Here is a 115,343-nt window from a genome sequence, read left to right as displayed (position 1 = left end):
TCGATAACAAATTTTTTGGGCGTTTTCTGATAAAGCGCGTACGCCTGTTCGATGGTCAGCCAGTTGATTTTGCCCCCTTTGGGCGGCTTTTCGGTCTGGGCCGGGGTGCTGGCCGTGGTCAGGGCGGTCAGGAATAGGGCCAGAAGGAGCGTCAGCGGTTTCTGCATGTCGTTACAAAGAGTCTTAAGCAAGGAGTCAACTAAGCAGGGAACATTCCCTTTTTCGGAAAAATAAGCAAAATAGCTCAGTGGTAAAACGTCCGGCCGACGGGTCTGGTATGGGCTTTTGGGGCGGCCACCGGGCAAAATGACGAACGGTTATCGTTCCTCCGCTTTTTTCGACAGCTTTGCATACTGCAAGTTTCCTATTTCATGAAAACACTTCGTAAGCACGTAACCTTTGCCGCTCTGCTGCTGGCGGTATTTCCGGCTTTTTCGCAGCAAAAAAAGGCCCAGCCGGCCAAAACAGCGGCACTGCCCGAACAATCCATCAGCGTGGGCGAGGTCGAGACACACCTCCGCTTTCTGGCCGCCGATGAGTTGCAGGGCCGCCGCACGGGCGAGCCGGGCAACATGGTCGCCGCCCGCTACATTGCCGAGCAATACCGCACGCTGGGCCTGAAACCCGCGGCCGGACAAACCGATTTTTACCAGAAAATACCGTTCCTGCTGACCAAATCCGTCGCGTCGGGGATGCTCCTTGCCGGAAAAGACACCCTGCGGCAGGGCAACCAGATGATGGTCATGGCGGGTCCGGCCACGAACCTGACCGCCGAAACGGTCTACGTCGGCTACGGCCTCACCGAAGGAGCCGACGGCTACAACGGTCGCGATGTCCGGGGCAAACTGGTGGTTGCGCAGGTGGGAGGCCCGGATGTGAAGGGGAACAGCGGATTGCTGGCCGCTTCGACCCAGAAACGGAAACTGGCCGCCGAAAAAGGCGCCGCCGGGCTGCTGGAACTGTACGTGGGTGGTACTTACCCGTGGAACCTGGTGACCCGCTTTCTGGCCGGAGAACAACTGTCCGTCATGAACAGCCCGGAAATGCCGGTTGCCCTGCCGCATCTGTGGGCGGATAACGGCAAAAATCAACTGGCCGCGTTCAAGGACGGCAGCCAACGGGTGACGTTCCAGACCTCCGGCCGGGCGCAGCAGGTCATTTATTCGGTCAACGTGGGCGGTGTCGTTGAAGGAACGGACCCGGCTTTGAAGAACGAATACGTCGTGCTGTCGGCACACTTCGACCATGTCGGCATGGGGAAAAAAGGCGGACAGCCGTATACCGAGGCCGACAGCATTTTCAACGGAGCCCGCGACAACGCGATGGGCGTAGCCGCCCTGCTTTCCGCCGCCCGGACCCTGAAGGCGAATCCGCCCAAACGGTCGGTTCTGGTGCTGGCCCTGAACGGCGAGGAACTGGGCATGCTGGGCAGTAAGTATTACGCCGAACATCCGCTCATTCCGCTGAACCAGACGGTTTTCAACCTGAACATCGACGGGGCGGGTTACAACGACACCTCCCTGATTTCGGTGGTCGGACTCGACCGGACGGGCGCGAAGACGGAGATCGAAACGGCCGCCAAAGCTTTCGGCCTGAAAGTGTTCGGCGATCCCGCCCCGGAGCAGAACCTGTTCGACCGCTCCGACAACGTCAGCTTCGCCGCCAAAGGTGTTCCGGCCCCGACCTTCTCACCGGGATTCACCAAATTCGACGAGGCGCTGGGCAAGTATTATCACCAGGCCGCCGACAACCCGGAAACGATTGATTTCAACTACCTCCAGAAATTCAGCCAGGCCTACGCCTACACCGCCCGCCTGATTGCCAACCGCCCGACCCGCCCGCAATGGGTCGCCGGCGACAAATACGAAGCCGCCGCAAAAGCCCTTTATTCAGTTAAGAATTAAGAGTTAAGAGTTAAAAGAGGTCCGCCGCCGCGGTAAGGCTCCGCTTAGTCACGTTATGACCGGGCGGAGCCTTACCGCGGCGGCGGACCGCTTTTAACTCTTAACTCTTAATTCTTAATTCCTTTAATAGTTTCGGCCGATGCCGATGCCGTAGCCCAGCGTGAGATTGATGGTGGAGTTGCGGACTACGCCGTCGGGGCGGTTGTCCGGAATCAGGGGCACGTTCTGGGTCATGTCAGAGAGGCCGAAGGTGTAGCGGGCGTCTAGGTGCAGGCGCTGGGCCTGGCCGACCCGGAAGTTGAGGCCAAGGCCGGCCGTGGCTCCGAAATCCGCTTTGCGGAAAAGCTCCCGGTTTTTGGCTTCGGGGTTGGTCCGGTTAGCCCCCAGCAGAAAACCGACGTTGGGGCCGATGAAAATGTTGGGACGCACATCGCCGCTCCGGTTCAGGAAGTAACGGAACAGCAACGGCAGTTCGAGGTAGTTGACCCGCTGGCGGTAGTCGATGCCGCCTTGGGCGTCCGTTTGCTTATAACGGAAACCGCGCTGCGAATAAAGCGCGTCGAGCGAAACGGCGAAGTGATTTACGCTGCTATACATCACAAATCCGCCTGCCACCAGACCCGGCTTCAGCTTGGTGTTATCAATATCGCCAACGGCCGTAGAGAGATTCAGACCCAAACGCGGACCGGCGCTCCACCGCTGTTGCGCTACCACCGACGAAACCGTCAGCGCCAGTAAACAAAATGTAGTTATCAATCCTTTCTTCATGGTGCTTGATAGGTATAATTAATTGGTAATTTGTAAACACATGATAAAACGCGGGTCTTCTGCAAATGTTTTTACAAACGAGCGTACCGCCGCGGTGTCCCCGCCTGTCTATACGTTTTTGGCTTCTTCGCCGCACTGGCTTCGGCCTTCGGTTGTTGGTTTCATCACCGGTTTATGGTATTTTGCCAAGGGTATCTTGACTAAAACCACACATGAAACGGCCTTCCCTGTACTTTTCCGACGAACATGAGCTTTTCCGTCAAACGGCGCGGCAATTTATAGAAACCGAAGTAATCCCCAACACCGAACAATGGGAAAGTGAGCGGCGGATTCCGGCCAGCGTTTTTCGGCGCATGGGCGAACTGGGCTATCTGGGCCTGCCTTTCCCCGAAACATACGGTGGGGCCGAGGCGGATTTCTGGTATTCGGTCGTATTCCTGGAAGAACTGGCCCGCTCGGGCATGGGCGGCTTTACGACCGCCGTCAGCGTGCACGAATACATGGCTATCAACCACATTTCCAAGGCCGGAAGCGAATTTTTAAAGGAGAAGTACTTAGTGCCGGCCATTCGCGGCGAGAAGGTCGCCGCCCTCGGCATCACCGAACCCGATGCCGGCTCGGACGTGTCGGCCATCCGGACAACGGCCCGGCGGCAGCCGTCCGGTGCCGAAGAAGACTACCTCATCAACGGTTCGAAAACCTTCATCAGCAACGGCACCTACGGCGACTTCATCACGCTGGCCGTCAAAACCGCCCCCGAACTGGGCACCGCTGGGGTTAGTCTGCTCGTGGTTGACCTCGACAGTCCGGGCGTCACCCGCACGAAGCTCAACAAAATGGGTTGGCACAGCTCAGATACCGCCGAAATCCGGTTCGACGAGGTGCGCGTTCCGGCCCAAAACCTGATCGGGGTGGAGAACAGAGGCTTTTATTACCTGATGGAAAGCCTGCAACTCGAACGGCTCGTGGCCGCCGTCCTGGCCGTTTCCGGTTCGCAGCTCGCCCTCGACTGGACGTTGCAGTACCTGCACGAGCGGCAGGCGTTCGGTAAAAAAATCGGCCAGTTTCAGGCGGTCCGGCACACTATCGCCGACGTGGCTACCGAGATTGAGGTCGCCCGGCAGTTTGTCTACCACACCTGCTGGCTCTTTACGCAGGGGGCGCCCGTGGTCAAGGAATGCTCGATGGCCAAGCTACACGCCTCCGAGCTGCAAAAGCGGACCATCGACAAGTGTTTGCAATATTTCGGCGGCTACGGCTACATCGAAGATTACCCGATCTGCCGCGCCTACCGCGACGCCCGGGTGGGCACCATTGCCGGCGGAGCGTCGGAAATTATGCGGGAAATTATTTCCAGAATGGTCATCGATGCGGTGGAATACCGACCGGCCTATTCCTGAAAATTACCTTATGGAAACGGAATCGTGACTTCGGCCCAGCCCGCCACCGGCCTGCTTTTCCGGCTGGCAGGCTGCCAGCGAGGTCCCTCGCGGAGCAGGCGAACGGCTTCCTCGTCGCAGCCGTAGCCCAGCCCACTGATTACCCGGATGCGCCCGATACGCCCGTCTTTCCGCACCCGAAAGCGCAGCCGGACGGTTCCCGAAATGCCCGCTTCCGTCGCAGAAGCGGGCATTTTTTTATGTTGCCGCACAAACTGGCGAAACTCCTCAGGCTGGCTGGCTGGCGACGTTGTACGAGTTACAGCCCCCGTAATGGCTTTTCGGGCCTGAGTGCCGTAGCCGGTAACCACCACTTCGTTGAGCGACTGAACCGACGGCTGCAACGCTACATCGCCCGCCCGCAAGTCGGCCGGGGTAAACGATTTTGTCTCGAACCCGAGGATGCCCGCCGTCAGTTGCGTCCCGGCGGTGAGACTGTCAGGAAGCTGAAAACGGCCGTCTGCATCCGTGACGGTTCCCCGTCGTTTATCGGGCAGCGTCACGACAACCCCCGCCAGCGGCTGACCCGTCTGACCGTCCACGATCCGGCCCTGAAGCGCCCGCCCGGCAGCTGGAGGGGCGAGCTTGCGGGCGGCAAGCGGCGCTTTTTGCGGCATCAGCGCATTGGGAGCCGCCGACCGGGCCTCTTTTTGGGGCGAATCAGCTATCACTACCGCATCCCGCATCCCGCTATCGGGCCGGGTCGGAGCGGCCGAAGGAGTCGCGGCATCGGCCCGCGGATACCCGGCGGGCGGCGCTTCGTTTCGGGCAATGCGTTCGGCCGAGAAACGGGCCGGACGCTGTCGGCTCCGTTTGGCGCGCGGCTGGTCCGGGTCGGCCTGTCGGGCTATTTCGGGCGGTGGACCGGCGGACGGAGCCGGAGAAACTGGTGCCCGCTCGGGCCGCGGCTCGTGCTGGCGGGCTTGGTTCTGCGAAGCATCCGGTTTCTGATAAAGGAAAAAGTAAACCCCGATCAGCAGACAGACGGAGGCCGCCATAGCCCACCAGACAGGCAGCAGCCGACGTTCCTTCGTCGGTTGGGCCACTCGCCGGTGAAGACGCTGGCGCAGGTCCGCCAAGGCCGGATTTACCGGACGGCCCGCTTGGGCCAGCGCCTCAAAACCATCCAGCGCTTCGTCGTAAAGCGGTTCGCGGAGCAGCAGCCGTTCCACCCGGTGCCGTTCCGCCGCGTCGAGCAGTCCGGCGCGGTAACGGCGCAGGTCGTCGGGCGTCAGTTCGGGTTCGTTATGGGGATCTTGCTTACTCATTCCGCTTTTCAATACAGATTTTAAGGTTTCTCCGGCCGTTTTGCAGGTAACTTTTCACCTGCTTCAGATCGTAGCCCGTCTGGGCCGCAATGTCGGCGTAACTTTTCTGGTCGAGGTAGAACAGAGACACGCTGGCCCGCTGCTCGGGCGGCAGCGTTTTCAGACATTCATCCATGTGCGAAAGCTGCTGTTCCAGGTCGGCGGCGCTGTCGTCGGAGGTGTGGCTGACCGGCAGATCGTCCAGTTCGTCGTCGGCAACAGCGTGGCCGTTTACCGTCACGGGGCGCTGGCGCAGTTGCATCAGGCAGTAGTTGCGGGCGGTGGTATGCAGCCAGCTTTTGAAGTTCCGGATTTCGTAACGGCCAACATCGGTAATCAGCTGCTCGAACAGGGCCATGACCGCGTCCTTGCTTTCGTCTTCGTCGCGCAGATACCGGAAACACAGGGCGTACACCATTTCCATGTACCGCTCATAAAGCTCACCCAGCCATTCCAGATTGCCCGTAGCCTGATAAGCCGACACGTAATCCGCGTCGGTAGTCGGGGTAGGTTTTCGAAATCGCTTTAGAAACATCAATGCTCGTTTTCCGGAAAAATCGTACAGCCCTTGTGTGGAATCCGCGTCCGGTCTGCATCTCTAAGAGAAACAAAACCCTTCAATTCCATACGACCATGCGGCAATTTTTTTCGATGCTCTGCCTGATTGCGGTCTTTCTGCTTCCGGGTCAGAACGTAAACGCACAACCAAAGGCCCGGCGAACCATCATGGGCACTGTGACCGACCACTTTTCCGGTCAGCCGATTGCCGGGGTAACCGTTGCGCTGAAGAACACCAACCGGGGCGTCGCCACCGACGAAAAAGGCGGGTTTGTTCTCCAGAATGTGCCCGATTCGGCGTTGACACTGGTTTTTTCGTTCCTCGGATACAAAACGGAAGAGGTGCCGGTCGGCCGCAACCAGTCGGTCCTGAAGGTGCAGCTCCAGCCCGAGGTGCACAACCTGCAGGAAGTGATTGTGACCGGCTACAACTCGGTTCAGAAACGGCAGATGACCGCCTCGGTCACTGTGTTGGCGCCCAGCCCAAACACGGAAGATTACTCGGCCATCAACGAAAATACCTTCCACGACGCCCGGCAGCAGCCCGTCACCACCTTCTCCGCCGACGTGGACCGGGCCTCCTACGCCAACGTCCGGCGTTTCCTGAACAGCGGCCACTTTCCGCCGAAAGACGCCGTGCGGATCGAAGAACTGATCAATTATTTTGCCTATTCCTATCCGCAACCGTCGGGCGACGACCCCGTTGCCATCCATACCGAACTGGCTGAATCGCCCTGGAATCCGGGTTTGCAGTTGCTCCGGATCGGTTTGCAGGCCCGGAGTATTCCGGCCGATAAGCTGCCGCCCGCCAACCTGGTGTTTCTGGTGGATGTGTCCGGGTCCATGAACCAGGAGAACAAACTGCCGCTGGTGAAGGCCGCCCTGAAACTGCTGGTCGGCCAGCTCCGACCCGAGGACCGCGTGGCGCTGGTGGCCTATGCCGGAGCCGCCGGACTGGTGTTGCCCCCAACCCCCGGCTCGGAGCGGACGCGAATCGTTCAGGCCATCGACGCCCTCGAAGCAGGCGGCTCGACGGCGGGCGGCGCGGGCCTGCGGCTGGCGTACAAAATCGCGGCGGAGCATTTCCGGACGGACGGCAACAACCGCGTTATTCTGGCTACGGACGGCGATTTCAACGTGGGCGAGTCGAGCGACGCGGCCTTGCAGCGACTGGTGGAGGAGCAGCGCGAAACGGGCGTGTTTCTGAGCGTACTCGGCTTCGGCATGGGCAATTACAAGGACAACAAACTCGAAACGCTGGCCGACAAGGGGAACGGAAACTACGCCTACATCGACACCTGGCAGGAGGCCCGCAAAGTCTTCGTGCAGGAGTTCGGCGGGACGCTGTTCGCCGTGGCGAAGGACGTAAAGCTGCAACTGGAGTTCAACCCGGCGCAGGTCCGGGCGTACCGCCTGATCGGCTACGAAAACCGGATGCTGCGGAATGAGGATTTCAGGGACGACCGGAAAGACGCGGGCGAAATGGGCGCGGGCCACTCGGTCACGGCCCTGTACGAACTCATTCCGGCGGGCACCGAAAGCGCGTACCTGCCTGTCACGGACTCGCTGAAGTACCTCAGAACGGACCTGTCGGGGCGGGGCAGCAGCGAGCAGGCGACGCTGAAGATCCGGTACAAGCGCCCGGACGAGCGCCGGAGCCGACAACTGGAAAAAGTCATCCGGCACCGGCCCGGACAGCTGTCCCAGGCTTCCGCCGACTTCCGGTTTGCGGCCGCCGTGGCCGGTTTTGGACTGCTGCTTCGGAATTCAGAATTTAAGGGAAAAGCGGACTATGAACAGCTGGCCGAACTGGCCCGAAAAAGCCTCGACGGCCGGACGGAAGGCGACCGGTGGGAATTCCTGCAATTGGTGGAAGGAGCTAAGGCGCTGACCCCTAGTGAAATGGTAAAAAAATAAATATATTTCAGGGCCGGTTACAACCCTGCCGACGGGAGCGGGGTCATCGAACCGGTAGCTACCACACCGTTATTAATTTTTTACCAAACAATTCCACAGGGTATGAAACAAATGAAGTGGCTGGTCGCGGCACTGCTGTGCGCAGGACTGAACACCGCCTGTCAGTCTGATTCGGATTCAGTCAATCCGGATCAGAACGGGTTGAATCCGGTAGACAGCAAAACGCTGGTAAACTCTGAATTCCGCAACAGCGCCGAAAGCTGGAGCGGTGATTTTGCGGACTACGACGAGCAGCAGAAAGATATCATGGAGTTCAGCTTCAAGCACGATTTTCTGCCCGCTCCGCTCGACCGCAGCAAAAAAGCGCTGATGATTACGGGCCACAACCGCAGCGACGACATGTTTATGTTCGTCAAACGCAAAGTGACCGGCCTGCAGCCGAACACCACCTACCGGCTGATTTTTGAGGTGGAACTTGCCTCCCAGTATCCGGAAGACGGCATCGGCATCGGGGGCTCTCCGGGCGGCAGCGTGTACCTGAAAGCGGGAGCCTCGGCGACCGAACCGGCGAAGGTGAAAAAAGGGACTTTCTTCGATTTCAACCTGGACAAAGGAAACCAGGCCGTCGGCGGGCGTGATGCCGTGCTGCTCGGAAACGTAGGCATTCCGGGTAGCGATTACTCGTACAAGCTCATTCAGCGGAAAAACTCCGAGCAGGGTTTTGCCGTGACCACCAACGCCCAGGGCGAACTCTGGCTGTTTGTCGGCACGGATTCCGGCTTTGAAGGCCAGACGACGCTCTATTACAACCGCATCAAGGTGACGGTCCTCTAAGTCCGGGGCGGTAAACAACAACGGGCCGCTTGGCAATCTGCCGGGCGGCTTTTATTTTGGGGAAAAACACCCCCTCATGAACGACCGTAAACCGGAAACCGGCCCGCTTGTCGGCCTGCGCATTCTGGACCTGACCCGCCTGCTGCCCGGCCCGCTCGGAACCATGCTCATGGCCGATCTGGGTGCCGAAGTCCTCAAAATCGAATCGCCCGAAGTCCCGGACTATGTGCGGGCGTTCCCGCCCCATCTTCACGGTGAATCGGTCCATTACCTGAGCTACAACCGGTCCAAGCGGAGTGTGCTGCTGGATTACACGCACGAAGAAGGGCGCAAAACATTTCTCCGGCTGGTGGCGACGGCGGACGTGGTAGTCGAACAGTTTCGGTCCGGCTACCTCGACGGCCTGGGCATCGGCTACGAAGCGGCCCGGCAGGTCAATCCCCGAATCATCTACGTTTCCGTAACCGGCTACGGCCAGACCGGCCCCTACGCCCACCGCGCGGGCCACGACCTCAACTATGCCGGACTGGCCGGGGTGCTGGGCCTGACGGGCGAAGCGGATGGCCCGCCGGTGGTTCCCGGTGTGCAGCTGGCCGACATTGCCGGAGGGTCGTACATGGCCGTGATCGCTACGCTGGCCGCCCTGCAGGCCCGCCACCGCACGGGCGAAGGGCAGCACGTGGATGTGTCCATGACCGACGCCGTGATGCCGCTTTTGTCGGTCAGCTACGCCCTGTACGCCGGGACTGGAACCGCCGCCCCGCGCGGAACCCTGCCGTTGTCGGGCGGGCAGGTCAACTACGGCGTGTATGCCTGTGCCGATGGAAAATACGTCGCGCTCGGCACGCTGGAGCCGAAATTCTGGCAGCGATTCTGCGCGGCCGTCGGTCGCCCGAACTGGGTGCCTTTTTCGGCTTTGACCGACCGGGAGCAGGTGGAGCAGGCCCAGAAAGAGGTCGCTGATGAGATCCGTACAAAACCACTCGATTACTGGACGGCACTGGGCGCGGAGCAGGACATTCCGATGACGGCCGTTTATGACCTTCCGGACCTGGAAAAAGACCCCCATCTGCGTAGCCGCGGGATGATTATCGAGCAGGAACACCCCATAGCGGGACGGCTCAGGCAGATCGGCATTCCGCTGAAATTCTCCCGGACGCCCGTTCGCCCCGCCTGGGCGGCCCCGGTCTGGGGGCAGGATACCGCCGCCGTTCTGCAGGAATTAAAAGACCGGGAGCAGCGAACCGCTTCCTCGGGAAGCTGATTAATTTCTGGAGCGAACCTCAGGTTGGCACAATTTATGTGAAAGAACCTTCATGTGTCTGGCCTTTTCGAATGGACGAAAAGGCCATTATTCAGCACGACGGCAGCAGATTTTGTCCGGAGATAACGTTAACGGAAAGAAAAGACTCTTGGCATGAATTGTGATGCGTGAAACCGTAACGGCTTGTAACAAACCGGGGTGCATCTGGCCAATTGCAGTCACTGCTGTCAGTCAATTATACAGATAAATGCAAGTCGACCCGGGTGCTGCCTCCCTTACCCGATGAATTAACAGGAGTGTTTGCAGGTAATTACAGATTCACCCCGCAGCAGGCCAACGCCTGTCTGGTAGCGTGGTGTTTTGTGCGGGATTAATTGCTTAACTGACCTTATTTTGTACGATTTTTGGCTTTTCAACCGGTACCGAAATCATAAACAGCGACCAGGCTCCGTTTTTTCCTGGCAGAAGCGCGTGGATGGTGGCAGACTGGTCTGGTTGGTATCGGCCCCAATAATAAATATGCTTAACTGGAAGAAACGGTGGTTACTGGCTTGCTGGATGGTGCTGCTGACGCTGGTCAGCCAGGCACAGCCCCAGGCGTTGCTGCAGGAGGCCGACCGGCAACTGACGCTGCATGCCTACGGCCGTTCCATCGAACTGTATACCCAGCTGCTTTCGGATTTCAATACCGTCCTGAAGCCCGAACAGCGGATTGCCGCCCAGGCTAGTCTGGCTTTTGCCTACAAAGCGGCCGGCGACCTGCAAAAGGCCGAAAATACGTACCGCGACCTGATCGGCAGCGGACCGCTCCCCGCTGATCTGAGCATCAATTACCTGCATTTTGCCCAGGTGCTCGCCAGCAACGGCAAGTACCGCGAATCGCAGGCGATGTTTGAAAAATACAACACGCTGAAGGGCCAGCAGACAGCCCGCAAGTCCGCCGCGATGGCCCCGGCCAGCGTGGGCCAGGGTGCGCCGGGCACCAAGAAAATACCGACCAAATACCGGCTCGAAATCCTCGAACTGAACACCAAAAACGCGGAATTCAGCCCGATGTACTTCCGGGAGGGACTGCTGTTTGTTTCCGGAAAAAAAGGCGGCTCGGCCATCGAAACGTCGGGCAGCGGCGGGGGCGGCGGCTACCTCGACCTGTTTTACATGCCCAACCGCCAGGACCTGCGGATCGACAAAATCGTGAAGGCCGACGGCACCGTGACCAAAGCGCCCGCACAGCCGGCTCCCAAAAAGGAAAAATCCCTTCTGGGCGGCGACTATTACACCCGCGCCACGGCCAACGACTCCCGAACGCTGAATTATGCGGGCAGTTATAACGTGACCGGCGGACTGGGGTACCAGAAACCCGGGACGGTTCAGCGCTTCGACAAAGAGATCAATACGCGCTACCACGAAGGTCCGGCGACGTTCTTCAGCGACGGCAGCCGCATCATCTTCACCCGGAATAACTACAACGGTGGCCGCGTCCGGCAGAGTGCCGAGGGCGTCACCAACCTCAAGCTCTATACGGCCGAACAGCAGAACGGCACCTGGGTAAACGTGCAGGAATTGCCCATCAACAGCAACGAATACTCGGTGGGCCACCCGGCGCTCAGCAAAGACGACCAGCTGCTGTTCTTTGCCTCGGACATGCCCGGCGGCTTCGGCGGCACCGACCTGTACGTTTCCCGGTATACGAACGGACAATGGTCGAAACCGGTCAACCTGGGCCGACAGGTCAATACCAAAGGCAACGAGCTTTTTCCCTTTGTCGATGAGGTGGGGAATCTGTACTTCTCCTCGGACGGCCAGAAAGGCGGGCTCGGCGGGCTGGATGTGTACTGCGCCTACATGACCAATGGCACGCAGGCCACTCAGATCGAACACCTCGAAGCGCCCGTCAACTCCGACAAAGACGATTTTGGCCTGATTACGGACGAATTTCGCCGGACGGGTTTTCTGAGCACCAACCGCTTCAACGACAGCGACGATATTGTCCGGTTTGTGCGGGAAAGCTCGCTCTACGGCTGCCGGAACCTGACCCTGAGGCTGTATGACGAAGAAAGCAACATGCCGCTCGACAGCGTCGTGGTGGAGGTGCAGTCGCGGACCGACGGGCAGCCCACCCGGACGCTGGTGACCAAAACCAACGGCCTGGCCCAGCTCTGTCTGGAAGGTAATTCGGATTTCATTCTGCGTTCGTCCAAAGACGGCTTCATGACCAGCACCGTCGGATTCTCGACCCAGGGCATGACCGACGATTCGCCTTCCCGGCTCGAAATTGCGCTGTTCCGGCCGAAAGAACTGGCCGATACCGTCCAGCTCAGCGCCTCGGCTCCTTCCGGCAACGACGGCTGGGGCGTGGTGGACCCGAAAAAATCCCGGATTCGCGGGGTGGTGATGAGCGAGCGGGACCGCAAGCCCATCGAAGGCGTGGTGGTCCGGCTGAAGAACGAATGCGACGGCATGGTGCAGCAGGTAGTGACCAGCGCGGATGGCCGCTACGAATTTGAACTGACCGAAAACTGCGAGTTTACGCTCATTGCGGCCAAGGAACGGTACGGCACCAATACCAACCGCATCCGGAAACTGCCGAGACGGACGCCGCCCAAAGTGCTTTCGGCCGATCTGAAAATGCTGCGCGTCGGTGATATCGTCGAACTCGACAACATTTACTACGACCTCGACCAGTGGACGATCCGCCCGGATGCCGCCCGCGAACTGGACAAGCTCGTGGCGACAATGCGGAAATACCCGACCCTGAGCGTCGAAATCCGGTCGCATACCGACAGCCGGGGCGAAAATACCTACAATCGCTACCTCTCGGCCCAGCGGGCCAGCTCGGTCGTTAATTACCTGGCGTCCAAAGGCATCAGCCGGAAACGGCTCGTGGCGGCGGGGTACGGCGAAACTATGCCCGTGAATAATTGCGTCGATGGCGTCATCTGCACCGAAGCCGAATACCAGCGCAACCGCCGCACCGAATTTAAGGTGCTGGCTATCAAGTAATTTTCTTCTTTTTGACACCCCCGCATAACCTATCCTTCGTCTTGCTGGTTAACCACCTGAGTGGGTAGTTCTCAACGTTAACCGAAAGACAAGTGAAAAAGCGTTTGGAAGGAAAGGTCGCCATTGTGACCGGCGGAGGCACCGGCATCGGGGAAGCCATCTGCAAAAAATTCGCCCAGGAAGGGGCCAAAGTCATCGTGGCCGGCATGGCCGACGACCCGGTGGATGCCGTCGTCAACGAAATTCACCAGCATGGCGGCAGTGCGACGGCGTTCAAGGGTGACCTGTCGCGGGAGGTGGTAGCGCGCTCCTGCGTCGATCTCGCAGTGAGCACGTACGGTAAACTGGACGTGCTGATCAACAACGCCGGGGTCTTCCCGGAAACCAACGCGCTGACGGACTTCACCGAAGAATCCTTTGACTTTCTGCTCCGGAATAACTGCAAAACGACCTACATGATGTCGAAAGCGGCCCTGCCGGAGTTGCAGAAAACGAAAGGCAATATCGTGACCGCCGGCTCGGAAGCGGGCCTGCTGGGCATTCCCAAAAATGCGCCCTACGGCGGCACCAAGGCGTTCAACCACGCGTTCACGAAGGGCCTCGCGGCCGAGCAGGCGCAGTTCGGCGTGCGGTGTAACATCGTCGCGCCCGGCCCCATCGACACCGCCTGGACGCATGCCGAAACCGGCCCCATGGACAAGGAGATGGAAAAAACGAACACCCAGGCCACGCCGCTGGGCCGTCTGGGAACACCCGAAGAAGTGGCGAACGTGTACCTGTTTCTGGCCTCCGACGAAGCCTCTTACGTGACCGGGGCCATCTACGAGGTGGACGGTGGCATCACCATTGGCAAAGGCCCGATCGGTGACAAGGCAGATTCGCGGCTGAAAGAGCAGCCCGCCGATACGCTCTTGCTCCATCACTCGATGGAAGGCCGGGTTTCGGTCACTAAATAATATTTAACACAAGCATATTCCCATCGCTGTCGGTCAGACCGGCAAATGGCTTTAATTCGCTTTGCTGAATGAACCTGTTCGGCAAAGCGAATTTTTTTGTCCTGATCACACCGCATGAAGGTAACTTTTACGGGAAATGCGTTCCGGCTCCTCCTGCCCGCTCTGTTCTCCCTGCTTGGCTGCGGCCCCGGATTGGCCCAGTCGGGATTTCCGGGCCGTTCGGTTCAAGGCGAAGTAGAGGCCGGGGGCCTCGTTTCGACGGACCGGGCGACGCCTTTCTGGCTACGAACGAATCTGTACGGCATTGTTCCTCTCGAATCGCCCATCGTCACGCTGCGGGCCAGCCTCCGGCGGGAATACGGCCGTCTGGACACGACCCGCGCCGCCCGGCGCTTCGACTGGGGATTTGTGGTCAACCCGGTCGTCAATGCCGGACGCGAAAATGGGCTTCTGCTGCCCGAGGCGTTTGTAAAAGTCAAATACGGGATGATCGAGCTGTTCGGCGGTCGGCGGCGGGAAGTCATCGGGCTGGGCGATACGACCCTGACCTCCGGGTTTCTGATTGGTTCCGGAAATGCACTGCCGATTCCCAAAATTCAGATTGGTACCCGGGGCTATGCGTCCCTGCCGTTTCTGGGCCGGTTTGTGGCCGTCAGTGCCTCCTTCGGCCACGCCTGGTTCAACGTGCCGTATATCCGGGGGGCTTATCTGCACCAGAAACACCTGTACCTGCGATTCGGCAAGCCCCGGTCGCGGCTGAAAGTGCACGCGGGCATCAACCACCAGGTACAGTGGGGCGGCGAAGCCGAATACCTGAAAGGACCGGCCGGGCTTTCGGCTAACGGCAAACTGCCCTCTTCCCTGAAAGACTACGGCTTTATCATCTCGGCCATTGTGCCCGGCAACTGGGCCGAACGTGGTTATATCAGCTTTGACAGCTATAAAATCGGCAATCACCTCGGCAGCTACGACTTTGGACTGGAGTTCAACACCCGGCAGGGCAACCTCATGCTCTACCACCAGCATCCGTACGAAGACGTGTCGAGCCTGCTGTTCATGAACTTCCCGGACGGACTCTGGGGCTTTAGCTGGGCCAATGTGCCGCCCCTGACCCGCTCGCCCGCCTTTCGGCTGGAGCGCCTGACCCTCGAATACCTGATGACCGTCGACCAGACGGCTTCCACGTTCTACGTTCCGGGCTCCAGCTATCAGGGAGCGGACAATTATTTCAACCACGGGCAGTACAAGGAAGGGTGGTCGTACCGGAACCGCAGCATCGGCACGCCGTTTCTGGCGCCTATCACCAATTACCGGCCCGAAGTGCAGGCCCAAAGCGGCGGCTTCTTCCCGAACAACCGCGTCCGGATGTGGTACGCCGGGGCCCGGGGCCTGGTGAAGAACCGCGTCGGCCTTACCCTGCGGGCTTCCTACAGCCAGAATTTCGGGACAATTCCGGTGCCGTACGCCGCGGCCATCGGTCAGTTTTCGGCGCTGGCGGGGGCCGAAATTCCGCTTTCCCGCTGGCCCAATACCGTGCTGACCACGTCGCTGGCCGTTGATGGCAAAGGCATGTTCCCAGCGGCAGCGGGTGGTTTTTTCAGCGTTCGGAAACGGTGGTAAAAAAGTCCCCGGTAAAAAAAGCCCACGGTTGAAACCGTGGGCTTTTTTTACCGGGGACTCCCGATTTAACGGAAGGCTTCCTTCAGGCGGCTGGCGGCGAAATCCTGCGCCCGGGCGGCATCCGGCACGATGGCGTAGGTGCCGAAAAACTCGTGCGTGACGCCCTCGTAGTACTGATAGGCCACCGGCACACCCTGCGACTGCATTTTGTCGGCCAGTTGCTTGCCTTCGCTCAGCAGCGGGTCAATCTCGGCGGCGATGATCGTCGTCGGGGGCAGACCACTCAGGTCGGCCACATCGACCAGCGAAATCAGCTTCGTATCCCCATCAGCCGGACTGTTGAAATATTTATCGACAAACCATTCGACCAGCGGCTTGTCCAGCGGTTTGGCATTGGCGAAACGCTGGTACGAAGGTGTGTTAAGGTCGTTGTTGGCCACCGGATAAACCGACAGAATGTGCACCGGCAGCGGCGTACCGCGCTCTTTCGACAGCAGACTGGTCGTGACGGCCATGTTGCCGCCCGCGCTTTCGCCCGCCACCGCAATTTTGGCCGGGTTGCCGTTGAGCGAGGCGGCGTTGTTACGGACCCATACATACGAAGCGTAGGTATCCTCGTGCGCCGTCGGGAATTTGAACTCGGGTGCTTTCCGGTATTCGACCGAAACAACCACCGCCCCCGTGTTTTGCGAAAGTGCAATGGTCGAGGCCTCGTACACGTCCGGATTGGCAATTACCCAGCCGCCGCCGTGGAAATAGACGATGACGGGGAACGGTCCGCTGCCGGTTTTCGGCGTGTAGATTTTGGCCCGCAGCGGAGCGCCGTTCCAACCGGGAATGGTGCGCTCGGTAATCGTCACGTTGACGGGCGGCGGGGCAATGTTGTTCTGGCTCAGCAGGTTGTTGACGGCGTCTTTGACCGTTGGCCGCTGGCGGGCTTCCTGGGGCGTCAGTTGCCAGAGCGGAGTCGGGTTGAGCCGAAGGAGTTCTTCAATAACAGCCCACATGGGCGGGTCGATGTTGGGAGCCCAGTCGGGATTCGGACTTTTCGGGCGGATATTCTGGCCGGGTGAAGGCGTTTGGGGGTTGAGTGCCGGGTGATCCTGACAGCCGATCAGCACCAGCAGAAATAAGGTCAGGCCAAATCCGGAAAATTTCTTAACCGATAGAGTAAGGGTTACAAAAGAACAAAAAGGAGACGTCATCCGTCTTGTCGTGCGGATAAGCTGTTTCATAACAGATTGAGTTGTGTGAAAGAAAGTGAGTTGTATCTCCCCTTTGGAACCGGGCGGTTACTTTTTGGTTTTAAAAAGTGAAAATTATTCTGCTTTTCCTTATCCAGCGCACCTTCTGCCGACGCCGGTTCGGTCCGATGGCGCTGGTTCATCCGGAAATATCCTTTTAGTAAAATGAGGACTTTTACTAATTATTCCTGAACAACTGACCGGCGCGGCGGTTCTGCCAGATACTCAGCTTCCTGAAAAACTATGCAGACTACGCTAATCCTGCCGGCGGTTGACAAGGCCCCGGAGGCCCTTCCCTCTCCCCAGCCGGTAACGCTCCGGATCAACCGGCAGGAGTACCGCCTCGAACTGGCTCCCTGGACGACGCTGCTGGACGCGCTCCGCGAATACTCCAGCCTGACGGGCACCAAAAAAGGCTGCGACCACGGCCAGTGCGGAGCCTGTACCGTACTCGTCGATGGCAAACGCATCAACGCCTGCCTGACCCTCGCCATCATGCACGAGGACCACGAAATCACGACCATCGAAGGACTGGCCGACACCCAGAAGGGCGAGGACCTGCATCCGCTCCAGCAATCCTTTATCGACCACGACGCCTTTCAGTGCGGCTACTGCACACCCGGCCAGCTCTGCTCGGCCGTCGGGCTGCTGTCCGAAGGGCACGCCCATACCAAAGAAGAGGTGCGCGAACTGATGAGCGGCAACCTCTGCCGCTGCGGCGCTTATCCGAATATCGTCGAGGCCATCATGGCTGTCATGCCAACCGAACCCAACCACTAAACTCATGCGCCCTTTCTCCTACGCCCGGCCCTCCGATACCGAAGAGGCCGTACTGGAACTCGCCCGGCCGGACTCCCGCTTCATTGCCGGAGGCACCAACCTCATCGACCTGATGAAGGAGGATGTCGAACGGCCTTCCCGTCTGGTGGACATCAACCGCCTGCCGCTGAACACGATTGAAGAACTGCCGGAGGGCGGGCTGCGGCTCGGGGCTCTGGCGACCAATGCCGACACGGCGTATCACCCGCTGGTGACGGAACGCTATCCGCTGCTTTCAAAAACGATTCTGGCCGGCGCTTCGGCGCAGCTGCGCAACATGGCGACCAACGGCGGCAACCTGTTTCAGCGCACTCGCTGCTATTATTTCTACGACGCGGCAACGCCCTGCAACAAACGTCAGTGTACGGCCAACGGCGCGGCGGGCTGCGGAGCCATCGGCGGCTACAACCGGATTCACGCCATTCTGGGCGAAAGCCAGCACTGCATTGCCACTCATCCGTCCGATATGTGCGTGGCGCTGGCGGCCCTGGAAGCGGTCATTCAGATCAGCGGCCCATCCGGCGACCGATCCATTCCGATTGCCGACCTCCACCGGCTGCCCGGCGACGAACCCTGGCGCGACCACACGCTGGAGCGCGGCGAGCTGGTGACGGCCATCGACCTGCCGCCGAACGGCTTTGCCGGTCATCACAAATACCTGAAAGTCCGCGACCGGGCCTCCTATGCCTTCGCCCTCGTGTCGGTAGCGGTCGGGTTGGAACTGGACGGCGACATCGTTCGCCATGCCCGGCTGGCGATGGGCGGCGTGGCGCATAAACCCTGGCGAAAAACCGAAGCGGAAGACCTGCTGATCGGCAAATCCGCCGTTCGCGAAAACTTCGTACCCGTGGCCGATGCGCTGCTGGAAGGAGCCGTGGGCCACGGTTCCAATACCTTCAAAATCGAACTGGCGCACCGGGCGATTGTGCGGGCGCTGGAAGACGCGGTTTTAATGAATGACTAATGAATGAGGAATGATGAACTGCGGTGGACCGCAATGAAGGCGCTGCCTGACTCCAACAAGGTTAGAAAAGCGGAGCATTCATTGCGGTCCGCCGCGGTTCATTCGTCATTAACAAGCTCCTTATGAACTCAATCGGAAAACCCATAAACCGTGTCGACGGGCGGGAAAAAGTAACGGGCAAGGCGAAATATGCCGCCGAATTCAACCTTCCGGGCCTGACCTACGGCGTGGTGGTTTCGGGCGGAATCACGAAAGGACGCATCACGGGCATTGATACGAGCGCCGCCATGCTGCCCGGCGTCATTAAAATATTTACCCACGAGAACCGGCCCCGGACGGCCCGGCTCGACCTCAGTTACAAAGACCAGGACGCCCCGCCCGGCTCGCCTTTCCGGCCACTGCACGGCGACCGAATCCTTTACAACGGCCAGCCGGTGGCGCTGGTAGTGGCCGAAACGTTCGAAATTGCCCGGTACGCGGCTTCCCTCGTGAAAGTGTCTTATGAAGAGGAACCCCACGAAACGGATCTGCTCTCGAACCTACCGGCCGCCCGCAAACCCGAATCGGGTCTGATGAACGTCTTCAAACCGATGCCGCCCAAACCCTGGGGCAATTCGAAAGAAGCGTATCTGAATGCTCCGGTTAAAATGGAGGCGGAATACGTCCACGGCCCGCAGCACCACAATCCGATGGAAATGTTTTCGTCGACGGTAGACTACCACCGCAACGGCAAACTGACCATTTACGACAAAACCCAGGGTGCCACCAACAGCCACCTCTACGTGACCCAGGCATTCAACCTGCCGATGAAGAAGGTCCGCGTGGTGTCGCCGTACGTGGGCGGGGCGTTCGGTTCGGGTCTGCGGCCGCAATACCAGCTGTTTATGGCCGTGATGGCCGCCCTGGACCTGAAACGCCCGGTGCGGGTGTCGCTCACGCGGCAGCAGATGTGGAGCTTCGGCCACCGCCCCCAAACGGTGCAGACCGTCCGGCTCGGGGCCAGTCCCGACGGCACGCTGACCGCCATCGAGCACGAAGCCATCGCCGAAACGTCGCAGTTTGAGGATTATACCGAAACGGTCGTCAACTGGACCGGCAAGCTCTACGCCTCCGACAACGTCACGCTCTCGTACAAACTCAAGTCCCTCGACCTGTTTACCCCGCTCGACATGCGGGCCCCGGGCGGCGTGACGGGCATGCACGCCATCGAAAGCGCCATCGACGAGCTTTCGTACAAACTCGGCATGGACCCGGTCGAGCTGCGGTTGAAAAATTACACCGAAACGGACCCGACCGAGAAAAAGCCGTTTTCGAGTAAAGAACTGCGCGAATGTTTCCGGCAGGGTGCCGAACGGTTTGGCTGGGCCGACCGCCCGCTGCAGCCCCGCTCGATGCAGCGCGGCCGTGAATGGGTCGGCTGGGGCATGGCAACCGGAATCTGGGACGCCGCCCAGGTGCCCGCCCGTGCGGAGGCCGTGCTGACCGTCAACGGAAAACTGCGCGTCAGCAGCGCCACCGCCGACATCGGGACGGGTACGTACACCATCATGACCCAGATCGCGGCCGACACGCTCGGCATGCCGGTGGAAGACGTCATTTTCCGGCTCGGCGACACCGAAATGCCGCTGGCACCCATTCAGGGTGGTTCCTGGACGGCATCGACCGTCGGCTCGGCGGTGAAAAAAGTCTGCGAAGAACTGGGCAAAACGCTGTTCGGCATGGCCCGGAAGATGCCGGAGTCGCCGTTCGCCCGGGCCCGTTTTGAGGAGGTCCGGTTTGTGGACGGGCAGATGCAGCTGACCAGCGACCCGTCGGTGGCTGTCGCCCTGCGCGAGATTGTGGCCCGGAACGGCGGGCGGGCGGTGCGGGAAACGGCCACTTCCCTGCCCAACGTGCTCGAACATTACAAATACGCCCGCAACGTGCACGCGGCGGCATTCGTCGAAGTGACCGTGGACGAAGAACTCGGGGTGGTCAAGGTCACGCGGGCGGTGAGTGCGGTGGCCGCCGGCAAGATTCTGAACCCCAAAACGGCCCGCAGCCAGATTATTGGCGCGATGGTCTGGGGCATCAGTTCGGCGCTGCAGGAAGACAGCAAGATGGACCACCGGTTCGGGCGGTTCATGAACCACAATCTGGCCGAATACCACATCCCGGTCTGCGCCGACGTGCCGGACATGGACGTGATTTTTGTCGAGGAGACGGACACGGTGGTCAACCCGCTGGGCGCGAAAGGCGTGGGCGAAGTGGGGCTGGTGGCTATGCCTGCGGCTATCGCCAACGCCATCTACCACGCCATCGGCAAACGGATTCACGACCTGCCTATTCACCTGGATAAGGTGTTGCTGGCTTCGCTGGAGACGGTTTAAGGGGTGAGTTTCTCGCAGATTCACGCAGATTGTTAACGCAGATTTTCGCTGAAAAATCTGAGTAAATCTGCGTTAACAATCTGAGTAAATCTGCGAGAAAAAAACAGTTTGAGAAATTAACCATCTAAATATCAACACCATGAACGAAACAGGAAAAACCGCGCTGGTAACCGGCGCATCGAGCGGTATCGGCCGGGAACTGGCGAATCTTTTTGCTAAAGACGGCTACAATCTGGTCCTGGTGGCCCGCAGCGGCGACACGCTCCAGCAGGTCGCGGAGGAGTTTGAGCGCCAGTATGGCATCGAAACCACCGTCATCAGCAAGGACCTGACGCAGCCCAACGCCGCCGATGAAATTTACGAGCAAACCTCCGCGCAGGGGTTGCAGGTCGATGTGCTGGTCAACAATGCGGGCGTAGGCGAGTACGGCATGTTTGCCAACGAGTCTGATCTGCAGAAAGAACTGGCGATCATCCAGTTGAATGTCAAGTCGCTGGTGCACCTGACGAAGCTGTACCTGCGGGACATGATGCCGCGCAACGAAGGAAAGATCCTGATGCTCGGCTCGATTGCGTCCGTGATGCCCAACCCGATGATGGCCGTTTACGCCGCGACGAAAGCATTCGTGTACTCGTTTTCGGAAGCCCTGCATAACGAACTGAAAGACACGGACATCACCGTGACGGTGCTGATGCCGCCCGCCACGGATACCGACTTTTTCAACAAAGCGGGCGCGACGCATACGGTGGCGCAGGAACAGGCCCGGTCGATGAATCCGGCGGACGTGGCCCAGGCGGGTTACGACGCCCTGATGAGCGGCAAGGACAAGGTTGCCGCCGGGCTGAAGACGAAAGTGATGGCCGCCGCCTCCCACTTCATGCCCGACCAGATGGTGACCCAGAACGCCCGCAACCTGATGAAGAGTCAGGAAGAAGCGAACGAGGAGAACAAGACCTCGACCCTCGTGCTGGCGCTGGGCGTAACGGCCCTGGTGATCGGCGGCATCCTGCTGGCCTCTTCGGGACGGCGTAACGGCCGTTTCCGGAACATCAACCTCAACGGAAACGGCTGGAACGCCGGACGCTTTAACCGGAAAACCCGGTCGGTGACCGACTCGGTGGAAAACGCCGTGGACTCGGTGGTCGATTCGCTGAAAGGTTCGTATTACAACGCCAAGGCGGCCGTCGAGGACGCGCTGGCGTAAGGCAGAAAAGGGCCAATGTTTCAGATTCCGGCGTTCGATTTTGCGGGAGCCCCGTGGCTGGTGCTGGTGTTCGGCGTGTTGCTCTGGATTCAGGCCCGCCGACCTTTGCGCCGCCAGCAGCTCCGTACGATGGGCCGCCTGATGCGAAACATTGGCCTTTCCATGCCCGCCCTGCTGACCCTTCGGCTTTTGCTGCTGCCCATCCCGCTGCTGGTGGCCAGTTGGGCGGACCGTCACGGGGTGGGTCTGCTCAACTGGCTGATTCCCCAAACGGGCTACTGGCCCTGGATGGGCGGCCTGCTTGGGGTTGCCGCCTTCGATTACGCGTACTACTGGTGGCATTATGCCACGCACAAAGTGCCGCTGCTCTGGCGGTTTCACAACGTCCACCACACCGACCTGGACATGGATGTCTCAACGGCCATCCGGTTTCATTTTGGCGAACTACTCCTGAGTGTGCCCTTTCGGGCGGCGGTCGTGCTGCTTTTCGGAGTCAGTTTCTGGGCGGCGCTGGCGTACGAAGTCGTTTTCGAAACGGCCGGGCAGTTTCATCATTCCAACTGGCGGCTGCCCGCCCGGCTCGAACGCTGGCTCAACGCGGTCGTTGTCACGCCCCGGATGCACGGCATTCATCATTCCATCGTGCGGGACGAGTTCGATTCCAACTGGGGAACGCTATTTTCGTGGTGGGACCGCCTGCACGGCACGCACCGCCTGGACATTCCCCAGCACGAACTGACCCTCGGCGTTCCCGCTTACCGGGACGAGCGCGAACTGACGGTCGGGGCACTTCTAAAAATGCCCTTCGGCCCGCAGCGGGAATGGCGACTGCCCAGCGGAGAACGCCCCGAAACGCGCCGGAAAAGTCCGGAGAGATGATTCAGGCTTCCGGAATCCACTCGGCCTTGTACCCCGCTTTGGCGACGGCCTCAACGACCTGGTCGGCAATCCGGTTGTCGATGGTCTGGATGGTCAGCAGTCCGTCCGGGCGCTCCGTTTCCAGACGCCAGCCGTCGATGGGTTCAATGGCGTTCAGCGACTGCGTGATGGCTTCGACCGCCGCCGGTTCATGGATGTTTGTTTTGAAAGTCAGCGTTTTCATGGCAGAATAGCGTTAATGTCAGGGCTGGACCTGTATCCAGCGGTATCCGTAAGCGGGCATTTCGAGGCCGGATAAATCGGCGCTGCCCTTCTGTCGGGCGGAACCTTCGGCGAAGACCGTCCGGATTGTTTTGCCGGCCAGCTTAAACCGGGCGGTTTGCGGTTTGTCGCTGAAATTCAACAAGGTGACCAGTGTGCGCCCGGTTCCTTCGTAGGCTAGCGCCAGCACGTGCGGCGAATCGCTTTCCAGCAGCCGCCACTCGCCCCGGCTGATTTCAGGATACTGTCCGCGCAGCCGGATGAGGTGCCGGATGTGGTTGAGCAGCGAGGCCGAATCTTTCCGCTGGGCCGCAACGTTGACCCGCTGGTACCCGTATTCGTTTCCGCTGATGGCGGGGCGCAGCGTCTTTGCGGCCGTCGAGAAGCCGCCGTTACGGGCGCTGCTCCACTGCATGGGCGTCCGGATCGAAAACCGTTCTTTCAGCCGCAGGTCGTCGCCCATGCCGATTTCTTCTCCATACCGCAGCACGGGCGTTCCGGGCAGCGAAAAAAGCAGGCTGTAGACCATCCGGAGCTGTTGCGGGTTGCTGAGCATCGGAGCGAGGCGGCGGCGGATGCCCCGGTCATAGAGCTGCATGTTTTTGTCCGGTCCCATGCGGGCAAAGACCGCTTCGCGCTGCCGGTTGCTAAGGCGGGCGAGGTCAATCTCGTCGTGATTGCGCAGAAAATGGGCCCACTGGGCCGTCGCTGGCAGTTCTTTGGTTTTTTCGAGGGCTTCCAGCAGCGTTTTGACCTCTCCCGAAGCCAGCGAGTAAAACAGAAACTGGTTGACGTAAAAGTTGAACAGCATGTGCAGTCCCTGCCCATTTTCGCCGAAATACTGCTTGTTTTCGCCCGGTTCGACGTTGATTTCCCCCAGCAGCCCCACATCGCCTTTTCGCCACTGCGCGTACTGCCGCAGCCAGTACATGAGGTCGAACTGGTGCTCGGGCTTCTCGATGTTGGTGCCGGGAACTTCGATGAAAAAAGGCACGGCATCGAGCCGGAACCCGTCCAGACCCAGCGCCAGCCAGTGCCGGATGGCTTTCCGGACTTCCGCCTGCACGGCCGCATTCTGGGCGTTGAGGTCGGGCTGAAAGCGGTAAAAACGGTGGAAAAAGTATTCGCCGGCCAGAGAATCGTAGCTCCAGGTCTCCTTCTGAACGCCGGGAAAGACCATGCCCTTGTCGGCATCGCGCGGCCGTTTTTCGGACCAGACGTACCACGAACGGAAAGGCGACGACTTGCTTTTCCGGGCCTGCTGAAACCACGGGTGCTGATTGGAGGTGTGGTTGACGACCAGGTCCATCATCACCCGAAAACCCCGCCGTTTGGCCTGCTGCATGAAGTTCTGAAAATCGCGCGTTGTGCCCAGCCGTTTGTCGATGCCGAGAAAGTCGCTGACATCGTAGCCGTCGTCTTCGCCGGGGCTGGGCTGAAACGGCGCCAGCCAGATGACCGTAACGCCTAAATCCTTCAGGTAATCCAGCTTCGCCGTCAGGCCGTTGAAGTCGCCGATGCCGTCGCCGTTGGAGTCGTTGAAGACCTTGACGTCCAGATTATAGATGACGCCATTCTTGTACCATAATTCGCGAATGAAGTCCGTGGGGCGGGGTTGACTCAAGGCCGGATGCAACCAGAAAAGAGCACCTACCCAGGTCAGAAGCAGCCAGTAACGCATAGGGGTTTCATAACGTGTTGTCATCATGAAACCCCTGAAGGATAGAATGGTTACAAAAAAATACAATTGCGGATGGCCGTCCGGTCAAACCTCGCTCAGTTGCTTTTTGAGCACGTCGATGCCGCGTTTTACCTCTTCGTCAAAATTGGTCCAGTTGCATTCCAGCGACAGACCGCCTTTGTAATTGATTTTTTTCAAAGCCCGGAAATACGGCCGGAAGTCGTCGCCCGCGATGCCGGGGGCCGTCCGTTTGGCTTTCTCGGCGATGTGGCAGTGAACGATAAACTCTTTGAACCGCACGATTTCCTCCGGCTTTTCGTCCTCTTTCAGCATGTGGTAAATGTCGCATTGCAGCTTAAACCACGGATTCTGCACGGCCTGGATGATTTCGACGCCATCGGCGAGGCTGTTGATAAAGTTGGTTTCGCCCCGGTTCAGCGGTTCGACGGCCAGCGTAACGCCGTGTTTTTCGGCCAGCGGAGCCATTTTCCGGCAAAGTTCGATGTGCTGCTTCTTGGCCGTCTCGCGGTCGAAGCCGTCCGGAATGGCCCGGGAGCCGCCGCTGCCGAAGACAATGTTTTTCGAGCCGCACTCCTTCGCCCGCTGCAGCGCTTTGTCGGCCCGTTGCAGAATGGCTTCGTGGTGCGTGGTCGGCCCGACGGATTTCAGACTTCCCGGAAAAAACGAAATGTAGGAGCGCACCGGAAGGCCCGCTGCCAGCTTTTGCCGGTTCTGGCTGTAGGCTTCGTCGGCTTCGGGCAGCAGAAAACGGCCGACATTTTCTTCGACAAAATCATAGCCGAGGTCTTTGAGCAGGGCGGCTTTTTCGTACGGGGCACAAACGCCAAGCGGCAGCGACAGCCGGGCGCTGCTGTAGGCAGGCAAAGCCAGTGTACCGGCCGCGACCGCAAGGGAGGCTTGCAGAAAATCCCGTCTGGATAAATCTTTTTTGGGGTGTGACATGGAGAAGGGTGAGGGTTTTTGACAAGAAAGGACAAAAAAGCGGCCTTCTCATCCTGTGCCCTCCTGTGGATAAGTGTCCCTGCGACCCGGGCCGGGGCCGTTACCGCTTTTCACCGGCTCCGTTGCGCTCTGTCGGGCGTCGGGGCGGACTCGGTCGAACATTCTTCGAATCAGCCGGTTAACCAGAGAATTAATCGGTCCGGCCTCGGTCGGCCAGTCCATCAGCGTTATGAATACAACCCCGATTTACGTTCCTGACCGGCGCCTTGTCCGCCGCGACTTCATCCGGTATGCCAGCGCGTCGGCGCTGGTGCTGCCCGCCATGTCTCTGCTCACGTCCTGCGGTGGCGGCGAGAGCCAGTCGTCCGAAAAAAAGGAAGCCGCGGATGCTTCGGGCGGGCGGACGCTCGGCATTGCCCTCGTCGGGCTGGGCAAGTACAGCGAAGGCGAGCTGGCCCCGGCCCTCAAAGAAACCAAGCTGTGCCGACTGGCGGGTATCGTAACGGGCACGCCGGAGAAGGCCGAGAAGTGGAAAAAAGAGTATAACATTCCGGACAAGAATATCTACAACTACCAGACCTTCGACCGGATTGCCGATAATCCGGACATCGACATTGTCTACGTGGTGCTTCCCAACGCGCTGCATGCCGAATACGTCATCCGGGCGGCGCAGGCCGGAAAGCACGTCATCTGCGAAAAACCGATGGCCACCAATGCCGCTGACTGCCAGAAAATGATCGATGCCTGCCGGAAAGCGGGCAAAAAGCTGTCGATCGGCTACCGGCTGCACTTTGAACCGTTCAACCGGGAGATGATGCGGCTCGGGCAAACGCAGGAATTCGGTAAGGTAAACCGGATCATCGCCCAGAACGGCCAGAAACAGGGCATGGACACCCCCTGGCGGCTGGGCAAGGGACTTAGCGGCGGCGGTCCGCTGCCCGACGTGGGCGTGTACTGCATTCAGGGGGCCATTTACACGAAAGGGCAGGTGCCGGTTTCGGTAACGGCCAAATTTCATCCTATTACGGACAAGGAAAAATTCAGCGAGGTGGAAGAGGGCGTCGATTTTCAGATGGAATTCCCGGACGGCACGGTGGCGGCCTGCAAGACCAGTTACAACGACAAGTACAACATCCTCCGGGCCGAAGCCGCCAGCGGCTGGTTTGCCCTGGAGCCCGCTTACCAGTACGATGGCCTGAAAGGCACGACCAGCAAAGGGGAGATGAAACTGGAAAACCTGAACCAGCAGGCCCGCCAGATGGACGCCTTTGCCGACTGCATCCTGAACAATCAGGAAACGACCGTACCCGGCGAGATGGGCATGCGCGACGTGCAGCTGATCGAAGCCATCTACCGGGCCGCGCAGACGGGCAACCGGGTGTCGACCAAAGACATCATTCAGGTTCTGGATAAAACCGCCGCGGAGCAGGCGTAAATCCGAATTGCGTGCCTGATTCTGGCCGGTGCGGACACCGGCCAGAATCAATTTTCATAATGCATTCTGAAACCCGATCGTGAAGGGACAGCTGTAATCTTTCGATAAAAAAGCAGTGTCTGACGGTCCTCCTCCCCCGGTGTAATGACAAAAAACAGCGTGTAGTTTTTTACATCTTTTTTATGACAAAGGCCCGTCGTTAAGGAACGCATAGGCTTGAGGTCGGCCACGGTTAGTTGCCGAAGTGGGGAGCCGGTAGCGCTGTCGAAAACGCTGACTACCGTTTTCTTTAAGGTAGAAAAATCAAATTTGTTGGTAATGTTAACATAAACCGAATCACCCCGGGATGTGGTGTCTATTTGCAGAGGGAACAGCCTGCCAGCCGCTACATCAAGCCGTTTTAGATCCGCGATGCCCAAAATGGTACCGTATGGATTAATTGAATATGAGCCCGTTTTTAATTCCTCTAATTTGTAGTAGGTTACCTCATTTGGTTTACGGTTGGTTTTCACGAAACCCAACAAACACGGATTGATGGATGATTGCAGCGCTTCTACGTCCGTTATATTGTCAAACTGACAAAATAAATAAAAGCCTAATCGGCTGCATTGTTCATAAAAGATATCCGGCTGGCGTTTTGAAATCAAGATTGTATTGATAAAATGCCTCTTGAGTAAGCCTAACGCCCTTTCTGAGGCTGATGAATCCAGAACGTTTGGCCATTCAACGGCCTTTATTGTCAACGCTCTCCCGTTTAAATAAGGACGGTTCTTCTTCACCGAAAAGGCTCGGAAGCCAATTGATTTATGAACGTAATCTTCTGCCGATGAACGATCGTACGTAAAATGAATATGGTAAGAATAGGTTTTTGGTGTCTCTGCGTTCCACAAAGAAGGGGACTTCTTCCAGGCGGGAATTCCAGGGTTTGAATAAAGGAAACCGTTACAAATTTCTTTATGATGATGACTCTCTACGCCAATCAGATGTTTGTGAACCTGTGTTATAATCGGTTGTCCCTGGTCGTTTATCTCGAATGCAATTTTGACGGAATCAGATTTAACCTGTGCCTGTAATGAGTTAACCTTGAAACAAAAAAACATTTGGAGGCTAAAGCCGTTATCGAGGCTTGTATGAAGCAGGTTTAAATTGTTTTTAACGGAAGTTGTATCGTAAAAAGGGCCAGCCCCGAGCCTGTTCAAACGATTGCTTTGACCTTCTTTCGGAAAATGATCGAAATGTACAGCCCGAATCTGCGCCAGTAAAAAAACCGATAGAATCAGTTGCGCTAATGGCCTGTACATAACGAAGAACGGAAACGATTATAAGCTAAAGTGACTCCACCTTGTCGTTACTATACGAAAGCGGTTGCTGAATTATTCCTAATGTAAAAGCGGTCCGGCTTTGCACCTCCGGTGTGGACACCGGCCAGCAGCAGGCATATTTTGGGCCAGCCGGAGATGGGTCGTTTCCCATCGCGTAGCGATCAAAAGTTTGTAGCAGGTAGCAGGCCCGGCATTCTTCCCTTGTTCCATCGCGTAGCGATCCAACTGAATTGACAAAGGCAAACCGCTATGCATCGGGAAGCAGAAGGCGGGTCTGGCTGTTCACAGCTTTCCGGAAATCTTAACTGTCGTTACTCCGCCCGCCGCGCCGCCTCGTGGCTCGACACCCAGTCGAGCGAGGAAATGGCGGCGGCCAGCGATAATTCCCCGGCGGCCACCACGCCCGCCATGATCTCGGCCAGTTTGCTGACCTTCCCGGAGCCGTAACAGTCCATCATTTCAAGACATTCGCGCTGGGTCGGCAGGCCCGTGCCGCCGCCGTGCGTGGCAATGACCAGCGAAGGCAGCGTGATGGATCCGTACAGGTCGCCGTTCGGCCGGACTTCGGAGAAGGCAATCGCCGCCGAGGACTCGGCCAGACAGGCCACATCCTGTCCCGTGGCGATGAAGAGCGCCGCCAGCCCGTTGACCGAATGCAGCCCGTTGTTGTTGGCCCCCGCCAGCCACGAGCCGATGTTTCCAAAGCGGGCGTGCCGGTCCAGCGTCGCCGGTTCGACCTGCAATTCCCGGATCAGCAGGTCGCGGGGAATGAGGATTTCGGCTGTGACGCGTCGCCCCCGGGTTTTCAGCACGTTGATCTGCGAAGGCTTTTTGTCGGTCGCCAGATTGGATTCCAGAAAAAACTCCTCAATACCGTCGTAATGCTGCATAATCCAGTTGCAGGCCGCCAGCGTGGCCTTGCTGACCATGTTCTGCCCCGCCGCGTCGCCCGTCGAGAAGCCGAACCGCAGGAACGCCAGCCGACCGGTCAGGTAGCTGTCCACGTAGCGGAGCCGGGCGTAGCGGGAGGTGCTTTCGGCCTCGGTCGCTAGGTCGGCGCGGTGCCCGTCGATCCACTGCACAAAATCCCGGGCGGCGCGGGCATCGGCAAACCCGAAAACCGGGGCGCGCTGCATGCCTTCGTCCTGAACGGTACAGCGGACGCCGCCGCTGAGGTTGATGAGCTTCATGCCCCGGTTGTAGGAGGCCACGAGCGTTCCCTCGGTGGTCGCCAGCGGAATCAGGAAGTCGCCCTGCGCGTGTTCGCCGTTGATGCGGAGCGGCCCGGCGAGTCCAACCGGCACCTGCGCCACCCCGACGAAGTTTTCGCAGTTGCCTCGCATCACCTCCGGCTCGAACGAATAGCCCGTCAGGTGCGTGGGGTTCAGGCCGGTCGTGGTGCGCAGGTAGTCCTGCCGGTTCCCGACCGCTTCCGCCGTATAATCATCGACCGGATTCCGGGGAATGCCGGGTCGTTCTGCGGGCGGCGGGGCGGTCTGGAGCTCGTCCTCCACTTTCAGCGTGATCGTCCCGAAGGGCTGCGTATGCAGCGTAATCTCCAACTGATGCCGCCCTTCCGGCAATGAATCGCCTTTGGCCCGGACACTCACCGAGCGGCGCAGGGGAAAGCTCAGCGGCTGGCTGGCCGAAATGGCGGTCAGGGCAACGGCCTCGCCTCCGTCGGGTTCCAGCGTGAAGGCCGCTGCCGGGTACTCGCGTCCGTCGATGAGGGCTTTTTGCAGACCGGTAAAACGGGCGTCGGCCAGCCGGTTTTTCAGCGAAAAAGCAAAACCGTCGGACGTGTTGCGGAGACTGTTGCGGGTATAAAGCTGTTTGAGCAGGGCGTTCGGTAAGAATTTGAACATAAAAAGCAGGTTTTCGGGATAGGGGAGCTGTTAACAAGTTCAAACCTATACCTTCACAACTTGTTGCAAGATTACTACTAACCGCGAGGAAGTCCAGTGGCTACGGTTTCTGTCATCATTCCAACCCTCAACGAAGAAAAGGCGCTGCCCCGTACCCTGCGGCAGATCCGGCAACTGTGCCCGGAACCGGTGGAGGTGATTGTCGTGGACGGCGGCAGCACCGACGGGACCCTCCGGCTGCTGCAAACCTACCGGGCCGAACTGCCTTTTTTGCGGGTGCTGAAAAGCCCGGTGGCCTGCCGCTCGGTGCAGATGAACCACGGGTCCCGCGCCGCTACCGGTGACGTTCTGTGTTTTCTCCACGCCGACACCACCCTGCCCGACGATGCCCTGAACGTTATGCTCGAAACCCTGGCGGATACCCGGACGGCGGCGGGCGGCTTTATTTCGCTCATGCGCGGGCCGCTACAGACGCGCTGGATCACGTCGTTTCACAACTATATCAAAAGTTATTACGCCCCGCTGCTGTTCCGGCCGCATCTGTTTTTCTTCAAAGGGGCGCGGCTGCTGTTCGGCGATCAGGTCATTTTCTGCCGCCGGGAACAGTTTCTGGCCTGCGGCGGCTACACGGACGAACTGCCGATCATGGAAGAGGCCGACCTGCTGCTGAAACTGGTCCGCTTCGGGCGCATCCGGCAGGTCAATCGGGTGGTGGAATCGTCGGACCGGCGGGTGGAAAAATGGGGTTTCTGGCGGGCGAATGCGCTTTTTCTGTACATCGGCTTTCTCTGGGGTGTGGGCTATTCGCCCGAAAAACTGAAACGGCTCTACGCCGACATCCGGTAACACAAAACCCCGAACGCAAGGCGCGTCCGGGGTTTCTGAGAAAAGAGATGAGAGAAAAGACTAGCCTAGATTAAAATAGATGAGTCGTTTTTCTATACTCTTTTTTCTAAAAAATCAGTGCTTAATAAACTTCAGCGTCTTCAGCGGATAGCGGCCCTGGGTTACCTGCAGGAAGTACAAGCCTTTCGGCAGTTGCAAGGCCTGCGTGCTGACCCGCAACTGGTTGCCGCTGATCTGCACCATGCTAGCCGGAATGGCCACTTTACCCCCCGATTGCGTGACGATGAACAACTGAACGTCGCTGGCGCTGAAAACCGCCGGAAGCTCCACAGTCACTTCGTCCGTCGTCGGGTTCGGGAACAGCCGCCACTGGCCTTCGGCAACCTGCTGCGGCGTGGGTTCCTTGGCAACCGCAGCCGTACGGGCTACACTGTTGCAGGAGTACTGCCGCGGAGAATCCAGCAGTGCCTGGTTTGACGTGGCATACTTCACTTCGATGCGGTGCGTGCCCGGTGTCCGGTAAGTGGCCGGGATGGCGTACTGGAACCCGTGCAGGCCATTGTCGCCAAGATACGTGCCCACGTCCGGCCGCGACTGATCCGCTTTCACCGTTGCAATCAGCGTTCCGTCCAGGTAGATATCGACGCTGATCGACTGGTTCAGCGCCCGGCGGTCGACCGCCCAGCCTTTCACCAGATCACACTGCGCAACATCGAGGTGGCCTTCCGGTGAGCCGTAAGTTACAGCCGTGGGTGGGGTCGGGGCGGGCGCTGCCTGAGGAGCCGGCGTGGTACAGGTGTACTGCTTCGGCGACCCGGTCAGGACGATGGTACTTCCCGCAAAACGGGCTTCGATGCGGTGCGTGCCGGGAGTCTGATAGTTCGTCGGAATGGGGAATCGGAACCCGTGCAGACCATTATCCCCCAGATACGTTCCCACGTCCGGCCGCGACAGGTCCGCTTTGATCGTCCCAATCAAGGTCCCATCCATGAAGATGTCTACGTTCACGGACTGATTCAGAGCGCGGCGGTCAACCGCCCAGCCTTTGACAAAATCGCACTGCGCCTCGTCGAGGTGACCTTCCGGCGCACCGTAACTCACGGTCGGGGCCGGAGCGGGTGCTGGCGTCGGAGCAGGGGTCGGGGCTGGAGCCGGTGCTGGAGCGGGCGTCGGTGCCGGAGCGGTACAGGTGTATTGCCGCATCGGCGTGTTCAGCGCGAGGGTGGTGCCCCCGAATTTGGCTTCAACCCGGTGCGTGCCGCCCGTCCGACGACCCGCCGGCAGGGTATACAGAAAGCCGTGATAGCCGTTATCGCCGAGATACTGCGCCAAATCCTGCCGGTACAGATCGGCGCGAAGCGTAGCTTCAAACTGCCCGTCGATATACAGGTCCACCGTAATCGGCACGTTCGGCTGGTTGCGGTCGACGACCCAGCCTTTGACGAAGCTGCAATCGGCTTCGTCGAGGTGGCCTTCCGGACGGGTGTACGCTGGGTTGAACGCCTGTACGCCCGTTACGTTGAATGACCGTTCGACGGCCGTTGCCGGAGAGAACGTGCTGTTGCCGTGCTGCGTGGCCCGGATGGTCACCCGGCCCTGTCCGCCGTTCAGTTCCACGCGGCCGTTGTTGATAAAGGCCGGACCTTCCACCACGAAATACTCAACCGGCAGTCCGGACGAAGCCGTGGCCTGCGGAATGAACGAAGGGGAAGCCGTAGTCCGGTCGGCCAGCGTCGGGAAAGTGATGGTCTGCTGCTGACCGGCGCAGGCCGGGTACAGATCTTTGTAATATTCCGTCGAAAGCCCGCCCGGGTCCGTGACGGTCAGGTAAATGCGGTACCAGTACGTGGCTGAGCCGTCGCACGAAAGCGGGCTGATGCTCAGTGTGCCGGTCGGTGCGTTAATATCGAGGTCGTGGTGCCGGTGGTCGTTGTGATACAGGAACGCCGACCATTTGTACGTCAGCTGGGCATTCGGCGTCTGCGCATCGGATACCGTGGCCGAGAGGTTGACGGTCTGCGCCTGCGTGTTGTCGAAACGGACAATGGCGTCGAGGCTGGTGCCCGAAATGACCGGCGGCGTATTGCGCATCGAAATCACCTGCTGGGCCTGAGCAGACCCACCGGCATTGTCGGCAACGGTCAGCGTCACCGTGTACGAATTGGGGCCGGTGGCCGTGGTCGTAAACGTGTGCGTGGGGGCCAGGCCCGTGCCGGTGGTGCCGTCTCCAAAATTCCAGGTGTAGGTCAGCGGCTGGCCGTCGGGGTCGGTGGACTGACTGCCCGAGAAGGCTACCGTGAGCGGGCTGTTGCCGGACGTCCGGTCGGCCGTGATGCGGGCCACGGGCGGCTGGTTGACTGCCCCGGCATAAACGACCCGGCGGATGCTGGCTCCCTGCCCGAAACGCATGTAATACAGATTTTTGTCAACGGGGTTGAACGCCATACAGGCCACGCCGGGAATAAAGCCGCCGCGGGCCATCGAGATCATTCCGTTTTCTTCCGGTTCATTGCCCGCGTCGAAGCGGGAGCCAATGATCCAGCCCGAGCCGTAATCGGTGAAGAAATACCGGTTCTGGTAAGCCGCCGGGTAGTTGCCGCCGCCGGGATGGAATTCGCCGCCGATGACGCAGTTGCCCGAAATGCCCTGAATGGCGAACGGAGCCTGCCCGAGCGGGTACTGCGTCGCTCCGCGACGAACCAGACCCGTTCCGCGCCAGGCTACCACCGCACCGATGGGCGTTGCCGGACGGTACGGAATCCCGGCATTGTTCCACCAGAACTCGTCGGAACCGCGGTCCATACCTTCGTAAAACGGCCAGCCGAAGTTCTGTCCTTTGCCCGTCACGACGTCGATTTCCTCGAATCGGGAGTAGCCCACGTCACCGATGTAGAGCGCGCCGGGGTTGCCCGCGGCCGGATCGGTCACACCCGTGCCGGGGCGCAGCGACATCCGGAACGGATTGCGGAGACCCGCCGCCCAGATTCGCGATTTGGGCGAACGCGGGTTGGCGGCATCGTAGTACGGGTTCGACGAAACGCCGTTGCCCGTGCCCGGATTGATCCGCAGCACTTTTCCGCAAAGCGAGTTCAGGCTCTGGGCCCGGAAGCAGCCGATGTTTTCGGAAGCGGGAATGATCCCGTCGTCCAGTCCGGCCTGAAAGAACGTTTCCGGATGCGAACCCATGTCCGGTGAGCCGAAGCCCGCTCCGTCGCCGGTCGAGATCAGCAGCGTGCCGTCGGTCCCGAAGACCATCGCCCCGCCGGCATGCGACAGGTGCAGCACCGGAATGCCGGTCGATTTGGTTTCGCCCAGCAGCAGGAGGCGGCTGGCGGGATCAATCGTCCGCATGCCGTCCGAGGCGCGGGCCGTGTACCGGGCCACGCGGACGATGGTCGAGCGATCGCTGATGGTTTTCGTGGGGTCGTACTGCGGGGTTCCGTAGTACAGCAGGTGGTGCAGGTCGGCTACGTAATAGAGGTACACGTACCCGTTGGTCGCAAAGTTGGGGTCGGTGACTACGCTGAGCAGACCGTGGTCGCCGTAGTCGCCGACTTCTTCGCTGATGTCGAGCATGGGGGCCGCGGGTTTAACGCCGTTTTCGACGCGCCAGAGCTTTCCGCCTTTTTCCCACACATACAAAATACCGTTCCTGTCGAACGTCATGCCGGTACCGTTGGGGAACGATCCGACAAAGGGCTGGTCCTGAAAACCAGCCTCAAGCTGCGCAAAACCTCGCGTGGATATTCCCAGGCAGCAAAGCACAAGGAGCATCCATACGGATACCTTAAAGTTACGGCTCATAAAAGTTACGGTGAGTAAATCGATACGAAAGTAAGACGTTGTTTTTCTAATAACAATACATAACCAATTGATATGATAGATATTAAGAAAGATTTAATGTCTGATAAATGCTCCCTTAGCAGAATAACGCCGCCCGAAAATGACGAATGTCATCTGCGCGGATTTTTGTAATCTTGCTCCGCAATTTGCCTTCCCGGTGGCCGGGGAGCAGTTCTTACGTCAGCATGGTGCAGTTTCCCAACGTGAAGATTAATATCGGTCTGAACATCGTCGAAAAACGCCCGGACGGGTTCCACAACCTCGAATCCTGCTTCTATCCGGTCGGGTGGACGGATGTGCTGGAGGTGGTCCCGGCCGAAACGTTTTCCTTCACCACCGGCGGACTGGCCATCCCCGGCGACCCGGCCCGCAACCTCTGCGTGCGGGCTTACGAGTCCCTGAAGCAGGACTTCGATCTGCCGCCGGTGAAGATGCACCTGCACAAAATCGTGCCCATCGGGGCCGGGCTGGGCGGCGGTTCGGCTGATGCGGCGTTTGCCCTGAAGCTGCTCAATGAAAAATTTGCGCTCGGTCTTTCGCCGGACCAGATGGAGGGTTACGCCCGGCCGCTGGGCAGCGATTGCGCGTTTTTTGTCCGCAACGAGCCCGTTTACTGCGTGGAAAAGGGGGATGTTTTTGAAGAAATCAGCCTTTCGTTGAAAGGCTATGCGGCTGTACTGGTGTACCCGAATCTGGCGATTTCGACGGCGGAAGCGTACGCCGGGATCCGCCCGCGCCGCCCGGAGGTGCCGCTGCGGGCCTTACTGGAGACGCCGGTCGCGGAATGGCGCCGGGCCGTCCGGAATGATTTTGAGGAAAGCCTGTTTCCGAAGTATCCCGTTCTGGAGAAGCTGAAAGCGGAACTGTACGAACAGGGGGCCGTCTACGCCAGCATGAGCGGCTCCGGGTCGACGATTTACGGGATTTTTGAGCAAGCGCCCGTTCTGCCAAACCATTTTGCGGCCTATCGCGTTTGGCAGGGAGACCTTTGAGTGAGATTCTGCCCCCGCTGACCTGTTCATGAGTAACTTTCTCACCCGACGCCGGGAACCCAAACGATTCATGTTGTGGCTGCTCATTGCCGGCAGCGTGTTTATTTTCACCATTCTTCTGGCTGCTTATATCGTGCGCCGGACCAGCGCCGACTGGAAGGACATTGCGATGCCCAGGGTGTTTCTGGCCAGCACGGCCGTCATTCTGGCCAGCAGCCTGACGCTGCACATCGCCAACGGCGCTTTTCGGCAGGAGCGGTTCCGGCAATACCGGAGTTACATGGGCACGACCCTGTTTCTGGGCATTCTGTTCGTCCTGCTGCAGATTCTGGGCTGGCGCGAGTGGGTGATGGACGGGGTTTATCTGCAAACCAACCCGTCGAGCAGCTTTCTGTATCTTCTCTCCGGGCTGCACCTGCTGCACATTCTGATCGGCTTAATCTTCCTCGGAATTGCCTACGCTGAAGCCATCCGTCGCAAGCCTTATATCGAAATTTTCGTCTACAGCGTCAATCCCCCCAATCAGCTCCGCCTCCGCCTCGTCACGCTCTACTGGCACTTTGTAGACGTGCTCTGGATGTACGTGTTTCTGTTTTTGCTGTTTCACCACGGGGTGTAGGAAATTTTGAATGTTGAATGTTGAATGTTGAAATAACTCCGCTTTGCTTGAATGTTCGAAGCTATCCAACATTCAACATTCAACATTCAGTCATTCTTTAAACACAAACGTAAACTTCATCTTCACCTCATCCTCCGTCGGGACCATCATCAGGGTGGGGCGTTCGATTTTGTAGTCGGATAATTTGAGGTCGAACTGGCCTTCGATGGTGAAGCGGCCGTTGCCGTCCTTGCGGACTGCCTGGAGCGTGACGGGGCGGGTGACGTTGTGGAAGGTCAGGTTACCCCGGATGGCGAGCGTATTGTTGGCGCCGGGTTTGATGTCCTGACTGCTGAACGTCACATTCGGGTATTTCAGCGCATCGAGCACTTCCAGCGCGTGCGAGTCGCGGTTGGTATTCTGGCTGTCGAAGGTCGAAACCTTGACGACGGCCGCCACGTTTTCGATTTTTTTCGCTTCGTCGTCGTACACAATGGCGCAGACCACGTCGCGGCTGATGCCTTCCCATTCGTGCATGGGGTGGCGCATGGCGTAGGAAATGGTCGAAGCGCTTTTGTCGGCCATCAGTTTACGGCGGGCCGCCGGTTCGGTAAAGGACGTAAGCAACCCGGCGACCAGACACAGGGCCGCAAAAAGGAAAGTTTTCATAAGCTGTCAGAACTTAATGGCGACAATGGCCGCCCCGAACGCCGCGAACGTAGTGAACGCGGCGGCCCGGTGCGCCATCTTGATGGTTTCTCTGCCGTCGAGTTGTCGGGCCAGTACATTGGTGGCAATCATACCCGCCAAATGCACGTAGGCCAGCGTTTTATGCAGTTTAATGGAACTGAACCCGCGCCGGTGGCTACTCGTCGGGAGCCGCGGCGGCGACGTAAACGCCAGCAAAGCCGTGGTGCCGTACGAAATGTTGATAAATGTAGCCACGCCGCGGTGCGTATCCTTTAGACGAGTGTACCGGTCGCCCTGCGCCTTGTACAACTGCGAACCCAGGATGCCCTGCGCAATCATCCCGGCCAGGGTGGCGAACCCGACGACCTGGTGGGTGACCAGCATCGTCCGGCGGAGCTTCAGCTCTTTTTCGCGGCCTTCCGGTGTCAGCGGGGCGAGGCCGGTCGTGCGGATGAGGCCCTTCCGGCTCCACAGAATCCGCTGGCCGAGCGTCATCTTTTTCGGAATCATATCGGCGGTCGTGGGGGCCGATTCCTGGGTCAGACTGGCGAGCAGACTGTCGGCCGCCGAATCCACGGTGGCCGAATCGCTGGCGGCGGGCGCAGCTACCTGGGTGGTATCCTGCGCCCGCACGGCCAGCGTAGCAAGCATCAAAAAGACAATGGCGAACAGGTATTTCATGGGGTAAAGGGTTAATCCGGTCAGGCGGTTACGCGCAGGGTATTGCCGCTGTTGGTCAGGCTCGTTTTGTACGAAGGCACGGGCGTAGTCGGCGGCGAAGCCTTCACCGAGCCGTTGGTGTTGAAAAGTCCGCCATGATTGTCGCAGATAAAGTCGTTGGTGGTTGAACGGTACGTCAGACGGCCCGCCTGGTGGGTGCACACCCGGCCCACGGCGACCATGTTGCCTCCGGCATTGGCCACCACCACGCTGTCGACGGCCACAAATTCCCCCACAGTTTTGAGCTTGCTGTAGGCCGCCGCCGTCAGGTCGAGCGTAAAATCAATGGCTCCTTTGCTGGTGTCGGCATTGCCCGTAAAGCCCGCGGCGGGAGGGGTCGGTGCCGGATCGTCGCTGTCACTGGAGCAGGACGTCAGCGTACCGAGGCAGTAAACGGACATCAGGGCGGCGCTGCTCAGGCCGAGGCTACGCAGGAACTCGCCGCGTTTCATCTGGTCAGGTTGGGTGTTGGTCATGGTTTCTGGAAATTAATACGAATCAGAAATGAATTAATGTTGCTACAGCGAAAGGCGCGGGGCTTTCCGGATTAGTCCGCAAGCGGTTTATATACGAATTACCGGAACATAAACGATTTTCTTCCCCTGCTTATTTAGTGAAAATTACTTATAAGTTATAGCGCAGCGAGAAAAGAACGCCCGTGGTCAGCAGCCGGACTTTCCCCCAGCCAACGCCTTTGAGCGGCGCTTTCAGGAACGGTTCTGCCTGCCACGAGAGGCGGCGCGAGAAGCTGCGTTCGTACCCGACCGAAAAATTCAGGTGGCTCGCGTTGAAGCGGCCCGTAGCCGGGGTCACCTGCAGGTTCCAGTACCGAATCTGGGTTCCCGGCGGAATCTGGTCGTAATAATACTCGTACTTCTCTTTGCGCATGATGTAGGTGGAAATGCCGCCGCTGATAAACCAGCGGCGGCGTTCGTTGATCAGGGCATTGAACCGAAGGTTGATCGGAATGTCCAGAAGGGTACAGTGCGCTTCAATGCGGTCGGGTTTCAGTTGCTGGTACCAGTGCTGAAACGTGTAATCCTGCCGTCCGGCGTAATACTGCTTTACTGAGCGCAGCACGCCGCCCTGCAGGACGAACCGCCGCGTAAACTGGTATTCAAGCAGGCCGCCGTAGGTCAGCGCCAGTGCCGGACCCTTCCCGCCCAGAAAGCTCATGTCCGGTGTCGCCGCCACCCGGATGCTCAGCGGCGACCAGCGCGGCGGAGGCGTAACGCGAGGCTCCGTCGCCCCCGAGGCTTCAAAGTACGGTGTTTCCTGCCGAAGCAGGCTGTCGGGACGCCAAAGTGGCCGGGTCGCCAGCAGGGGCAGTTCCCCAAGCGCCAGCCGACTGTCGGGAAAGCCAGCCGCCGGATCGCCAGCCGCCAGATCGCCGGATCGCCGGTCGCCGGCCGCTTGTGAACTGGTTACCGGATCGCTGGCTGTCGATGCCCCCGTCTTCCGGGAACCGTCCGACCGTCCAGCGACCGGCGAACCGGCGTCCGGCGATCCGGCGACCGATGAACTTGCGATTGGCCGGTGTTCCGGGTTAAAAATGTCGTTGGCCTCCGGCTGTTTTGCCCCGGCTATCGGTCTCCGGCGACGGGTTTGGGCGGCGACCGGTGTGGATAACTCAATGGAGCCTGTTTTGCGTTGTTCTGACCTGTAAAGCGACTTTTTACGGGTGTTCGTCCGGACTGATCCCCTGCCATTTATGGACTTATCCACATACTTATCCACATTCTTTGAGGTAGGTAAAGACCCGCCCGCCGAAGGGCCGGAAAGCGGCGCATCCGGATTGGCCCGGCCAGCAAAAGCCTCGGGGCGGGAAGCTCCCGGACGGACCCCGATCTTTTCCGGGGTAACAGCCTCCGCTCCGCCCGTTGCGGCCGGATCTTCCGACGACTGCACCCGGGTCAGAGCGGTGCCATCCGGAGAACTGGCGGACTTAGTTTTCTCTTTTTCTATTGTTGCTGCCGGGTTTGGGGCTTCTCCGCTGGCTTCCCGCTGAGCCAGTCCGGTACCGTCTGTTTGGGGCGAAGTAACGGCAGGGTTCTTTGCCCCGCCGGATGCCGCTTTTCCGGAAGGTTCATTTTGCCGCCAGAACCACAAACCGGCGCCGGTGAGCAGCAACAGCAGCAGCGCATACAGGCCCCGCCGGAGCCACTGGGCCCAGAACGTAGTCCGGTCGTGCTGGTCCAGACGCTGGTTCAGGTCGGCCCAGTCGGCGGGATTGAACGTCGGTTGGTGCCCATCCGCAGCCTCCCGGAAGAGGCCGTCGAGGCGTTCGTCGCCTCTGGGCTCGTCTTCAGGAAGTTCGTCCATAAGTGGCATGGTCTCTGCGGGTTAGCATACTTTTCAACTGTTCGCGGGCGCGCGACAGGTTTGATTTCGACGTTCCGATCGAAATCTGAAGCTGTGCCGCGATCTCCTCGTGCGAAAATCCGTCGATGACGTACAGGTTGAACACAAGGCGGTAGGCCGGCGACAACTGCCGGATCATGTCCAGCAATTCGCTGTGCGTGATCTGTTCCAGTGCGTTCGCCTCCACTGTAGGCAGTTGGTCGGCCCGGCCAATATCTTCGTGAAATCGGTGTTTCTGCTGCTGGCGGTGGTAATCCACTGCCGAATTGATCAGAATCCGGCGCAGCCAGAGTTTAAACGGTACTTCCGGCCGGTACTGGTGTGCGCGCGTGAACACCTTCAGAAAGCTGTCGTTAAGAATCTCGACGGCATCTTCCCGGCTGTACGAATAGCGCAGACAGATTCCCATGGCGTAGCCGTAGAACTCCCGGTACAGGCGTTCCTGGCTTTTGCGGTTTCCGCTCTGGCACTCCGTCAGAAGCGCGGGGATGTCGGCGGTTAGGGTCATAGGGAAGGACCGGGTTCTTTGACGGTACGGGAAAAACGGCGCCGGGGTTGCGTGGCCGTCGCTAATTACCGAAAAAAAGTTGCTATTCCGGCGCTACCGGCGTGTCCTTCTGGATGATCGGCCAGATGCCCGGCGACGGGAAACTGACGCCTTTGGTGTCGCCGCGTTTGGTGTCTTGCCCGAAATAATACAACGGCCAGCCTTTGTAAGTGAGCTGCGTCCGGTTCCCCACCGGAATCGTACCGAATTGCGTCCGGTCGAGGGTCGAGGGAATGTCCTTCAGCGTGACTTCGTAGATCGGCCAGATGGCGTTGTTGCTGAAATCGGCCCGGGTGTAGTTGTTTTTGTTGCGTTTGTCGCGCGCGAAGCCGTAAAGCGTGTTGCCGCGGCCATCGGTCAGGAAGACGGTGCTGCCGGTGCCTTCCTTGTAATCGCTCGTGTAATTCTTGCCGTCGTGACCGACCAGCTGCCGGTTGGCAAACATGATGCTGTAGTCGGGTTTGGCCACGAACCAGATGTTGCCGACGTTTTCGCCCGTGAGGTCGCCCGCCTTGCTGTCTTTGGCGTAATAGTACAGCGGCCAGCCCCGGAAGGCCGTTTGTTTGGTGCCGTCGGCGCGGGTAATGGTGCTGAAATCCGCAGCGTTGAGGCTGGTGGCCAGGTTGGGCATAGTTTCCCGGTAAAAAACGGGCCAGTTGGTCAGGCAGTTGCCGGTGCAGGCCGAATTGCCGTCGGTGTCGTTGGCAAAGAAATAGAGCGTCCGTCCGCTTTCGTCGGTCAAAACGTTGCCGAGGGTCGTCTGGCTGACCAGAACGCCCGGGTCCGGAGCGGTTTCTTTGTCTTCGCAGGAAAGCAGTCCCGCCAGCAGCAGGGCGGCAGTAAAGGTGTAAACGAGGCGTTTCATCGGAATTCAGGAAAAATGGTGCGTAGTCGGAAAGGTTTCGGAGCCAGTACGGAGCCGGGCCGCGGAGGGTTGCGTGGGCGACGTATTATTTTTGAAAGAACAGAAATCGGCCCCGGTATAAATCTTTCCGGTTCCGCTTTTGATCCCGATTGCTTACGTACATTTACCCAGCCGGATCAGGCAGGCAGCGCATGAATTCATGAACGTCAACTCTACCGCCTCTTCGTCGGGGACACCCGAAGCCCGGCTGGCCCAGTTCATGCAGCAGCATTATAACCTGCTCTACGACTACGGTCTCAAACTCACCCGCGGCGACGAGGAAACGACCAAGGACTGCATTCAGGAAACGTTTCTGGCCTTCTGGAACCGTCGCCACGAGTGGAGTACCATCGAATCCATCCGGGCGTACCTGCTGGTGTCGCTCCGCCACCGGCTCATCGATTACCAGCGGCGCAACAAACGCTTCGTGCCGACCATCTTCTGGTCCGATTCGGAGGAATCCGCCCTGCAGCCTGACTTTGTCTTTTCGCCCGAAGACTTTCTGATCGAAGAAACCACCCGGCTCCACCGCTCGCAGCAACTGGCCGATGCCCTCAACCGACTGCCCCGGCGGCAGCGGGAAGCCGTCTTTCTGCGGTATTTTCAGGAACTGGACTATGCCGACATTGCCCGCATCATGGACATCCGCGAACGCACCGTCTACAACCTCGTTCACGAAGGGCTCAACACGCTCCGCCAGCAACTCCCGCCCGAATGGCTGAACCGCCTGGCGACTTTGTACCTGGGTTCGGTATTTTTCGGATAATTTTTTTCAGAAAACCGGTAAAAGGGCCGCCGTCGTCCGTCCTGTAAAAAAAAGCAGGACATGAACTCCGATTCCCTCAACCCGTTTAGCCTCGCCGACGACCCTTCGTTCCGGGCCTTCGTTCACGGCAGCGACCCGGAAGCGGTGCGGTACTGGAACGAATGGCAGGCCCGTCATCCCGACCGGCGGACGGATGTGGAGGCCGCCGCCCGGCTCGTCGAGGCCCTGGCGGCGTACCGCCCCCGCCAGTTGCCCCCCGACCAGCTCGAAGACGAAATCCGGAAAGTGCAGCAGTTGGTAGACCTGCGCAGGCCCCGCTGGCAGCGCTGGGTTTCTGGTCCGGTTGGACGGGCCGCCGCCGCCGTGCTGCTGCTGGTCGGCTTCGTGGGAATCTGGCGGTACAGCCAGCAGGCGGGACAGCCCGCCGAAACGCCCGTGGCGACCCAAGCTCCCCGATCCGCACCGGCTTCGGAAGCGCCCGGGGCGGCGGATGCCGTGGTGTACCGCACCGGCTTCGGCGAACGCCGCGAACTGACCCTGCCCGACGGGTCGGTCGTGACCCTCAACGCCAATTCTGAACTGGCCCTGACGCCCGGCTGGGCGGACGGAAAGCGCGAGGTGAGGCTGAACGGGGAGGCGTTTTTCCGCGTCCGGAAGCAACAGCGCGACGGACAGCGCGTGAAATTTGCCGTGCGGGCCGCGGGGGTCCGGGTGGAGGTGCTTGGGACGCAGTTCGACGTATCGACCCGCCACCGCCGCGTGAAGGTCGTGCTCAACGAAGGCAAAATCCGGCTGAACGTGGCGAAACGGACGCTGGACATGCTGCCGGGCGACCTGGTCGAAGTGAGCGAACAGCAGGCCATTTCGCTGCACAGCCGCATCGAAGCCGACAAGCACTCGTCATGGACGGAAGACGAACTCGTTTTCGAAGAAACGCCGCTGTCTGACATTGCGACGCTGATCGAAGAAAATTACGGCTACCGGGTTGCCCTCGAAGACCCCGCGCTGGCCTCCCGCCGCCTGACGGCAACCCTGCCCGATTCCAATCTGGATGTTCTTCTGACCGCGCTCGAACGAGCGTTTTCGCTGCACATTATCCGACAAGACAAAACCCTGTTGATCCGGGCGGCCCGTCCGGTGAATCCTTAATTCCGTATGCACATGAACTTCTATGTATGGCTTAAAAAAATCGGTCGGACTGTACTCTGTGCCCTGCTTGTGGTGAGTACGCTGCCCGTTTCGGCCCAGGGCCTGCTGGCCAAAAACGGCCCGACTCTGTTTCGCATCGATTCTACCCCGCGGCAGACCGTCACGCTCCGGCAGGCGCTCCGGGACCTGGAAGGCCGGTTTAAGGTCCGGTTTGGGTACGAAAGCCGCCTCCTCGACGGAAAACCGTTGCTAAACCCGGTCCAGGCCGATAACCTGCCCGCTGCACTGGAGGCGCTGCTTTCGCCGGTGGGACTTACCTACGAAGCGGTCAGCAGCCGGCTGTACATTCTCCGCGAAAAACCGGCTCCGGTCGCCCCGGCTGAAGTCCGGCAGGAACGCCGGGTTACCGGACAGGTGACCGGGTCGGACAACAGCCAGCCCATGCCGGGGGTCAGCGTCGCCATCAAAGGCACTACGCGCGGCACGAGCACGGATGCCGACGGTCGCTACGCCCTGTCGGTGCCCGACGGAGCCGTGACGCTGGTCTTCTCCTTTGTCGGGTATCTGCCCCAGGAGGTACCGGTTGGCAACCACAGCACCCTCAATCTGAGTCTGACCCCCGATACCCGGGCGCTCAACGAAGTGATCGTGGTGGGCTACGGCACGGCCCAGCAGCGCGACCTGACCAGTTCCATCACGTCCCTGAAAAGCCGGGATTTGCAGAACCAGCCCGTCACGAGCCCGGACGCCCTGTTGCAGGGGAAAGCCGCCGGGGTTCAGGTGGTGCAGAACTCCGGGTCGCCCGCCGGGGAAATTTTCATCCGCATCCGCGGCACCGCCTCGCTGCTGGGCGAAACGCGGCCCCTGTTTGTGGTCGACGGCGTTCCCCTGAACAATTTCGGCGGAACGGTGCTCGACGCCGGTGGACAGCGCACCTCGGCCCTCGCCGACCTGAACCCAAACGACATTGAAAGCATTGATATCCTGAAAGATGCCGCCGCTGCCGCCATCTACGGGGCGCGGGGTTCCAACGGCGTGGTGCTCATCACGACCAAGCGCGGCAAGTCGGGCAAGGCCCGGTTCAGCTTCGATGCCTACACGGGAGTCCAGAACGTAACCAAACGGCTCGACCTGCTCAACGGCGATCAGTTTGTGGAAATCCTGCGCGAATCGCTGGTGAACCGGGGCCGCAACCCGCTGACGGAGTTTCCGTTCAGCGACGTGAAGCCGACCGGCCTCAACACCGACTGGCAGGACCAGATTTTCCGTACCGCGCCCATCAGCAATTACAACTTCTCGGTGGCGGGGGGCAACGAGCGCACGAGCAGCTTTGTGTCGCTGGGTTATTTCCGGCAGCAGGGAACCATCATCGGGCAGGATTACAACCGCTTCAACCTGCGCATTAACCTCGATTACCAGGCCACAGACCGGCTAAAATTCGGGACGAGCACGCTGCTGAGCATTGCCCGGACCAACCGCGTAGCCAACGATTATAGCGGTTTTTCGATTCTGGCCAACGCCCTGACACGCAACCCCAACCTGCCCGTCCGGAACGCCGACGGAACGTATCCGACCGACCCGCTGCTGAACGAAAACCCGGTGATGCTGGCCAGCGACGTCCTGTTTCAGAGCACCCAGAAACGGGTCATTTCGAATCTGTACGCCGAATACCAGATTCTGAAAAACCTGACCTTCCGCTCGACCTTCGGCATCGACAACCTCGACGACCGGCAGGAGCGGTTTGTGCCGAGTTATGTGCTCTCGCGCAACGGCCGGGCCGAGGCGCTGGCCGTCGACAGCGATCAGTTTACCTGGCTGAGTGACAACACGCTCACGTACCGGCAGCAGTTCGGTGCGCACACGGTTACGGTGCTGGGCGGGGTAGGGCTCCAGAAATCCCAGAACAACTTCCTGCAGGCGGGCGGGCAGACGGCCGGGTCGAACATCATCAAGACAATCGCCATTGCCGACCCCTACACGCCAATTCACAGCCTGTCCGAATGGGCGCTGCTGTCCTATTTTGGCCGGGCCAGTTATAATTACAAGGACAAATACCTGGCCGACGCCAGCTTCCGCGTCGATGGGTCGAGCCGCTTCGGGGCCAACAAACGTTACGGCGCGTTTCCGGCGCTGTCGGTTGGCTGGCGCATTTCGGAGGAACCTTTCCTGCAAAACAATCCGCTCATCAACGACCTGAAACTGCGGGTGGGCTACGGCGTCACGGGCAACCAGGAAGGGCTGGGCGGCGATTATCCGGCGCTGGCCCTGTACGGCACCGGGCGAAACTACGACGGCAATCCCGGCATCGGTCAATCCAACATTCCGAATCCCGAACTGGGCTGGGAATCGACGGCGGCGGCCAACGCCGGACTCGATATTTCGCTCCTCAACAGCCGCGTCAGCCTGACGGCCGAAGCGTACCTGAAACGAACCAAAGACCTGATTTTCCAGCGTCAGCTGCCGTGGACCTCGGGCTTTGAATCCATCGGCAACGCCAATATCGGCACGATGGAAAACCGCGGGCTGGAGTTTACGCTCAACACCCGCAACCTGACCGGCGCCCTGAAGTGGACGACCAATTTTAACATTTCCTTCAACCGCAACCGCATCACCTACCTGCCCGACAACGGGGCGCTCGGGTCCGATTTTATTTTCAAACTGCCGGATGCCTACGGGGTCGAAGGGCCGTACACCGTCTACCGCGTGGGGCAGTCGGTCGGTAATTTCTACGGCTACCGCTACCTCGGCGTCTATTCGACCAACGAGGATATTCCGCGCATTCAGGACCCGACCAACGCCGTCACGGACCTGTACGAACGGGGCGTCCGGGCGGGCGAAGCGGCCTTTCTGGACGTGAACAACGACGGGTTCTTCTCCCGCCAGTTCGACCGCGTCATCATCGGCAACGCCCTGCCGCGCCACATTGGCGGGCTGACCAATACCTTCAGTTACAAAGGGCTGGAACTGAGCGTGGTGATGAACTGGTCGTACGGCAACCAGATCTACAACATGACGCGAGCCGTACTGACGGGCATGATCGAAGACCTGAACCAGAGCACCGACGTGCTGCGGCGCTGGCAGAAACCCGGCGATGTGACGGACGTTCCCAAACCGCTCTACGGCTCGTCGGCCATCAGCGGCGCGGCCCCGACCGACGTCTCGGACCGCTACCTCGAAGACGGCTCGTTTCTGCGTTTCCGCAACATCACCCTGGGCTACACCTTCCCGACGGCGCTGCTCCAGCGCATCCGGCTCAGCAACGCCCGGCTGTACGTCAGCGGCCAGAACCTGATTACGCTGACCAATTACTCCGGTTTCGATCCCGAGAGCCAGAACACGGGCGGCGGGCGCATTCCGTCGCTGGGTGTCGATTACCTGACGCAGCCCCAGGCGCGCGTCGTCACGGTGGGACTGAACCTAGGCTTTTAACCCGAACGAATCATGAAAACGATAAAAAGACTTACCCTGGCGGCGGCGTTCCTGAGCCTGACGGCCTGCGATTCGATGCTGGAGATGTCGCCCATCAGCCAGATTGTGGCCCAGAATTTCTGGCAGACGGCCGGTGATGCCGAGGCGGGCCTGATGAACATGTACAACTTCCTGCAGGCACCGGTCACGCAGAACGTCATCATCGTGCCGAGCGTGATGGGCGACGACGGCCGGGCCGTTTCGGGCGGGAACTTCACGCGCCATGAAGCCTTCACGGTGCAGCCGGGGCAGGGCAACGTGAGCGATTTCTGGCGGGATTATTACTTCGCCGTTCACGCCGCCAACGACGTGCTGGCGAACGTCCCGGCCATCAACGACCCGGCGCTGGCCAAAGACCGCGTGCTGGGTGAGGCGTACTTCGGCCGGGCGCTGGCCTTCTTCCACCTTACCCGGCTCTACGGCAAAATTCCGCTGCCGCTGCAGCCCTCCAAATCGTCGGCCCAGGATTTTCAGCTGAAGCGCAGTGAAGTGGCCGACGTTTACCGGCAGATCATCGCCGACCTGCTGGAAGCCGAAAAACTTCTGCCCGTCCAGCATACCAACCGGGCCCGCGCCGCCAAAGGAGCCGCCCGCGGCTGGCTGGCGAAGGTCTACCTCCAGCGGGGCGCGCAGGGCGATTTCGATCTGGCCCTGAAAGAATGCGAGGAAGTGATGGCGGATTCGCAGTACCGGCTGGTGGCAGGCGCCAGTTATGCCGATCTGTTTGCGGCCGGCCGACAGAATACGCCCGAAACCCTGTTTGAAATTTCGTACCGGCCCAGCACGGCCGTCGAAGGGCACGGGCTGGACCGCGAGACGGTGCCGTTTTCGGGATCGGCCTACCGGCTGGCTCCGGAAAATAAACTGATGCAGGCGTTTGCGGCCAGTACCGGCGATGGGCGGGCGGCCATCAGCGTGGCGACGTTCAACAACCGGAACTACACCCGCAAGTACGAACAGGGCCCTCCGACCACCACCAACCGGGGCACGCAGACCAGTAATGTGGTCCTGCTCCGGCTGGCCGATATTGTGCTGCTGCGGGCCGAATGCCTCAACGAATTGGGCCGCACCGCCGAGGCCATCCCGTTCCTGAACCAGATCCGGACGCGGGCAGGACTGGCTCCCACCACGGCGACGACACAGGCCGCCCTGCGGCTGGCGATCGAAAACGAGCGCTATCTGGAGCTTTGCCTGGAAGGCCACCGCTGGTACGACCTCGTCCGCTGGAACAAGGCCGTCGGAACCATTCCCGGCCTGACCAACCCGGATTTCATCCTCTGGCCGGTGCCCACCCGGGAGATTGACCTGAACCCGAATCTGGATCAGAATAAAGGCTACTAACTTTCACTAGCGGCGGGAAGGCGTTTCGGCCGACAAAACGCCTTCCCGCCGCAGGCTGACCATGAATACACGACGACAATTCCTCCGCCAAACCGCCCTGCTGGGCCTGGGAACCCTCGCCCTGCCGGCTCTCGCGCAACAGCCCGACTTGCCGGACGACATCCGGGTGAAAGATGTCAAAGGACTCGTTTTTCAGGATGGCTACGACCGGGGCGTGTACGTCCGCATCGAGGCCACGGACGGGACGGTGGGCTGGGGCGAAAGCAGCGCCAACGGCATCCGGGCCATCCAGGCCATTATCAACGACCTGCTGAAACGGGAGGTGGTCGGCCAGAGTCCGTTCGATACCGAGCGGCTCTGGGAGGCCATGTTCTGGAAAAACCACGACCTCGGCGGGGGCGGTGCGCTGACCTACGCCATCGCGGGCGTCGACTGTGCGCTCTGGGACCTGAAAGCCAAACTGCTGAAAGTGCCGGTCTATAAACTCATCGGCGGAAAATTCCGCGACCGCGTTCCGGCTTATGCGGGCTTCGGCATCAAGGCCGGGACCATTCCGGTGGACGAGGCGGTGAAACAGGCCGTTAAGCTGGCCGAAAAAGGCTTTAAAACCGTCAAAATCCGCGCGCAGATCCGGGAGTACAACATCAACCCGAAAGACGATCCCAGCCTGAAATATTACACGGCCATCCGGAAAGCCCTGCCCGATTCGGTGGATCTTTTTCTGGACCCCAACGAAGGTTATACCGGCTACCGGGCCATCGAGATCGGCAAGGCGCTGGAAGGTCTGGGCATGAAATTTTACGAAAGCCCGTGCCCCAACGAAAACCTGCGCGACCTGGCTACGGTGGTCGATGCGATGACCATCCCCGTCATGGCCGGGGAGAAATGCTACAACCGCTGGATGTTCGACGAGCTGATGAAAACCGGGCGGCCGGACCTGATCAATCCGGATTTTATCAAATCGGGCGGCATCACCGAAGGACTGAAAATCTGCCATCTGGCGCAGGTTTACCACAAAGGCATTGTGCCGCACAACACCAAACCGATGCTCGGCAGCGCCGCCACCATCCAGATTCTGTCGGCCATTCCGAACTGCGGGCCGATGGTGGAATACATCGAAGCCGACCGCTACGCCACCATCTGCTCGATCTTCGACCAGGGTCTTGAATTCAAAAATGGCGAGATGCTGCTACCGAAAGAGAACGGTCTGGGGCTGGTCGTTAATGAGAAGAGGGCCAAAGCGCTCTTTAAGTACTAATCGAACCGTCCTGTTTTCCCAAGCGCCCGATCGACGATGAACCGAACCCATTTTCTGAAACAGCTGACCGCCCTGAGTGCCCTGAGCCTGATGGGTATATCGGTGGCCGGTGTCTCCGCCGCCCCGCTCCCCGTCTGGCCGTTGCCCGATCTAAAAAAAGCGCTGCCCGACCCGGTGCCGATCCGTTCGGTGGAACTGCTCAAAACGCAGGGGCGGCTCCTGCTGGTGGTGACGGCGCAGGACGGCAGCCGGGGCGTGACCCAGTGCAACGACCGGATGCCGAATCTCACCTCGCTGCTGAAAGGGCTGGTGCTGCCGCATTTTGTCGGGAAAGACGCCCGCGACCTGCCGCAACTGGTCGATAACGCCTACCGCCTCAACAGCAACTACAAGTACGCTGGAATGCCGCTCTGGAACTGCATCGGCTCGGTCGAAATCGCCGTCTGGGACCTGCTGGGCCGTTTGACGCGCAAGCCGGTCTACGCCCTGCTCGGGAAACCCGTCCGGAACGACTACGAAGTCTACATCTCCGATTTCTGGCGGGGTGGCGACCCGGCCGAAGCCGTGGTGGACCGGCTGGCCGAAAAACTGGCCGTTACCGGCGCGCGGGGCGTGAAGATCAAAGTCGGCGGACGGATGCAGAACACCGACGAGGACGACCGCCGCACCCGGCAGTTTGTGCCGCTGGTCCGGAAGAAGCTCGGCGACCGCGTCACGATTTACGCCGACGGCAACGGCTCCTTCACGCCCGAACAGGGCATCCGGACGGGCAGGTTTCTGGAGGAGTACGGCGTGGCGATTTTTGAAGAGCCCTGCCCGTTTGAGGACGAGGAAGGCATGCGGCAGGTGAACCAAGCGCTGACCAAAATCGTGCTGGCGGGCGGCGAGCAGGATTCGAGCCTGTACCGGTTTCAGCGGCTGGCCCAAACGGGCGTGTACGACCTGCTGCAACCCGATCTGTACTACAACGGCGGGATTCTGCGGACCTTGCAGGTATCGGCCATCGTTGGCCAGCTCGGGAAAACCATCGCGCCGCATACGCCCAAAGCCGATCCGCTTATCGGTCCGTTCTGGCAGGTGGCCGCGCTGGTGCCCAATCTCTACGGCCTGCAGGAATTTGTTTATAATCCGGGTGAAAAGCCCGCTTCGTGGTACACGCCCGCCCTGCGGGTGCAGCAGGGGAGGATGGCCATTCCCGAGACGCCGGGGCTCGGAATCCAGTACGACGAAGGCATCTGGAAAGGGGCCGAACGGGTCGTTTAAATCAGGAAAATCGTTTATGAATCGACGTGAATTTTTAGTGAATACAGCCCTGGCAGCGGCGGCCCTGCCCACAGTCCCGGCTTTTTCGGCCGTTGCGGGTTCGCCCGGGCGGGACAAACTCATCGGCATCCAGATTCCGGCCGTGTCGTTTGTGGACGAAGGTGTGGAAGCGGTGCTCGACAACGTGCAGCGGCTCGCGGCGGTGAACACGATTTTCATCACCGTGCTGGCCTTCAACGACGGGCTGGCCGGGCGGCAGCTCAAGGGCTTTCCCTTTCCCGACCACGGCAAAAAAATCTACCTCGGCGACGACGGTTTCAAAGGCGGCTACTACGCCACGCTGCACCCGAAATTTCACAAAAGTCCGCTGTACGAAGCCTTCCGCTCGCCCGACCTGCCCGGTTTCGACGTGCTGAAAGAAGTCATTCCTGCCGCCCGAAAACGCGGTTTGAAAACGTACGTGTTCTTTGCCGACAACATCCGGCACGGCGTAAAAGCCTTCGAAAATCTGGTCGAGCGCAGCCGCACGGGCCAGCCGCGGGGCGAGGTCTGCATGAACAACGAGTCGTACCGGGAAGTCCTGTTTGGCCTGCTTGCCGACTGCCTGACGAGTTACGACGTGGACGGGCTGCTCTACCGCAGCGAACGGATCGGGCCGCTGAGCAAAACGATGGGCCTGACGCACCTCGGCTTCTCGGAACCGACCTGTTTCTGCGAACACTGCCAGCGGCTTGGCCGGGCGCAGGGCATCAACCTCGCGCGGGTGCAGGAAGGCTACGAAAAGCTGGAAGGATTTGTGGCCCAGAGCCGTGCCGGGAAACGCCCCAACGACGGCTTCCACGTGACGTTTCTGCGCCTGCTGCTGCGTTATCCGGAAATCCTGCAGTGGCAGACCTTTCAGACCGATAGTTTGCAGCGGATGTACCGCGATGTGTACGCTTTTGTGAAGAAAGACCGACCCCGGACGCAGGTCGGGTGGGCGATTGCGGTCAACAACGGCCTGAACCCGTTCTACCGCGCCGAACAGGACTGGCCCGCCATGGCCCCGTACAGCGATTTCCTGAAAGTGACCATGTACGAATCCGTGATCGGCAACCGCATGGCGAAGTACATCGAAAACGCCACAATGGCCTGGTACGGCGACCTGACACCCGAGCAGATGCTGGAACTGGAATACGCCATCATGGGCTACAACCAGCCGGGGTTCAGCGAACTGACGACCAAGGGCTTCAGCAGCGAATACATCACCAACGAAACGCGCCGCATCCGGACCGGACTCGGCGACGCCCCGACGCAGGTGCTGGCCGGTATCGACGTAGACCTGCCCTCGGCCGGAAATGAGCGCAATCTGGGCGCGGCGGGGCTGAAAACATCCGTCGAAGCGGCCCTGCGGGGCGGCTCCGACGGGATTATTCTGTCGCGGAAATATTCCGAAATGAACCTGAAAACCCTGTCCGGTGCCGGGGAGGCCGTGCGGACGTGGCGCGGGTAGCGGGCCGGTTTACAGATGCTTGTCGGTCAGGTGGGTCAGCATGTGGCCCATCTTGTCGCGCTTGGTTTGCAGGTAACGCTCGTTATGCGGGTTGGACGGAATCTGAAGCGGCACCGTGTCCACAATTTCCAGCCCGTAGCCCATCAGGCCGGCGCGTTTTTTGGGGTTATTCGAAATGAGCTTGATTTTGTGAATGCCCAGGTCGCGGAGAATCTGCGCACCGACGCCATAATCTCGTTCGTCCATCTTGAAGCCCAGTTCCAGATTGGCCTCGACGGTATCCATGCCGGACTCCTGCAGCTTGTAGGCTTTCAGTTTGTTGAGCAGCCCGATGCCGCGGCCTTCCTGGTTCATGTACAGCACCACGCCCTTGCCTTCCTTTTCGACGAGTTCCATCGCTCCGTGGAGCTGTCCGCCGCAGTCGCAGCGGCAGGAACCAAAAATATCGCCCGTGATGCAGGACGAGTGGACGCGCACCATGACGGGCTCGTTCTTCTCCCAGCTTCCTTTGATGAGCGCGAGGTGGGTATCGCCGGTGGCCAGCGATTTGTAGGCGATGAGTTCAAAATGTCCCCATTCGGTCGGCATGTCCACGCCGATTTCCCGTTTGATGAGGGATTCCTTTTTCAGGCGGTATTCGATCAGGTCCTGAATGCTCACGAGTTTCATTCCAAATTTATCGGCAATTTCCCGAAGCTGCGGCAGGCGGGCCATCGTGCCGTCTTCGTTCAGTATTTCAATCAGTACGCCCACGGGAGCCAGTCCGGCGAGGCGGGCGAAATCCACGGCGGCTTCGGTATGGCCGGTCCGGCGCAGCACACCGCCGTGCACGGCCCGGAGCGGGAAGATATGTCCCGGACGGCCGAGGTCTTCCGGTTTGGTTTCCAGATCGACCAGGGCCCGGATGGTTTTGGCGCGGTCGGAGGCGGAGATGCCCGTCGTGCAGCCGTTGCCCAGCAGGTCGACCGAAACCGTAAACGGCGTGGTATGAACGGACGTATTGCTGGTGACCATCATTTCGAGGCCCAGTTCTTCGCAGCGTTCTTCGGTCAGCGGGGCGCACATCAGGCCGCGGCCTTCCTTCACCATGAAGTTGACCATTTCCGGGGTGATTTTTTCGGCGGCGCAGATCAGGTCGCCTTCATTTTCCCGGTCCTCGTCGTCCACCACGATGATAATTTTCCCGTCGCGAATATCCTGAATGGCTTCTTCGATCGAATCGAGCCGGACGGGCGGGGGAGTGACGTTACTATTTTCCCCGTTTAGCATCTTTATATCGGAATGCGTGTTGTTCATGAAGGTAAATGGCAGGCGCTTGGTACGTCTGTTGCTTGCTGCCTTGGAAACATCATTGCGCAAAGATACGTTTCGTGGGATGCTAAAAGACAGAGTTTTCCGTTTTTTACGTAAGCCTCCCACACGCAAGTCAGTTTAGAAACTTCAATTGGAATCCCCGTGATGTTAACGTGGAATGATAAGCCCGGCTCTGCCAGCCGCTGGCTACGGCTTTTTTTGATGGGAATGCTGGTGCTGCTGGGTCGGTCTGCTTTCGCTCAGGTTGATTGGTGTGCTGTTCCACCGGCAGGAGCACCAAAAGGTGGCTTTACCGTTTCCTCCACGCGTGTCTGCGGGGTTCCGGCTACCATCACCGTAACCAATACGACCGCCAGTCCAGATAATATTTTCCTCTATGTATATGATTACAAAGGAGGAAACCCGATAGACGGTGGCCAGGGCATCTCTGTTATGAAGTTCACCTATAACAAGCCGGGGAAATACAAAATTCTACAATTGGGTAGCGTAGGAACCGGTTCTGTGGCCTGTCAGGAAGTCGAAGTACTTGATAATAGCCCTGTAAAATATGATATTAAAACTTGCTCCGGGCGGCAAGTCAACGTTACAATTACAGACGACGCAGTTAGCCGAATGTATGATGGCTATCGCATTACCTGGGGAGACGGTAGCTCCGAGGAGCTTCCCAAAACCACGCTGACCGCTACTAAAAGCTATCCTACATCGGCGACTCGCACGATTACGGTTGCAGGAATCTACAAGAACGCTTCGGGTAGTATTTTTTGCCAGAGTTCCGTCGTGCCTCAGACAGTAACCCCGTTTACTACCCTTCCCAAACCCACTATTTCTAGCCTCGTCACCAGCGCCAACGGCGGCGTCACGCTTAGCGTGAGCGGAATTCCGAATACGCAGACCTTCACGCTGGAAGCGAGTGTCGGCGGCGGCGGGTATACGGTGGTGCAGTCCTTTACCGGAACCGGCTCCTTTACGCTTTCCAGCCCCGTGGCGGCTCCGGCCTGCTTCCGAGCGGTGGTGAAGGACGCCTGCAACAACCAGCAGCCTTCGGACGAAGTGTGCAGCATCGGCCTCGACGTGACGGCCGGGAATCTGGTCAATACCGTCAGATGGACCTCCGAGGGCAAAGGCGTGCCACGGTATACGGTGCTGCGGGACAACACCCCGGTAACGACCGTCAATGCCGGACAGCCCATGACCTATACCGATAATCAGAACCTGGCCTGCGGGACGGCGTACGCGTACCAGTTACGGGCGCTGGCCAACAACGGGGTGACCACCATTGAGTCCGAAATTAAAAAGGTGACGGCCAATTCGACGGAGGTGCCGCCGCCCTACCGGAAAGTGATCGTGTCCGTGAATGCCGATGGGCGCGTCGATCTGCAGGGGCTGCTGGACGCCTCGGTGAACAATAAACCGAATTACAAAATGCTGGTCTACCGGCAGGATTCGCCCGGCGGCCCGTTCCGGCAGGTAGCCGAGGAGGTTTCCCGGAGTTCGCATCAGGTGATGGGCCTGAACGTCAACAGCCAGTCGTACTGTTTTCAGGTGGCGTATCAGAACAGCTGCGGCATCACGTCCACGCTCTCGGCTCCGGCCTGTACCATCTGGCTGAAGTCCGATTCGCCCAATTCGGTAGACTGGACGCCGGAATCGCCGTTCGTTGGGGAGACCGTCGCCCGTTACAGACTGGAAAAACTGGACGAGAGCGGGGCCGTGGTCGAGGAAAAGGATTTGCAGGCCAACACCAGCTTCCGCCCGAACCTGACCGACCCCGACATTCAGCGGTTCCGGTTCCGCGTGGTGGCCTATTCCAGCGATAACTCCATCAGTTACTCCAATTACCGCACTTTCACGGCCCAGCCGCTGCTGTTTGTGCCGGACGCATTTACGCCCAACGGCGACCAGATCAACGATGCTTTTGTCGTCAAGGGAAGCTCGTTCTTCCGGACGGTGACGCTCACGGTCTTCAGCCGCTGGGGCGAGGCGCTGTTTTCCAGCGACAAAGCCGAAGGCTGGGACGGGTCGCTAAACGGACAGCCGGCGCCCCCGGGCACGTACATTTACCGCGTCGAAGCCGTTGACCAGCTTGGCCAGACGACCGTTCGGCGCGGGACGGTCGTTCTGATTCGATAAACTATTGGCCTCGCCTTACTTTTGACGTAGTTTTGTGTTTACATCTGTACCCACGGCTTCAGCCCGTGTGAGGCCTGAGCCCGACTGAATGGACACAGGCCGAAGCGGTAACTTTTTACCAAAAGAAGTCATCGCTCGCGTATAGTTCCAAACAACCAATCGCGGGCTAAAGCCCGCCAACACACAACAGCTATGTTCAATATGATGGATATGTTCGGCAAGGTCAAGGAATTCCAGAGCCGGATGAAGGAAGCCCAGCAGTCACTGGGAGGCATCACCGCCACGGGCGATTCCGGCGCGGGCATGGTGCGCGTGACGGTAAACGGCCAGAAGCACGTGCTGAAAATCGAAATCGACCAGGAACTCGTCCGCCCCGACGACCGGGAAATGCTCCAGGACCTGATCGTGGCGGCCACCAACAAAGCCCTCGAAAACGTCGAAGGACCCATCAAGGAACACCTGCGGAAAGCCACCGAAGGCCTGCTGCCAAACATTCCGGGCTTCGACCTGGGCAGCATGATGTCGTAACGGATGGAGGAACTTGCCGTAGTTATTCTGAATTACAACGGCCGGGCGTTTCTGGAGCAGTTTCTACCTTCCGTCCTGGCGCATTCGTCGGGCCATGCCGTTTATGTCGCGGACAATGCCTCCACCGACGATTCGGTTGCCCTGCTGGAAAAGCGCTTTCCGGAGGTCCGGCTCATCCGATTGGCGCAGAACGAAGGCTATGCCGGCGGCTACAACCGGGCGCTGGCCGGGGTGGAAGCCCGGTATTTTCTCCTGCTCAATTCGGACGTCGAAGTAACGGCCAACTGGCTCGCGCCGCTGCTCGACCTGATGCGGCGGCATCCCGGCGCGGCCGCCTGCCAGCCCAAAATCCGGTCGTTTCATCAGAAAGAACAGTTTGAATACGCCGGGGCGGCGGGCGGCTACATCGACCCGCTGGGCTATCCGTTCTGCCGCGGCCGGATTTTCGACACCGTGGAGCCCGACCGGGGCCAGTACGACGACGAACGCCGCATTTTCTGGGCGACCGGAGCCTGTATGCTCGTCCGGGCGGACGTGTTCCGGCAACTGGGCGGCTTCGAGGCGGCTTTTTTCGCCCATATGGAGGAGATTGACCTGTGCTGGCGGTTGCAGAACGCGGGCCACGAAATCTGGTATTGCCCCCGGGCCACGGTCTATCATGTCGGAGGAGGGACGCTCCCGAAATCCAATCCCCGCAAGACCTTTCTGAATTTTCGCAACAGCCTGGCGATGCTCTACCGGAACCTGCCCGCGGGTCGGGTCTTCCCAACGATCTTCGGCCGGCTGGTGCTGGATGGCATCTCGGGCGTGCAGTTTCTGGTGCAGGGGCGCTGGCGGGAGACCCTCGCCATCCTTCAGGCCCATTTCGCCTTTTACGGCTGGATAATTAACAAAACGATAACCCGCCCGGACCCCAAACCCGCCCCGCTGCCCGAACAGGTCTACCCCCAAAGCATCGTCTGGTCCTATTTCGTCCAGGCAAAAAAGACGTTCGACCAACTAAAAAGGAGTTAAAAATTAAGAGTTAAGAGTTAAGAGTAGCTTCGCAGCGGGACAACTCCTCGCCCGGCAGCGCTACTTTTAACTCTTAACTCTTAACTCTTAATTTTTAACTCCCCTTTATAGCTCCCAAACCGTCGGGTGGTTATGCCGCCGGAGGTGTTTGTTCATTTCCATCCAGAAAGCCATGATCAGGTAGATGATGACCGGCGAACCCAGCGTGAGGAAGGAGGTATAAATGAAGTACAGCCGGATGCTACTGGCAGAGATGTTCATTTTCTCTCCCAGCCGGGTACAGACGCCAAAGGCCTGGCTCTCCACGAAGTACCTGACTTTATTCATACTACCAATGAGTTTATGGTCAAAAATACGCTTTCATTTCTGATGGAACAACCCCTTTTAGGGAATGTTACTACCATTTAGTATATGGGCCAAATGGGTGAAATACCGTTTCCTAAATAGGATAATGCGAACAAAGTAAAAAACTTTTGACAGTAAACTATTTTCATTACCTTGTGTTTACTAATGCGTTGGTTTTATTTATTTTAGAGCCAACGAAGTTGCACAAAGTCAGTACAGATACGGCCAGTTCGACCCCGTAGACCCTTAATCGTGTGCGATTGGTACCTGTTTAGTGACTTTTGTTCCTAAGTTCAACCCATGTAATCCTTAATTCTTAATTATTCAGTTTTATGCAAACAGGTACAGTCAAGTTCTTTAACGAGAGCAAAGGCTATGGGTTCATCGTCGAGGACGCATCGAACCGCGACATCTTCGTCCACATCACCGGATTGAATGGAACGACAATCCGGGAAAAAGACCGCGTCACGTTTGAAGTGATCGAAGGTAAAAAGGGGCTGAATGCCGTGAAGGTGAAGAAAATGGAAGGAGTGATGTAAGGCATTGTCCTTCATGAAGATAAAACCCCGGCGTCGGCGACCGGGGTTTTTTGTTTTTATTCCTCTTCGCCTTTGGTCAGTTCGCCCGCCAGCCCGTAGGCTCCTTTCAGCACGACTCGGGTCAAACGGGTGTCCTGAAGCGGTTGGATCTCCAGCTGGCCGTTCTGCCCGGCTCCAATCCGGACGGGTACGCGGCGGTACTGATTTCGGGCCGTTTCGACAAACAGAAACCCGGTTTCCCCCCGCCTGACCACCGCATCTTCCGGGACGGTCATCGCCCGCCTTGAACCGGTCAGAATACTGGCCGTCAGGTAGAGCCCTGGCAGCAGCCGCGCTTCCTGCTGTCGATTGGTGATGTGTCCGTGAATGTTGATGGTCCGGTCTTCTCCCTGCAAATCCTGCCCAACCAGAAAAACGGTTCCCCGCACTGGCTGGTTGTCGATGCGTTTGTCCGTAATCAGAATGGGCTGACCTTTCCGGATTTTCAGGGCGTCTTTCTCGTAAACCTTGAGCTCCAGATGCATGTGTTCCCGGTTAATCAGGTCGATAAGTGCTGTGGCAGGGCTTACATCCTGACCGAGGTTGACGGCCGTACTGGAAACATGACCCGAGATGGGCGCGCGCACGGTCAGAGCCGGCTGGATTCGGCCCGCCCGGAGAGTCGCCAGCGGTGTCCCGAGCAGCGTCAATTTCGTTCCCAGCCCGTTCAGGACAGCCTGATTGGCGCGGTAGTCGGCCTCTGCCTGCTGGAGTCGTTTACGGGCCCCGACCTCTTCACTGGTCAGGGTTCGCTGGCGCTCAAGCTCTTTTGCCAGTAATTCTGTCTGACTGGCGGCCTGCAGGTAGTCCTGCTGCATTTGTACATATTCCAGGCTTTGGAGAGTGAGCAACGACTGCCCCTTCCGAACGGCCTGTCCAGGCAACACAGAGATGCTTTTGACAATGCCGGCAATCGGGGCGCTGACCGAAGCGCGGTATTGTGGCGGTACATCGACTATGCCGGTGGCGCGCACTTCGTCGCTGACGGTTATCTGCTGTACGGCGCCGACCTGAAGACCAAGAGAGGAGGCCTGTTCGGTAGTGATTGAAATAACATCCGAATTGGCCGAAGGCGCGTTTTCGGCGTCGGACTCGTCCTCCGAAGGCTGAGTCGACTGGCAGGCAGACAGTGCCAGTAAGGAAGCTATGAGAAGTGGGTAAATGCTCATGAAATGGTTCGTTTTCGCCCCGTGGTTTACAAAACCCTGACAGGAAGGGTAATTATTGCTGAATACCAATTAACTCTTCTACGCGAATCGTCAATAGAGAATACGACAGCAGGGCCGTCAGGTATTGCTCCCGAATCTGATAAGCCTGCTGGGTGTTCTGAAACAGTTCGACATAGTCAATCTCGCCGTTCTGGTAGCTGCGCAGAGCCGTCGTCAGAATCAACTGAGCCTGCGGCAGGGCAGACTGTTCGAAGAATTGCAGGGAAGTCTGCGCCGCCTGCGAAGCCCGCAATAACTGTTCGATCTGCCCCCGCAACTGGGTACGGGTATAATCAAGCTGAGTTTCGCTAATCTGTTCGCTAATGCGGGAGGCCGTAATCCGGGCTTTCTGCGCTTTGGCAAAAAGCGGAATCGCCATACCGACCAGAAACGCCTGATAACCCGCCGTCCGCAGAATCGACTGATTGAGGTACCCAACCTGAAAATCCGGGCGCAGCCGCAGTCGTTCCAGGGCCGTCTGCTGGCGACTGAGAACCAGCTGCTGCTCGAACAGCCCCACCACCGGATTTCCGTCAACGCCGCCTGAATCCACCGGAGGGTCCCGGCGCAGGGGCGTGAGGGTATCCGCTAGTACGGGTGTCGTACTATTCAGCAGCAGTTGCAGCGCCTGCTGGTTGCTTTGAATCGCCGCCCGGAGCGTAACCAGCCGCAACTGACTGCCCTGCTGGCGGGATGTTGCCGAAACCGCTTCCAGCCGGTTGGTTTCGCCCGTCCGCAGGCGGATCGCCGCCGCCCGGGACGCCTGCCGGTACAGGCTGTCCTGCTGCTGGATGAGTCGTAACAACTGGAAGTCATGAAGGAGCTGGTAATACGTCCGTTTGATGTCGGCGGCCAGGGAGGCTCGCTGGATGACTGTCCGCTGTTCGGCCGTGGTGACGGCGGTTTGCAGAACCTGCCGCTGAGCCCGGTAAACGCCCGGCATCGCAAAGGTTTGGAACCCACTCACGGTATAATCGAAAGTGGAAGCCTGCGTTTGCCCAAATTGCCCATCCACCACTGCCCGGGGTGGGTCGAACGCCGTCGGCAGCAGCGCCCGCTGGCCCTGTACTTCGAGTTGTCGCGTCAGGATTTGCGGGTTCTGCTTCAGGCCGGTTTCCAGCGCTTCCCGCAGGGAAAGCACGCTTGGTGTCTGGCCGACGGATGCCGCCGGTTGTTGAGCCACCGCCGACAGGGAAACAGAAAGCAGCACGACGGTCGCCAGCGCCGGGCCCTGCGCCTTCGGTTTTTTCCGCCCAAACAAACTGTATAGCACCGGCAGCACGACCAGCGTCAGCAGCGTAGCCGTAATCAGCCCGCCAATGACGACCGTCGCCAGCGGCTTTTGCACTTCGGCCCCGGCCGTTCCCGACAACGCCATTGGCAGGAAACCCAATGAGGCTACCGCCGCCGTCAGAATCACCGGCCGGAAGCGCACCTGAACCCCGTGCAAGATTCGCTCGTAGAGGTTATGGTCGCCTTCTTTTTCCAGATGATTCAAATAGCTGATCAGGACAATGCCGTTTAATACCGCCACGCCAAAAAGCGCGATAAACCCAACGCCTGCCGAAATACTAAACGGCATGCCGCGCAACCACAGAGCCAGAATGCCGCCCACCGCCGCCAGCGGAATCGAACTGAAAATCAACAGGGCTTCCCGCAGTGACCGGAACGTAATAAACAGCAGCATAAAAATCAGGAACAGGGCGATAGGCACCGCAATAATCAGCCGCTGTTTGGCTTCCTGCAGGTTCTCAAAAGCGCCTCCGTAGGTGAAGTAGTACCCGGCGGGCAGGCTCACCCGCGACTCAATCCGTTTCTGTACGTCGGCCACCACACTTTCTACGTCGCGCCCCCGGATGTTGACGCCAATGGTGATGCGGCGCTTGGTGCCGTCGCGGGAAATCTGAGCGGGGGCGAGCTGGTAGCTGATGGCGGCTACCTCTTCGAGAGGCAGACTGCCTCCGCCGGGCAGCGGCAGCACCAGATTCCGGACGTTCTGAATGTCTTTCCGGTACGCCGAATCCAGCCGCACGACAACGTCAAACCGCTTTTCGCCTTCAAAGACAACGCCGGTCATCTCGCCCGCAAAGGCCGTGCGGAGCAACTGGTTGGCATCGGCGATGGAGATATTGTACTGGGCAAGTTTGGCCCGGTCGTACTGCACGTTGATCTGGGGTAGACCTACCACCTGTTCGACCTTGCAGGAAGCCACGCCGTCGATCTTTTCAATCAGCCGGGCGCACGCATTGGCCCGGTGAAAAAGCGTATCGAGGTCTTCCCCAAAAATTTTCACGACCACATCCGAGCGCACGCCCGTCATCATTTCGTTGAACCGCATCTGAATGGGTTGGGTGAATTCCGCAGAGGTACCGGGTACTTCGCGGCTCAGGACCTCACTCATTTTTTCGGCCATTTCTTCCCGGTTTTTAGCGGCCTTCCACTCCGAGCGGTCTTTCATGTTAATCATCAGGTCAGCCATTTCGACCGGCATAGGGTCCGTCGGAATTTCCGAAGCGCCTACCCGGCCGACAATCTGGTTGATTTCGGGGAAATGCCGCATAAGGGCCTGTTCGGCTTTCAGGGTCGCTTCAACCGTTGCGTTCAGGGAGGTGCCGGAGGCCGTGCGGAAATCAATGGCCATATCCCCTTCGTCGAGCGTGGGTACAAATTCCCCGCCCAGCTGGCCGAACAGAATCAGGGTTCCCCCAAAAAGGGCCACTGCCAGCCCGGCCGTCGTTTTGCGCCAGCGAAGGGCGCGCCGGAGCAGCGGCTCGTAATGACGATAGAGCCATTCCATGAACCGGTCGGCGAGCGTTTTTTTCGAATCGATTTTCTTCGATAAAACCAGCGTGGCGATCATGGGCACGTACGTCAGCGACAGAATCAGGGCGGCCAGAATGGCAAAGCTGACCGTCATCGCCATCGGCCGAAACATCTTCCCCTCAATACCCGTCAGCGCCAGAATCGGGAGGTAGACAATGAGGATGATGATTTCGCCAAAAGCCGCCGACTGCCGGATGCTGCTGGCCGACTGGAACACGGTTTCGTCCATTTCGGTCTGGCTCAGTGTGCGGCCGCGCAGGTGGGCTGCGCCGAAGAGCGTGTGCAGAACGGCTTCCACCACGATGATCGAGCCGTCTACGATCAGGCCAAAGTCGATGGCTCCCAGACTCATCAGGTTGGCCGAGATGCCGAGCGTGTACATCATACCGAGCGTAAAAAGCATCGCCAGCGGAATCACCGAGGCGACCACCAGCCCCGCCCGCCAGCTGCCCATCAGCACAATCAGAACGGCAACGACGATCAGCCCGCCTTCGATCAGGTTGGTCACGACGGTCCGGATGGTTTTGGAAATGAGCTTGGTCCGGTCGATAAACGGCTCCACGCTCAGGCCCTCGGGAAGGGTTTTCTGAATCCGGCCGATGCGTTCCTGCACGCCTTTGATGGTCGTTTCCGAATCGGCGCCTTTCAGCATCAGTACAATGCCGCCGACGACCTCACGGCTTCCGTTGCGGGTCAGGGCCCCGAACCGCACCGCATGCCCGTACCGGACCTCCGCAATGTCGCTCACCCGCAGCGGAACGCCGTTGTGGTTTCGGACGAGAATGTCGCCGATTTCGCGGAGGTCGCGGGTGGCCCCTTCGCCCCGGATGAAGTAAGCCTGTCCGGTTTTTTCGATATAACTGCCGCCCGTATTGGCGTTGTTGCGGCTGACGGCTTCCGTCAGTTCGGTCAGGCTGACGCCCACGGCCCGTAGCCGGTCGGGGTCGGCGCTGATTTCATACTGCTTCACATATCCGCCAAAACTGCTGATTTCGATGACACCGGGAATGCCCGCCAGCTGTCGTTTGACGATCCAGTCCTGAATCGTGCGCAGTTCAGAAAGACTGTAGCGGCTTTCGTAGCCCGGCTTCGGAACCAGCGTGTACTGGTAGATTTCGCCCAGGCCGGTAGTAATCGGGGCCAGAAAAGGCTGACCAAACTCCGCCGGGATGTTCTGCCGGGCCGTGGTCAGTTGCTCCGAAACAAGCTGGCGGGCTTTCAGGATATCGGTGTCTTCCGAAAAAACGATGGTCAGGACCGACAGCCCCAACCGGGAAACCGACCGAATTTCGACCACGTCCTGCAGGTTAGCCATCGCCAGTTCGAGTGGTGCCGTAATGAAACGCTCGGTTTCCTGGGCAGCCAGGGCGGGTGTCTGCGTGATGACCACAACCTGGTTGTTGGTAATGTCAGGAACGGCGTCGACGGGAAGGTTGTAGGCAGCGAACCCACCCCAGCCCAGCAGGGCGAGCATCATCGCGCCAATGAGGAGTTTGTTCCGGATAGAAAACCGGATAATGGCGTCAAACATAATTGTACCGACAGGAGCGCAACTGGAGCACGTGCCGCCTGTGAGAATAAGAATGGGAGAAAAAGAAGCAAAAAGAATACGGGCCGGCCCTCGTCATGAAGGGCCGCAAAACCTCACTGCGGCGGATTCAGCAGCGAAGTGACCGAAAGAAAGGAGTAAAGCAACTGGTAACTGCTGATGAGCTTGCCAGTTGAAAGCACGGCAACGGCTGGCAACGTCAGTACACAATCCGTACCGAGCGGCAGGAAGCTGGGAGCCGTGAAATCAATGGAGGGAAGCTGCTGGTGCCCGTGGTTCGGATGCTTGTGATGTTCGGAAGAGGCGCCGTAATGCATCTTCAGGAAATCGAAAACGCTCAGGTCAGAAGTCTGGCGGGAATGGTCACGGTAGTGCTGCACCAGCTCGGCCATTTTGCCGGACTGATTGGGGCCAAACGCCGGGAAAAAGCTTCCCAGCAGGACAAGGCCACTCAGCAGAAGAAGAACCACAGCTTTCACGTCGTCAGTAAAATCTACCTGTAGCGAAGGTACACTTTTGCCGTTATAAACGTTCGCCTCCGGCTTAATTTGGAATTGAACTAAGTCGCCGCGACGGCCTCTTCCCGGTAAAGCCGGTATTTTTTTCGAAAATACCGGAAGGAAAACGCCACCAGCACCACATAAAGCGCCGCCATCCCGTAAGCGGCGTAGATGAAGAAGGACAGATAACTGATATTCGGCTGCCCGAAATTCTTGTACAGCAGCACGGCCACGCTGCCCAGGTAGCCGTACCAGTCGGCCAGCGTCACCATGAAGCCCACCGTACTGACGTACCGGAACGAAGCCACCAGCCGCTCGAAATAAAGCCCGTTGCAGGGCACATAGGCCATGTAAATCCCCATGCCCACCAGCGTGTACCAGACGCCCGGCGACAGCAGACCCTGCTGGTACGCCCACGTACTGAGGCCCACCAGCGCCCCGGCCAGCAGCATCAGGCCGTTGAGGTAACGAAACGCCCGAAAATTGTCTTTGACCACCTGCATCGACCCCATCATGACCAGCGTTCCCAGCGCAATCAGCGTCTCGGTCTGGGTGAATACGGCCGGATTGGTCAGTCCGGTCGCCCGCACGATTTCGGGGCCGAAATTGTCGCGGAAATCACGAAAGGCCGAAAGCAGGACGTACGACACGATCAGCAGTACCAGACCGGGCCGGAACGTCGCGATGAACGTCCGTCGCTCGTCCGCGTTCATCGGGCGGCGTTCGGTGCGCAGGGCGCGGTCTTCGTCGGTGGGCGGCGGCAGCAGGGTCAGCCCGTAGACCGACACCAGCAGCGGCAGCACAAACAGCGAGCCGGTTACGAAGGGGACCCAGAATTCGGAAACGCCCCACGAATCGCGGATGGTCAGCCCAACGGTTTTGACCAGCCCGGCGGCGAAGATGAACGAGGCGGTCAGGCCCGCCACCAGCGCGTCGGTCTGCCGTCGGCCTTCCAGAAAGCCCAGCATGATGCCATAGACCATGCCCAGCGGCATGCCGTTCAGAAACAGAAGCGGAATGTTCCAGGGAGCGGGCACCAGCGCGAAGCCCAGCAGCGCCAGCAGGGCGACGATCATCAGCCCGATCAGCGTGGCAGCCCGGCGGGCGGGCGTCAGTTCGGAGACAAAGCGGATGCCGAGGCCCTTCGAGGTGGCGTAGCCCAGCACCTGCGCCGTCACCAGCCAGATTTTGTAGTTGACTCCCGCAAAAACGAGCCCTTCAAAGGCCGTCGCTGTAATGCCCCGGCGGAAGGCGTTCATGCAGGCGTAGGTACAAAACGAGGCCGTCGCCCCGAAGAGGACAAACAGGACGGGATGACGGAGAAAACGCGGGGATGGCATACAGGTTTGGGAAATCGCAAAATCCCAAGTTAACGAAGAGAATTGATTCCGAAAGAAGTCCGGAAGGATTTTCGGTTTTGCCGGTCCGCCCGGCTTTGACGGACCCGCCCGGCGGTCGTGCCGCCGGGACTCACTTGGTATATCTCCCGGGATTTGCTCTTTTTGCAGAAACGAATCCATTTTGCGTATGCACCGTCGTTCATTTCTCAAAAATACCGGGCTCGCCGCCGCTACCGTTGCCGCGGCCGGGTCCTCGGCGCTGGCTTTGCCGGAACTGAAAAAGAAGAATAAAATTCCGCAGTGGAAAGGTTTTAACCTGCTCGATTTCTTTTCGCCCAGCCCGACCGGCGGGCGGCGGGGCACCACTGAAGAACACCTGAAATGGATCAGTGACTGGGGGTTCGACTTTGTCCGCCTGCCGATGGCGTACCCGCACTATCTCAAGTTCGACCGGAGCCGGAATATCAAGCCGGAAGAAGTGTATCAGATTGACGAACAGGCCGTAGACCGCATCGACGCCCTCGTGGACCTGGCTCACAAACACAACCTGCACGTCAGCCTGAACCTGCACCGTGCGCCGGGCTACTGCGTGAATGCGGGCTTTTACGAACCGTACAACCTCTGGACCGACCAGGCGGCCCTCGACGCTTTCACGTTCCACTGGAACATGTGGGCGAAGCGCTACAAAAACGTTTCGTCCAAAAAAATCAGCTTCGATCTGGTCAACGAGCCGAGCATGCGGGCCGACATGAACGACCAGCATTCCAAACGCAGTTCGGTGCCGGGCGAGGCGTATCGCCGGGTGGCCATCGCCGCTTCGGAGGCCATTCGAAAGGAAAATAAAAAACACCTGATCATCGCCGACGGCAACGACACCGGCTCCTCGGTCATTCCTGAAATCGCCGATCTGGACATTGCCCAGAGCTGCCGGGGCTACAATCCGGGTATTATTTCGCACTACAAAGCGCCCTGGGCCATGAAAGACCCCGACAACCTGCCCGAACCGAAATGGCCCGGACAGGTCGGCAACCAGTACCTCAGCCGCGAAATGCTCGAAAAATTCTACAAACCGTGGATCGAACTGGTCGAAAAAGGCGTGGGCGTCCACTGCGGCGAATGCGGCTGCTGGAACAAAACCCCGCATCCGGTGTTTCTGGCCTGGTTCGGCGACGTGCTGGACATTCTGTCGTCCAACGGCATTGGCTTTGCACTCTGGGAGTTCAGCGGCGACTTCGGCGTCCTCAACTCCAAACGGGCCGACGTGGCGTACGAGGACTGGTACGGCCAGAAACTCGACCGGAAGCTGCTCGAACTGATGCAGAAAGCCTAAAGCCGCTTTTCGGTTCAGCGGGAGGGGCGACGTCAATTTTCCTGCTGCCTGTAGTGCTCCGCCCGCTGTTCATCCGGATCGTCGAGCTTGGGTCCCTGCTGAATGGCTTTCCAGTCGAAGGTCTTTTTGTAAATGTCGAGCGCCTTCTGCGGATTGAAAACGCGCGGGTCGGGCAGCACGGCGGTGTAGGGCGTCAAATTGGGTTTATCCGTAAAGAAATCCTGCAGCAGCGAGGCCGTCACGTCGTACTGGTTCACGTACGGGAGGTTCAGCAGGTTGTACAGCATTTTCAGAATCGAGCCGAAATTGGCGTGGGTGCCCGACACATAACCCCGTTTGACATACGGTCCGGCCAGCATTAGCACCGAGCGGTGCGCGTCGATATGGTCCACGCCGCCCTGCGGGTCGTCTTCGGTGATGATGACGAGCATGTTTTTCCAGTATGGCGTCCGCGACAGAAAATGCAGAATGCGGCCCACGGCCAGATCGTTGTCGGCCATGTAGGAATGCAGGTACGGATAGCCAAAATCCGGCCGGGCACCCGCGCCGTGGTCGTTGGGAATGGCGACGGTCAGCAGCGGCGGCATAACACCTTTGCCGTTCAGCCATTTGTCCGTGAATTCTTTCTCAAACTGGTCCATCCGAAACTGGTCCGGCACGCTGGTATTGTAGCCGGCATAGTTGCGGGACGTGTGCGGAAAAAGCGCTTTAGGCATCGGAAACGACACCGGATGGGCCGTTCCGAAGGGCGTGTTGTGGTACTCCTCCGACGCCCCGGCGTATTCGTTGGCTTCGCCGAAGTTGTAAAATGAAATCTTGTTCCGTTCCAGATTTTCCCATAAACCGCCCGTTTCGTTGTAATCCTCGGGGTCGATGGCGCCGATGGTGCGCGGCATGCGGCGGCCGGGCACTTTCGAGAAAGCGTCGAACGTAGCGGGCGACGCGGCGTTGGCCTCCACCCATTCGTTCGGAATCGTCCCGACCATCCAGTGATGCCCGTGCACCGAGGCGTCCGAATCGCAGTAGAAATTGTCGGAAAACGCAAACTGCCGGGCAATGCGCAGGTGGTTGGGCATGATGTCGGCTGCCCGGAGCGTGTCGGTTTTGGTCGTTACGGTCACTTTTTCGCCGAAACGGGCCAGCGTGGGGTCGCCTTTTCCGCCGGTCAACTGGCCAAAAACCTCGTCGTACGTCCGGTTTTCCTTTGTAATGTAAACAATGTGTTTGATGGGGGATTTCCGCAGGCGGGGCAGGGGCGGCAGCGGGTTCTTCCCGTCGTCTTTGACCAGCACGGGCTGGTAGGTATTCGCCAGCACCTGTTTGGTGTAGCGGGCCAGCGCGGCGGCGTCCGGCACCGGAATCGTCTGGAACGTGCCGAGCTGAATGTCGCCGATGTAAGTTCCCTGCGGCGGTTTCACGAAGCCTTTCCCGCCGTTCGGTCCGGCCCCGTAGCCGCGGGCGGAGGCCACGTACAGCGTTCGGTTGTCGCGGGAAAGGGCCACGCGGGTCGGCCCCCAGCCGGTCGGAATCAGGCCGCGGACCCGGCGCGTCGGCACGTCCACCACCGCCACGGCATTGAAGGCCAGCAGGGCCACGTAGAGCGTTTTCTGGTCGTTGCTCAGGGTCAGGCCGAACGGCATCAGGCCCCGGTAACGGTCGAGGCGCGGGTCAATTTTCAGGGAAATGGTGCCGACGATCTGGTGCGTCCGGTAGTCAATGATGGAAATGTTGTCGTTGGTGGCGTTAGTGACGTAAGCGAAGCGGCTGCCGACGGCCACCGAGTTCGGGCTGGCCCCGCCGACGACCTCCGCCTCTTCGATCATTTCGCCGATCTGCACGCCGGTTTTGTGTTTGGCCAGCACCCGGTTTGTCGCCAGATCGATGGTCCAGACGCTCATCGCTTCGTCGTCGAGCGGGTCGCCCAGGCCGGGAATGCGGCGGCCTTCCACCTCCACGCCCTCGCGCGACTCTTTGGTGTGCGCGCCGTAGGCCGGAAATTTGAGCATCATTGTGTCCTTGTTGGTCGGCGTCACGCCCGGCACCAGCGGATATTCGTACAGCCCGACATGCGCCACAAACGCCAGTTTCCGGTCCGGGCTCAGGGCGATGCCGAACGGCTGCCGCCCGATGCTGACCGACGATTTGAGCTGCCGGGTGGCCAGATCGATGCGCACGAGCCGGAAGTTGGCGCGGTCCAGCACCAGCAGTTCATTCTGCGCCGGGTTGACGAGCAGGTCGGAGGTGAAGCTTTCGCCGTAGGTTACGCCGCCCAACGGCCCGTCCAGACTGATTTCGCCCGTTTTCTCCCGCTTCTGGACATCAAAAACGACCACTTTCCCTTTGTCGCCGTTGCTGAGGTAAGCGGTTTTTCCGTCCGTTGAAAAAGCGACGCCGAGAAAAGCGCCCCCGTCGACCGGCGATTTTTCCTTGCTGTTGTAAGGCGGCAGGCGCAGCGGGGCCGCGGCCCCGCCGAGGTCGAGCACCGTGATGGCGGCGTCGTGCAGGGTAATGGCCGTTTTTCCGTCCGGGGCGATGGCCAGCCCGAACGGGTCGTGGGAAATGCGGACCGTTTTGCCCGCCGGCGTCACAAACCGGCCGCTGGGCAGGACCGAGGCCGCCGCGGTGTCGATTTGGGCGTACCGGGCGCGGCCCGGCACCTGAAGCGTTTGGACGGTTTTCTGGGAATAAGCCGCGAATGGGAGCAGCAAAAAGCAGGATTTCAGGACAGAGGAAAGCACGGGTCGGACGGATGGATTTTGACGGATAAAATTGAGCCAAAATCTAGGAAATTCCGCCCGGCCCGCGTTACGATTTTGCTATTTTTTGCAAGCCTCCCGATGGCGGACGCTAGCGGCCCACCTGCGTTTTGGTCAGCAGCCCCGCCCCGATGGCAAAAGCCCCAAACAACAGGTGCGGCCATTTGACCCGTCGGGCAAAACCAAAGACGTACGGGGCCGCCAGGAACGCGACGCCCTGCGCAATATCGCCCGCCAGATGGCCCTCCATCGGAATCTTGCGGACGGCCCCCAGTTCGTAATCGGTAAACAGCGACGTGCCGAGGGCCGCCACCCCGATGCCTACGGGCACGTACGTAGCCGCCGTATCGTCGGCAAAACCAAAAAGCCAGGGGGAGGCCATAAAAGTAGCCCCGGCGGCGTAATCAATCACACCATGAACTTTTGTCGGAATGAAGCGTATCATAACGTTGGATGTTGAAGGTGAGAGAAAAGAGATTAGAGAAAGGAAACAGGAGATTAGAGAAAGGAAAAAAAGAGGAAGGCGATAAGATACTGGGGGGAAATCCAGGAGGCTGGTGGTGGGGCGGCAAGAGCCTTCGTCCCGGTCTACCTCGTGCCCTTTCTCTTTTCTCCTGTTTCTTTTCTCTAATCTCTTTTCTCTCTCACTAATCTCTTTCCCCCCGTTCTTGTTCAGCTTTTCACACTGGCCAGGGCTTTCATTTTGGCGAGGCCGGTTTTGGCGACCTGCAGGGCGTCCTGCGCGTAGTAGGTTTTGTTGAAGAGTTCGAGCGAAAGAACGATCTGTTTGCCGGGCGTACGGAGCGTATTCAGGATGGAGGCGATGGGCGCGGTGCCGTCGCCGGGGAAGACGCGGTCGGCATCGCCGATGGTTTCGCGGGGCGGGGCCGTTGGATAATCGTTCATGTGAAAGACCTCAATGGCCGGTTTGCCCACCAGCGGCAGCGTGCGGAGGTCGGAGCCGCCTTTGTAGAGGTGGTAAACGTCCAGCAGCAGCCGCGCGCCGGGGTGGCCGCTTTCGACGGCGATGTACATCACCTCACTGAGGCGGCTCAGGTTTTTAGAGAAGCCCCAGAGTTCGAGCTGGGGCATGACGCCCGTCTGCTCGCCCAGGTCCAGAATGGTCCGGTAGCGGTCGGCGATTTTTTTCAGTTCCAGAGCGGTTCCCTGCGTGGCTCCCATAGCCGGGGCGGCCACGCGTTTGCAGCCGATTTCGGCCAGCAGTTCCATTTCCCGCTTCAACTGGTCGAGGGCCTTGCTGCGAACGGCTTCGTCGTCCACAATCCACTGGGCGAACCCGATGGCGTCTTCCACTTTCAGGTTCAGATCGGCCAGCATCCGGCGGACTTCGCCCGTGCTGCTGCCCGCGCTGACGTATTTCTGCAAGGGGTCAATCCAGATTTCGACGCCGTTATAACCCGCTTTGGACGCTATTTCGAGTTCTTTGCGGAAACCCAGCTGCTGGCCGCGGATGGTGCTGGTGTTCAGACAAAACGAAAAGGCGGGGGTAGCTTCCGGAGCGGCGGCCTGCGCGGCGGCTTGAACGGGCAGGGCGGCGGCGGCCGCCAGGGCAGTGCCCAGGGCGGCAAGGGTCTGGCGACGGGTGGGTGAAAAGTCGGACATGGACGCTTTTTTCGGGAAAAAGAAAACGCCCGGACAGATTTACTTGATTGCCCGAACACTTGCTGCCCGGTTAGTGAACGGCCCGGATCTGATAAACGACGTTATTGAATGAGACCGAAGCGCCCGCCTTTCGGTGAGCCATCGCCGCGGCGATGGGCGAGGCGGGCGACACCAGAAAATAATCCCGCCCGTTCACAACGGCCTTCCCGATGCTCAGGGCAATGTAAAACGTGCCGCGGTCAGTCTCGACCAGGCTTCCCGGCTGGATGGTCTCCGTCTTTTTGTCGGGGTCGATGCGGGCGAGGTCGTCGCGCAGGCGCAGGGCTTCGGCCAGCAGCTGGGCGTGGCGGTCGCGTTCGAGCTGGGCCATGGCGCGTCCGGTTTCGTACTTATCGCCGGCGCTGCTTTTGGATTCTTCGTTGGCCGAGGCCTGGGCCGCTTCCATGGCCGTCCGGGCGGTTTCGATGCGCTGGGCGACGTAATGCTGACAGTACTGATAAAGCGATTCTTTGCTCATTTCGGTTCATTAGGGGTCTTCCGGACCGGTGTTGTGAAAACGGGGACAGGCTTTTCCAGATCGGCTTTCATGACGGTCGGCAACTGGAAGACCTGTCCCTGCTGATTGCAAAAGTACAAGCGGGAAGGCGAAACCTGGCGCGCGTTGCCGTCGGCCCAGAGCGCCACAAAGTCCGGATGGGCACCGACGGGGCGACGCGGGTAGGAATGGTTCCGTTCGCTGCCGGGCGTCAGGGACTTCACTTTCTGCCATGTCCTGCCCTGATCCCGGCTTTCGAGCATTGCCAGCCCGCCGCCCGTGCCGAAGGGCTGCCCACCGGGTTCGAGCGGACCGATGATGCGCCAGAGTCCACCCTCAACGTACAGCGAGCCCATGTCGTAATTGTGGTCCGATTGGGCAACCTCCCGGATTTCCCATTGCCGACCGTTCCACCAGGCGGTGTTCCACTGGTAAGGGCCGTTCTCCGGGCCGGGTTCGGGGCCTTTGCTGGTCAGGTAAAACAGGATGGGCCGACCCTGCCCGTCGTAGGCCACGTCGTTGATGTAGACGTTTTTGCCTTCGCTTTTGTACTCTTTCACGAGAGCCGGATGGGCCGGGTCACGCAGGGGAAGGGCCACGGTCTGGCCCCCGGCCGTCTTCCAGGTTTTGCCGAAGTCGCCCGTTTCGAGGTAATACAGGTTGGTCCGGTAGTCGAGGCCGCTGCCTTTCTGGGTGTTGGGGTGATAATTGAAGGCCGTGCCGATCTTGTTGCGCCACTGCCCGCTGGTCTGGTAATGCCCTTCTTCGATGGTGCCCAGGTCCTGCCAGGCCGACCACGTTTGGCCGTCCGGGCTGGTGATGAAGCTCATGGTCCGCCGGGGTTTATTCGCTCCGTAGACCAGCACGCCCCGGTCGTAATGGGTCATCAGGTTCAGAAAGCCCCGACCGGGTTGGTAGTAGCTCTGCACATACGAGAAATTGTCGAAAGGCACCGGCCTGCCCGCTTCGTCGAGGCGGGTGGCGGCCACGGGGTCGAAGGCGTCGATGCCGTAGGGCTGGCGGCTGCGGTGGATAAAGGAAGGTCGTTCGGTACCGTGGGAGGTCGAGAAAATCCAGATGTAGCCCCGGTCGTCGAGCTGGATGATCGGGTTGTCGTGGGCGTCGTCCGTCTGTTTGTCGAGCAGCAGCGTGGGGCGGGAAACCTGGCCGGTGCGGTGGTCATAAAACCCGACGAAGTGGCAGAGCTTCTGAGTTGTCGAATCCAGAACGCCGCCGTAGCAGAAGAACGTTTTCCGGACGGCCGGGGCGTAGACCGAGAAAGGGTAGTGATTGGCCGGATACGTGCCCAGTCCGCCGCTGTATTTGTGGGCGTAGGCGTTCCCCGTTTTACCAATAAAATACCAGATTCCGTTGTAGCCGGATGCTTTCGGATTCAGGGTCGTCTGTGAAAGAGCGACGGCGGGCAGGAGGAGCAGAAACAGAAGTCGGACGAACATAAGAAAGCCTTTGCCCTCTTAAAGTCGGCTCCAAATGCTTGCTACTGACCCGAAAGGTAGGGCCGTTTGCAAACCTTCGCCCGTTCCGGTGGTTTTTTCAGCAGGTACAATGTCGAAACGAGATGAGAAAGAGCCTGTTGCTGGTGACATTTGTCGCCTTTTTCTGGAACTGTTCCCGCGTGGCGGTGGACTACAACAAGAATGTGAATTTTGATAAGTATAAAACGTACGCCTTGATGGATTCCGATGTTCAGGCCGGTAAAAACCCGTTGTATTACAGCGACCTGGCAACGCAGAACGTGGAGAACGCCGTCACGACGGTGCTGAAGGAGAAAGGCTTGCAGGAAAGCAACCGCCGCCCGGACCTGCTGATCGGCTACCATTTTTTCGTGGAAAAGAAAACCCGGACGGTGCAGGACCCGTACCCGCTCTACGGCCCGTATTACGGCTGGGGGCGATGGGGCTACCGGGGCTGGGCACCCACCTGGTACGGCTGGGGTGGCCCGCAGACCCGGACCGAACAATACAACGAAGGCACCGTGGTGGTTGACCTGGTCGATGCCCGGACGCGCAGGTTGGTCTGGCGGGGTTCCGTCGAAGAGGCGGTAACCGATCCGGCCCGCATCACGACGAAGCTGACCAAGGATGTCCGGAAGATTCTGGAAAGGTACCCGGACCGGGAAAAATCGTAATAAAGAAGGCCAGCCCCCAGAGGCTGGCCTTCTTTATGAAAGCTCCTTTGCGGAGTTGATTAGTTTTCGGTTTCGGCGGCGTCTTCGCCGGTGGTCGCGGCCAGGATTTCGATCTGTTCAAAATCGGCCGGCACGTCCAGTTCGTTTTCGTGAGTCCGTCTGGAAATCAGTTCGTTGCTCAGCGTCCGGTCATACATCTGGCCCAGTTCGGGCAGTACGCCCATGGTATTGTGCATGGCACGGGAGGCGTAGGATTCGCGGCTTTGCTTATGCAGTTTGCGGGTAATGCTCATGGTCGTAGGGATTTTCGTTTTGTCTGATGCAATATTACCAGCGCCGCCGGGCCGCCTGAATGCTTGGAATCAGCCTTTTAGGTGACTTTGCTCACGTGTAGAACCGCTTTTTGGGGCCGGTCGGGACCAACATTTCCGCGGACAGACCGGTTATCCTACTGAACCAATAGTGATTCAACGCACGTATGAAGATTGACGTAGAAAAAGGAGCCGATAAACCGTTCCTGCCCGACGGGCGGCACGAAGTCGAGATTACTGATATTCAGGAAGGTTCCAGCGAGTATAAGGATGTGCCTTTCTTTGCCTGCCGCTTCGAAAATGAAGACGGTTTTGTAAACCAGCGGTTCTACCTGTCTGGTCCGGGAATGCCCATTCTGATGGGACTGTTCAAGGCCGTAGGCATCGAAGCGGAAGAAGGCAAGCAACTGGATACCAAGCAGTTGCTGCACAAAAAAGTATCCATCGAAGTAGGCGAGCGCAGCTACGAAGCCCCCGAAACCGGCAACGAACGGACCCTCAAGCAAGCCTATGGCTTTCAGCCAGTTAGGAGTTAAAAGTTAAGAGTTAAAAGTAGGCTCCGCCGGGTCAGTAACCTGAATCAGCGGAGCCTTACTTTTAACTCTTAACTTTTAACTTTTAACTATTTCCGGTCCACGCCTTCACCTCTTCCAGCTTCGGCATGGGGGCGTCGATTTTCAGTTTTTTGCGCATGCCGCCGAGGTCGTTGAAGATCTTGTTGGCGTTGGCTCCGTCCAGTTGATTGACCTGCGTGAAGCCCATTTTCTGCAAAGCGGGCACCCAAACGGCCGGAACGCCCTTCGCTTCGTAATCGGCTTCGGCAGACGCTTCCACTTTCTTTTCCGGGCGCATCTGCGGGAAAAACAGCACGTCCTGAATCGAGGCCGAATTGGTCATGATCATCGACAGGCGGTCGATGCCCAGCCCGACGCCGGCGGTGGGCGGCATGCCGTATTCCAGGGCGCGGAGGAAGTCTTCGTCCATCGCCATCGCTTCTTCGTCGCCGCGTTTGGCGAGTTCGAGCTGTTCTTCAAAACGGGCGCGCTGGTCCAGCGGGTCGTTCAGCTCGGAGTAGGCGTTGGCGATTTCTTTTCCGTTGCAGATGGCTTCGAAGCGCTCCACCAGACCTGCTTTGCTGCGGTGCTTTTTGGTCAGCGGCGACATTTCGACCGGGTAATCCGTGATGAAGGTCGGTTGAATCAGGTTCGGTTCGCAGGCTTCGCCGAAGAGTTCGTCTATGAGCTTCGACTTGCCCATGGTGCTGTCGGTCTGGATGCCGCGGCTTTCGGCCACCTTCCGGAGTTCGTCTTCGCCCATGTCCGACACGTCTACGCCCGTAAATTCCTGAATGGCTTCAAACATCGTCAGGCGTTTCCAGGGGCGCTGGAAATTGATGACGTTCGGGCCGACGGGCACTTCCGTGGTGCCGTGCAGATCGAGCGCAATTTTTTCGACCATTTCCTCGATGAGGTCCATCATCCAGTTGTAGTCCTTGTAGGCCACGTACAGTTCCACCTGCGTAAATTCCGGGTTGTGGAAGCGGCTCATGCCCTCGTTGCGGAAGTCTTTCGCAAACTCGAAAACCCCGTCGTAGCCGCCCACGATGAGACGTTTCAGGTACAGCTCGTTGGCGATCCGCAGGTACAGCCGCATGTCGAGCGTGTTGTGGTGCGTCATGAACGGCCGCGCCGCCGCCCCGCCGTGAATCGGCTGGAGAATCGGCGTTTCGACTTCCAGATATCCCCGGTCGCCGAGGAAACTCCGGATGGAGTTGACCAGCTTGGTCCGTTTGACGAACGTTTCGCGCACCTGCGGATTCACGATCAGGTCCACGTACCGCTGGCGGTAGCGCTGCTCGGGGTCCGAGAAAGCGTCGTAGACGTGCTTGTTCCCCTGTTCGTCCACCACTTCCTTCGCCACGGGCAACGGCCGCAGCGATTTGGTCAGCAGCTTGAACTCCGTGACGTGGACGGAGATTTCGCCGGTCTGCGTCGTGAAGACGTACCCTTTGACGCCGATGATGTCGCCGATGTCGAGCAGCTTCTTGAAAACCGTGTTGTACAGCGTTTTGTCCTCATCGGGGCAGAGGTCGTCGCGGCGGAAATACAGCTGAATTCGGCCGGTGGCGTCCTGCAGCTCGGCAAACGAGGCGCTGCCCATGATCCGGAAGCTCATCAGCCGCCCGGCAAGGGAAATGCTTTTATAATTGGTCTTGTCGCGTTCGTAATTCCTGTGGATGTCGTCGGCCGTCGCGTTGACCTCGAACAATTCGGCGGGGTACGGGTCAATGCCCATCCGCATCAGTTCCTCGCGCTTGTTGCGCCGGATAATTTCCTGTTCGCTCAGTAGCATAACTTGGCGTTTGCTTGTGTCGCAGAGGGGAACGGAGGTAAAAGGAAGTAAGCGGAGAATCCGGAAAGCTCCGCTAAGCGCTGCTTTTCTCTGCCAGGCCCTGCGAGACAACTCTTTTTATTCCGCAAAAGTAACAAAACCAACGGTTCAAACCGCTACCTGCTTTTAAAAGCCGTTCGGCCTGACCTCGTTCCGTTTGTAAAATCAGGGGTTACAGTCCTTGCCGGATACGCAGGAAACCGCTACTATTGTGCTATCAAAATGATATCAAACCCCAACCATGAAAGAAAAAATTCTGACCTCTATTTCCGGCTATATTTTTCTGCTCATAGCCGTGCTGCTGCTGGCCTTTGCGATCTTTTCGCTGGCGAATCATACCACCTTTGGCATCTGGACACCCGTTATTTCCGGATTCATCTCCCTGGTGCTCTTCGCCGGTCTGGCGGTCATCAACCCCAACGAAGGCGTGGTTACCACGTTTTTCGGCGATTACATGGGCACGATGAAACAAACGGGCCTGCGCTGGGTGAACCCCCTGTACAGCAAGCGGAAAATCAGCCTCCGCGCCCGCAACCTGAACGGCCATACGCTGAAGGTGAACGACAAAATGGGCAATCCGATCGAGATTGCGGCCGTGGTGGTCTGGCGCGTGGTCGATACGGCCAAAGCGCTGTTTGAAGTCGATGACTACCAGCTGTTTGTCCAGATTCAGTCCGAGGCGGCCGTCCGGCATCTGGCGAGCACCAACGCCTACGACAACATGGAGGACGAAGAAGCCGGCGTGACCCTGCGCGACAGCACCGGTCAGATCAACGTGCTGCTGGAAGAAGAACTGAACGAGCGCCTCGTCCGGGCCGGGGTGGACGTCATTGAAGCCCGCATCAGTCACCTGGCCTACGCGCCCGAAATTGCCGGAGCCATGCTGCAGCGCCAGCAGGCCACGGCCGTGGTGGCCGCCCGGAAGCAGATCGTGGACGGAGCCGTCGGCATGGTCGAAATGGCGCTGGCCCGACTGGCCGAAAAAGAGGTGGTGACCCTGGACGAAGAGCGGAAAGCCTCAATGGTCAGCAACCTGCTGGTCGTCCTCTGCGGCGAAAAGAACGTAAGCCCCGTCGTGAATGCAGGCTCTTTGTACAATTAAGAGTTAAGAGCGGTCCGCCGCCGCGGTTGGCTTCGCTTAACCAGTTATCCTGAATAAGCGAAGCCAACCGCGGCGGCGGACCGCTCTTAACTCTCAATTCTTAACTCATAACTCATAACTCTTTTGTTATGGCTGAGAAGAAGCCCTTTGTCCTCCGAATCAATCCCGAGACGCTGAAGGAACTCGAAAGCTGGGCGCAGGAGGAGTTTCGGAGTGTAAACGGACAGATTGAGTACCTGTTGCACGAAGCCCTCCGCAAACGAAAACGAGGAAAGAGCGACGCGCCGGATTCGGGAGAGGTCAGACCCGCGGGCGATCAAAAAAAGAACGCACAGCCGTAGCCGTGCGTCTCCTCCTCTCCAATCCAACCCCACGGTCTTTATTCGCCGGAGATGCCCCGCCGCTGCTGTTCTTCCTGCAGAGCGGTGTCCTCCATCAGCGCATTATATCGTACAAGCAGCATCAGCCGCGTCGTCGTCGAGTTTGTATCCAGCTGGTGCGACCGGATGTATTGCCGGATTTGCGAACCCATTTTCCCCGCCATCAGGGTGGGAAGCACATCCTGCTGAAACTGGTCCATTTTGACAAATCCGCCCGGAGTCTGCACCACGTAATCGAAATTGTCGTCGTCCTGCAGCAGACCCGTATCCGAGCCGTACTGCTGCGGGCGGTTCACCCGGAACAGGTCGCGGGCCGTGCGCAGCCGCCGGTAAATGGCAAACGGGCCTTCGGCTACTTTCTCAACCAGGACCGGACGCATGCGCGTGGCCTGTACCGGGTACTCCAGCGTGACAAAATGCCGGAGCATGTTATTCTGCATGTCGTAAAAGTCGAAAGCCGCCACCTGCTGGGCCGAAAAAGCCCGTGTCCGTCCGCCTTGTCTTACCTGAACTACCTCTGCCTTCCAGTTATAATTAATAGCTCCTTCGAGTACCTGATTATTCTGAAGGACCAGCCGTCCCTGATTCCAGTTGTCCTGTGCTTTTGTCCGGGTCGGGGCCAGCAAGCCTCCGATCATTAACCCCACTACCGTAACCCACGTTTTCATTTTCACTTTCCGAAAGAAGTTCAAAACCAGTTCCTCTGCCGGGTTTAGGATGACACTTCCGGAAGCTATTGTTCCGGCCTGTCTGTAAAAGGTGTTTCGAAAAAATGTGCCAGATAAATTTTCGGCGGACAAAAAACTGGAAATGCCTTGCCAACGGCCCCGTATTGGGCTTTGGCGGGATTAAATTGGCTTACGGAAAGGCTATCTGAGAGCCAGAAAGCGGAATGAGGACTACTTTGGCTGAAAGAAAGATACTATGTTGATTGTCAGTTTGTTGTTCTTCGGGGAAGCGATGCCCCAGTCTGAGTAACCGCTGCGTCACGTAGGGGTCGCAAAGGCAGTTTCAGGGCTTTTGCTCTGCCAGTTTCCCGATGGCGAGCAGGCCGTCGAGGGTAAGGCCGGGGCGGAGGGCGTCAAAATCCGGGTGCAGGGTCGGAATGGCCGAAACCAGCCCGCCCGTGCCGATTACGAAGCAGTCGCCGTCCAGTTCTGCCCGGATGCGGCCAACCAGCGAGCGCACCAGTCCTTCGTAGCCCAGCACCACCCCCGCCTGAATCGCTTCTGTGGTATTTTTCCCCAGTGCCGACCGGGGCATCTCCAGCGGCACCTCCGGCAGCTGGGCCGTATTGGCAAACAGCGACCGCACGGCCGTCCGCAGGCCCGGCGTAATGGCCACGCCCAGAATCTCGCCCGAAGCCGAAACGGTCGTAAAGGAAAGCGCCGTCCCAAAATCGACCACCACACAATTCCGTTTGAAAAGCGTGAAGGCGGCCATCGCGTTGGCGACGAGGTCCGTGCCAATCTCGTACGGGCGAAGCACCACCAGCGGCAGAAGCGGATAAATGGCCGGGCCAACGATTACGGGCTCCTCGCCGGTCAGCGTCAGCAGCATGGTCCGGAGCACGGGCGTCAGGTCGGGAACGACGCTGCTCAGCACCGTCTGCCCGATGCCGTGGGCCGAAATGCCGGCTTCCAGCAGCCAGAGCCGAAGTTTCTGCTCGTAATGGGCCGACGGTTCGCCGGGCAGGGAACGGGTGCGCCAGGTATGCAGCCACTGTTGCCCGTCGTGCAGGCCAAAAACCGTATCCGTGTTACCGGCGTCGAGAACTAAGCGCATAGAGTCATTCGGTGCAAGGCTCCCGGAGCCTTTCGGGCAAAAAAGTACCGGACTACGCATCCGGCATGCAATATTACCGGATAAGCAGACACAAAAAAAAGCGCCGCCCCGAAAACTCGCCCGTTCGCCCTTTCCCCGCTGTGATTTTCCCGTTTCGGTAGGCCGGATTCCGTCAGCGCCCGCTCCGCAGACAGGCGGCTTTCGCCCGTAAAAATACTCATCCGGAAGCGCCTTTCTGACGAAGTAAAAATTTTGTAACTTTTTTTGAAAAAATATAACTATATACGTCAAACATGCCTGACAAGCAATGGTTTATGGATATGTCTGCTCCCGCAGACGATCATCTAAACAACCATTTCATCCACCATGAAAAAGTTCTTTTTCTTCCCCGCCCTACTCAATGCGGCGCTGGTTTCTCTGTCTATCTTTCTGGTCGTAAGCTGTCAGCAGTCCGAGCGCAGCGTGAGTCCCACCGCCGACGATGCCCGGCCCAGCGGCGCGCGCATGGCGACCCAGACCATTCTTCAGATTGCCGCTTCCAATCCGGATTTCAGTGCCCTGGCGGCGGCCGTTGTCAAAACCGGTCTGACGGATGCCGTGGGGAATCCGGCGGCCAGCCTGACGGTTTTTGCGCCGACCAACGCCGCCTTTGCCCAGTTGTCGGCCCCGTTCAACAACGCCGCCAATATTTCCGCCATTACCAGTCCGGCCCTGATCGACGCCCTGCGCGGCATTCTGCTCTATCACGTGCTCGGCTCGGAAGTCAAATTTGCCCAGGTGCCGAACGGACCGCTGGCCGTGGCGACGCTCCGGACGCGCGGCAGCCGGAACGACAACACGATTTACCTCTTCAAACGGGTGGGGAAGCAACTGTTCATCAACGGCAATTCGCAGGTGATTGCGCCCGATGTAGATGCCACCAACGGCGTCATTCACGTCATTGACCGGGTGCTGTTGCCGCCGAGCCAGACCATTGCGGAGATCGCCATCGGCAATCCGGCCTTTTCGGCGCTGGTAGCGGCCCTGGTGAAAACGAACCTGGCCGGGGTCTTCACCGGGGAAGGCGATTTCACGGTCTTTGCCCCGACCAACGCCGCTTTTGCCCAACTACCGGCTCCGTTCAACAACGCCCAGAACATCAGCGGTATCGCCGATCCGGCCCAGATCGCCGCGCTTTCCAACATCCTGCGGTATCACGTGCTCGGCGCGCGGGTCTTCTCGCCTGCCTTTGGACTACCGACTGAACAGAGTACCCTGGCCGATGGCGGAGCTACACTGCTGACGGTGCCGGGCATGCCCCTCGGACGCGTAAAAGGAGATGCCAACCCGACGTTCTCCAACGTGGCGGCGGGCAATTTGCTGGCGACCAACGGCGTGATTCACGTCATCGATCAGGTTTTATTGCCGTAAATTAACTGTTTCCTGATCTGAAAAGAGCCCGGCCACTGACCGGGCTCTTTCTGTATGGAAATGAGGGTGTAAGATTGTATCTTTACTCTTGATTTTCAGTAAACAACTCATCCTTCCTCTGAAGCAAACGACCGATGTATCCGGCACTTGACATAGCTACGCAATTCATCAATAAATCCATTGCCGCCGGCAAGCCGGTGACACCGATGAAGTTGCAGAAACTCATTTACCTGGCCCACGGCCTCCACCTCGCCCGGCACGACAAACCGCTGATTCGCGAACGGGTACAGGCCTGGTCCTACGGGCCGGTGATTCCCGAAATCTACGGCCGGTTCAAGAAGTGGGGCAACAACCCGATTACCACGCCCATCCCGACCTTCGACGACGTGAACGAGACCCCGCTGGACCCGGACGCGCAGGACACCATCGACTTCGCCTGGGACATTGCCAAGGACTTCAACGCGATTCAACTGTCAAACTGGACCCATATCGAAGGCTCGCCCTGGTACCGGTCGGTAAGCCGCAACGAAAGCGGCGTGATGGAACAGGAAGTGATCGACAATGACCTCATCAAAGAATACTTCAACGAAATCATCAGACGGGATGTCGGAGCGTGACGAGAGCGAGCGGGCCAAAGAAACCATCCGGCGTCTGATTGAATCTTCCTCCTCCGACCCCCGCAACAGCGGACTGTCGCGCAACGAGTACGACTCGTACACGGAGGAGGAACGGCGCGCCCGGCTGGCCAGTTTCGTGCAGGATACGCAGGAACGCAAGCGGTTTGCCCAGTGGATTTTCTGGATGGTCGTGGGCTGGCTGGTGGTCATTCTCGGCATCATCATCGCCGAAGGGCTGCATCTCCTCGACATCCCGCAGGCGGTTACGCTGGGCCTGATCGGCTCCACGACGGTCAACGTGACGGCGTTTTTCGTCATTGTGACGAAGTATCTGTTTCCGGGGAAATCCTGACAGATGAATTGCAACAAAACGCAGTTCAGTAACCAATAGCCCACATGAGGCTTCTACGGACTCTTCTGACCCTCTTTGCCTTTTCGCCGCACTTACTCCAGGCCCAGACGACTTACGCCACGGGGGATAAAGCCTACATTACTGCGGTTGAAAAGGCATTCATGGCCTTAAAAAACAAAGACTGCCGAGCCTGCCTGCGGGAGTATGAACGGGCGTTTGCTATTTCCCAAAAAAGTGCGTTAAGTCTGCTGCGGGCGGCCACCTGCGCCTACGGATGCGAGGAAATGGACCTGGCCAGGGCGTTTGTCCATCGGGCCGTAACGGCGGATGTCGAAGCAGCGGATGAAATCTGGGCTGACTTGACCGAGTATCCCGAATTGGCAACGTTTCGGCAGGGGCAAATGCAGGAGATCATCACGGAGGAATTGCAAAATGCTTTTCACAGGTATGGGTTCAACGCTGCGCTCCGTCAGAGGCTTGTGACTATCTATGAGCAGGACCAACGACCCCGGCAACAACTGGATTCTGTCAGTAAGGTATACGGTTGGGATTCCCCGGAAACCCGGATGGTGGTGAAGAAAATGGCCGAAACAGATTCGGTCAACCTCCCGGAAATAGAAACAATCATCCAAAAACATGGGTACCCGGGGAAAAGCAAAGTAGGCGAGCGAATGTCGGAAACGGCCTGGCTGGTTATTCAGCATGCGCCTTTGGCGGTTCAGGAGAAGTACCTGCCTGTTTTACAGAAGGCCGCTGATAAGGGCGAATTGAGCCGATCTTCCTTAGCCTTGCTTATTGACCGTGTGCGTTTAGGTAGGGGGCAAAAGCAGCTGTATGGGTCACAAGTTACCGGGGATGAGAAGGGTAATATGTGGTTGGCACCCATTGAGGACGAAGCCAATGTCAACAAGCGCCGCGCGTCAGTGGGCCTTGAGCCGATCGAAGACTATGCAAAGCAGTTTAATATCGACTATAAAGCACCCGCTACAAAAAAAGCCCGACCTAACCGGCCGGGCTCTCGTATGTCGAAGATGTAACGTCTTACACGTTCTCGGAAGTCAGTTTGGCACCCAGGTACTCGCGGTTGAGGCGGGCGATGTGGTCCAGCGAAATGGACTTCGGACACTCGACCGAGCAGGCACCCGTAAACGAGCAGGCCCCGAAGCCTTCGGCGTCCATCTGCGCCACCATCTGTTCGGCGCGCTTCTTGGCTTCCGCCTGACCCTGCGGCAACACGGCGAGGTGCGACACCTTCGCCGCCGTGAACAGCATGGCCGAGGCGTTTTTACAGGCCGCTACGCAGGCTCCGCAGCCGATACACTGGGCGGCGTCCATGGCGTCATCGGCAATCTCGCGCGGAATCGGCGTTTCGTTGGCGTCGCGGGCCGAGCCGGTGTTGACCGACACGTAACCACCCGCCTGCACGACGCGGTCGAAGGCCGTCCGGTCGACCATCAGATCCTTGATGACCGGGAACGCCTTGGCCCGCCACGGTTCGACCACGATGGTGTCGCCGTCGTTGAAGCTCCGCATGTGGAGCTGGCAGGTCGTTGCGCCGGTTTGCGGACCGTGCGCCCGGCCATTGATGTACATCGAACACGCTCCGCAGATTCCTTCGCGGCAGTCGTGGTCAAAGATCACGGGTTCTTCGCCGCGCTTGGTCAGATCGGCGTTCAGGACGTCGAACATCTCCAGGAACGACATGTCCGCTGAAATATCCTTGACCTTATATTCTACCAGTTTGCCCGGTGCACTATTATTTTTCTGTCTCCAGACTTTGAGAGTGAGGTTCATAGCTTTTAGTGGTCAGTGACCAGTGGTCAGTGACCAGCGGCATCCGTAGGGACTGACCACTGATCACTGACCACTGACTACTTATTTATAACTCCGCTGCGTCAGCTTCACGTTCTCGAACACAAGATCTTCCTTGTACAATTCCGCCTGCTGGTTGGGGCCTTTGTATTCCCAGGCCGCCACGTAGGTATAGTGCTCGTCGTCGCGTTTGGCTTCGCCTTCTTCGGTAGCGTACTCCTCGCGGAAGTGACCGCCGCAGGATTCGTTCCGGTTCAGCGCGTCGTCGACCATCAGTTCACCCAGTTCAAGGAAGTCCGCCACGCGGCCGGCCTGTTCGAGAGACTGGTTCATCTCTTCGTTTTCGCCCAGCACGCGCACATCTTTCCAGAATTCGGCCCGCAGGTCCTGAATCATTTTCTTGGCTTTCTTCAGGCCTTCGGCGTTGCGGGACATACCGCAGTATTCCCACATGATCAGACCCAGCTGGCGGTGGAATTCATCGACCGTGCGTGAGCCTTTGATGGACAGGAACGTCTTGATCTGGTCGGCAACGGCCTGCTCCGCTTCGCGGAAAGCCGGGTGGTCAACCGGGACCTTGTCGGCCGGTCCGATGGTAGCCAGATAATCCCCGATCGTGTACGGAATCACGAAGTACCCGTCGGCCAGACCCTGCATCAGGGCCGAGGCCCCGAGGCGGTTGGCGCCGTGGTCGGAGAAGTTGGCTTCACCCAGGGCGTACAGTCCCGGAATGGTCGTCATCAGGTTGTAATCGACCCACAGACCGCCCATCGTGTAGTGAACCGCCGGGTAGATCATCATCGGCGTTTCGTACGGGTTGTCGTCCGTGATCTTTTCGTACATCTCGAACAGGTTGCCGTACTTGGCCTCGATGGTCTTGTGCCCGTCGCGTTTGATGGCGTCGGCAAAGTCGAGATAAACGGCCAGACCGGTCGGAGCCACGCCGCGCCCTTCGTCGCAGACGTATTTGGCGTTCCGGGAAGCTACGTCACGCGGCACGAGGTTACCAAACGAAGGGTAACGACGTTCCAGGAAGTAGTCGCGGTCTTCTTCTTTAATCTGGGTCGGCTTGAGCTTGCCCTGACGGATCTGCTCGGCGAGTTCTTTCGTTTTCGGCACCCATACCCGGCCGTCGTTCCGCAGCGACTCCGACATCAGGGTCAGCTTCGACTGGTAATCGCCTTTGACCGGGATACAGGTCGGGTGAATCTGCGTGAAGCAGGGGTTACTGAACATCGCCCCTTTCTTGTACGCCCGCCAGGCTGCCGTAGCGTTGGAGTTCATGGCGTTGGTCGACAGGTAGAAGACGTTGCCATAACCACCCGTGCAAAGCAGCACCGCGTGGGCGGAGTGCGACTCAATTTTGCCGGTAATCAGGTTCCGGGTGACGATTCCGCGGGCCTTGCCGTCGACCACCACCACGTCCAGCATTTCGGTACGGGTCAGCAGTTTCACCTTGCCGTTGGCTACCTGACGGCTGAGCGCCGAGTAGGCGCCGAGCAGAAGCTGCTGGCCGGTCTGGCCGCGGGCGTAGAACGTACGCGATACCTGCGCGCCCCCGAACGAGCGGTTGGCGAGCAGACCGCCGTATTCGCGGGCGAACGGAACGCCCTGCGCCACGCACTGGTCGATGATGTTGACGCTCACTTCGGCCAGACGGTACACGTTGGCTTCGCGGGCGCGGTAGTCACCGCCCTTGATGGTGTCGTAGAACAGGCGGAAGACACTGTCTCCGTCGTTCTGGTAATTTTTGGCGGCGTTGATGCCTCCCTGGGCGGCGATGGAGTGCGCGCGGCGGGGAGAGTCGTGGAAGGTGAGTACTTTGACGTTGTACCCGAGTTCGGCCAGGGAGGCGGCGGCTGAAGCGCCGGCCAGACCAGTACCGACCACGATGATTTCGTATTTCCGCTTGTTGGCCGGGTTGACCAGCTTCAGACTGAATTTATGACGTGACCACTTTTCTGCGAGCGGCCCTTCCGGAAGTTTGGAATCCAGTTTTAGGCTGGTTCCTTGCCCGTTCATTGTTGTGACCATAGAGAGTAACGGTTAGGAAATTACCCGATTACGTTAATTGATTTCAGGTACATATACACCGGCATCGCCGCGAACAGCGCCGGAATCAGAATGCCGAACACGTAGGTGCCCAGCCACTCGATGAGCGGCGTGTACTTCTTGTGCCGGATTCCCAGGGACTGGAAGCCGCTCTGGAAGCCGTGGACCAGGTGAAACGAGAGCGCCGCCATCGCCAGCACGTAGAACGCTACGTAGATTGGGTTGGAGAAGGCTGCCGTTACGACCGTGTACAGGTTTTTGTACTCCTGCCCATTGTCTTCGTAGCGTACCATTTCGATGGGGCCGAAGTGCATTGTGTACCAGAAGGTACGCATATGCAGAACAATGAAAATGAACAGCACCGTTCCCAGGATTCCCATATTCCGGGAAGTCCAGTGGCTGTTCGCCGACGGGTGCTTGTAGGCATACTTCACCGGCCTCGACGCCTGATTGTGGCGGGTCAGAATGATCGCCATCGTCGTGTGAATCAGAATGGAGGCATACAGCAGGTACGACACCGCCATGATCAGCGGATTATGTGTCATAAAGTGGCTGTACTCGTTGAAAGCGCGGCCTTCATCCCCCTTGAACAGCTGCAGGTTTCCGGCCACGTGCACCACCAGAAACGTACACAAAAACAGCCCCGTCAGCGCCATGACTACTTTACGGCCGAGAGAACTGGCAAGTGTTTGTGTTACCCAAGACATACGGTGAACTCAGTAAGTATTAATTAGTTAGAAAGCTGAAAAAAATAACATTTCGTAGCCTCCAAAACTACAGCACAAAGCGTTTGCAAACAACTATAGCGCAAAGAATTGTGCTTATTTGGAATAGATACAGCTAATAAATGTTACCTGTATAATAACGTAAGTGTAACCGGACGTTTCAATTTTTTGTTTGTTTTGCCTGCCAGATTGAATAGGACTATTCTTAGCAACTAACAGCCCTGAAAATGCCTGCCATTCTTCTCTTTGACGGCGTCTGCAACCTGTGCAACGGGGCCGTCAACTTCATCATCGACCGCGACCCGGCCGGGCATTTCCGCTTCGCGGCCCTGCAATCCGAAGCGGGGAAAGCGCTGCTCCGCAAACACCATTTTCCGGACACCCATCTCGACAGCCTGATTCTGGTGACGGACGGGCGCGTGCTCACCCGGTCAGATGCGGCTCTGGCCGTGGCCCGTGGGCTGTCGGGCGGCTGGCCGCTGCTGGCGGTCTTTCGCTTTCTGCCCCGGCCCCTGCGGGATGCCGTCTACGACTGGGTGGCCCGCAACCGGTACCGCTGGTTCGGCAAAGAAGACACCTGCCGCCTGCCGTCGCCCGCCCTGAAAGCCCGCTTTTTGGAATAATCCTTCCCGCCCGCGTACCTTTGTAGCTCCCGCGGAGCTTATTCACCGCAGCGGCGGACCGCTCAACTACTTATTCACTCATTCACTCATTCATAATTAATGACCGCATACGTTTTCCCCGGACAGGGCTCCCAGTTTAAAGGAATGGGCCTCGACTTGTACCAGCAATCCAGCGAGGCAAAGGCGCTTTTCGACCAGGCCAACGATATTCTTGGTTTTGACATCACCAAAATCATGTTTGAAGGCACCGACGAAGAGCTGAAGCAGACGAACGTTACGCAGCCTGCCATTTTTATTCATTCCGTCGCCCGGGCGCTGACGCTGCCTGACTTTCAGGCCGACGGGTTCGCCGTCGCGATGGTGGCGGGTCATTCGCTGGGCGAGTTTTCGGCCCTGGTGGCGGCGGGTGCGCTGTCTTTCACCGCCGGTCTGAAACTGGTGGCCCAGCGCGCGGCGGCGATGCAGAAAGCCTGCGAACGGCAAGTCTCGACGATGGCGGCCGTGCTGGGGCTGGACGATGCCACGATCGAACGCCTCTGCGCGGAAGTGGCCGCTACGGGCGAGGTGGTGGTGCCGGCCAACTTCAATTGCCCGGGTCAGGTCGTGATTTCCGGTTCGGTGGAAGGCGTCCGGCTGGCGGGCGAAAAGCTGAAAGAAGCGGGCGCCAAGCGCGTGCTGCCCCTGCCGGTGGGTGGAGCGTTCCACTCGCCGCTGATGGAGCCTGCCCGCGAAACACTGGCCGGTGCCATTGCTGCTACCGATTTCAGCACTCCCCGCTGCCCGATTTACCAGAATGTCAACGCCCGGCCATCGACCGACGTGGAAACCATCAAAGCCAACCTGATCGACCAGCTCACGGCGCCGGTCCGCTGGACGCAGTCTGTGGAAGCGATGGTGGCCGATGGGGCGACGACCTTCGTGGAATGCGGACCGGGTAAAGTGCTGCAGGGGCTCGTCAAGAAGATTGCACCGGGCGTCGAGGTGGCGGGAGCGTAAAATCAGGCATTCCGAAGCCGAAATACCGGAGTATCGGATAACCTACCGACGCACGGGCAGGCACAGGCCAAAAAAATCAATCTTTAACGGGGCTGAAAATCAACGCAAGACGTAATTTCTGATTCGTAATTTGTAATTTTTTTCAGTCCCGCTCTTGCAGATTTCGGCCAAATACCCCAAATTTGCACTCACAAAACAGGATAGCCCGATAGTATAAGGGTAGTACGACAGATTTTGGTTCTGTTTGTGGAGGTTCGAATCCTTCTCGGGCTACTGGTTCTCTTAACCGCTGATTACACAGGTCAGCGGTTATTTTTTTGCCCTCTTTTGACAACCCCAGCCGCTATTTCGCCTCCATTGCCTTTTCCCAATCCGTTCCGGCAAAAAAATAACGTAACTGAAAGTGACTTCCTAAAGTTGCCATCGTCGGATTAAATAACTGGCAGATCAACCGGGAGCAAACTGACTTCCTGCCTTCTGTTGTGCAATCAACGGACTGCCCCTTTCAAACTACTCATTTTGTATGCTCTCGAAAAGAACTTAGAGTATGGAAGAGAATAAGGAAAAACCGTCGTACCGCCGAAACCGGACCGAAACAACACAGCGCATCCTCAAGGCATTGGAAGAAGTGCTGACCGAGTACGGAATTGGCGGCGTTGGCATTAACCGGGTCGCCGACCGGGCGGGCGTAAGCAAGGTGTTGGTCTACCGGTACTTTGGCGGGATAGAAGGGCTGCTGGCCCGGTACATCGAGACCGCAGGATTTTTCCCGCCGGACACTGAAGCGAAGGTTGAACCGATGCGTCCGACTACGGGGCAGGAGAAGGCCTGGGTCTGTTCCCGGCAGGTCGCCCTCATGTACCGGCAGCTGCGGATGAGCGCACCCGGCCAGGAACTCATCCGGGCAACCCTGCTGGGGGATGAACCTCTGGCGGCGGTAAGCAGCCGGACGCAGGATGAGCTACTGACAAAAATGGTGGAGCAACTGCCTTTCGAAAGGCGAATCGACCTGCAGGCCATCTCGGCGGTGGTGTTGGGGGGAATGTCCTACCTGCTGCTCTTGTCCAGAAACCAGCGGAGCATGCTGGGGATTGATCCCGGGACCGAACAGGGATGGGCCCGGATCGAGGAGGCGCTGAAAACTATTTATAACGGAGTGTATCGCGTGCCGGTCAGCAGGAAGCAGTCCCAGAGCATATTCATCGATTCCTGACGGGAAAAAGGTCAGTCTACTAGTGAAACAAGTAAATGGTTGACAATCGGGTACAAAAGTCATCCTGGCGCTGCCATCGGATGGCTTTTGTCTATTGTACCTCCTTAATCTTTGCCCGGAACATGTCTTCCTGAATCGTGCCCAGACCCCGCCACTTCACGTCCCCATTTTTATACAGCAGAAACGTGGGAATCTCATCGACACCGAGCTGTCGGGCGAGCTCCCGGTTCTGGTCATAATCGATGGTCAGAATGGAAACCTGGTCTTTCAGTTCGGTTTTGAGCCGGTTGATCATGGGCAGCATCTGCTGGCAGGGACCGCACCATTTTGCGTAAAAATCGATCAGGACCGGCTTACGGGATGCCGTCACTGCTTTGAGCTCGGTCATGGTCATGGCGCCCTTGATGGCGGGAGAGCCGCCTTCGATCGGCTTTCCGGCGGCATTCCATTTGGTAAATCCACCCTGCATATCGTACACGGTAAAGCCGTTCTGCGCCAGCAGCGCGGCGGCTTTGGCACTGCGTCCGCCGACGAGGCAGTAAACCAGAACCGGCCGGGACGGGTCGAGGCGACGCAGATTGCGGACAAATGCCGAATCGCGCACGTCGAGATTACGCGCCTGCTGGAGGTGACCTCCGGCAAATTCCTCCGCCGTTCGCACGTCCAGCACCTGGAGATTCGGCGTTGCTTTCAGCAGGGAGTCGGCCCGGTCGGCCGAGAGCAGAACCGGGGTCTGGGCCTGCGCAAACAGACCGAAAAGCAGCAGAAAGGTACTGAGCAGTGACTTGAACTTCATAGCATTCTGACTTTAAATGGTAATATCCAATTTACAAAACTGGTTCCGTACATTCCCGAAAAAATCATTTACTTTGTGCGGCAAAATTGAGGCTTTCTCCCAATTTATACGTACAATTCCTTTTACAGGCGGAATAATTTGGGGCTGGTCCGGTCTTTAGCCAATCGAAATTTTAAGGAAATAAATAAAATCAGACGAAATGAGTATCATTCAGACCATTCATGCCAGACAGATTCTGGACTCACGCGGTAACCCGACGGTGGAAGTGGACGTACGTACTGAAAATGGTTTTCTGGGCCGCGCGGCCGTTCCGTCAGGGGCTTCAACGGGTTCGCACGAAGCCGTGGAACTGCGCGATGACGACCCGAAGCGTTATGTTGGCAAAGGGGTCCTGAAAGCCGTTCAGAACGTTAACGAAATTGTCTTCCCGGAGCTTGTTGGGATGTCGGTGCTGGACCAGAGCCTGATCGACCGCATCATGATCGACCTGGATGGTACGCCGAATAAAGGCCGCCTGGGGGCCAACGCCATTCTGGGCGTTTCGATGGCCGTTGCCAAAGCCGCCGCGCAGGAAGCCGGTCTGCCGCTGTACCGCTACATCGGCGGCGTCAGCGCCAACACGCTGCCCGTGCCGATGATGAACATTCTGAACGGAGGCAGCCACGCCGATAACTCAATCGACTTCCAGGAATTTATGGTGATGCCGGTCGGCGCGCCCTCGTTCTCGGAAGCACTGCGCTGGGGTACGGAAGTGTTCCACTCCTTGAAGAAAGTCCTGAAAAGCAAAGGCATGTCGACAAACGTCGGTGACGAAGGCGGCTTTGCCCCCAACATCCCGTCGAACGTCGAAGCGATCGAAACCATCCTGCAGGCCATCGAGAAAGCCGGCTACCGCCCGGGCGAAGACCTCATGATCGCCATGGACGCCGCCGCTTCGGAGTTCTACGATGCCGAATCCGGAACCTACCACTTCAAGAAATCGACGGGCGACAAACTCAGCTCGTCCGAAATGGCGAACTACTGGAAAGAGTGGGTGGACAAATACCCCATCATTTCCATCGAAGACGGCATGGCCGAGGACGACTGGAGCGGCTGGAAAGAGCTGACCGACCTGACGGGCAAGAAAATCCAGCTGGTAGGGGATGACCTCTTCGTGACCAACGTAACCCGCCTGCAGCAGGGCATCGAGCAGGGCATCGCCAACGCCGTTCTGGTGAAAGTAAACCAGATCGGTTCGCTGACGGAAACCATCAACACGGTGAACCTGGCCAAGCGGAACTCGTACAAAAACATCATGTCGCACCGTTCGGGCGAAACCGAAGACGCTACGATTGCCGACCTCGCCGTAGCCCTGAACACCGGCCAGATCAAAACCGGCTCGGCTTCGCGCTCCGACCGGATGGCCAAGTACAACCAGCTGCTCCGCATCGAGGAAGAACTGGGCGACATCGCTTACTTCCCCGGACGGAATATGTAAAAACAAGTCAATAAGTCGTAAGTCATAAGCGCTCCGCCGCTACGGGACTTCGCCAACTTTACCTGTGTGCAGAGCCCCGCAACGGCGGAGCACTTACGACTTACGACTTATTGACTGACTTATGACCGCAGCGGCGGACCGCTCTTCCTTATGAAAAAACGCCTCCACAAGCTCAAGAACTTCTACGTCGCCACCGGCCTGGGGTTGCTGGTGTGGATGTTTTTTCTGGATTCGAACGACATTATTTCGCAGATTCGTAATGCCCGAAAGCTCTCCGATCTGGAAGACGACCGGGCGTACCTGAAAGAAGAAATCACCAGCGTTCAGAAAAAGCGGAAGGAAGTTTTTGGCAGCGCCCGCTCCAAGGAAAAGTTTGCCCGGGAAAACTACCTGATGCGGAAACCCGGGGAGACCGTGTACGTGCTGATGAATGAGCATAATGAGCCCATTGAAAAATAGGCGACGGTCTTCAGCCAGACAGTCCTCAGTCTGCTGCACCAGGGACTGATGACTGACGACAGCCGACTGATGACAATCCTATGATCCGCGTTCTTTTCGTCTGTCTGGGGAATATTTGCCGATCGCCGCTGGCGGAGGGCGTATTTCGACAACTGGTGCAGGAGCGGGGCCTTACGGATCATGTTGTATGTGACTCCGCCGGAACTTCCTCTTACCATCTCGGCGAACTGCCCGACCGCCGCACCCGCGAAAACGCCCTCGAACACGGCCTGAAACTGACCCACCGGGGGCGCCGTCTGCTGGGCGAGGATTTTGCCGCCTTCGATTACTTTGTCGCCATGGACGAAGCCAACTACGACGGTATTCTGTACGCGTCCAAACGCAGTACCGGCCTGGACATACATGATTCGGTTTTTCTGCTCCGGGAGTTCGATCCGCTGGTGGACGACCCCGAAGAAGGCGGCAGCGAAGTGCCCGATCCTTATTACGAAGACGCCGCCTTTTTCGAGAAAGTGTACCAGATTGTCCGGCGCTCCTGCGAAAACCTCCTGAATTACCTGATTGAGCAACACGCCCTGCCCGCCGCTCCCGTAGCGAACGGCTCGGCCAAACCCCGATAATTTTGAACAAGAAAGTCATCCTCATGATCCTCGACGGCTGGGGTATTGCCACCAAGCCGGAGGTGTCGGCCATCGCCAAAGCGCACACGCCGTTTATGGACTCCCTGATGCCGGTCTATTCGCACAGCCGCCTCGAAGCGTCCGGGCTGGCCGTTGGGCTGCCCGCCGGACAGATGGGAAACTCGGAAGTCGGCCACATGAACCTCGGTGCCGGCCGGATCGTGTACCAGGACCTGGTGAAAATCAACAAGGCCGTCGAAGAACACACGCTGGACAGCGAGCCGGTGCTCGTGGATGCGCTGAACTATGCCCAGGCCAACGGCAAAAAGGTGCATTTTATCGGGCTGGTTTCCGATGGCGGGGTGCATTCCCATATCGAACACCTGAAAGGCCTCTGCTCCATTGCGGCGGTCCGGGGCCTGACGGAGGTGTATGTGCATGCCTTCACGGACGGACGGGATACCGACCCCAAAAGCGGGCTGGGTTACCTCACCGAACTTCAGCAGCATCTGCAGGTATCGACCGGCCAGATTGCCTCCGTGGTGGGCCGTTTCTACGCGATGGACCGCGACAACCGCTGGGAACGCGTGAAGCAGGCGTACGATGTGATGGTGCGCGGAGCGGGCCGCAGGGTGCCGCAGGCCGATCTGCTGACGGCCGTGCAGGAGTCGTACGACGATGGCGTGACGGATGAATTCATCAAACCGATTGTGGCGACCAAAGCCGACGGGACGCCGGTAGCGACCATCAGCGAAGGCGACGTGGTGCTGTGCTTCAACTTCCGCACCGACCGGGGCCGGGAAATCACGATGGCGCTGACCCAGATGGCCTATCCCGAACAGGACATGCATCCGCTGGCTCTGTACTACGTCACGATGACGAACTACGACAGCGAGTTCCGGAATGTGAAGGTCATTTTTGATAAAGACAACCTGACCAATACCCTCGGGGAAGTGGTTTCGAAAGCCGGAAGAAAACAAATCCGGATTGCTGAAACGGAGAAATACCCGCACGTGACGTTCTTCTTCTCGGGCGGTCGCGAAGAGGTTTTCACAGGAGAAATGCGGCTGCTGTGTCCGTCGCCGAAAGACGTGAAAACGTACGACGAGAAGCCCGAAATGGCAGCCCACGACATTCGCGATGCCATCATTCCGGAGCTCATACGCGAAGAGGTGGATTTTGTCTGTCTGAACTTCGCCAACCCCGATATGGTGGGCCATACGGGCGTGTTTGACGCCGTCGTGAAAGCCGTGGAGACGGTAGACAAATGCGCCGAAGCGGTCGTTACGGCCGGTCTGGCACATGGCTACACGTCCATTATCATCGCCGACCACGGCAACGCCGACTTTATGGTCAACGAAGACGGAACGCCCAACACGGCCCACACGACCAACCTTGTGCCGTGCATTCTGGTCGACCAGGAGCTGCGTCCGAAAATGCACGACGGCAAGCTGGCCGACATTGCCCCGACCATCCTGCACCTGATGGGCATTCCGCAGCCGGCCGAGATGACCGGACAGAGTCTGCTGGCGGATTAGCTACCGTGTGCCCCTGGGCTTTAGCCCGGGTTTCTGAAAGAATTCGAAAGCTTTGCCTTTTTCAGGAACCCGGACTAAAGCCCGGGCGTACATAAACTTTTTCTTTTCTGGCATCGTTGGCAATCCAGAGCCTTTGATCCGATGAACCGACTATACATTGCTACCCTCCTCCTTCTGACCGCCTGCAGTAACCCCGCCCGCGAAGCCAAATCCGGCAAATTTTACGACCTGAACGGGTTTATGGAGCGGCAAATCGCCGAACTGAACCAGACCAAGCCGAAGGTTGACAAGCGCGTGATGCTTAACGGAGAAGGCGACAACCAGCAGAGTCGTACCATCGACTGGAAGAAAGAGCTGGACCTGTTCGTGCAAGCCGACATCAACAAGCAGGCCTACGTCGCCAGTTACCAGGTTGCCCGCCCCGACTCGCTGACCTACGAATACCAGTTGAAGGAAGGCGAAAAACTGCCCGTGGGCTACCTGAAAATTATTCTGGATTCAACGACCCGCCAGCCCGCCCGCGTCGAAGCGGTCTTGGCTTCCAAAAATTACCTCTACGAATCGAAACGCATGCTTTGGCTGGAAACCCGGCAGGGCCAGATCCGGAAATACCATATCGAAGGTTTTCAGCAACTGGCCTGGCTGGATAAAAAGCCGTTTCTGATCGAAGGAAGAATTGAATGAGGGAGTAGAGTTTAAAGTTTGGGGCTTATAGTTTATCGCCGTCTGCGGGTGCTTCGCTGGTGTTGAATTGGGCGGAGTAAACGTCACTCGAAAAAGGCGGGCTCGGATTTGGGAAAGAACTGAAAAAAGAGAAACGCTCCCCCGCCAAACGTACCGTCAACCAGCCCGTACGCCGGAATCCGGTACATAATCAGGAAGAAATAAAAAATGACCATTCCGCCCACCAGCGGCATCAGCCGGTCGGGCGGCTGGTGGCGGGCGAGCAGAAGCGTATACAGCACCAGCGCAAGGCCCACCAGCAGGAGCCAGACGGCCAGCAGCCGGGAAAAGAGGACGCCCTCCGGACCACTTCGAAGCAGCAAAAGTAATTCCGGCAAAAGCAGCAGCATCAGGATGAACACATAGGTAGCAAACCGCCGAAGAGTTGAGGTCGGCAGGTTACGCAACAGGGACAGGTGTACCGCTTCGAAACGATAGAATTGGTACAGCAGCCCGCTATGCAGGGCGGCGGCCAGCAGCGATCCCAACAGCAACAGCCGCAGGTCGTAATCGTCGGTCGGATACAGGGCACACAGTCCCGCCAGCAGGAGCAGGGAGCCCGCCTTGGTCAGCAGCAGCGTCAGCGGTTCGTTCCGAAGCAACTGCCGGATGAAAAACAGCGGATACGGTGTGTTGAACCGGATAACGCCGGGCCAGTCGAAGCGGAACGTCTGGTCGGGATTTCGAAGAAAATACTCCCAGAGCAGGACCGGAAGCAGCGTTAACAGCGGCAGGCCGAGGACCAGTACGGCCAGACTCCGCCCGGCTTCCTGCTGCCAGCCGACAACGGATACGTACCCGGCATACCCAAGCACCGGGAGCAGCAAAAGCCCCGCGGCCGCCAGCAGCGCCCGGATGCGAACGCCAAGCGGCACCAGCCGAATCAGTTGCAGAAACGGGTGCTGCCGAAAAGTCTTCACGCCAAAACGGACGACATTGAGCGTATAAACGAGCCACAAAGCAAAATAAGCGCCCAGCATCAACGGACTGTGCACGGCGTACGTGGCCAGCGCGTGGTGTTCCTGACCCCGCATAAACCCGCCCGCCAGCAACAGCACCACGGTAAAAGCGCCCGCATGCTGCCGGTAAAATTCCCGAACGAGCGTTTTATTCAGAACGTTGAGCAGAGGCTTCATGGCGAAACGGAATGACGGTTTGCTGGGAAATCTGCCACTGGGCATCGACGGCCAGAGCGGCGGAACGGACATCCTGATGCGTCGAAAGCAGAAAGCCGACGCCCCGCTTCCGTCCATCTTCCATCAGTTCCAGAACCGTCCGGACGGCGGCCTCGTCGAGCGTAATAAACGGTTCGTCCAGCAAAATGAGCTTCGGCTGACCCAGAAACGCCAGTACCAGCGAGGTCTTCTTCAGCATGCCGCTTGAGTAGGTGCCCACGGGCGTTTTGGCGTAGGCGTTCATGCCAAACGCGTGAATCAGCTCGTCCGGCTGCTGGCGGGGCGCTTTCTTGGCGGCGGCGACCCAGTTGATGAGTTCGCGGGCGGTCAGAAAATCGGGGTAAAGCGGTTCGGCTTCGCCGTAATTGACCCGCAGCCGGTACTCAACGGGGTGCTTTTTGAGGCTGTAGGTATTTTCCAGCAGGCAATCGCCTTCAAAGGGCAGCAGCCCGGCCAGCGTGCGGAAAAGGGTCGTTTTGCCCGACCCGTTCGCTCCTTTGAGCCAGTGAACGCCCGGATTCAGCGCCAGGTGCGGAATAGCCAGAATCGTTCGGCCGGCGTATGCCTTTCGGTAGGAACTAAGCGTTAGCATCCCCGAAAGTTAACAGTCTGCAAAAAAAATACGGCAGCCATTTCCACGAACGGCTGCCGCACACACATCAAGGATAAGGGTTAATTGGCCTGAAGCCGGGCTAATTTCGAGAAAGACTGGTCTTTGTGTTTGCCGCTGAGCACCAGCGCAACGTTGGTGCCGACTTTGGGTGCCGTGATGCCGAAATCGCTCCACGGCCGCGAGAGCGTGGCAATGCCCTTGGCGTCGGTGGTCAGGTCGGCAATGGCGGTCCCGGTGCGGGTGGTGAGCTTCATCGTCAGCGACGCCACCGGCAGCGAGTCAATGCCCTGGGCGTGATCCAGTATGTTGGTTTTGTCGAGTTCATAAACCCGAATCCGCAGCGTGGCCGGGCCTGTGGCTTTGGACGTGACGGTCGGCTCGGTGGTTTGCCCGCCGCCGTCGCCAATGGCGTTCTCAAAAACCAGCAGGACGGGCGCGGCCGTACGGTCAACAAACGGATCTTTTTCGTGTTCGCAGGCCGCCAGAAATAAGGTACCCAGGAGTAAGAAGAGGTATGTGGCTTTCATCGGTTTGCAAGTTTGGGGCCCGGACGATGGCGTCCGGGTGTTCAACAATCATAACAGTGTTTTAGACGATCGGCAGCGGTGGCGGCTTATTCTGCCCACCAAAGCCTTGTTTTCATATCGTCTTTTCCGCCATTCAGTGCGATGCCTTTGTCGAGGCTGGCTTTGTTGAGGGAATACTCGGTAGATGGATACGGCAGGCGGGTCGGCAGGACACCGTCGTTTTCGAAAACGGCGCGCGGGTCCCGGGTCGGCATGGCGGGCAGGCCGGTCCGGCGGTACTCCGTCCAGGCTTCCACGCCCTGTCCGTAGAGGGCAATCCACTTCTGCTCCAGCACCTTCGCCCGCGTTACAGCGCCTACCGTCGCCAGGTACGTTGCCGGTATTTTCAGGCCGTACTGTTCAAAGGAAGCCGTAATGCCTTTTTCGAAATAACCGGCCGCATCGCCGGTAATGTCGCCGTCCAGGGCTGCCTCGGCCAGCGTCAGATTCAGTTCGGCGAAGGTCATCAGGACGCTCGGCGTTTCGGCCCGCAGGAAGTACGACCCGATGCCGGAGCTCGACGAGAGGTAGTTCGTCGCGATGGCGTCGGGGAGGCCGTTGGGGTGGCCCGAGTACTTTCCGTCCTTGTTGGGCGCGGCGTAAATCGTGATGCGGGTGTCGCCCAGGGCGTTGAGTTTATCGGCCAGGGTGCTGCTGATGTTCCAGTCGGTCCGGCCGTCGCGGATCATCACCTGGTGCCATTCGTTGTTGCTCGGGAGCGTGGCCGTATGCCGGACAACGGCGTTGTCGGCGTTGCTCGTCATCAGCGGGTACTTGGCCGGATCGCTCAGGATTTCCCGCAGGATAGCCCGGGATTCGGTCGGTTTTTTGGCCGCCTGCCGATTGGCCAGCCGCACGCGCAGCGAATTGGCGAATTTTTTCCACTTCAGAATATCCCCGCTGAAGATGATGTCGCCGACCACCGCCGGACCGCCGACGGTCAGCTTTTCGTTGGCGGTTTTGAGGTCCGCCAGCATGGCTTCGTACACTTTTTCCTGCGAGTCATAGGCGGGTGTGTAGTTGGGCGTTGCCGCCGTTCCTTTCAGCGCATCCGTGTACGGAACGGCCCCCCACATGTCGGTAATCAGCGAGAATACCCACGTCCGCATCACCAGTCCGACGCCTTCGTAGTTGGCGTTGGGGGCGCTTCCGCTCGGGCCGGATTCCACCACGATTCGCTGGTAGTTCAGCAGGGCGTCGTTGAACAGCGATTTCCAGTTGTTGTTGTAAAAAGCGGGCGAAACCCCGTAGTTGTCGCCTTCGTTGGAATAGATGTTCCGGGTGAAATACTGCATCCAGAGCATCGTGCCGTCGATGTTGAGGCGTTCGAAGCGGGTGCTGCCGCCCCAGTACCGGTCAATGGCCCGTTCGGTAGCGTAGGGGAGCAGGTACTGGGCGCTGATGGTCGTGGGGTTGTTCGGGTCCACGTTCATCTCGTCGAACTTGTCCGTGCAGGAACTCGTAGTCAGCGCCCCGGCCAGCGCTAAAGTGATGTATTTCTTGGAGAGTAGTTTCATAGACAGTGTAGGAATTAACTGAATGATTGATTGACTGAATGATTGAATGGTTGAATGGTTGATAGGTTGATGTCGGGAACAGAATCGTCCCTTACTCATTCAGGCATTCAGTCAATCAATCATTCAGTCATTCAAAATTTAAAAGCCCAGTGCGAGGTTGAAGCCAATGCTGCGGGAGGAGGGCAGTTCACCGTAGGCGAAGCCCTGGCGGTTGCCGCCGAAGCGGTCCACTTCCGGATCGATGTGCGGCGTGTTCTTGAAGAGAATCGCCAGGTTACGACCGACCGCCGAAACGCGGGCCGAGCGGATGAACTTGCCGGGCAGGATGCGTTCCGGAATGGTGTAGCCGATGGTCATCTCGCGCAGTTTGACGTAGCTGGCGTCGAAAATGGCGGCTTCGTGGTACCGGCGCGGGTTGTTGTAACCGATCAGCTGGTTGGTAGCCACGATGATGTCGTTCGGCGCGTATTCCACACTGCCGTCGGCATTCGTTTTGACCACTTTCACGCCTTTGCCGATGATGCCTTCTTCCCGACCGACGGCCGTTTCTTCATATTGACCCGTCCACCGGGCCGTGCCCGTACCTTCATCGAAGAGGCTGCCACCCATCCGGACGTCGATCAGCGCCGAGAGCGTGATGCCTTTGTACGTAAGCGAGTTCAGGAAACCGCCCGTCCACTTCGGCTGAACGTTGCCCAGCACGCGGGGCGTGGTCGATACCACCGGCAGGCCGTCCTTGTAGATGATCTGTCCGTCGGGTGCGTGCTCGAAGCCAATGCCGTACAGCGTTCCGTAGGGCTGGCCCACCCGGGCTTCCGAGGTGAGGCCGCGGCGCTCCTGGAGGACAAACGTGGTCAGGCCCTCCGCCAGCTCAAGCACCTTGTTGCGGTTGCGGGCGAAGTTGACGGTCATATCCCAGGTCAGGCCGTTCCGCGACTTCAGCGGCGTGCCGGTCAGCACCACCTCAATTCCTTTGTTGGCAATCCGGCCGGCATTCAGGATTCGGCTGTTGTACCCGCTGGCTTTCGAGATTTCGACACCCAGAATCTGGTTGCGCGAAAGCTGGTCGTAATACGTCAGGTCGAGGCCTACGCGCCCTTTGTACAGCCGAACATCGAGACCCAGTTCAACGCCCGTCGTGATTTCGGGTTTCAGATCCACGTTGGGGATAGTCAGGTTTTCGAAGTATTGCGGCGTGGAGCCGTCCCACGACCCGCCGGAGCGGTAGGTCGGCATCAGCTGGTAGGGCTGGGCGTCGTTACCTACCTGCGCCCAGCTCGCCCGGACTTTGGCAAACGAGAGCGTGTTGCCCGGCACCGCCACGAGGTCCGTCAGAACGGCGCTCAGCGAAGCCGAGGGGTAGAAGTACGAACGGGCGTTGCTCGGCAGCGTGCTCGACCAGTCGTTGCGGGCGGTCAGGTCCAGAAAAACGGCATTGTTGTAGGCCAGTTGGTACGTTCCGAAAAGGCTTTGCATTTCGGCTTTTTCAATCCGGCTGGCGACCGTGTTCTGGCTCGGAATGGAGTTGGCAAGGTTGTAAACGCCGTCGACGACCAGAGCATTCACCTGCGTGAAGTTCCGCTTGTAGTAGTTGCTCCGCTGAATGCCGCCAAACTGAGCCGTGGTCGAGAACACCGAAGACAGCGCCTTGTTGAACGTAAACATGAAGTCGCTGTTGGTCTCCTGCGACCGCAAAACTTCCTCAGAATACTGGCCCTGCGTCCGGTTGCCGTTGCGGACCCGGTCGAAGTTGATGATGTTGATGCGGGTGTCGCTCCAGAAGTCCGTTCCTGACCGCAGCAGCAGCGAGAGGGAGGGCGTAAATTTGTAGTTCAGGGCGATGTTGCCCACCAGCCGGTCCTTCTCGTTGGACGAAGGCAGCCTGTCTTGAGCAAAGAACGGGTTCGTGAAGAACGTGTGCTGCCAGTTGGGCGGATCGTTGTCGGGCAGGCGGCCGGGAACGGCCCGCTGGATATGCGTTGCGGTGTACGCCTGGTAATCTTTCAGCTGCTCCCAGTTGGTGTGCCGGTGGGACCAGATGAACTGGTCGCCGCCCTGAAAGCTCCGGTTATCCGAGCCCGATTTGATGTATTCGGCCGACATCGTTACCGACAGTTTCGGCGTGAAGTTGTAGCCGGTGTTGAGTTTGAAGTTGTTGCGGTAGTAATCGTTGCCGTACATGATGCCCGTCTGGTCCAGGCGGCCCATCGACAGGCGGAAGTTGCCTTTGTCGTTGGCACCCGACAGGGCGATGTTGTGCGACTGCGTTTTGCCCGTTTCCCAGTAGCCTTCCCAGTTGTCGGGCTGCGGGGTCAGCGGTGCCACGTCCTTGCCGGTCCACCACTGGCGGACCAGGCGGCCGTCCATGGGAGCGCCCCAGCTTTCGTCGGTGCCGTCGGTGCCCGTTGTGACGCCCGGCGTAATCGTGCCGTAAGCGGCCCGGTACTGGTCGTAGGCATCGGGTTGAATCACGCCGCTCCAGCCGTCCGAATACCAGGTCCGGTAGCCGTTGCCGCCGCCGTAGGTGTTCTGGAATTTCGGCTTCACCAGCGGACGATCGAACGTCATGTTGCCGTTGTATTCGATGCCGAGGCCCTTGGTACCTGCGCCGTTTTTGGTCGTAATCAGGATAACGCCGTTGGCGGCCCGGGAGCCGTACAGCGCCGCCGCGTTCGGGCCTTTGAGGACCGAAATTTCCTTGATGTTGTCCGGGCTGATTTCCGACAGACCGCCGCCGAACTGCTTCTCGCCGTCGGAGACTTTCTGGGAGGTACTCTGGTCGATGGGCACGCCGTCGATAACGACCAGCGGCTGGTTGTTGCCCGAGATGGACGAGCTGCCGCGGATCTGGACGGTCGAGCCGCTGCCCGGTCCCCCGTTGCTGTTGACCCGCACCCCGGCAATCCGGCCCGAAAGCGCGTTGACCACGTTACTCGACCGGGCTTCCACGAGCTGGGTTCCTTTCACCTCCTGGACGGTATAGCCAAGTGCTTTCTTTTCTTTCTCGATCCCGAAGGCCGTCACCACCACTTCCTGCAGGGCGCGGACGTCGGGGAGCATTTCCAGATCGATGGTCGTGCGGTTGCCGATGGCAATTTCCTGGGTGGTGTAGCCGATAAAGCTGAAAACCAGGGCCGTGGCCCCGTCGGGCAGGCTGATTTTATAGGAGCCGGTGGCGTCGCTGATTACGCCGGTACGGGTATCTTTTACCACTACACTGACACCGGGAAGCGCGCCTTCGTCCTTGGAGGAGATTTTCCCGGTCACAAAGCGCGTCTGGGCCATCGCAGATAGCAGCCCAAGCGCACAGCAAACCGTCGTGAGTATAAATCGTTTCATCGGCATGTTTAGGGTAAGAAGTTAAGACTTGGAGGGCGGTCGGTTCACGCCTGCGCTGACTGCCCCGTCAAAGGAATTACGCCGCACATAATCCGGTGACGGAGACAGTCAGGCAAAGCGCGACCAGGCAAGAGAGTGACCTCTCTTTATCGTGCCATCCGGCGGAACAGAGATGCAATACTGTACCGGCAGGCGCCTGAACGCCTTTGCGGATGTTTACTACCTAAGTGAATGTTGGTGGTTGGTAATCGGCAACCCGAGTCCGTACAACTCCGGTTATCGCTGGAAACATCTGCTCCGGCGATCAGGGTTTGGCCTTCGATTCTCTCCAAGTGCGGCCAGAAGAGAACCTCTTAGTGCTTCGTGGTTTGTTGTATTATTCCGTAAACCTTGACCAAAATTAATTTTACAAATCGCATTGTCAAGGGTTTGCAGTAGAATATGTTTACAAATCACAAAAGTTTGAAATAATATGCTAATAAAAACAAAAAAAGTTCAAAATAATTCGCAAAAACTCATGAAACATCCGTAGAGTATAGATGTTTCATGTTTTAGGTTTTTAAATAAAAATTTATTGATTTGAACAAAAATCAAGTCAGTTAAGGCGGTTTTGTAAACCTGTTTTTGGCCTTTAAGCAAAGAAGTTGTCTAAAAACTTAAAAAATAAAACTTCTCCTACTTTTATATTATTCCTAAAAAGGTACCTTTGCAGCATACTTCCGTAGACCTTCTCGATTGACATGTCGCCACTCTGGCGGCGCTGCTACCAGGCAGGAAAAGAACACTCTCCTTTTCAGGGATTTTGTTACTCAAACCTTTTTTACCCTTATGGCATCTGTATTTTCTCGTCGTGACTGGATCAAGTCTGGATTGCTGGCTTCGGCCGGAACAATGGCGCTTCCGCACCTGGCGCAAGCCGCACCGGCCGCGGCGCTTACCGGCCCCTATGGCGCCGTTTACCTGGAGCGCCACCGCGAACTGGCCCACGAAGCGGCCCTGGCGGCGGCTCCCCAGCTGAAGGCCCGGCTGTCGGCCAACGAAAATCCCTGGGGACCTTCGGCCAAAGCAAAAGAGGCGCTCATCAAATCCGTGGATACGTCTTTCCTCTACGCCGGTCCGGTGGTTATGGAACTGCGGAAGCTGATTGCCGCCGAGGCGGGAGTGCCCGAAGATTACATCCTGCTCGGAGCCGGTTCGTCGGAACTGCTCATGGCCAGCCTCATGCTCTACGGACCTAAAGGCAAGGTCCTGATGGCCGACCCCTGCTACATTTCCAACCGCGACGACCAGAGCGACAACAGCGGCATGCAGTTCGACAAAGTGGCGCTGACCAAGGATTACCAGTACGATCTGTCGGCGATGGCGACCCGCGTGGACGGCAAGACCAGCATGGTGTACGTCTGTAATCCCAACAACCCGACCGGCGTTATCCTGCCCTCGGCCCAACTGCGGTCGTTCTGCGAAAGCATCTCACCGAAAGCGCCGGTACTGGTAGACGAAGCGTACATCGATTACGCCAAGGACATCAAAACGGATTCGATGGTGGATTGTGTCCGGAAAGGCCAGAACGTGATTGTCCTGCGCACCATGTCGAAGCTGCACGCCTTTGCGGGTCTGCGGGTAGGCTACGCCATTGCCCAGCCGGCCGTCATCAAAGAACTGCGCCGCTACTGCTCCGGGGGCTTCTCGATCTCGACGCCGTCGGCTTCGGCGGCCCTGGCTAGTCTGAGAGACAGCGAGTTCCAGCAGTTTACCCTGAAAAAAACGGCGGAGTCAAAAGCGTATCTTTACGACTTTCTGAAGAGCGCCGGATACACCTGGCTGCCATCTTCTACTAACTTTGTGCTGTTCCCGCTCCGGATGAAAGGCCAGACGTTCCTGAAGTCCATGATGGAGCAGGGCGTCAGCGTCCGCCGCTGGGAATTTGACCAGCAGCACTGGTGCCGGGTCAGCATCGGAACGCTGGACGAAATGAAGATGTTTGCGCAGGCTTTTGAGAAAGTTGTAAGTTAATCGGATCAATATTCCTCCGGCTGGCGGCTCACGGGCGGCCAGCCGGAATCCAATACCTCTCACCCATGAATCTTACCCACAGCATGTAATTCCTTTCACCAAACTTGTAATTAAAATGACAAGACGCTTTTTCATTGAACGTTCGGGGTTTGCGTATATGGCGATGATGGGTCTGGGACTTGTGCCCGAAGCGCCCGCCAAAGCCTTTAATCCGGAACGGACAGTAACGGGTAAGAAAGTAATTATTCTGGGCGGTGGACTGGCCGGACTTTGCTCCGCGTTCGAACTGGGCAAACTCGGCTACGATTGTACCCTTCTCGAAGCCCGCAACCGGCCGGGCGGGCGCGTCTGGACGGTCCGGAACGGCACCACGGAAACCGAAATCGGCGGAACGGCGCAGACGTGCCAGTACGAAAACGGGCATTACTTCAATGCTGGAGCCGGCCGGATTCCGCACACGCACGCCATCACGCTGCACTACTGCCGGGAGCTGGGACTGAAACTGGAAACCTTTATCAACGTCAACGAGTCGGCGTACCTGTACATGGACGGCGGCTCGGGCGCGCTGGCCAACCGGGTCATGCGCCAGCGTGAGTTTCACAACGACCTCCGGGGCTTCACGGCCGAACTGCTGGCCAAAGCGTCCGACCAGCACCTGCTGGATCAGGAAATGACCAAAGACGACGTGGAGCAGCTGCTTTCCTACCTGAGCATCGAAGGCGATCTGACGCCCGACAAGATGTACAAGGCGACCGAACGGCGGGGGTACAAAGTCGCCCAGGGCGGCTACCACAAGCCCGGCGAAAGCAGTTCGCCGTACCGGCTGCTGGATTACATCCGGTCGGGCATGTTCCATCCCAGTCTGTCCAACTTCGGGGAGTATACGCTGTACCAGCAGCCGCCGATGCTTCAGCCGGTGGGCGGCATGGATGCCATTCCGCGGGCGTTCGAGAAGGCCCTGCCGGGCAAGGTCCGCTACGGAGCCGAAGTCCTCGAAATCCGGAAAACCGAGCCGGGCGTCCGGATTGTGTACCGCGATCAGAAAACGGGCAAAACGACCGAAATAAAAGGCGATTACTGCATCTGCACGATTCCGCTGCCGGTGCTGCGGAACATTCCGTCGGACCTGTCGCCGAAAGTGCAGAAAGCCGCCGACTTTGTGCCGTACGTGAATACCGGAAAAATCGGAATTCAGTTTAAACGACGGTTCTGGGAAGAAGACGATTCGATTTACGGCGGGTTGTCCAAAACCAACATGGACATTAACCAGATCATTTATCCGTCGCAGGATATGCTGGGCAAGGGGGGCGTTCTGTGGGGTTATTACAACTTTAACGAAAAGGCGGTGAAGCTGGGGAATCTGTCCGTCAAAGAGCGCGAGGCGCTGGCACTGGAACAGGGCAGCAAAATTCACCCGCAGTACCGGAAGGAATTTGCGGCGGCGTTTTCGCTGGCCTGGCACAAGATTCCCTACAACCAGGGCGGCTGGGCGAACTGGTCGACCGAAGCGCGGGCGCGCCATTACAAGGCGTTGACCGAACCGGATGATGAAATTTATTTTGCCGGCGAACACGTCAGTTACCTGACGGCCTGGATGGCCGGCGCGCTGGACTCGGCCCGCGAAGCGGTTGCCCGTCTGCACAAGCGCGTCAGCGAACCGGTGGCCTCCAACGGCAAGTAGATAAAGACCCGTAAGCTCCGTCCGCCGGGCGGGGTCTCATCGGTGGGTTCTGTGCCGGAAGGTTCCGCACGGTCCGGCACAGTACTTACAAAACGCAGGAACACACTTTTACCAATCTTAACCACAAGGAGTTTATGAAAAAGATCCTTTTCGCGGCCATGTTTGCTCTGGCCAGCCTGATCGCAACGGCGCAGGAAGCCAAGCGGGGAATTACGGCCGCCGAGTATGCCCTGGCCAAAGCCGTGACGTTCAAGAATGTCGAAAAAGATACCTACGTCAAAGCGAACGGACTGCTGTTCGATCGCGACGACGAAAAAGCGCCCTACGTGTTCAAATTCAGCGACGGCATCGAGCGGCGCGTCTATTTCTTCTCCCTCTACGAAGCCCAGAGCATGAAAAGCCTCGGTCAGCTGGCGGTGTTTTATACGCCCAAAGACGGCAAGATGCAGAAAGTGTGCGTTCCGAATGCGGAAGCCGACCGGGCTGTCTGGGGTCAGTACATCGACGACCTGAAAGACGCCAACAAGGCCGCCGACGGGTTTGCCGTCTGCCTGGCCTTTGCGCTGTCGAAAGAGTCGTCGGGTCCGGTAAAAACCGACGGGGCCACTGCGGAGAAGGATCATAACGAATTCTGTTTCGCCGGAAGCTCGTACGTGCTGATGGCCGACGGAACGGAGAAACCCATCGGGCAGGTGAAGGTGGGCGAACAGGTTGGCGGCCTGAAGTCCGAAACCGTGCTGGCCGTGAATGCCCACCAAGGCTCATTTACCCTGACCCGGATTCTGCTCGAACCGGCCCAGCAGCTTTGGGCCTCGCACGTCACGTCGTCCGGCCACGTAGAACTGGAAGCCACGGCCAACCACCCCATCCTGACCGCCAAAGGCCGGGTCGCCGCCGGTGACCTGCGGAAAGGTGATGTTGTCTTCGTGGAAGACGCCGCGACCGGCTCCTACCGCATGGCGACGGTGGTCTTCGTACAAGATGCCGCCCGGGTCGTCAATCAGGTATATTCCCTAACCACCTCAGGCGGCGCCTACGTAGTGGACGGCGCCGTGGTGCTGGATAAATAAGGGTTTAAAAGTTCAGAGTTTATAGTTTAGGGTTTATAGTTGCTCCGCAGGGTCAGAATATGGCGGAGCAACTATAAACCCTAAACTATAAACTCTGAACTTTTAAACCCTTATTTCGCCGCAATCACGCTTTCCTTCTTCGTTTTCAGCTTCTCGACGACGTATTCGCCGAGCTGGCGGCCCTGGAGATTGCCTATTTCCAGCGCGTCGCGGAAGTGGATGCCGCCGTACAGCCGGCTGTAGGAAGCCTCCACGGCGGCCTGCCGGAATGATTTGAATGACCGAACGCCATGCCCGTACGGATGTTCGGTTGAATCGGTAAACGCGATGTTGTCGCCGTACAGGTTCGTCAGGACCTCGGCGGCGGCGGCGGAAATCACGCTGTGGCCGCTGGTGTATTCCGGGAACGGCGGCGTCTGCAGAAACGGCTGCCATTTCGGGTCGATGTACTTGTTGATGACCGTTTCGGGACGGACGCGGTTCGAGCGGTACTTTTCATCCCAGCAGCTGATAAAGCCGTCGGACAGGGCGAAAGAGGTCAGGGCGTACGCCTCCACGCTTTTGGCAAAATCGGCCTTCTGCTGGCGGGCGATGGTCGCCGCAATATGCAGCCAGTGACCACCCGGCGTCATTTTCTTGGAAGCGTACGAGACGTGCCCGGCGACGTTCATCACAAATGCATTATCGTCCCAGAAATAGGCAATGTTCTTCTGGTCTTCCGTCATCGTTTTGCCGATGGTATACACCTCTTCCGCCAGTTTGTAGAACGGACTGCTTTTGGTCACGCTGTAGGGGGCCGGGCGCGGCGGCATAAACTGCGAGCAGGTATCCATCACCCAGCAGCGGATTTTCATCCATTGCGGCTCGGCGGCGTCCATGTAGGCCGGGGGCGTCGGAACCCAGGTGCCTTCCACGTTCGTGACGGTATGCTTGAAACCCCGCGTCTGCTTATAGGAGTCCTTGCCCGCATGGTCGAGCACGTGCTTGGCAACGGCCTCTCCGTACGCCACCGATCGTTCGAACACCTCCTCGGGTATGCCCATTTTGTGGTATTCTTCGAAAAAGCTCTTTTCGTACTCGTCGAACTTGTCCGCCGAGAAGGTCAGCGCCCGGGCAACGGTCAGAAACGCTTTGGTGCTGGCCAGCGGGAAGCAGTATTCCTGGCCGGGTTCGGGTTTCGGCGGAGCGGTAAATTTCCGGACTTTGCCCGCCAGCGACTCATAGCCCGGCGTGCCGGGCAGCATGGCCTCGTAGCCGGCCAGATTGGCGTAGGAATAAATCCGGCTGGCGACCGGCGGCGAGAAAATGTCGTGAATCACCACTTTGGTCAGCTGCTCGACACTGCGGTGGTAAAGCTCGGGATTGGCGGCTTTGGGATTGTACTCTTCCGGTTTAGCTTTTGGCTGGCATCCGACGGCAACCCAGAGGCTTCCGGCAGCCAGCATCCACAGGAGACGTTTCTTCATATCCGGTTTTTATTGGAGACAAGGGAGGAGAGACGTAAGACAAGCGACAAAAATTGCAAACTGGCGGCATAAAGCGCCTTTTCTCGCTTACTTTCCCTCGCTTGCCTCAGGTCTTTCCTTTCTTGTCGTTTGTCCTTTGTCTTTTCTCTCTTGTCAAAGAGGTTATTAGAGGACTACAAAGTTACCTTAAAATAGACACAATTCTTCGTTAAAATGCTGATTTGCGTCAGCTATTTTACCGGATTCCGGCTGCGTGACGCGACAAGCGGCCTGTCCGGTTTGTTCCTGAACAGCAGCATCCGGTCGTTGTTGCGGGCCACCAGACAGAGCGGGCCCCGTGGCGTCCGGACGGGTTTGATAGCGCGGACTTCACCAGTAAGCAGAAAGCCTGCATCAAGGGGCGAAACGGTCGAAAAGGCGCCCTTGCCGTTGTTTTGCAGCACCAGACCCAGACTGGCATCGTACCGGCCCTGGTACGGACTGACGCCGTAAAAGTTGCCGCCTCCCAGCAGATCCAGATCGCCGTCGCCGTCGAGGTCGGCGGGGTGCAGGGCAAAAATCGCCGAGAACTGGGCCTCCACCGGCAGGAGGTGCACCGCAAATTTTCCGCCCGTATTTTCCAGATACACCGACCCAAACTGGTTTACCTCCCGTTCGTCGGCATCGGCCAGTTCGTCCTTCGTAAAAATCTGGTCGAGGGGCTTTCCGGCGAACGAGACGTAGTCCGTAAACCGTTTGTTGATGATGCCCGGCATCTGCTTGCCGAGGTCGTCGCGGAAGGCGATCGGAAACCACTGTTCGCCCCGGTTGTAGGCGATGAGCTGCTCCATCGTGCCGCTCTGGTCGAGGTCTTTGACGAGCATTTTCAGACGCGTATCGGGCGCTTTGCGGAACTTGGTGTTGTAGCCCAGATTACCCGCCACCAGGTCCGTATCGCCGTCGCCGTCAAAATCCGCGGCGGTCAGAGATTGCCACAGGCCGTTGAGCGGCGTTTTGCCGTCGGTCAGGTCCGCCGCCTCGTCCAGTTTCCCGCCCGAATTGGCAAAGACCCGAACGGGCATCCACTCACCCACGACCACCAGATCCAGGTCTTTGTCGGTATCGTAATCCAGCCAGACGGCGTCGGTCACCAGACCCGCGTGGCGGAGTTCGGGCGCCAGTTTATCCGTCTGGTCGGTCAACCGGCCCCGCCCGTCGTTCACCAGCAGGTACGAATCCGGTGTTTTTCCGTACGCAAAGCCCAGCACCCGGCCGCCCACAAACAGGTCCAGATCGCCGTCGCGGTCGAAATCGCAGGGCCGGACGCAGCTTCGCGAACCGTATTGCGGCAATGGATTGGCCGATTTGGTAAAACGGCCCCGGCCATCGTTGAGGTACAGTCGGTCCGAAAGCTCGGGGCGTTTTCCGGCGTACTCGTTCCCGCCCGTGACCACGTACAGGTCCAGGTCCTTGTCGCCGTCGGCATCGAAAAAGGCCGCGTCCGTGTCTTCAAACAGCGAGTCTGCCGTGAAAGCGGACTGTGGGGAAGTCGTAAAGCCGCCCGTCGGCTGTTGCAGCAGGAGGCTTCCGGCCTGATTTCGGGCTCCACCGGCGTACACGTCTTCCAGCCCGTCGCCGTTGACGTCACCCACCGCCAGCGCCGGGCCTTCGGTTGAAACCTTGAACGGCATCAGCGATTCGTGGATAAAATCGTAATACGTCGTGTTTTCACGGTGCCGCCACGGCAGGAGCAGGGAGTCCGCCCGGGCCATCAGCGGGGCCGGGGTCGGCGGAACGAGCGAAAAGTCCGTTGCCAGCCGCCGGGCGTCGGCCTGCCGGAGCGTCAGCGTCTGACCGGCTTTAACGCCCGTTCGCAGTTCCGCTTTGCCCGTGTTCCAGACCACAATGAGTGAATCGACGCCCGGGAGGGCACCCAGCCCGAACGTCAGCACCGGTTCGACGGACGACTGAAAGCCGCGCGTCGGCATCAGCTGCTGGAGTTGCAGGCCGTTTTTCGTTTTCAGAACGACCTTCGCACCGACGCCAAACCGGTTGAGTCCGTCGCCCTGAAGCTTTATTTTCAGGAATTGATTTTCGGGAAACAGCGTACTGGCCTCGTTCCGAAACAGGCCGGCCGGGTCGTTGATGTTGTTGGTGACCAGATCCAGATCGCCGTCGTTATCCAGATCGGCGTATACCGAGCCGTTGGAGTAAGTCGGTTGATCGAAGCCCCAGGCCAGCGATTTATCTTCAAACCGCAGATCGGCCCCGCCCCGGAAAAGGTAGTTATGCACCTTGCCTTCGGGCATGCGGGCCAGCGCCTCGGCATCGGCCACCTGACGCATCCGGATCGACATCGACTGGTCGGACATGAACTTGGTGTAATCCAGGTTGTTGGGCCGTTTGACGATGCCGTTGCTGATAAACAGGTCTTTGTGCCCGTCGTTGTCAAAATCGGCCAGCAGCGGCGCCCAGCTCCAGTCAGTTGCGGGTACGCCCGCCAGCGCCGCCACGTCCACAAACGTCTGACCCCGCTGGTTCAGTTGCAGGCAGTTGCGCGAGTACTGGTGCATGTAGCCGTAGGCGAGTTTGTACTGAAAAATGTCGAGCGGGTCTTCCCCAGCCGATGATTTTTCAACGGCTTCGTCCTCGGGGTACATATCCAGCGACACCACATCCGGGTAGCCGTCGTTGTTCACGTCCGCCACGTCGTTGCCCATCGAAAACCGGCTTACGTGCTGGAACGCCTTTTTGACGCTCTCCGTAAACGTGCCGTCGTGGTTGTTGAGGTAGTAATAATCGTCCTCGTGGAAGTCGTTCGAGACGTAGAGGTCTTCCCAGCCGTCGTTGTTGAGGTCGGCCACCGAAAGACCGAGGCCGTAGCCCATGACCGCGCCGAGGATGCCCGCCTCGCGGGAAACGTCTTGAAATGTTGAATGGCTGAATGGCTGAATAGTTGAAGGATTCTGCCCGGTTTGACCTTCTGCAAGCGATTCGCTCAACAGATTTTTGAACAGATAATCCCCGGCTTTGGCGTCGCGGGGTTCGCGGGCGTCGATGCGGTCGAAGCTGCGGGAGGTGTGGACGGCATGGTTGAGCAGGTAACAGTCGAGGTCGCCGTCGTGGTCATAATCGAAAAAGGCCGCCTGGGTCGAGAAGCCGGTGAAGTTCAGTCCGTATTCCGCCGATTTTTCCGAAAAAGTGCCGTTCTGATTGTTGATATACAGCTCGTTATGTCCTTTCAGCCCCTTGAAATCGCCCACGGCGCAGACGTAGATGTCCAGCCAGCCGTCGCCGTTGACGTCGGCCATCGTCACACCCGTTTGCCAGTCCGCCTGCCCGGCCACGCCCGCTTTGGCAGTAACATCTTCGAATGCAAAGTTACCCTTGTTGAGGTACAGCTTATTGGACCCCTGATTCGAGACGAAATAGAGGTCCGTAAGGCCGTCGTTGTTGAGGTCGCCTGCCGCTACGCCGCCGCCATTGTAGTAATACAGGTAGCTCAGAATGTTCAGACTGTCCGTATCCTGCAACCGATTGGCAAACCCGATGCCCGTCTGCGTCGAATCCAGCGACGCAAACAGGGGCTTTTCGTCCGTTTTAAACGGATTACAACCTACCAGCACCGTCAATCCGGCCAGTATCCCCGCTATCCAGAATCTCTTCATCCTTTATTGAATCACGGGCGAACCCACCTCAAAGACCTGCGCCTCGTCATTGTTCTTGGCCAGCACGAGCCGTTTCCGACCGCCCGGTCCGCGTACTTCGGCCATGCGCCGAACCTGCCCGCGCACAAAGAACCCGGACTTCTGCGCCGGGACCGGCGTGAAATCGCCCCTGCCGTTGCCCGTCAGCAACAGCCCGTAGCTCGCGTCGTAGCGTCCGACTTCGGTCAGCACGTCGAAGAAGTTACCCGCCAGCAGCAGGTCCAGCTTGCCGTCCCGGTTGTAATCGCCGGTCTGAATGGCCCGCACGGGCGAAATCTGCGCCAGCGCCGGGAGCGGTTTAACGGTAAAATGCTGTCCTTTGTCGTTCAGAATCACGACCGATTCGGCCATTTGGGCCGTGTAGGTGTCCGCACCTTCGCGCTGCTGTTCGGAGAAAACGTCCTCGTAGCCGGCCTTGCCGTAGTCGGTGTACTTGATGAACTTCGATTTGATCGACGGAATACGTTTCTGCAAATCGGGCTTCTGCACCATCAGGCACTCGGCCCATTCGCCGTTGCGCGGGCGGAAGCAGGTCATCACCTGTTCGTACGCCCCGTTGCCGTCGAAATCCTTGCCGTACAAACGCGCCGGGCGGTCTTTCGAAGCGGTTATCCGGCTGTTCAGCCCTCCGTTTCCGGCGATAAAATCCAGATCGCCGTCGCCGTCCACGTCGGCCGCCCGGACGGTATTCCACCAGCCGCTGGTTTCGGCCAGCGTCGCGTTTTCCAGCTTTTCGAAGCCTTTGCCGGCTTTGTTTTTCAGAATCGTAAGTGGCATCCAGTCGCCCGCCAGCACGAGGTCGGGAAAACGGTCGTTGTCCACGTCGGCCCAGATCGCGTCGGTCACCATGCCGAGGTCTTTGGCAAAAGGCATCAGCTTCTCCGTGCCTTTGGTGAAGGTCCCGGTGCCATTGTTGACCAGCAGCGCGTGTTCGGGCTTGCGGCCGTACTGCCCCGGCACCAGTCGCCCGGCGACGAACAAATCCTGATCGCCGTCGCGGTCGAAATCGGCGGCCACCACGCAGGAATTAGCCTCCAGCACGCGGGTCATGGTCTTGTCCCAGGTGAAGCCGCCCTTGCCGTCGTTGCGGTAGAACCGGTCAAACTGCAGTGTTTTGTCTTCAATTTCGTTGCCGCCGGTGGCTACGTAGAGGTCCAGGTCCTTGTCGTTATCGGCGTCGAAGAAGGTAGCGGCTACGTCTTCGGTGTACAGGGCATCGGCCAGAAACGGCTGTTTCTGCGCGGCGAACGTCCCGTCGGCCCCCTGCACGAACAGGGCGCGGGGCTGGTTGATGGCATTTCCGAAAAACACATCGTCGAGCCCATCGCCGTTGATGTCGCCCACGGCCAGCGCCGGACCTTCCCGCGAGAACATCTGTTTCAGCAGCCCGTCGCGGTTGTAATCTACAAAATCGTTTTCGGTATGCGTGAAGGTCAGTCTGGAGGCCGCCGTGCCTTCGGTGAAAAGCTTCGGGGCGGCGGGTTCGGGTTGGAGCGTCACCGGCTGGGCTGCGTTCCGTACGTCCAGCGTCAGCGTCGTGTTGGCTTTCGGCTGGCGGAGCACCTGCTTTTTGTCGGGTCCGCCGCCGACGCCCGGCCAGATGACCGTCAGCGAATCAATCGCGGGATGGGTGCCCAGACCGAACACCATCGTCAGGTCCACCGACGACTGAAAACCGCGGTTGGGCATTTGCTGCAAATACTGCGTTTCGCCTTTCTGGTGAACGTACACTTTGGCGCCGATGCCGCTGCGGTTCATCGGCGTTCCGGCCAGTTTGACCCGCAGGAAATTGGCTTTGTTCTTCTCGACCGACTGGTTCTGGTAGATCGAGGCGGCGGCGTTGTTGTTGTTCACCACCAGATCCAGATCGCCGTCGTTGTCCAGGTCGCCATACGCCGCCCCGCTTGAGAAGCCGGGCGTACCGAGGCCCCATTCGGCAGCCTGGTTGGTAAAATGCAGGCCGTCGCCGCTGCCCTTAAAAGCATAATTCGCCAGCGGACTCGTCCCCATTTTATCGACGTATTCCTTGTAATCGAATTTCTTGATGCCTTCGATCATCAGCTGAATGTCCGGATTGTCGCCCAGAAAAGACACAAAATCCTGGTCGGTGAGGTCTTTTAGAATGCCGTTGGCGACAAAAATATCCTTCTTCCCGTCCATGTCCATGTCAAATAGCAGCGCTCCCCAGCTCCAGTCCGTGGCGTGGGTACCGGCCATGCGGCCCACCTCCGAAAACGTGCCCTGACCATCCGGGCCGGGGCCGTTGTTGAGGTGCAGCATGTTGCGGGAATCCTGATGG

General features: G+C 58.7%; 92 protein-coding genes and 1 tRNA gene (2 of these 93 only partly in view). 49 read left to right on the top strand and 44 right to left on the bottom strand.

Features of this window, described 5'->3' with window-relative positions; genetic code table 11:
* Positions 1-167, bottom strand: the start of a protein-coding gene (locus ORG26_RS10135) for a thioredoxin family protein (RefSeq protein ID WP_266368917.1). The gene continues 400 nt to the left of window position 1, outside the view; 167 of the gene's 567 nt are visible here — the first part of the coding sequence; it begins with the start codon at positions 165-167; its stop codon lies off the left edge, out of view.
* 204 nt (positions 168-371) lie between these two features.
* Here ORG26_RS10135 and ORG26_RS10130 point away from each other — a divergent pair, with 204 nt between their 5' ends.
* A complete protein-coding gene (locus ORG26_RS10130) occupies positions 372-1,904 on the top strand; it encodes a M20/M25/M40 family metallo-hydrolase (RefSeq protein ID WP_266368916.1) in 1,533 nt (510 codons plus the stop codon).
* Between the two features lie 123 nt (positions 1,905-2,027).
* Here the strand turns inward: ORG26_RS10130 and ORG26_RS10125 are convergent, their stop codons facing one another.
* Positions 2,028-2,672, bottom strand: coding sequence for a porin family protein (locus tag ORG26_RS10125; protein ID WP_266368915.1), 645 nt, complete (start codon positions 2,670-2,672; stop codon positions 2,028-2,030).
* Positions 2,673-2,884: 212 nt separating this feature from the next.
* On the opposite strand from ORG26_RS10125, the gene ORG26_RS10120 reads away from it, so the two are divergent.
* Positions 2,885-4,072 (top strand): acyl-CoA dehydrogenase family protein, encoded by a 1,188-nt coding sequence (locus ORG26_RS10120; protein ID WP_266368914.1) that lies wholly within the window; start codon positions 2,885-2,887, stop codon positions 4,070-4,072.
* Between the two features lie 8 nt (positions 4,073-4,080).
* On the opposite strand, the gene ORG26_RS10115 is transcribed toward ORG26_RS10120, so the two are convergent.
* Positions 4,081-5,379: a TonB family protein gene (locus ORG26_RS10115; RefSeq protein WP_266368913.1), complete on the bottom strand. Its 1,299-nt coding sequence runs from the start codon at positions 5,377-5,379 to the stop codon at positions 4,081-4,083.
* A complete protein-coding gene (locus ORG26_RS10110; protein WP_266368912.1) occupies positions 5,372-5,953 on the bottom strand; it encodes an RNA polymerase sigma factor in 582 nt (193 codons plus the stop codon). Before ORG26_RS10110 ends, ORG26_RS10115 begins: the two co-directional genes overlap by 8 nt.
* Before the next feature lie 98 nt (positions 5,954-6,051).
* On the opposite strand from ORG26_RS10110, the gene ORG26_RS10105 reads away from it, so the two are divergent.
* The 6 genes from ORG26_RS10105 (at position 6,052) to ORG26_RS10080 (ending at position 15,570) form a co-directional block, all read left to right on the top strand.
* Entirely contained in the window at positions 6,052-7,893 is a 1,842-nt protein-coding gene (locus tag ORG26_RS10105; protein ID WP_266368911.1) for a vWA domain-containing protein, read from the top strand.
* Positions 7,894-7,995: 102 nt separating this feature from the next.
* On the top strand, positions 7,996-8,727 hold the full coding sequence (locus ORG26_RS10100; RefSeq protein ID WP_266368910.1) for a hypothetical protein: 732 nt from the start codon (positions 7,996-7,998) through the stop codon (positions 8,725-8,727).
* Positions 8,728-8,803: 76 nt separating this feature from the next.
* Positions 8,804-9,991, top strand: a complete 1,188-nt coding sequence (locus tag ORG26_RS10095) for a CaiB/BaiF CoA transferase family protein (RefSeq protein WP_266368909.1) — start codon at positions 8,804-8,806, stop codon at positions 9,989-9,991.
* A gap of 519 nt (positions 9,992-10,510) precedes the next feature.
* Positions 10,511-12,994, top strand: a complete 2,484-nt coding sequence (locus tag ORG26_RS10090) for an OmpA family protein (RefSeq protein ID WP_266368908.1) — start codon at positions 10,511-10,513, stop codon at positions 12,992-12,994.
* Positions 12,995-13,086: 92 nt separating this feature from the next.
* Positions 13,087-13,950, top strand: a complete 864-nt coding sequence (locus ORG26_RS10085; protein WP_266368907.1) for an SDR family NAD(P)-dependent oxidoreductase — start codon at positions 13,087-13,089, stop codon at positions 13,948-13,950.
* A gap of 114 nt (positions 13,951-14,064) precedes the next feature.
* Positions 14,065-15,570: a capsule assembly Wzi family protein gene (locus ORG26_RS10080; protein ID WP_266368906.1), complete on the top strand. Its 1,506-nt coding sequence runs from the start codon at positions 14,065-14,067 to the stop codon at positions 15,568-15,570.
* Positions 15,571-15,635: 65 nt separating this feature from the next.
* Here ORG26_RS10080 and ORG26_RS10075 read toward each other — a convergent pair whose 3' ends face one another.
* Positions 15,636-16,805 (bottom strand): alpha/beta hydrolase, encoded by a 1,170-nt coding sequence (locus ORG26_RS10075; RefSeq protein WP_266368905.1) that lies wholly within the window; start codon positions 16,803-16,805, stop codon positions 15,636-15,638.
* Positions 16,806-17,057: 252 nt separating this feature from the next.
* On the opposite strand from ORG26_RS10075, the gene ORG26_RS10070 reads away from it, so the two are divergent.
* The 5 genes from ORG26_RS10070 to ORG26_RS10050 all read left to right on the top strand — a co-directional run bounded on the left by ORG26_RS10070 (position 17,058) and on the right by ORG26_RS10050 (position 23,049).
* Entirely contained in the window at positions 17,058-17,594 is a 537-nt protein-coding gene (locus ORG26_RS10070; RefSeq protein ID WP_266368904.1) for a (2Fe-2S)-binding protein, read from the top strand.
* A gap of 4 nt (positions 17,595-17,598) precedes the next feature.
* A complete protein-coding gene (locus ORG26_RS10065) occupies positions 17,599-18,597 on the top strand; it encodes an FAD binding domain-containing protein (RefSeq protein ID WP_266368903.1) in 999 nt (332 codons plus the stop codon).
* Positions 18,598-18,719: 122 nt separating this feature from the next.
* Entirely contained in the window at positions 18,720-20,966 is a 2,247-nt protein-coding gene (locus ORG26_RS10060) for a xanthine dehydrogenase family protein molybdopterin-binding subunit (RefSeq protein WP_266368901.1), read from the top strand.
* A gap of 139 nt (positions 20,967-21,105) precedes the next feature.
* A complete protein-coding gene (locus ORG26_RS10055; protein ID WP_266368899.1) occupies positions 21,106-22,170 on the top strand; it encodes an SDR family NAD(P)-dependent oxidoreductase in 1,065 nt (354 codons plus the stop codon).
* Between the two features lie 15 nt (positions 22,171-22,185).
* Positions 22,186-23,049 (top strand): sterol desaturase family protein, encoded by an 864-nt coding sequence (locus ORG26_RS10050; RefSeq protein WP_266368897.1) that lies wholly within the window; start codon positions 22,186-22,188, stop codon positions 23,047-23,049.
* Position 23,050: 1 nt separating this feature from the next.
* Here ORG26_RS10050 and ORG26_RS10045 read toward each other — a convergent pair whose 3' ends face one another.
* From ORG26_RS10045 to ORG26_RS10035, 3 genes are all read right to left on the bottom strand, one after another.
* Positions 23,051-23,272 carry a copper chaperone gene (locus ORG26_RS10045; RefSeq protein ID WP_266368896.1) on the bottom strand — a complete coding sequence of 74 codons (222 nt, stop codon included), beginning with the start codon at positions 23,270-23,272 and terminating at the stop codon, positions 23,051-23,053.
* Between the two features lie 18 nt (positions 23,273-23,290).
* Positions 23,291-24,991 carry an alpha-amylase family protein gene (locus ORG26_RS10040; protein WP_266368893.1) on the bottom strand — a complete coding sequence of 567 codons (1,701 nt, stop codon included), beginning with the start codon at positions 24,989-24,991 and terminating at the stop codon, positions 23,291-23,293.
* A gap of 84 nt (positions 24,992-25,075) precedes the next feature.
* Positions 25,076-25,954, bottom strand: a complete 879-nt coding sequence (locus tag ORG26_RS10035; protein WP_266368891.1) for a TIM barrel protein — start codon at positions 25,952-25,954, stop codon at positions 25,076-25,078.
* Between the two features lie 229 nt (positions 25,955-26,183).
* Here ORG26_RS10035 and ORG26_RS10030 point away from each other — a divergent pair, with 229 nt between their 5' ends.
* On the top strand, positions 26,184-27,389 hold the full coding sequence (locus ORG26_RS10030) for a Gfo/Idh/MocA family protein (protein WP_266368890.1): 1,206 nt from the start codon (positions 26,184-26,186) through the stop codon (positions 27,387-27,389).
* Positions 27,390-27,436: 47 nt separating this feature from the next.
* On the opposite strand, the gene ORG26_RS10025 is transcribed toward ORG26_RS10030, so the two are convergent.
* Positions 27,437-28,690, bottom strand: coding sequence for a hypothetical protein (locus tag ORG26_RS10025; protein ID WP_266368889.1), 1,254 nt, complete (start codon positions 28,688-28,690; stop codon positions 27,437-27,439).
* Positions 28,691-29,022: 332 nt separating this feature from the next.
* The gene (locus ORG26_RS10020) at positions 29,023-30,576 is read right to left on the bottom strand and encodes a hydroxymethylglutaryl-CoA reductase (protein WP_266368888.1); all 1,554 of its coding nucleotides are present in this window, start codon (positions 30,574-30,576) and stop codon (positions 29,023-29,025) included.
* A 96-nt stretch (positions 30,577-30,672) separates the two neighbouring features.
* On the opposite strand from ORG26_RS10020, the gene ORG26_RS10015 reads away from it, so the two are divergent.
* The gene (locus ORG26_RS10015) at positions 30,673-31,422 is read left to right on the top strand and encodes a TIGR04283 family arsenosugar biosynthesis glycosyltransferase (protein ID WP_266368887.1); all 750 of its coding nucleotides are present in this window, start codon (positions 30,673-30,675) and stop codon (positions 31,420-31,422) included.
* Between the two features lie 114 nt (positions 31,423-31,536).
* Here the strand turns inward: ORG26_RS10015 and ORG26_RS10010 are convergent, their stop codons facing one another.
* Positions 31,537-35,226: a PQQ-dependent sugar dehydrogenase gene (locus ORG26_RS10010; RefSeq protein WP_266368886.1), complete on the bottom strand. Its 3,690-nt coding sequence runs from the start codon at positions 35,224-35,226 to the stop codon at positions 31,537-31,539.
* A gap of 224 nt (positions 35,227-35,450) precedes the next feature.
* On the opposite strand from ORG26_RS10010, the gene ORG26_RS10005 reads away from it, so the two are divergent.
* A complete protein-coding gene (locus ORG26_RS10005; RefSeq protein ID WP_266369364.1) occupies positions 35,451-36,257 on the top strand; it encodes a 4-(cytidine 5'-diphospho)-2-C-methyl-D-erythritol kinase in 807 nt (268 codons plus the stop codon).
* 28 nt (positions 36,258-36,285) lie between these two features.
* Positions 36,286-36,876, top strand: a complete 591-nt coding sequence (locus ORG26_RS10000; protein WP_266368885.1) for a cytochrome c oxidase subunit 3 — start codon at positions 36,286-36,288, stop codon at positions 36,874-36,876.
* A gap of 90 nt (positions 36,877-36,966) precedes the next feature.
* Here ORG26_RS10000 and ORG26_RS09995 read toward each other — a convergent pair whose 3' ends face one another.
* From ORG26_RS09995 to ORG26_RS09970, 6 genes are all read right to left on the bottom strand, one after another.
* Positions 36,967-37,524, bottom strand: a complete 558-nt coding sequence (locus ORG26_RS09995; protein WP_266368884.1) for a YceI family protein — start codon at positions 37,522-37,524, stop codon at positions 36,967-36,969.
* 6 nt (positions 37,525-37,530) lie between these two features.
* On the bottom strand, positions 37,531-38,226 hold the full coding sequence (locus tag ORG26_RS09990; protein ID WP_266368882.1) for a hypothetical protein: 696 nt from the start codon (positions 38,224-38,226) through the stop codon (positions 37,531-37,533).
* Between the two features lie 20 nt (positions 38,227-38,246).
* A complete protein-coding gene (locus ORG26_RS09985) occupies positions 38,247-38,741 on the bottom strand; it encodes a QcrA and Rieske domain-containing protein (RefSeq protein WP_266368880.1) in 495 nt (164 codons plus the stop codon).
* 148 nt (positions 38,742-38,889) lie between these two features.
* On the bottom strand, positions 38,890-40,587 hold the full coding sequence (locus ORG26_RS09980) for a hypothetical protein (RefSeq protein WP_266368878.1): 1,698 nt from the start codon (positions 40,585-40,587) through the stop codon (positions 38,890-38,892).
* A complete protein-coding gene (locus tag ORG26_RS09975; RefSeq protein WP_266368877.1) occupies positions 40,571-41,134 on the bottom strand; it encodes an RNA polymerase sigma factor in 564 nt (187 codons plus the stop codon). The genes ORG26_RS09980 and ORG26_RS09975 overlap by 17 nt, the downstream gene beginning before the upstream one ends.
* 82 nt (positions 41,135-41,216) lie before the next feature.
* Positions 41,217-42,038: a hypothetical protein gene (locus ORG26_RS09970; protein ID WP_266368875.1), complete on the bottom strand. Its 822-nt coding sequence runs from the start codon at positions 42,036-42,038 to the stop codon at positions 41,217-41,219.
* Between the two features lie 199 nt (positions 42,039-42,237).
* On the opposite strand from ORG26_RS09970, the gene ORG26_RS09965 reads away from it, so the two are divergent.
* From ORG26_RS09965 to ORG26_RS09935, 7 genes are all read left to right on the top strand, one after another.
* On the top strand, positions 42,238-42,843 hold the full coding sequence (locus tag ORG26_RS09965; protein WP_266368873.1) for an RNA polymerase sigma factor: 606 nt from the start codon (positions 42,238-42,240) through the stop codon (positions 42,841-42,843).
* Positions 42,844-42,903: 60 nt separating this feature from the next.
* Complete coding sequence (locus ORG26_RS09960) at positions 42,904-43,992, top strand: FecR family protein (RefSeq protein WP_266368871.1); 1,089 nt, start codon at positions 42,904-42,906, stop codon at positions 43,990-43,992.
* 12 nt (positions 43,993-44,004) lie between these two features.
* Entirely contained in the window at positions 44,005-47,421 is a 3,417-nt protein-coding gene (locus ORG26_RS09955) for a SusC/RagA family TonB-linked outer membrane protein (RefSeq protein ID WP_266368869.1), read from the top strand.
* A 12-nt stretch (positions 47,422-47,433) separates the two neighbouring features.
* A complete protein-coding gene (locus tag ORG26_RS09950) occupies positions 47,434-48,801 on the top strand; it encodes a RagB/SusD family nutrient uptake outer membrane protein (RefSeq protein ID WP_266368866.1) in 1,368 nt (455 codons plus the stop codon).
* Between the two features lie 61 nt (positions 48,802-48,862).
* Positions 48,863-50,059 (top strand): mandelate racemase/muconate lactonizing enzyme family protein, encoded by a 1,197-nt coding sequence (locus ORG26_RS09945; RefSeq protein ID WP_266368865.1) that lies wholly within the window; start codon positions 48,863-48,865, stop codon positions 50,057-50,059.
* Positions 50,060-50,095: 36 nt separating this feature from the next.
* Positions 50,096-51,322: a mandelate racemase/muconate lactonizing enzyme family protein gene (locus tag ORG26_RS09940; protein WP_266368864.1), complete on the top strand. Its 1,227-nt coding sequence runs from the start codon at positions 50,096-50,098 to the stop codon at positions 51,320-51,322.
* A gap of 16 nt (positions 51,323-51,338) precedes the next feature.
* On the top strand, positions 51,339-52,814 hold the full coding sequence (locus ORG26_RS09935; RefSeq protein ID WP_266368863.1) for a hypothetical protein: 1,476 nt from the start codon (positions 51,339-51,341) through the stop codon (positions 52,812-52,814).
* Positions 52,815-52,823: 9 nt separating this feature from the next.
* On the opposite strand, the gene ORG26_RS09930 is transcribed toward ORG26_RS09935, so the two are convergent.
* Positions 52,824-54,083 (bottom strand): bifunctional 3,4-dihydroxy-2-butanone-4-phosphate synthase/GTP cyclohydrolase II, encoded by a 1,260-nt coding sequence (locus ORG26_RS09930; protein WP_266369363.1) that lies wholly within the window; start codon positions 54,081-54,083, stop codon positions 52,824-52,826.
* A gap of 822 nt (positions 54,084-54,905) precedes the next feature.
* On the opposite strand from ORG26_RS09930, the gene ORG26_RS09925 reads away from it, so the two are divergent.
* The 3 genes from ORG26_RS09925 (at position 54,906) to ORG26_RS09915 (ending at position 57,800) form a co-directional block, all read left to right on the top strand.
* Positions 54,906-56,258: a T9SS type B sorting domain-containing protein gene (locus ORG26_RS09925; protein ID WP_266368862.1), complete on the top strand. Its 1,353-nt coding sequence runs from the start codon at positions 54,906-54,908 to the stop codon at positions 56,256-56,258.
* Positions 56,259-56,450: 192 nt separating this feature from the next.
* A complete protein-coding gene (locus ORG26_RS09920; protein ID WP_266368860.1) occupies positions 56,451-56,786 on the top strand; it encodes a YbaB/EbfC family nucleoid-associated protein in 336 nt (111 codons plus the stop codon).
* Positions 56,787-56,789: 3 nt separating this feature from the next.
* Positions 56,790-57,800, top strand: coding sequence for a glycosyltransferase family 2 protein (locus ORG26_RS09915; protein ID WP_266368858.1), 1,011 nt, complete (start codon positions 56,790-56,792; stop codon positions 57,798-57,800).
* Positions 57,801-57,905: 105 nt separating this feature from the next.
* On the opposite strand, the gene ORG26_RS09910 is transcribed toward ORG26_RS09915, so the two are convergent.
* A complete protein-coding gene (locus ORG26_RS09910) occupies positions 57,906-58,127 on the bottom strand; it encodes a PspC domain-containing protein (RefSeq protein WP_266368857.1) in 222 nt (73 codons plus the stop codon).
* Positions 58,128-58,477: 350 nt separating this feature from the next.
* Between ORG26_RS09910 and ORG26_RS09905 the strand changes: the two genes are divergently transcribed.
* Positions 58,478-58,684 carry a cold-shock protein gene (locus tag ORG26_RS09905; RefSeq protein ID WP_266368855.1) on the top strand — a complete coding sequence of 69 codons (207 nt, stop codon included), beginning with the start codon at positions 58,478-58,480 and terminating at the stop codon, positions 58,682-58,684.
* 56 nt (positions 58,685-58,740) lie between these two features.
* Here ORG26_RS09905 and ORG26_RS09900 read toward each other — a convergent pair whose 3' ends face one another.
* From ORG26_RS09900 to ORG26_RS09885, 4 genes are all read right to left on the bottom strand, one after another.
* Positions 58,741-59,892, bottom strand: coding sequence for an efflux RND transporter periplasmic adaptor subunit (locus ORG26_RS09900; RefSeq protein ID WP_266368854.1), 1,152 nt, complete (start codon positions 59,890-59,892; stop codon positions 58,741-58,743).
* Positions 59,893-59,944: 52 nt separating this feature from the next.
* A complete protein-coding gene (locus ORG26_RS09895; protein ID WP_266368853.1) occupies positions 59,945-64,285 on the bottom strand; it encodes a CusA/CzcA family heavy metal efflux RND transporter in 4,341 nt (1,446 codons plus the stop codon).
* Positions 64,286-64,398: 113 nt separating this feature from the next.
* The gene (locus tag ORG26_RS09890; protein ID WP_266368851.1) at positions 64,399-64,773 is read right to left on the bottom strand and encodes a hypothetical protein; all 375 of its coding nucleotides are present in this window, start codon (positions 64,771-64,773) and stop codon (positions 64,399-64,401) included.
* A gap of 89 nt (positions 64,774-64,862) precedes the next feature.
* Entirely contained in the window at positions 64,863-66,143 is a 1,281-nt protein-coding gene (locus ORG26_RS09885) for a DUF5690 family protein (protein ID WP_266368850.1), read from the bottom strand.
* Between the two features lie 187 nt (positions 66,144-66,330).
* Here ORG26_RS09885 and ORG26_RS09880 point away from each other — a divergent pair, with 187 nt between their 5' ends.
* Complete coding sequence (locus ORG26_RS09880) at positions 66,331-67,473, top strand: glycoside hydrolase family 5 protein (protein ID WP_266368848.1); 1,143 nt, start codon at positions 66,331-66,333, stop codon at positions 67,471-67,473.
* 32 nt (positions 67,474-67,505) lie between these two features.
* Here ORG26_RS09880 and ORG26_RS09875 read toward each other — a convergent pair whose 3' ends face one another.
* From ORG26_RS09875 to ORG26_RS09855, 5 genes are all read right to left on the bottom strand, one after another.
* On the bottom strand, positions 67,506-70,181 hold the full coding sequence (locus ORG26_RS09875; protein WP_266368847.1) for a phosphoesterase: 2,676 nt from the start codon (positions 70,179-70,181) through the stop codon (positions 67,506-67,508).
* Positions 70,182-70,320: 139 nt separating this feature from the next.
* On the bottom strand, positions 70,321-70,674 hold the full coding sequence (locus ORG26_RS09870) for an SPW repeat domain-containing protein (protein WP_266368846.1): 354 nt from the start codon (positions 70,672-70,674) through the stop codon (positions 70,321-70,323).
* A 227-nt stretch (positions 70,675-70,901) separates the two neighbouring features.
* The gene (locus ORG26_RS09865; RefSeq protein ID WP_266368844.1) at positions 70,902-71,852 is read right to left on the bottom strand and encodes a sugar phosphate isomerase/epimerase family protein; all 951 of its coding nucleotides are present in this window, start codon (positions 71,850-71,852) and stop codon (positions 70,902-70,904) included.
* A gap of 70 nt (positions 71,853-71,922) precedes the next feature.
* A complete protein-coding gene (locus tag ORG26_RS09860) occupies positions 71,923-72,369 on the bottom strand; it encodes a 3-oxoacyl-ACP synthase (protein WP_266368843.1) in 447 nt (148 codons plus the stop codon).
* Positions 72,366-73,844, bottom strand: coding sequence for a BNR-4 repeat-containing protein (locus tag ORG26_RS09855; RefSeq protein ID WP_266368841.1), 1,479 nt, complete (start codon positions 73,842-73,844; stop codon positions 72,366-72,368). Before ORG26_RS09855 ends, ORG26_RS09860 begins: the two co-directional genes overlap by 4 nt.
* A 122-nt stretch (positions 73,845-73,966) precedes the next feature.
* Between ORG26_RS09855 and ORG26_RS09850 the strand changes: the two genes are divergently transcribed.
* A complete protein-coding gene (locus tag ORG26_RS09850; RefSeq protein ID WP_266368840.1) occupies positions 73,967-74,536 on the top strand; it encodes a DUF4136 domain-containing protein in 570 nt (189 codons plus the stop codon).
* A 59-nt stretch (positions 74,537-74,595) separates the two neighbouring features.
* Here ORG26_RS09850 and ORG26_RS09845 read toward each other — a convergent pair whose 3' ends face one another.
* Entirely contained in the window at positions 74,596-74,829 is a 234-nt protein-coding gene (locus ORG26_RS09845) for a hypothetical protein (protein ID WP_266368838.1), read from the bottom strand.
* 185 nt (positions 74,830-75,014) lie between these two features.
* On the opposite strand from ORG26_RS09845, the gene ORG26_RS09840 reads away from it, so the two are divergent.
* A complete protein-coding gene (locus tag ORG26_RS09840; protein WP_266368836.1) occupies positions 75,015-75,383 on the top strand; it encodes a hypothetical protein in 369 nt (122 codons plus the stop codon).
* Positions 75,384-75,465: 82 nt separating this feature from the next.
* On the opposite strand, the gene lysS is transcribed toward ORG26_RS09840, so the two are convergent.
* Entirely contained in the window at positions 75,466-77,199 is a 1,734-nt protein-coding gene (gene lysS, locus ORG26_RS09835; RefSeq protein ID WP_266368834.1) for a lysine--tRNA ligase, read from the bottom strand.
* A gap of 280 nt (positions 77,200-77,479) precedes the next feature.
* On the opposite strand from lysS, the gene ORG26_RS09830 reads away from it, so the two are divergent.
* Together ORG26_RS09830 and ORG26_RS09825 are read left to right on the top strand one after the other, a co-directional pair.
* Complete coding sequence (locus ORG26_RS09830; protein WP_266368832.1) at positions 77,480-78,340, top strand: SPFH domain-containing protein; 861 nt, start codon at positions 77,480-77,482, stop codon at positions 78,338-78,340.
* Positions 78,341-78,468: 128 nt separating this feature from the next.
* Positions 78,469-78,681 (top strand): type II toxin-antitoxin system antitoxin, encoded by a 213-nt coding sequence (locus tag ORG26_RS09825; RefSeq protein WP_266368830.1) that lies wholly within the window; start codon positions 78,469-78,471, stop codon positions 78,679-78,681.
* A 38-nt stretch (positions 78,682-78,719) separates the two neighbouring features.
* Here ORG26_RS09825 and ORG26_RS09820 read toward each other — a convergent pair whose 3' ends face one another.
* Both ORG26_RS09820 and ORG26_RS09815 read right to left on the bottom strand, forming a co-directional pair.
* Positions 78,720-79,388, bottom strand: a complete 669-nt coding sequence (locus ORG26_RS09820) for a hypothetical protein (RefSeq protein WP_266368828.1) — start codon at positions 79,386-79,388, stop codon at positions 78,720-78,722.
* Positions 79,389-79,731: 343 nt separating this feature from the next.
* Positions 79,732-80,505: a type III pantothenate kinase gene (locus ORG26_RS09815; protein ID WP_266368826.1), complete on the bottom strand. Its 774-nt coding sequence runs from the start codon at positions 80,503-80,505 to the stop codon at positions 79,732-79,734.
* A 366-nt stretch (positions 80,506-80,871) separates the two neighbouring features.
* Here ORG26_RS09815 and ORG26_RS09810 point away from each other — a divergent pair, with 366 nt between their 5' ends.
* The 4 genes from ORG26_RS09810 (at position 80,872) to ORG26_RS09795 (ending at position 83,921) form a co-directional block, all read left to right on the top strand.
* Entirely contained in the window at positions 80,872-81,915 is a 1,044-nt protein-coding gene (locus ORG26_RS09810) for a fasciclin domain-containing protein (RefSeq protein WP_266368824.1), read from the top strand.
* Between the two features lie 134 nt (positions 81,916-82,049).
* Entirely contained in the window at positions 82,050-82,532 is a 483-nt protein-coding gene (locus ORG26_RS09805) for a Panacea domain-containing protein (protein ID WP_266368823.1), read from the top strand.
* Positions 82,519-82,884 (top strand): hypothetical protein, encoded by a 366-nt coding sequence (locus tag ORG26_RS09800; RefSeq protein ID WP_266368822.1) that lies wholly within the window; start codon positions 82,519-82,521, stop codon positions 82,882-82,884. The genes ORG26_RS09805 and ORG26_RS09800 overlap by 14 nt, the downstream gene beginning before the upstream one ends.
* A 44-nt stretch (positions 82,885-82,928) precedes the next feature.
* Complete coding sequence (locus ORG26_RS09795) at positions 82,929-83,921, top strand: DUF6624 domain-containing protein (RefSeq protein ID WP_266368820.1); 993 nt, start codon at positions 82,929-82,931, stop codon at positions 83,919-83,921.
* A 4-nt stretch (positions 83,922-83,925) separates the two neighbouring features.
* Here ORG26_RS09795 and ORG26_RS09790 read toward each other — a convergent pair whose 3' ends face one another.
* The 3 genes from ORG26_RS09790 to ORG26_RS09780 all read right to left on the bottom strand — a co-directional run bounded on the left by ORG26_RS09790 (position 83,926) and on the right by ORG26_RS09780 (position 87,455).
* Entirely contained in the window at positions 83,926-84,678 is a 753-nt protein-coding gene (locus ORG26_RS09790; RefSeq protein ID WP_266368818.1) for a succinate dehydrogenase/fumarate reductase iron-sulfur subunit, read from the bottom strand.
* Between the two features lie 81 nt (positions 84,679-84,759).
* Entirely contained in the window at positions 84,760-86,730 is a 1,971-nt protein-coding gene (locus ORG26_RS09785; protein WP_266368816.1) for a fumarate reductase/succinate dehydrogenase flavoprotein subunit, read from the bottom strand.
* A gap of 20 nt (positions 86,731-86,750) precedes the next feature.
* Positions 86,751-87,455 (bottom strand): succinate dehydrogenase cytochrome b subunit, encoded by a 705-nt coding sequence (locus tag ORG26_RS09780; protein ID WP_266368814.1) that lies wholly within the window; start codon positions 87,453-87,455, stop codon positions 86,751-86,753.
* Between the two features lie 245 nt (positions 87,456-87,700).
* On the opposite strand from ORG26_RS09780, the gene ORG26_RS09775 reads away from it, so the two are divergent.
* From ORG26_RS09775 to ORG26_RS09760, 4 genes are all read left to right on the top strand, one after another.
* Complete coding sequence (locus tag ORG26_RS09775; protein ID WP_266368813.1) at positions 87,701-88,096, top strand: thiol-disulfide oxidoreductase DCC family protein; 396 nt, start codon at positions 87,701-87,703, stop codon at positions 88,094-88,096.
* A gap of 99 nt (positions 88,097-88,195) precedes the next feature.
* Positions 88,196-89,092 carry an ACP S-malonyltransferase gene (gene fabD / locus ORG26_RS09770; protein ID WP_266368812.1) on the top strand — a complete coding sequence of 299 codons (897 nt, stop codon included), beginning with the start codon at positions 88,196-88,198 and terminating at the stop codon, positions 89,090-89,092.
* A 202-nt stretch (positions 89,093-89,294) separates the two neighbouring features.
* Positions 89,295-89,365 (top strand) — tRNA-Gln (locus ORG26_RS09765).
* Positions 89,366-89,639: 274 nt separating this feature from the next.
* Positions 89,640-90,305 carry a TetR/AcrR family transcriptional regulator gene (locus ORG26_RS09760; RefSeq protein WP_266368811.1) on the top strand — a complete coding sequence of 222 codons (666 nt, stop codon included), beginning with the start codon at positions 89,640-89,642 and terminating at the stop codon, positions 90,303-90,305.
* A gap of 91 nt (positions 90,306-90,396) precedes the next feature.
* Here ORG26_RS09760 and ORG26_RS09755 read toward each other — a convergent pair whose 3' ends face one another.
* Positions 90,397-91,101, bottom strand: a complete 705-nt coding sequence (locus ORG26_RS09755; RefSeq protein ID WP_266368809.1) for a thioredoxin domain-containing protein — start codon at positions 91,099-91,101, stop codon at positions 90,397-90,399.
* A gap of 199 nt (positions 91,102-91,300) precedes the next feature.
* On the opposite strand from ORG26_RS09755, the gene eno reads away from it, so the two are divergent.
* From eno to ORG26_RS09730, 5 genes are all read left to right on the top strand, one after another.
* Positions 91,301-92,578: a phosphopyruvate hydratase gene (gene eno, locus ORG26_RS09750; protein ID WP_266368807.1), complete on the top strand. Its 1,278-nt coding sequence runs from the start codon at positions 91,301-91,303 to the stop codon at positions 92,576-92,578.
* A 150-nt stretch (positions 92,579-92,728) separates the two neighbouring features.
* Positions 92,729-93,037 (top strand): FtsB family cell division protein, encoded by a 309-nt coding sequence (locus ORG26_RS09745; RefSeq protein WP_266368806.1) that lies wholly within the window; start codon positions 92,729-92,731, stop codon positions 93,035-93,037.
* A gap of 80 nt (positions 93,038-93,117) precedes the next feature.
* Positions 93,118-93,657, top strand: a complete 540-nt coding sequence (locus ORG26_RS09740; protein ID WP_266368805.1) for a low molecular weight protein-tyrosine-phosphatase — start codon at positions 93,118-93,120, stop codon at positions 93,655-93,657.
* 2 nt (positions 93,658-93,659) lie between these two features.
* Positions 93,660-95,195 carry a 2,3-bisphosphoglycerate-independent phosphoglycerate mutase gene (gene gpmI / locus ORG26_RS09735; RefSeq protein WP_323134404.1) on the top strand — a complete coding sequence of 512 codons (1,536 nt, stop codon included), beginning with the start codon at positions 93,660-93,662 and terminating at the stop codon, positions 95,193-95,195.
* A 141-nt stretch (positions 95,196-95,336) separates the two neighbouring features.
* Positions 95,337-95,879 (top strand): hypothetical protein, encoded by a 543-nt coding sequence (locus ORG26_RS09730; protein WP_266368804.1) that lies wholly within the window; start codon positions 95,337-95,339, stop codon positions 95,877-95,879.
* A gap of 83 nt (positions 95,880-95,962) precedes the next feature.
* Here the strand turns inward: ORG26_RS09730 and ORG26_RS09725 are convergent, their stop codons facing one another.
* The 5 genes from ORG26_RS09725 to ORG26_RS09705 all read right to left on the bottom strand — a co-directional run bounded on the left by ORG26_RS09725 (position 95,963) and on the right by ORG26_RS09705 (position 103,128).
* Positions 95,963-97,054: a hypothetical protein gene (locus ORG26_RS09725; protein WP_266368802.1), complete on the bottom strand. Its 1,092-nt coding sequence runs from the start codon at positions 97,052-97,054 to the stop codon at positions 95,963-95,965.
* Positions 97,026-97,685 (bottom strand): ABC transporter ATP-binding protein, encoded by a 660-nt coding sequence (locus tag ORG26_RS09720; protein WP_266368800.1) that lies wholly within the window; start codon positions 97,683-97,685, stop codon positions 97,026-97,028. The genes ORG26_RS09725 and ORG26_RS09720 overlap by 29 nt, the downstream gene beginning before the upstream one ends.
* A gap of 80 nt (positions 97,686-97,765) precedes the next feature.
* Positions 97,766-98,233 carry a hypothetical protein gene (locus ORG26_RS09715; protein WP_266368798.1) on the bottom strand — a complete coding sequence of 156 codons (468 nt, stop codon included), beginning with the start codon at positions 98,231-98,233 and terminating at the stop codon, positions 97,766-97,768.
* 86 nt (positions 98,234-98,319) lie between these two features.
* Positions 98,320-99,789 (bottom strand): SusD/RagB family nutrient-binding outer membrane lipoprotein, encoded by a 1,470-nt coding sequence (locus ORG26_RS09710; protein WP_266368797.1) that lies wholly within the window; start codon positions 99,787-99,789, stop codon positions 98,320-98,322.
* Between the two features lie 138 nt (positions 99,790-99,927).
* Positions 99,928-103,128, bottom strand: a complete 3,201-nt coding sequence (locus tag ORG26_RS09705; protein ID WP_266368796.1) for a SusC/RagA family TonB-linked outer membrane protein — start codon at positions 103,126-103,128, stop codon at positions 99,928-99,930.
* Between the two features lie 828 nt (positions 103,129-103,956).
* Here ORG26_RS09705 and ORG26_RS09700 point away from each other — a divergent pair.
* From ORG26_RS09700 to ORG26_RS09690, 3 genes are all read left to right on the top strand, one after another.
* Complete coding sequence (locus tag ORG26_RS09700; protein WP_266368794.1) at positions 103,957-105,141, top strand: pyridoxal phosphate-dependent aminotransferase; 1,185 nt, start codon at positions 103,957-103,959, stop codon at positions 105,139-105,141.
* Positions 105,142-105,256: 115 nt separating this feature from the next.
* Positions 105,257-106,822: a flavin monoamine oxidase family protein gene (locus tag ORG26_RS09695; protein WP_266368793.1), complete on the top strand. Its 1,566-nt coding sequence runs from the start codon at positions 105,257-105,259 to the stop codon at positions 106,820-106,822.
* A gap of 134 nt (positions 106,823-106,956) precedes the next feature.
* Positions 106,957-107,892 (top strand): Hint domain-containing protein, encoded by a 936-nt coding sequence (locus ORG26_RS09690; RefSeq protein WP_266368792.1) that lies wholly within the window; start codon positions 106,957-106,959, stop codon positions 107,890-107,892.
* A gap of 110 nt (positions 107,893-108,002) precedes the next feature.
* On the opposite strand, the gene ORG26_RS09685 is transcribed toward ORG26_RS09690, so the two are convergent.
* The 3 genes from ORG26_RS09685 to ORG26_RS09675 form a co-directional block, all read right to left on the bottom strand.
* The gene (locus tag ORG26_RS09685; RefSeq protein WP_266368790.1) at positions 108,003-109,358 is read right to left on the bottom strand and encodes a vanadium-dependent haloperoxidase; all 1,356 of its coding nucleotides are present in this window, start codon (positions 109,356-109,358) and stop codon (positions 108,003-108,005) included.
* A 230-nt stretch (positions 109,359-109,588) separates the two neighbouring features.
* Positions 109,589-113,005 (bottom strand): VCBS repeat-containing protein, encoded by a 3,417-nt coding sequence (locus ORG26_RS09680; protein ID WP_266368788.1) that lies wholly within the window; start codon positions 113,003-113,005, stop codon positions 109,589-109,591.
* A 3-nt stretch (positions 113,006-113,008) separates the two neighbouring features.
* Positions 113,009-115,343, bottom strand: partial view of a VCBS repeat-containing protein gene (locus ORG26_RS09675; protein WP_266368786.1) — the 3' portion only. It continues 1,133 nt past the right edge of the window; 2,335 of the gene's 3,468 nt are visible here — the last part of the coding sequence; its start codon lies beyond the right edge, outside the window — the gene reads right to left on this strand; the stop codon is at positions 113,009-113,011.

The sequence above is a fragment of the Tellurirhabdus rosea genome (assembly GCF_026278345.1).
GTDB classification, from domain to species: Bacteria; Bacteroidota; Bacteroidia; order Cytophagales; family Spirosomataceae; genus Tellurirhabdus; species Tellurirhabdus rosea.
The sequence above is the reverse complement of the archived record's forward strand: the minus strand, read 5'-3'. Positions and strand labels throughout refer to the sequence as shown.

Bases quoted from the DNA above. Each gene is read 5' to 3' on its own strand.
- ORG26_RS10130 (WP_266368916.1), top strand. From the start codon at position 372: ATGAAAACACTTCGTAAGCACGTAACCTTTGCCGCTCTGCTGCTGGCG.
- ORG26_RS10125 (WP_266368915.1), bottom strand. From the start codon at position 2,672: ATGAAGAAAGGATTGATAACTACATTTTGTTTACTGGCGCTGACGGTT.
- ORG26_RS10120 (WP_266368914.1), top strand. From the start codon at position 2,885: ATGAAACGGCCTTCCCTGTACTTTTCCGACGAACATGAGCTTTTCCGT.
- ORG26_RS10115 (WP_266368913.1), bottom strand. From the start codon at position 5,379: ATGAGTAAGCAAGATCCCCATAACGAACCCGAACTGACGCCCGACGAC.
- ORG26_RS10110 (WP_266368912.1), bottom strand. From the start codon at position 5,953: ATGTTTCTAAAGCGATTTCGAAAACCTACCCCGACTACCGACGCGGAT.
- ORG26_RS10105 (WP_266368911.1), top strand. From the start codon at position 6,052: ATGCGGCAATTTTTTTCGATGCTCTGCCTGATTGCGGTCTTTCTGCTT.
- ORG26_RS10100 (WP_266368910.1), top strand. From the start codon at position 7,996: ATGAAACAAATGAAGTGGCTGGTCGCGGCACTGCTGTGCGCAGGACTG.
- ORG26_RS10095 (WP_266368909.1), top strand. From the start codon at position 8,804: ATGAACGACCGTAAACCGGAAACCGGCCCGCTTGTCGGCCTGCGCATT.
- ORG26_RS10090 (WP_266368908.1), top strand. From the start codon at position 10,511: ATGCTTAACTGGAAGAAACGGTGGTTACTGGCTTGCTGGATGGTGCTG.
- ORG26_RS10080 (WP_266368906.1), top strand. From the start codon at position 14,065: ATGAAGGTAACTTTTACGGGAAATGCGTTCCGGCTCCTCCTGCCCGCT.
- ORG26_RS10075 (WP_266368905.1), bottom strand. From the start codon at position 16,805: ATGAAACAGCTTATCCGCACGACAAGACGGATGACGTCTCCTTTTTGT.
- ORG26_RS10070 (WP_266368904.1), top strand. From the start codon at position 17,058: ATGCAGACTACGCTAATCCTGCCGGCGGTTGACAAGGCCCCGGAGGCC.
- ORG26_RS10065 (WP_266368903.1), top strand. From the start codon at position 17,599: ATGCGCCCTTTCTCCTACGCCCGGCCCTCCGATACCGAAGAGGCCGTA.
- ORG26_RS10060 (WP_266368901.1), top strand. From the start codon at position 18,720: ATGAACTCAATCGGAAAACCCATAAACCGTGTCGACGGGCGGGAAAAA.
- ORG26_RS10055 (WP_266368899.1), top strand. From the start codon at position 21,106: ATGAACGAAACAGGAAAAACCGCGCTGGTAACCGGCGCATCGAGCGGT.
- ORG26_RS10050 (WP_266368897.1), top strand. From the start codon at position 22,186: ATGTTTCAGATTCCGGCGTTCGATTTTGCGGGAGCCCCGTGGCTGGTG.
- ORG26_RS10045 (WP_266368896.1), bottom strand. From the start codon at position 23,272: ATGAAAACGCTGACTTTCAAAACAAACATCCATGAACCGGCGGCGGTC.
- ORG26_RS10040 (WP_266368893.1), bottom strand. From the start codon at position 24,991: ATGCGTTACTGGCTGCTTCTGACCTGGGTAGGTGCTCTTTTCTGGTTG.
- ORG26_RS10035 (WP_266368891.1), bottom strand. From the start codon at position 25,954: ATGTCACACCCCAAAAAAGATTTATCCAGACGGGATTTTCTGCAAGCC.
- ORG26_RS10030 (WP_266368890.1), top strand. From the start codon at position 26,184: ATGAATACAACCCCGATTTACGTTCCTGACCGGCGCCTTGTCCGCCGC.
- ORG26_RS10025 (WP_266368889.1), bottom strand. From the start codon at position 28,690: ATGTACAGGCCATTAGCGCAACTGATTCTATCGGTTTTTTTACTGGCG.
- ORG26_RS10020 (WP_266368888.1), bottom strand. From the start codon at position 30,576: ATGTTCAAATTCTTACCGAACGCCCTGCTCAAACAGCTTTATACCCGC.
- ORG26_RS10010 (WP_266368886.1), bottom strand. From the start codon at position 35,226: ATGAGCCGTAACTTTAAGGTATCCGTATGGATGCTCCTTGTGCTTTGC.
- ORG26_RS10005 (WP_266369364.1), top strand. From the start codon at position 35,451: ATGGTGCAGTTTCCCAACGTGAAGATTAATATCGGTCTGAACATCGTC.
- ORG26_RS10000 (WP_266368885.1), top strand. From the start codon at position 36,286: ATGAGTAACTTTCTCACCCGACGCCGGGAACCCAAACGATTCATGTTG.
- ORG26_RS09995 (WP_266368884.1), bottom strand. From the start codon at position 37,524: ATGAAAACTTTCCTTTTTGCGGCCCTGTGTCTGGTCGCCGGGTTGCTT.
- ORG26_RS09990 (WP_266368882.1), bottom strand. From the start codon at position 38,226: ATGAAATACCTGTTCGCCATTGTCTTTTTGATGCTTGCTACGCTGGCC.
- ORG26_RS09985 (WP_266368880.1), bottom strand. From the start codon at position 38,741: ATGACCAACACCCAACCTGACCAGATGAAACGCGGCGAGTTCCTGCGT.
- ORG26_RS09980 (WP_266368878.1), bottom strand. From the start codon at position 40,587: ATGGACGAACTTCCTGAAGACGAGCCCAGAGGCGACGAACGCCTCGAC.
- ORG26_RS09975 (WP_266368877.1), bottom strand. From the start codon at position 41,134: ATGACCCTAACCGCCGACATCCCCGCGCTTCTGACGGAGTGCCAGAGC.
- ORG26_RS09970 (WP_266368875.1), bottom strand. From the start codon at position 42,038: ATGAAACGCCTCGTTTACACCTTTACTGCCGCCCTGCTGCTGGCGGGA.
- ORG26_RS09965 (WP_266368873.1), top strand. From the start codon at position 42,238: ATGAACGTCAACTCTACCGCCTCTTCGTCGGGGACACCCGAAGCCCGG.
- ORG26_RS09960 (WP_266368871.1), top strand. From the start codon at position 42,904: ATGAACTCCGATTCCCTCAACCCGTTTAGCCTCGCCGACGACCCTTCG.
- ORG26_RS09955 (WP_266368869.1), top strand. From the start codon at position 44,005: ATGAACTTCTATGTATGGCTTAAAAAAATCGGTCGGACTGTACTCTGT.
- ORG26_RS09950 (WP_266368866.1), top strand. From the start codon at position 47,434: ATGAAAACGATAAAAAGACTTACCCTGGCGGCGGCGTTCCTGAGCCTG.
- ORG26_RS09945 (WP_266368865.1), top strand. From the start codon at position 48,863: ATGAATACACGACGACAATTCCTCCGCCAAACCGCCCTGCTGGGCCTG.
- ORG26_RS09940 (WP_266368864.1), top strand. From the start codon at position 50,096: ATGAACCGAACCCATTTTCTGAAACAGCTGACCGCCCTGAGTGCCCTG.
- ORG26_RS09935 (WP_266368863.1), top strand. From the start codon at position 51,339: ATGAATCGACGTGAATTTTTAGTGAATACAGCCCTGGCAGCGGCGGCC.
- ORG26_RS09930 (WP_266369363.1), bottom strand. From the start codon at position 54,083: ATGCTAAACGGGGAAAATAGTAACGTCACTCCCCCGCCCGTCCGGCTC.
- ORG26_RS09920 (WP_266368860.1), top strand. From the start codon at position 56,451: ATGTTCAATATGATGGATATGTTCGGCAAGGTCAAGGAATTCCAGAGC.
- ORG26_RS09915 (WP_266368858.1), top strand. From the start codon at position 56,790: ATGGAGGAACTTGCCGTAGTTATTCTGAATTACAACGGCCGGGCGTTT.
- ORG26_RS09910 (WP_266368857.1), bottom strand. From the start codon at position 58,127: ATGAATAAAGTCAGGTACTTCGTGGAGAGCCAGGCCTTTGGCGTCTGT.
- ORG26_RS09905 (WP_266368855.1), top strand. From the start codon at position 58,478: ATGCAAACAGGTACAGTCAAGTTCTTTAACGAGAGCAAAGGCTATGGG.
- ORG26_RS09900 (WP_266368854.1), bottom strand. From the start codon at position 59,892: ATGAGCATTTACCCACTTCTCATAGCTTCCTTACTGGCACTGTCTGCC.
- ORG26_RS09895 (WP_266368853.1), bottom strand. From the start codon at position 64,285: ATGTTTGACGCCATTATCCGGTTTTCTATCCGGAACAAACTCCTCATT.
- ORG26_RS09885 (WP_266368850.1), bottom strand. From the start codon at position 66,143: ATGCCATCCCCGCGTTTTCTCCGTCATCCCGTCCTGTTTGTCCTCTTC.
- ORG26_RS09880 (WP_266368848.1), top strand. From the start codon at position 66,331: ATGCACCGTCGTTCATTTCTCAAAAATACCGGGCTCGCCGCCGCTACC.
- ORG26_RS09870 (WP_266368846.1), bottom strand. From the start codon at position 70,674: ATGATACGCTTCATTCCGACAAAAGTTCATGGTGTGATTGATTACGCC.
- ORG26_RS09865 (WP_266368844.1), bottom strand. From the start codon at position 71,852: ATGTCCGACTTTTCACCCACCCGTCGCCAGACCCTTGCCGCCCTGGGC.
- ORG26_RS09860 (WP_266368843.1), bottom strand. From the start codon at position 72,369: ATGAGCAAAGAATCGCTTTATCAGTACTGTCAGCATTACGTCGCCCAG.
- ORG26_RS09855 (WP_266368841.1), bottom strand. From the start codon at position 73,844: ATGTTCGTCCGACTTCTGTTTCTGCTCCTCCTGCCCGCCGTCGCTCTT.
- ORG26_RS09850 (WP_266368840.1), top strand. From the start codon at position 73,967: ATGAGAAAGAGCCTGTTGCTGGTGACATTTGTCGCCTTTTTCTGGAAC.
- ORG26_RS09845 (WP_266368838.1), bottom strand. From the start codon at position 74,829: ATGAGCATTACCCGCAAACTGCATAAGCAAAGCCGCGAATCCTACGCC.
- ORG26_RS09840 (WP_266368836.1), top strand. From the start codon at position 75,015: ATGAAGATTGACGTAGAAAAAGGAGCCGATAAACCGTTCCTGCCCGAC.
- lysS (WP_266368834.1), bottom strand. From the start codon at position 77,199: ATGCTACTGAGCGAACAGGAAATTATCCGGCGCAACAAGCGCGAGGAA.
- ORG26_RS09830 (WP_266368832.1), top strand. From the start codon at position 77,480: ATGAAAGAAAAAATTCTGACCTCTATTTCCGGCTATATTTTTCTGCTC.
- ORG26_RS09825 (WP_266368830.1), top strand. From the start codon at position 78,469: ATGGCTGAGAAGAAGCCCTTTGTCCTCCGAATCAATCCCGAGACGCTG.
- ORG26_RS09820 (WP_266368828.1), bottom strand. From the start codon at position 79,388: ATGAAAACGTGGGTTACGGTAGTGGGGTTAATGATCGGAGGCTTGCTG.
- ORG26_RS09815 (WP_266368826.1), bottom strand. From the start codon at position 80,505: ATGCGCTTAGTTCTCGACGCCGGTAACACGGATACGGTTTTTGGCCTG.
- ORG26_RS09810 (WP_266368824.1), top strand. From the start codon at position 80,872: ATGAAAAAGTTCTTTTTCTTCCCCGCCCTACTCAATGCGGCGCTGGTT.
- ORG26_RS09805 (WP_266368823.1), top strand. From the start codon at position 82,050: ATGTATCCGGCACTTGACATAGCTACGCAATTCATCAATAAATCCATT.
- ORG26_RS09800 (WP_266368822.1), top strand. From the start codon at position 82,519: ATGTCGGAGCGTGACGAGAGCGAGCGGGCCAAAGAAACCATCCGGCGT.
- ORG26_RS09795 (WP_266368820.1), top strand. From the start codon at position 82,929: ATGAGGCTTCTACGGACTCTTCTGACCCTCTTTGCCTTTTCGCCGCAC.
- ORG26_RS09790 (WP_266368818.1), bottom strand. From the start codon at position 84,678: ATGAACCTCACTCTCAAAGTCTGGAGACAGAAAAATAATAGTGCACCG.
- ORG26_RS09785 (WP_266368816.1), bottom strand. From the start codon at position 86,730: ATGGTCACAACAATGAACGGGCAAGGAACCAGCCTAAAACTGGATTCC.
- ORG26_RS09780 (WP_266368814.1), bottom strand. From the start codon at position 87,455: ATGTCTTGGGTAACACAAACACTTGCCAGTTCTCTCGGCCGTAAAGTA.
- ORG26_RS09775 (WP_266368813.1), top strand. From the start codon at position 87,701: ATGCCTGCCATTCTTCTCTTTGACGGCGTCTGCAACCTGTGCAACGGG.
- fabD (WP_266368812.1), top strand. From the start codon at position 88,196: ATGACCGCATACGTTTTCCCCGGACAGGGCTCCCAGTTTAAAGGAATG.
- ORG26_RS09760 (WP_266368811.1), top strand. From the start codon at position 89,640: ATGGAAGAGAATAAGGAAAAACCGTCGTACCGCCGAAACCGGACCGAA.
- ORG26_RS09755 (WP_266368809.1), bottom strand. From the start codon at position 91,101: ATGAAGTTCAAGTCACTGCTCAGTACCTTTCTGCTGCTTTTCGGTCTG.
- eno (WP_266368807.1), top strand. From the start codon at position 91,301: ATGAGTATCATTCAGACCATTCATGCCAGACAGATTCTGGACTCACGC.
- ORG26_RS09745 (WP_266368806.1), top strand. From the start codon at position 92,729: ATGAAAAAACGCCTCCACAAGCTCAAGAACTTCTACGTCGCCACCGGC.
- ORG26_RS09740 (WP_266368805.1), top strand. From the start codon at position 93,118: ATGATCCGCGTTCTTTTCGTCTGTCTGGGGAATATTTGCCGATCGCCG.
- ORG26_RS09730 (WP_266368804.1), top strand. From the start codon at position 95,337: ATGAACCGACTATACATTGCTACCCTCCTCCTTCTGACCGCCTGCAGT.
- ORG26_RS09725 (WP_266368802.1), bottom strand. From the start codon at position 97,054: ATGAAGCCTCTGCTCAACGTTCTGAATAAAACGCTCGTTCGGGAATTT.
- ORG26_RS09720 (WP_266368800.1), bottom strand. From the start codon at position 97,685: ATGCTAACGCTTAGTTCCTACCGAAAGGCATACGCCGGCCGAACGATT.
- ORG26_RS09715 (WP_266368798.1), bottom strand. From the start codon at position 98,233: ATGAAAGCCACATACCTCTTCTTACTCCTGGGTACCTTATTTCTGGCG.
- ORG26_RS09710 (WP_266368797.1), bottom strand. From the start codon at position 99,789: ATGAAACTACTCTCCAAGAAATACATCACTTTAGCGCTGGCCGGGGCG.
- ORG26_RS09705 (WP_266368796.1), bottom strand. From the start codon at position 103,128: ATGAAACGATTTATACTCACGACGGTTTGCTGTGCGCTTGGGCTGCTA.
- ORG26_RS09700 (WP_266368794.1), top strand. From the start codon at position 103,957: ATGGCATCTGTATTTTCTCGTCGTGACTGGATCAAGTCTGGATTGCTG.
- ORG26_RS09695 (WP_266368793.1), top strand. From the start codon at position 105,257: ATGACAAGACGCTTTTTCATTGAACGTTCGGGGTTTGCGTATATGGCG.
- ORG26_RS09690 (WP_266368792.1), top strand. From the start codon at position 106,957: ATGAAAAAGATCCTTTTCGCGGCCATGTTTGCTCTGGCCAGCCTGATC.
- ORG26_RS09685 (WP_266368790.1), bottom strand. From the start codon at position 109,358: ATGAAGAAACGTCTCCTGTGGATGCTGGCTGCCGGAAGCCTCTGGGTT.
- ORG26_RS09680 (WP_266368788.1), bottom strand. From the start codon at position 113,005: ATGAAGAGATTCTGGATAGCGGGGATACTGGCCGGATTGACGGTGCTG.